This window comes from Microcoleus pseudofavosus SVA1_A4 (assembly GCF_036700565.1).
Taxonomy (GTDB): Bacteria; Cyanobacteriota; Cyanobacteriia; order Cyanobacteriales; family Microcoleaceae; genus Microcoleus.
Window position 1 is genome coordinate 1 of sequence record NZ_JAUBPE010000025.1, and the last position, 82575, is coordinate 82575.

Genomic DNA, 82575 nt, shown 5'->3' on the forward strand with positions numbered 1-82575 from the left:
TGATAGTCTTACCCGATGGTAATATCTGATTGCCTCTTCTATGATACATTATTGCGTTGACAATTAATCCACCCTGCCTAACCCCCCTTAAGAAGGGGGGGACAAGAGCATTCAAAGTCCCCCTTCTTAAGGGGGATTTAGGGGGATCTCGATTTAGTGAACCCTACGGGATTTGTGTTTATTGATTAGGTGCGATCGCACACAACTTCAAACACGCCCCCCGGAATAAACCGACACAAAGCCCTCCGCCGATCGTCCGCATCTTGGCGGTTGACAAAACGCGCAATTGTATAGTGCTCAGCATTCGGTAAAATTCGGACGATCGCCCAAGAAGTGCGATCGCCCTCCTTTGACTTTTCAGGTGTTTTCGATCGCGAATTTGAGTTGAGTTCGATCGCGGGGCGATCGGCGATCGTCGGAGAATTGGCTTTTCTGAGAGTGTGGAGGTAGCGGGCGATCGTACTACCTTTGAGATTCGCCCCGACGCGCAGAATCAGAAACACCGCAAAGCTTTCGAGCTCTGGCCCAGTCATGCGCGCGCGATCGGCCTCAAAATCCTCATCCGAGTAGCTGCGGATACCCGACAGCAGTTGCGTGATGCCAAAATCATTCAAAGCTTGTTGATAGCCGCGGTTATATTCGCTGCCGTCGCTCACAGGCTTTACCATAGTAATTGTCTCCTTTTATGTGGATTGTCTCCTTGTATTTGGGGAACCATTAGCCAGCGCGGGCCCTGCAAAAGTTCAGCGCTGGCTTTTGACTCTCTAAGAGTTTAACCATATATGCCGCATAAGTCAAGCATATATGCTTTATATTTGACATAATGGTCTAGATACAGCACAATATAAACGCGATATCGGCGCATAGTGCTGTTTAATAGCAGCATAATGCTGCATATTAGACAAAATCGTCTACAATACTGGACAATGACGATCGGCTTAAATCAGAAACAATTAACCTCTCATGGCTAAACGCATATCAACCTCCATAGCAGAAGGAATCCATGACCTACTTCAAGAGTGGGCAAATGAGGAACGCCGTTCAATCAGCGGCTTGTCAGCATTCATTTTGGAACAAGCTGTCAGAGAACGCCAAAAACAAGTACAAAAACAGCCCCCGCCATCCGATGAGAAACAACCTAAAAGTTGAGCCAAATTAACTATGAAATTTATCGGCATAGACTTAGGTTGGAGTTCAGGAGCAAGCGGATTGTGCTGCTTAAATTGGGAAAACGATCGACTGCAATTAATAGAGTGCGATCGCCAACAATCCCTGAAGGACATCATCACCTGGATCGATACCCAAGTCTCCCCAACCGAAAGTGCGATCGTCGCCGTAGACGCCCCCACAATCATCGCTAATCTAACCGGAATGCGCGCGGCCGACAAACTCACCCACAAACACTTCGGGCGCTACCACGCCGGCTGCTATCCCGCCAACCTTTCCCGCCCCTTCGCCCAAAAAACAGTCGAATTCGGCCTTTGTTTAGAAGCCAGAGGATTTGTCCACGCACCGATAATAGAATCTCAAAAATTAGGCAGATATCAAATAGAAGTCTATCCCCATCCAGCCACAATAAACTTATTTAAATTAGACAAAATCATCAAATACAAAAAAGGAAAACTGGCAGAACGTCAACTAGAATTGATGAAACTCTGCCAGTATATTGTAGATATTTTACCGAGCCTTGAACCCTCTCTAAATCTGTCTTGTGGCACAGGCAAGATGCCTGTGAGCTGTGGCACAGGCATCTTGCCTGTGAGCCTTGGCGGTTCAAACCTCCCCGAAATGCCCACCAGCATCGCCACCCTCAAAGCCTTAGAAGACCAGCTAGATGCCTTGCTGTGCGCTTATATCGGCGCGCACTGGTGGTACTGGGGAATAGAGCGGAATTTGGTATTGGGCGATCGCACAACCGGCTACATCGTCATTCCCCAAGCAAGATAAGAAAAGAGGAAGAATGGGAGAATTAGGAAAATCTTCCTTTATTCTCCTCTCAATAGTCATATCAAATCCGGTAGCATCGGAATTGATATTACCCGAAATCAGGACACGGCAGTGCCGTTTCCCTACAATGAATCGGGGTAGGGAAACGGCACTGCCGTGTCCTCTATATCATGTATGAGTGTTACCGGAATTGATATCAACAGTCAGCAGTCAACTGTCAACTGTCAACAGTCAACCATCAACAGTCAACAGTCAACAGTCAACAGTCAACTGACTAATGCGCCCAGAGAATCACACCAACTTCATAAGGACTGCTGAGATTGTCGTGCTTGGGCAAAACCCGCAACGACAAACCTTGCAAGCCGCTAGAAGTATAAGTAATATCAGCCGTATAAAGGCTAGTATTCTGGGAATCTTCACCCAAATACTCCATCACCACCGGCACGCCGCCGACAATTTCTCCGTTAGCATCAACCGAACCTTGATAAAGTTCGACTTGCACGTCAGCCGGTGTCAATCCCATCAGATCGATCCGAGATTTAACAGCGATCGACTGATTGACCTTAACTTCTTTATCCTGGGAAATATCAACAGCCTCAATCTTAATGTCTTGCCACTTCGCGAGAACGTGCTTCTTCCAGTGAGACAACTCCTTCGCCGGAGCGCAATTATCCGAAGTCATGGTGTGGAAGCGATCGCTCACCGGGAAATATGCCCGCCGCGCGTAATCTTTCACCATCCGAGCAGTATTGAATAAAGGACAATTCAAGGCAATAGAATCCTTCATTTTCGCCGTCCAACCGCGGGGAATGCCATCAGCATCCCGGTTGTAAAACAGCGGTACAACTTCCTTTTCCATCAAGTCGTACAAAGCATTCGCTTCGACATCATCCTGATACTTAGTATCCTCGTAAAACTCCCCATGTCCGATCGGCCAACCGGTACGAACATAATCAGCCTCATCCCACCATCCGTCGAGGATGCTCAGATTCGGCAAACCGTTCATCGAAGCTTTCATCCCCGAAGTACCGGAAGCCTCCCGGGGGCGGCGCGGCGTATTCAGCCACACATCGCAGCCAGACACCATCATCCGAGCCACGTTAATGTCGTAGTTCGGCAAAAACACCATCGAGCTCATCGTGTCGTGCTCGCGGATGAAGTGAACGATATCCCGAATCAATTCCTTACCCGGAATATCCATCGGGTGAGCCTTCCCAGCAATCACAAACTGCACGGGGCGGTTTTTGTCCCGCATGATCCGCATAATTCGATCGACATCGCGCAAAAATAGCGTCGCCCGCTTGTAAGTAGCAAAACGGCGTGCAAACCCGATCGTCAGCACCTTCGGATTGAGAGCCTCGCGCGCGTTTTCGATTTCCGTTTGGGCCGCACCGCGCTCGCGCAAAGTCTTTTGCAGCCACTCCCGCGCGAACACTACCAACTCCGACCGGCAGCGTTCGTGATTGCGCCACAGTTCCTCATCAGGAATCGACGAAAGCCTGTCCCACAGACGATCGTCCTTGCCGGTCATTTCCCACTCCGGGCCGAGGTATCGATCGTACAACTCCTGAGTAGACTTAGCCACACAACTGCGAGCGTGCACCCCGTTGGTAATCGAAGTAATCGGCACTTCTTCCTGCGGCAAACCCGGCCACAACCCCTGAAACATCGGGCGCGACACCACACCGTGCAAAGCCGCCACCCCGTTGACAAAACTTGACATTTTAATAGCCAAAATTGCCATATTCAGAGGCCCGGACAAATCGCGAGTATTCTCGCGGCCCAATCCCAGAAACTCATCTTGCGACAAGCCAAACATCTTGGGATATTGATCGAGATAGTGCATCACCATATCCGGCTCGAACAAGTCAAACCCAGCAGGTACCGGCGTGTGAGTCGTAAACATACTGCTCGAAACCACCACCTGTTCCGCTTCCACGAAACTCAGGTGATATTCCTCCATCAGCATCCGAATGCGTTCCAAAGCCATGAAAGCCGCGTGGCCTTCATTCATGTGATAAGCCGTAACTTTCAGCCCCAATGCCTTGAGCATTTTCACGCCGCCGATGCCCAGCATGATTTCTTGGTGCATCCGCAGAGTTTTATCACCGCCATACAGTTGGTCGGTAATATCTTGGTCGTAGCGGCTGTTAGGTTCAATATTTGTATCCATCAGGTACAAAGGAACCGTTCCCACTTGCACCCGCCAAATCCGGGCGTACACCTTGCGGCCGGGATAGTCCACCTCAATCCGCAATTCCGAACCGTCGGGATTGCGTTCTGGGTGCAGCGGCATATTGTAGAAATCGTTGAGCGGATAGCGTTCTTGCTGCCAGCCGTCGGCGTTGAGATACTGCGAAAAATAACCTTCTTGGTAAAGCAGGCCGACACCGACTAAGGGCAAGCCCAAATCGCTAGCTGATTTGAGGTGGTCGCCTGCGAGTACGCCCAAACCGCCGGAATAGATTGGTAGGGCTTTAACTAAGCCGAATTCCATCGAAAAGTAAGCGTAGCATTCTTGCTGCTCTGTACCGCGCTGTTTGCGGTACCAGGCGCGATTTTTGAGATAATCGTCTAACTGCTGGGCTGCTCGGTTCATTTGGGCAATGAAGCCTTCGTCTTCTGCCATTTCTTGCAGTCGCTCTTGAGATATGGTTCCGAGCATCAGCACCGGGTTTTGGTTGCTGGAGTCCCACAGGTCTCGATCGAGGCGGCGGAAGAGGTCTTTGGTATCGACGTTCCAGTCCCAGTGCAAATTGTAGGCAAGCTTGCGCAGGGGTTCGAGGATTGGGGGTAGGGACGGGGAAACGTTAAATGTGCGAATCGGCTGCATAGACAAAGCCTTTATGTTGGAGTAGCGATATTTTCCTCTGTCTTTAGGTGCAAGTCCGTTATTCTGCACACTATTTTAAGTTTTAAGCTGCGGGGGGCGATCGACTGTTACCTTAACTTCGGTGGCTGCTGCTGAGTTCGATCGCCTTTAAAACGACTTGCCGCACTTGTGGATCGGGTTTCTCGGTTCAGTCCAGGCCGAGCGATCGGTAACGCCCGATCGCTCTTCCTTCTCAATAAGTTCTTCTCAGGCTGTTGTCAGAGCTTATTAAGATTAGTTCTTGATTAGGTCGAGCATCAATGTCAACTTAAGCCTCCAGTCCGCTCTTAGACTTAAGTCCGAAGCTTATAGCTCAAGTCCTCACAGGCCCCGAAGGCCGGACTGGAGGTGTAACGTGTTTGTTGGCATCAACGGCAGGCCCCCCAATCGACCATCAGCCCTCCGGCGCATTTTACTAATAAATGATAATTTTTGTTAATAAATAAGTGAAAATTTTACTTGACATTGACACCACACTTATTATATTTTGAGCGAGTTACTGCAAATTATTACTGATAAGTGCTGGGTTGTTGACCGCCACCCTTACGAATTGCGTAGCAGCCCCAAATATTACCGGTGTGTGGTTTGAAGATGAAACTGTATTTATCATGGGCGTGCGTTGCACTGCTGAGTATTGGTATCGCGCCTTCAGTGGCGGCTGAGGCTGCTAAAGAGGACTTAACAGAATCTGAGCGATCGATCGCACCTTCGACGATCGAGATTCATCGTGAATCAGAGAAATTGCCTCAACAAGAGCCCGCGATCGCCACTGGGTTACAGCCAGAACTTTCTCTTTATGCGAGTTATTCGCGCTCTTTTAATCCAGATTCGGCAACAACAGCCGGTGGCGGTCTGATCGAACCCGAAACCGGCTCGGGTTACGAAGTCGGTGTCAAAGCTGAGTTGCTCGACAGAAGGCTGGCGGCTACAGTGGCATACTTTGACATTAAAAAACAGAACGTTGCGGTCACAGATCCGAATAATTCTTTATTCTCAATTGCCTCTGGGGAACAGCAAAGTCGAGGTCTTGAATTCGATATTTCAGGACAAATTGTGCCGGGGTGGAATATTATTGCAGCTTGCGCCTATACTGACGCTGAAATTACAGCAGATACAGACCGCGATTTGGTGGGCAACAGATTGTTTAATGTTCCCAAACATAGCGGTAGTCTGTGGACAACTTATGAAATTCAAAGCGGCGATTTGCAGGGTTTAGGTTTTGGGGTTGGGTTAAACTTTTTTGGCGAAAGACAAGGGGATTTAGCTAACAGCTTTCAAGCGGATAGTTATTTCCTCCCCAATGCTGCTGTTTTTTATCAGCGCGATAATTGGCGAGCTGCCATAAATATTAAAAACCTGTTCAATGTCAACTACATGGAATCTATCACGGGTAGCAGAGCTTCTGGCAATCAGCCTGGTGAACCATTGACAGTAATTGCTTCATTTACCGTGCAGTTGTGATAGTTATTTTGCGACTTTGCAACGACTCAATGGCGTTCTAATTTTTTCTACCAGCAGACTCCACCATGAAACGATTTCAACTTAATCCAATTCTCATTCTAACTGGGGTAATGGCGATCGCTTGTCAAGCCCTATCAGATGCACCGCAAGTCAGTCAACCTGACGCGAAACCAGCCTCAGAAAACATTGCAAATCTTTCTGAAAAGACGGCTCCGGCAGCGCCCCCAAAAATTACGCCTCCATCACCTCTAGCTACTCAAGTTATTTCGATGAATGCTTATAAAGTCCCTTACTTAGGATTTAATGGCGTGTTTAATCTCAACACAGAACACCAAAACTCTGTCAAAGATCCGCGCAACCCCAAACGCATTGATGTCGAAAAAATGGAGAAATTCAGCTTCTACAAAGATGCAGCCGGGAAAAAACCGATCGCGCGCAACTGCCAGTATGTCTACATGGGTGCAACTGGCGATGCCAAGTATTACGCCGAATATAAAATAACTTGGGATTTATTTGAGTTGGTGAAACAAGAAAAGCAAGATCCAGGCTGCAATCAATTCCAGTATCTCAGTTTCATCCCGCCGCACGGTGAATCAAATGGTGAACCAATACATATGCACTTTCGGTATGCCAGTAAGCCATCTAGCTTTGCAACGCTTGTGAATATGACCAAAGATCCAGAAGATGCGGCTAAATTCAGTCCTTGGTTTGCGACTTATTGCGGTGGCGGCAAAACAAAATGCGGTAAAGGAGAGTGACATTAGCAGTAAGTGGGTTATCTCTGTTGAGCAGTCTATTTCTGGCCAAAAAAATTTCAAAACTCATGTTAACTTTAATAAGACTAGGACAAAATAAATGCGACTAAGTGTAAAACCAGAAAATATCCTAGAAGCGATCGCGCTCGAAAGCAGAAAAGAACTCTCGCCATTTTTATTAGCAATGCTCGGCATGGGAGTCAGTCAAGCTGTAGTAACTGCCGTGCAATTGGGATTTTTTGATGCCTTGAAAAAGCATCCCCAAACTGCTAATGAACTAGCAAAAACCATGAATTGCGATGCTCGCGGAATGCAAGTTTTGCTAGAAAGTCTAGACGGCTTTGGATTTGTAAACCGCCAAGGCGATCGGTACAAACTTACTCAAGAATCAGCGCGACATTTAACTCAAGCTGGCGGTTACATTCAGGATTTCCTGCGATTAGCTGGAGATATTAGCCGACAAATGGTGTTACTGGAAGAAGACATCCGCACCGGAGAAGTTCCTAATTTTCACTTCGATCCTCAATCTCCCACTTACTCCTTAAACTACTACACGATGCTCAAAAGCAGTGGTAAAAAAGGAGCGCCAAATGTACTAAAGTTTGCTAAGCTAAATCCGACACCCAAACGATTGCTGGATGTGGCTGGTGGGCCTGCTGAATACAGCATTGCTTTCTGCCAGCAGTATCCAGATTTAAAAGTTGATATTCTGGATTTGCCTAATGCGATAAAAGCAGGTAAACTAAGAATTGAAGAGGCCGGCTTTAGTTCGCGCATTCGTTACATTGAAGGCAATTTACTAGAGACAGATTGGGACACCAATTATGATGTTGTTTTTCTCTCTAATATTCTGCATTGCCTCAAAGCTGAGGAGTGCGAAGTGACCCTATCAAAAGCATTTCAAGCACTGCGATCGGGTGGCAGCGCGAGCGTTAATGATATGTTTCATCCAGGCGATCGCGGCAAACTGAGTTCACCAATTAGTTTATTTTCTCTTCTACTACGTCACCTGTGGCGGGCGTATTTGGCCTCCGCCAACAATCTGAGAATGGTTGACCAAGATTGGGTTTGCCAACCTTCGTAGCTCCCAGCAACGGTTAGGTATCTTAGTGGCAGGAGAAAAACCGTAATCCTGCAATAAGTTCCATGATTTCTGTTCAAGTTTATTTAGTCGTGTGTGAGGTTTAATTGTGAAACGTTTTAATTTAGTCCATTCTTTGTGTTTAATTGGTACGATGTCATTCCTAGCAATAGGGCAGGCTAAAGCTGCGGAAACAGCCGAATTAGTAACAGCTTCATCGGAAACACCGAGATCGGAAAATTCGGAAACTGAAGCGATCGAGTTAGAAGTTAAATCTCCTGTAGTCGGGGAAGAGAACCAACCAAATTTCAACTTGACTTCATTCCTAGCAATAGGGCAGGCTAGAGCTGCGGAAACAGCCGAATTAGTAACAGCTTCATCGGAAATACCGATGTCAGAAAATTCGGAAACCGAAGCGATCGAGTTAGAAGTTAAATCTCCTGTAGCCGGGGAAGAGAACCAACCAAATTCTAACTTGACATTTGATACTTCAAAGCCGAGCGAGAGCGAAAGTTTTACTCTTAATAAATCGACTGTAAAAATACAGTCAATGGCAGGCAAGATGCCTGCCCCAGAAGAGTCTGTGGAGATGTCTAATATCTCACTAGCATCCGCACAGCCATTAGTGCCAACAACAGAAATCGCGAAAGTCAACGAAATAGAACAACCCAGCACCAGTGCAGAGGGGTTATTGCCGCGGCAACCAAGTTTTAGCTTCTCTTCAGGAGTGCAGATATCTCAATCAGTCGTACAAGTAACAGGAGTGCGACTAAACTCAACTCCGGCAGGTTTAGAAGTCATTTTAGAAACGGCTTCCGGGCAAGTGCTGCAAGCGAATACTAGGGCAGAGGGAAAAACCCTGATCGCTGAGATTGCCAATGCTCAATTAGCCCTGCCAGGGGGTGGAGAATTTAATGCCCAGAATCCATTTGAGGGGATTAATTCAGTCACGGTGACTGCTGTTGATGCCGTTAGCATCCGCATCAGCATTACAGGGCAAGAAAATTTGCCAACAGCAGGTGTAGTCAAAAGCGATAGCGGTTTAGTTCTGAGTGTCAGCACAAAAGAAATTGAAATTACCGTCACCGCCAGACAGCAAACTCCCTATCGCGAACCGAATGCTTCCGCCGCCACCCGCACCGACACGCCAATTCGAGATATTCCTCAGTCGATCCAAGTAGTTCCTCAAGAAGTGATAGAAGATCAACAAGTCACTCGCTTAGATGAGGCACTCCGCAACGTTAGCGGTGTCACAGTGGGCGGAAATCTTACAGGGCGGGGCACCACATTCGGCCTTCGGGGTTTTGGCGATGCTCCTGTCTTGCGAGATGGGTTCAGGCGATATGGTAATTATCAGTCTTTTCCAGAAGTCGCCAACCTCGATCGCGTTGAAGTTCTGAAAGGGCCAGCTTCAATTTTGTACGGCGAGATTCAACCAGGCGGTTTAATTAACTTAGTATCCAAACAACCGCTGTCAGAACCTTTCTACGAAGCTGAACTGCAACTTGGAAACCAGAGTTTTATCCGGCCCCGCTTTGACATTTCCGGCCCTTTAACCTCAGATCGCAGCCTGCTTTACCGCCTGAACGGACTGTACCAAACAAGTGATAGTTATCGGGGCTTTGACCAAGACAATCAGCGGCTCTTTATTGCGCCGACGCTTACCTGGAAAATAGGCGATCGCGCCGACTTGACAGTTTCTCTTGAATATACCGATGATAAGCGGGCTGCTGATAATGGACTGCCTGTGATTGGTCGTCGAGTTGTTGACGTTCCGCGCGATCGCGTTGCCGGCGAACCCGAGGATAGAGTAGACACTCAATACTTGAATGTTGGCTACAATTTCGAGTACCGTTTCAGTAACAATTGGAAGCTACGAAATGCGTTTCGCTATTCATCCTACGAATACGATTTCAATGTAATCGCTCTTCCAAGTGGCTTTGATGATGCAACTAGCACCCTTACTCGCTTCTTTGCTTCTCAAGACGGCCAAGATAAAAACTACGCCCTCCAAACAAACATCGTAGGTGAGTTTGCTACAGGTTCAGTTCAACACACCCTTATATTTGGTGCAGACATTAGCTACAATAATGAAAGAATTTTCACAGTAGCTGATTTTGAAACACCGACTTCCCTCAATATTTTCAATCCGGTTTATGGACAACTTCCCAGACCTGATGAGGATACACTACCTAGTTTGGGAGGAAATAGGGTAGAGACAAGCCGATATGGTTTCTACGTGCAAGATCAAATTTCAATCTTCGAGAGTTTAAAGCTGCTAGCAGGTCTTCGCTACGACACCGCAGAGCAAAAAAACCGAGTGCTTTCGGGTGATTCCAGCTCAGAGGAAAGCGAAACAACTCAAAATTACGATGATTTTACCCCCCGTGTAGGTATTGTTTATCAACCCATTCCAGAAGTTTCTCTTTATGCGAGTTATTCGCGCTCTTTTAATCCAGGTTCGGCAACAACAGCCGGGGGCGGTCTGATCGAACCCGAAACCGGCTCGGGTTACGAAGTCGGTGTCAAAGCTGAGTTGCTCGACAGAAGGCTGGCGGCTACAGTGGCATACTTTGACATTAAAAAACAGAACGTTGCTGTCACCGATCCGAATAATCTTTTATTCTCAATTGCCTCTGGGGAACAGCGGAGTCGAGGTCTTGAATTCGATATTTCAGGACAAATTGTGCCGGGGTGGAATATTATTGCAGCTTACGCCTATACTGACGCTGAAATTACAGCAGATACAGACCGCGATTTGGTGGGCAACAGATTGTTTAATGTTCCCAAACATAGCGGTAGTCTGTGGACAACTTATGAAATTCAAAGCGGCGATTTGCAGGGTTTAGGTTTTGGGGTTGGGTTCAGCTATGTGGGCGAGAGACAAGGGGATTTATCTAACAGCTTTCAAGCGGATAGTTATTTCCTGCCCAATGCTGCTGTTTTTTATCAGCGCGATAATTGGCGAGCTGCCATAAATATTAAAAACCTGTTCAATGTCAACTACATTGAAGCTGTCAATGGTGCCCGCGACTCAGGCAATCAGCCTGGTGAACCATTGACAGTAATTGGTTCATTTTCCATACAGTTTTAGTTAGGTAAAAAATTAAATTCCGTAAATTACTCCCGGAGTTTCTGCGAGATAAAATGGCATATTCACCATGAAATGATTGGGACTATTATGGCTAAAGATTCCAGAGCCAGCGTTCAGAATGACCCAAAGATTGAAGCGGTGTTAGATCGGCTGCATCACCCAGCCGATCGCCAGTTCGGTCAACTGCTGCTGCACTACCTGCCAAAACTACCGAGATTATTCACAGGTAAAGGCATCCGATGGGAAACAACAGGACTCGATTTTTACAACGACAAATACATTTCGATTGAACGGGATCGAGGAAACTTTCTGTATTTGTTAGGACGATCGATCGATGCCAAAACGATCGTGGAATATGGCACTTCATTTGGCATTTCCACGCTGTATCTGGCAACTGCCGTCAGAGATAAGGGGGTGGCGTTGCTTACGGCACCGAGATTGTGCCTGAGAAAGTAGTGCAAGCCCGAAAGAACATCGCTGATGCTGGGTTGGAAACTTTTGTTGAAATCCGTGAGGGAGATGCTTTGCAAGCTCTCAAGAACTTAAATCAAACCATCGATATGGTGCCGATCGATGGTTGGGCACATCTAGCGCTCGATGTGATCGAGCTAGTCGATCCGTTCGTGAGACCGGGGGGAATAGTCGTGTTTGATAACGTTGGGACGTTCAAAGATGACATGAAACCCTACGTCGAGTTTTTGCAAGACCCAGCTAACGGCTATCGATCGGCAACGTTGCCTCTAAGAAATGGCACCGAGTTTTCAGTCAAGGTGAGATAAGTTGCATCTAATGCAATCAGAGCAATCTAATCTATTTAAAAGCGGCTGGTTCAATTTATAGCTTTTATCTAAACAAGGAATTGCCAAATATGAAAGTTCGCAAACTGATACTAACAATACATGGTGCGATTGGGATCGCAATCGGGCTATTACTAAGTATCATTAGTTTGACAGGTGGCGCCATTGTCTTTCACCAAGAACTCGATCGCAGAATTAACCCATCTTTAATGCGAGTTGTTCCCCAAGCAAAGCTAGTATCCCTTGATAAAATAGTTGCGCCAGTTCAAGCTGCTTATCCTGACTTCCCTCTAGAGTCGATTCGCTTTCCTCAAACGCCGGATGGCAGCTATCAGGTAACAATAAAAGCCAAAGACGGGGGAAACCTAGATACATTTGTCAATCCCTACACGGCTAAGGTTTTAGGGGCGAGAAAATGGGAGCGATCGCTAATGGGATTTCTCTACAACTTGCACTACAAATTAGCTCTAGGTCAAATTGGAGAAGTGATTGTCGGCGTGACGGGTTTGCTATTTTTACTCATCGTAATTACAGGGACAATGTTGTGGACTGGTTGGCGAAAATTGAAAAGCGGCTTTACAGTTCGCACAACAGCGCCACTACCGTTATTAAGTTACGACATCCATCAAGTCGGAGGCATTTTATCAAGTACATTTTTACTGATTCTGGCTGCGACAGGTGCCATGCTTTCAGGCTTCGTCCTGCTATTTGCATTCAATCAACCTCCGCAAGTTGCAAAAGTATTACCTCCTGCCAAACAACCCGTAGCTTTAAGCGAAATTTTACGCAAAGCTGATGCAGCTATGCCGGATGGAAAAACGACTTATGTAGTTTTTGACGAAGATCAACCTGAAAAAATTACGGTTAGCAAGCAACTTCCTCACGAGTCAATTCGATTTGCTTTGAGTAACGTAGAACTGAACCGATACAGTGGGAAAGTGTTGAAAGTCAATCGGGTTGTAGAACCGCCGCCTATGTTAAAGTTTATGATTGCGATCGGTAGTCTTCATTTCGGTCTTTTCGGCGGAATTTATACTCGCATTCTCTATGTATTCATCGGTTTTATACCCACCGTTTTATTAATCACTGGTTTGGTGAATTGGAAACGCAGACGGTGGCTGATGGCAAGACGGGAATCAGCATCCCAATTGCTTGCGGATGAAACTCAGTCAAATCGGCTTTCTTAGAATAATTTATCGAGCTTGGCGTTAATTTGTTTGCTTGGATTTTCACCTATTTAACGCTTGTGAGAGAAAGGGGTCAACAATCCAATACTCCGGGATGCCACAGGCGGAGGACTGAGCTCGTTTGCGTTGGCGAAGCTTGCAGAAGAGGATCGTAGTCCCGTTCCCGACTCTGCCGTGACTGACGACCTTAACTACCAACCCAGGGGCAGGTATTGGGTTCTGATTCTGGCGGCCGCGCGATTAACTCTCCATCAATCAATTCGTAGCGGTTGTCGGTATTGTCTTCATAGCTGAGGTATTCCTCGAAAGTTAGTTTTCGCTGGTTGATTTGGATCGTGACACTCTCCTTTACTCGCGCACTTAATATACTTTCATACATAAAATTAAACATTCAATAATCTTAAAGCCCGATCGCCCTCACCGATCCGTCTCAAGCAATTTTCACTTTTTTCAACAGAGAATTTACCAAAAGTTTGCTAGCCTCGCCAGCCGAGAGGGCAGGGCTGAAATAGTGGCCCTGAATTTCTTGACAGTGGAGTTCGCGCAAACACTCCAACTGCTCTTTAGTTTCCACTCCTTCGGCTACCACGCTCAAGTTTAAATCTCGCCCCAGCGTCGCTACAGCCTTGGCGATCGCCCGTTCGCACGGATCGGTCGTCATTTCGCTGACAAACGACCTGTCTATTTTTAAGATATTCAAGGGAAACTTTTTGAGATAATTTAGAGAACAATAACCCGTGCCAAAATCGTCCAGCGCAATCTGCACTCCCATATTCTGCAACTCCCTCAGAACTTTTGTGGTATAATCCACATCTTGCATTGCTGTAGTCTCGGTAATTTCTAACTCTAAATACTTCGGTGCTAAATTAGTTTTTTCCAAGCAGTTCGCCACCATTTGTACTAAATTAAATTGCTGGAACTGCCGAGCCGAAAAGTTGACTGCTACCCGCAAATCGGGTTGCAAAGCATCCTGCCAAGCTTTAGTTTGAATGCAGGCAGTTTGCAGCACCCATTCGCTAATAGGTACAATTAGTCCGTTCTCTTCGGCGATCGGAATAAATGTAGCGGGAGCAACTAAACCTAATTCGGGATGTTGCCAGCGCAGCAGAGCTTCCATACCCTGGATTTGCCAAGTAGTGATATTGACTTTTGGCTGGTAGAAAACCTCAAATTCTCCCTGTTCTAGAGCCTCGTGCAGCCTGTTTTCTAGAGTCAGCAAGTGGCTGCCTTGGGGATTAATTGTTGAAGTATATAACTGATAGTTATTTCTTCCCATTTCTTTAGCGCGATACAAGGCGACATCCGAATTTTTGACTAAAGTTTCGGCATCTTCGCCGTCGTTTGGATAAAGGGCAATGCCGATGCTGCTGCTGACATGAAACGGCTGTCCTTCTAGTTTAAATGCTGGCTTTAAATTGTCGAGTATTCTTTGAGCTGTTTTAACTGCATCTTCTAAGCAATTGATGTCGGGAAGCAGTACGGTAAATTCGTCGCCTCCCCAGCGGGCTACCGTATCAGTCGATCGCAAAGTGTCGCTGATGCGTCCGGCAAAACCTTCTAACAGGCGATCGCCCGCAGCGTGACCTAGTGTATCATTAATCTTTTTGAATCTGTCCAAGTCTAAAAACATCACAGCTAGCATTTTTTTGGTTGTTTTAGCTTTTTTTAATGACGCCAGCAGTTGCTCGTTAAAAAGTATCCGGTTCGGTAAACCTGTGAGTTGGTCGTAAACAGCTTGATAGCGGATAATTTCTTCAGCTTGCTTGCGCTGAGTGATGTCCATCATCGTGCCGATCGCCCTTACTGCTTTGCCACTTTCATTGCGGATGATGTACCCGCGATCTAGTACAAAAACATATCCCCCGTCTGCACGGTGAAAGCTGTATTCCTCCGACCAACATTGAGCATCTGAGTTCATTGTTTCCTTGAAGCTTAACATCACTCTTTCTCGTTCTTCGGGATGAATATTTAGCCACCAGGATTCTAATTCTATCGTCTGAGTTTCGTTGAGTTTGTATCCAAAAACTTTTTCAAACTCTTCGCTCAACCAATACTCATTTTTTAACAAATCAAAATCCCAGACAGCATCATTTGTCGCCCGCGTCAGCAGGTGAAAGCGTTCTTCGCTTTTGCGCAGTTTTTCTTCGGATTGCACGCGTTCCGTTACATCCCGAAAGCTGAATACTCGACCAGTAATTTTGCCTCCTGTGCGCTGCGGCAGCGAGTAGCGTTCCAAGATTCTGCCATCTTTAAACTCGATGATATCGACACTTTCTGCTGCCGGGCGATCGGACAATTCTTGAGCGCGATTGAGAAAGATTTCCGGGTATTTTAACTGGTTGATTCCGAACCCCAAAATTTGGTTGTTATCTCTCGAATCGAGCAGAAACTCCGGCAACTGCCACATTTGGGCAAACTTGCGGTTAAAGCTGACAACTTTTCCTCCACAGTCAACAGCCAGAATCCCATCAGCAGTAGATTCAATGGTTGCTTGAAGCAAGGAAAGAGATGTTTCTAGTTCTAACTCTGCTAATTTGCGATCGCTGATGTCAAACGCTGTGACTAATATTGACGCTTTTCTCTCAAATTTGATAATATCTACAGTTGCTTGAATCCAGCGTGTTTCTCCGGTTTTCGTGAGAATTCTCACTTCATATTTTGAGCCGGCACTCGATCGCGGCTGGTTGGATTTACCCCATTTTTTAACTGTTTCTCGAAAATCTGGATGAATTAAATCGTATAAATCCAACCCTAGCAATTCTTCGCGAGTATATCCAGTCAGAGTTTCTGTCTGAGAATTGACATAGCGCAACTCTCTGCGGTGATAGATCAATGCAGCAGCATTAACAGTTTCTATCAATTGCCGAAACTTTTTTTCACTGCGCCGCAAATTTCTTTCAACCCGCTTGCTCTCAGTAATATCTTGTGCTATATACAACTTGCCGCTGACCTCGCCTTTGCGGTCGCGAATAGTTGAAATAGAAAGCAGTACAATTATTTTTTTTCCATGTTTGGAAAGGTAGACTTTTTCGACGTTGCGGACAGAACCTTCGGCTGTTAAATTTGTTAATTCTAACTCGGACGCAGGTGAGTCAGTTTTCTTAAAAAGTCCGGCTATTTGTTGACCTAACAACTCTTTTTTAGAGTATCCTAAAAGTTGACAGGTAGCTTGGTTTAACGACAGGATATGACCGCCCGGGGTGGTGGCAATAATCGAGACGTTCATGTCCTCGCAAATATCTAAGGCATATTCGGCAGTTTGCTGTAAATCTTGGGTCATTTTGGCAATAGTATCCCGGATATCCTGTTCTTTTTTTGGATGCAATACTGTATCTTCTTCTGGTAGCTTGTCCTTCCCTGTTTCAGACTTCGGTTTGATTAACCCGATCGCCTTGGATAAGATACTTACCGTATTCGTCCTGATTAATAAGGAGATTACTACAGAAATAAAACCCAGATAACAGATTGTTTCTAAACTCAAAATACGCTCTTTTTCAGAAATTTCCTGAGAGTGTATAAAATTTTGTGTCGGTGGATTTACCAGTTTTATTTGGGATAATTTATCCACAAACAAGTCGGCGCTTGCAGAAGTAGCGGGGCGAGATGCCGATCGCAAATAGCTAAGTTTCTCAGACCCCACCAAAATTGCTGCTACAGCGCGATTGCCGTCTCCATCCCCTACACTTGCCGGCAATATTTTTGCATTAATGCAACATTTTACACCAAAAATAGCAGCCATTAAATACCCCAACATTAATTGACCAGTAATTTTCATGTACTCCCTTCCTAATTTTAAATATATCCTTTCCCGCAGTCCACCATCTAAAAAAATTGAGCAGAACTTGAGGTGCGATAGGAAAACCGATCCAACCTTCATTTATGTTGATTGGTAAATTAAAATTCCCCAACCTAATAATTTAGGCTTGTAACTAATTATAATTTTAATCTTAATTTAAAATGTGTCATCGGCCATTGTGCCACAAATTATCCGCCATTAGGCCTAGACATCGACCCTGAGCGCGCTAAAATTAGATAATTCCCGCAATCCGGCGGCCGGGACTTGTTAGAAAAATAAACAATTAGCTTAAAATCGATGCAGAAGCCCACTAATTGAACCAATGAGTCAGACGATCCCAGAACTCCAAACAGAAATCCCCGCGCTGCAAGCAGAACTTGCCACCCTGCTTTCGTTGCGGGAAAAACTTTGCGTACAGCGCTCAGAGTGCCGAGTGGCAGTCAGTTTTCCCAAGAATAATACTTCCGAGGCCATTGCTGAGTTCCACCAGCAAAATGCTGCTTTTGGGGAACAGTGGTTGCAGCAAATCCAGGAGATTGACCGAGAGACTAAAATTATTGAAAAGCAACTGCAACAAAAACAGGCTTTACTCAATTACAAACAAGGTGAACTAGAAAAAATGCTGGCCGGAGAATACTGGCAAGAAGTAGAAAACCGCGTTCAAAAGGGGGAAAAGCGCTTGCAAGCACAAGCTCGCAGAATTAATCAAGCAGCAGCGCAGCTAGAGGCAGAAATCCAAGCTTTAAAAGCACTGTACGACGAACTCAATCCCAGTTATTCCGAGTGGTTTCAAAAACCAACTCAAATTGTCGAATTTTCGGCAAAAACTATTCCTTGCGCTGTTACCAGCAGCAGCGGGTTGATATTGAAAAACAAGGAAATTGAGTTGGACAAAAAGTAGTTTTGACTTGTGAATTGTGAAAGTAAATTACTAGGCGAGAATGTCGCTGTTGAATGAGGCAATAAGCAATACAGATTCGACGGCGACATTCAAAGGCTTTTACCTGCTTTTTTAGGTAAATTAAAAAATAAAAAACTGACCTTACCGCAGCTAAGGTTAAGAGTTTTGAGTTTCATTTTTTGAAACAGGTTTATTCTTAACTATGGTGTCAATGTAAAATCTAAAATCTAACAGTCTACAATCTTAAATAGACTTACTGATGAAACAATTGATTTGGATAGTGCTATTTATTCTGGTTGCGGTGGCGGCTGCGGGTTGGGGTTCTGACTCGTGGCAGCGGTTGTCGGCTGTACCCGAAGTTTCGATCGATCGCAAAATCAACATTTCCCAAAACCCGTCTTTCTCACCGCTTCCTGCTGAAAAAAATGCAGTCGCTATGCCGCAAATTGACCCATCTCGGTTGTGGAAACACGTCGAGACTTTAGTAGGAGAACGCGAGGGAGAACGATCTCGCTCTTTCACGAGAGACTACATTTCCAAACAACTGCAAACATTAGGATTTTCCCCAGAATTGCAGCCGTTCGATCGAGGAATCAACGTCTTCGCCGAGAGAAAAGGTACTGACTCAAACGCCGGTGCAATTCTCGTTGCAGCACACTACGATACTGTACCAAACTCGCCCGGGGCTGACGACAATGCGACGGGAGTTGCAGTAGTTTTAGAAGTAGCAAGATTGCTGGGTTCTCGTGCCACGCCTCGGACATTGCAAGTAGCATTTTTCGACAGGGAAGAGATCGGACTTTTAGGCAGTTTAGCATTTACTGGTAGCGCGGCGCGGTTAAAAAATTTGCAGGGAGCGATCGTCCTGGATATGGTAGGTTATGCCTGCCGCACGCCCGGATGCCAGCAATATCCCGAAGGATTGACAGCGCAACCTTTTCTAGAAGCATCGGGGGTAAAATCTCCCGAATTGGGCGAGTTTATCGCTGTGATTGGGGATGCGGAACACCCGCTGCTGTTGAAAAGTTTTGCGGAGTCGGGAAAAGCCGATTTACCTGCGGTGGTGGCGCTGCCGGTTCCCCTCAAAGGGTTGCTGACTCCCGATGTTTTGCGGAGCGACCACGCGCCTTTCTGGTATAAAGGAATTGGTGCTGTGTTGGTGACGGATACTGCAAATTTGCGATCGCCCCACTATCACCAATCTAGCGATACATTAGCAACTATCGATCGACCTTTTTTCGCCGGTTCTGCTCAAATTGTTGTTAATGCTACTGCTAAATTATTGGAAATTCGGTAATCGGTAATCTACTTCTTACCAAGCTCTGCCTGGTAACGCCGATCCGGAGGCTCTGCCTCCGATTTTCCCACTCAAAGCAAGCGAGGCAGAACCTCTGGACATCGGTTCCCAGGCACAGCCTAGGAAGCAGCTACAATAACTAATAACAAATTAATTAATAACAAATAACCAATAACAAATGATTAACAAAGAAACTCTGCAACGGCATTTATTGCAACTAGATAATCGAGGCTACAAAGCCTACAAAGACATTCAAGGTAACTACGACTTTTCTGAATTCACATTAATTATTGATTACGTGCAGGGAGATCCGTTTGCTTCTCCCAGTAAATTTAGAGTCAGAGTTCCCCCCAACATTGCTCAAATTCCTTGTCAACTTTTCAACTCTCGCAGTCGAGAAATAGCCCTCAGAGATTACCTAACTCGCCAGTTTGAAAAAGCAGCCTACAGCATCAGCACCAAACGCGGCACAGGGAAAAGCGGTATGATTGCAGTGACTCGCTTCGGACAAGAAGTTTTAGAACGAACTTCCGCATTTATCATTTCCTCAAATACATCCGATCTTGAAGATTTAGGAGGAGTTGAACTGCGATTTGCCGTCGGACTTCCAGCGAGTGGACGCAGTATTTTAGGGCGACAAGCTGCTGAAATGCTGTGCGAAGATATCCCGGAAATTGTCAGCAAATCTCTGAAGTATGCTAACTTAAATGCTGCTGAATGTCGCCGTCATGTTGAAACTGTAGAAGATGCTGACTGGCTGCGGGAACAGTTAGCTGAAAAAGGATTAGTTGCGTTTGTGGCTGACGGTTCTATTTTGCCCCGCCGCAGCGGTGTTGACAACAGTCCTTTGTTAAATAATGCTGTGGCTTTTCAGTCGCCGCCGTCGTTAAAAGTTGACTTTAATTGTCCGAATCGCGGTTTGATTTCCGGTATGGGTATTCCCGCTGGCATTACTTTGATTGTTGGGGGCGGCTATCACGGCAAATCAACTTTACTCAGGGCGATTGAATTGGGAGTTTACAACCGAATTCCGGGAGATGGCCGGGAATTTGTGGTGACTAATCCGGCGGCGGTTAAAATTAGGGCAGAAGATGGGAGAAGTGTGGCGGGAGTAAATATTTCGCCTTTTATTAATCAGTTGCCGCAAGGTAGAGATACTTCACAATTTTATACTGAAAATGCGAGTGGCAGTACGTCGCAAGCTGCTAATATTATTGAGGCTTTGGAAGTGGGGAGAATGCCTTTTTTATTGGTGGATGAGGATACGGCAGCGACGAATTTCATGATTCGCGATCGCCGAATGCAGGAACTCATCGCTAAGGATAAGGAACCGATTACGCCCTTCATTGATAAAGTTAAACAGTTGTATGCAGATTGTGGCGTATCAACTGTTTTAGTCATGGGGGGAAGCGGCGATTATTTTGATGTGGCGGATACTGTGATTGCAATGGATAATTTTCAAGCATATAATGTGACGGAAAAAGCTAAAAAAATTGCTATAAATTACTCGATTAGCCGCGCTGCTGAAGGGGGCAAAAATTTTGGTAAGATTACTCAAAGAGTGCCAATTCCTGCTAGTTTAGATCCGAGTCTGGGACGGCGAGATGTGCGGGTGAAGGTGCGGGATGTTGATGAATTGGCTTTCGGAAGTGAGGAGATTGATTTGGGTGCTGTCGAGCAAATTGTGGACAGCGGACAGTTGAGGGCGATCGCTGCGGCAATGGTTTATGCTAAGCAGCAATATATGGACGGAAAACGCACTTTGTCGGAAATCATAGATTTGGTGATGGCAGATATTGACGCGCAGGGGATGGATATTTTATCGCCTTTTCCTGAAGGGGATTTTGCCATGTTTCGACGGTTTGAATTAGCGGCGGCAATTAATCGGCTTCGCAGTTTGTCTGTTGTTGCTAAGTAGACTTGCTTAATATATAGCGGTTCTCAAAAAAGTGAGGTATGCCCTATGCCCTATGCCCTATGCCCTATGCCCTATGCCCTATGCCCAGTCGTACCTCATCTTTCTGAGAAAGGCTATAAGTGTATTGTTGTCCGCCTTTTGATATGCTGAAAAAGTGAGTGCAAAAACCGCGATTTAAATATGATAGGCAATATAGGACAACCGACTGCTTTAAGCGATCGACCATATTTAGTATTAAATAGTCAAGGTCAAGTTTTACAGTTAGAGTTGCAACAGCAGCAGCACGTATTGGGGCGCGATCGCACTCGTGCCGATTTAGTCATTCCCGAACCCTGGCGCGCAGTTTCCGGCGTTCACGCTGTTTTGCGCCAAATTGGCAATAATTACTGGATTTACGACGGTGACGGCCAGCGGCCGAGCACTAATGGCTTATTTGTCGATCGCACTCGCATCACTCCCAATGACGGTTATTGTCTGAAAGACGGTACAGAAATTAAAATCGGTCTCGATCCTCAAAATCAAGTTTTGCTGAGTTATTTTAATCCGCTGGCGAATCAGGTTGCTGTCCCTAGCAAGCAGTCAATTCTTCTTAAAAATCGGTCGGTTTTGTTGGGTCGCGATCCAAACGCTTCGCTGCAATTAGATGCGCCGCTTGTTTCTAGACGCCACGCCACAATTGACCAAGACAGTCGCGGCAATTATATTTTGCGAGACCACAGCGTTAACGGGGTTTTTGTGAACGGTCAGCGAGTCACAAATTCCGTACAATTGTCCGAGGGAGATGCAATTCGGATCGGCCCGTTTACTCTAACTTACCGCAGCGGTGAGTTGGAGATGCAAGACTCCGGCAATCAAATTCGTTTGGATGCTGACAGTCTGGTGATTCCGAAGCGTTTGGATAACATCACTTTGGCGATCGAACCGGGGCAGTTTGTGGCTTTAGTCGGCGGTAGCGGTGCGGGAAAATCTACTTTAATGCGGACGCTTTTAGGCATCGAAAAAACCACTAACGGCGCTGTGTTTCTCAACGGCGACAACCTGCGCCAAAACTTCAATATTTACCGCAATCAAATCGGTTACGTGCCTCAAGATGATATTGTGCACGCAGATTTGACAGTAGAAGAAGTCTTGAGTTATGCAGCTAAATTGCGCTTACCTCCCGATACAGATGTCAATCAGGTAGTCGCAAAAACTTTAGAAGATATTGAAATGTCTCACCGCCACAAAGCTTTAGTAAAACAGCTTAGCGGCGGACAACGGAAACGGGTTAGCATCGGAGTTGAACTGTTAGCAGATCCGAAACTTTTCTTTTTAGACGAACCGACTTCAGGACTAGATCCGGGTTTGGATAAAAAGATGATGCAACTGCTGCGAAAGTTGGCAAATCAAGGCCGGACGGTGATTCTGGTGACTCACGCGACGGCAAATATCACGATGTGCGATCGGATTGTTTTTATGGGTCGCGGCGGACGCCTTTGTTACTTCGGGCCGCCTGCGGAAGCGCTCGATTTTTTCGATATCAAAACGGGCGATTTTGCAGACATTTACAACGAATTAGAAACCGGAGAAACCAACGTTCAAAGCTGGGCAGAAAAGTTTAATAAATCTCCCTACTATCAGCACTATATTATCAACCACTTCAGCACAGGCAAGGCTAATGCAAAAATACCTTCTGCACCAAAATCTCAATCTTTTGTAAAACAACTCGTTTTGCTTGTCCAGCGCTATTTTCAGCTTATTTCCCGCGACTTAGTTAACTTGAGTTTAGCACTTTTAACGGCTCCGATCGGCATTAGTTTACTGCGGCTAGCGGTCAGAGATAAAGACCCATTAATTGGTGCGCCGGAGGCAACTTTAGCACCTTTGGCGTTGCGAGTTTTGTTTGTATTTACCTGTGCGGCGATTTGGGTGGGACTGGCAACTTCTCTGCAAGAAATTGTTAAAGAATCTGCTATTTATTTGCGCGAACGTTTGGTGAATTTAGGATTGTTTGCTTATTTGGGTTCAAAATTTTTCATACTTTCCGGGTTGGCGGTATTGCAAACGCTGTTAATGGTAGGAGTTATTCTGATTGCTTTTAAATCCCCCGAACCAAGTTTTATTTCCTGGCCTGTGGGAGTAAGCATTACGACTTTTCTAACTTTGCTGAGTTGTGTCAGTCTCGGATTAGTCGTTTCGGCGATCGTCAAAAATGGCTCTCAAGCTAATAGCGCTTTGCCTCTATTGTTGCTACCTCAGATTATTTTTTCTGGAGTTTTGTTTAAGATGGAAGGTGCGGCGAGCAAGTTTTCTTGGCTGATGCTAAGCCGCTGGTCTGTGGGTGCTTACGGCTCTTTAGTTAATGTGAATGGGATGGTTCCCGCACTTACTAAATTGCCGGATGGGAGTACACTTCCTCAGCCGTTTGAGCCTACTCCTGTTTACGATCCAACGTGGGAGAATTTGAGTTTAAACTGGGGTATTTTGTGCGTGCATATTTGCGTTTATTTGATTTTGACTCTGTGGTTGCAGAAGCGGAAAGATATTTTATGAATTACTGGCTGATGAAGTCGGAACCGGATGTTTACAGTATTGCGGACTTGAAGGGCGATCGCACTTGTACTTGGGACGGCGTTCGCAACTATCAAGCTCGCAATTTTCTGCGAGAAATGAGTCGTGGAGATTTAGTATTTTTTTACCATTCTAATACTAAAATACCGGGAATTGTCGGCTTGATGCGCGTCGTTGAAACTAATATCGCTGACCCGACTCAGTTCGATATGAATAGCGAATATTACGATCGTAAATCGCAGCTTGATGCACCTCGCTGGCAAACTGTGAGAGTTGAGTTTGTTGAGGAGTTTGCTAAATTAATATCTTTGGATTTACTGAAACAAAAGTTTAGTGCTGATGAGATTTGGGTGGTGAGGAAAGGCACTCGGTTATCGGTGATGCCGGTATTTGAAGGTGCAGCCCAGAAGATTTTGAAGATGAGAGAATCTAATGATTAAACCGCAGAGAACGCAGAGAACACAGAGTCAAAGAAGAGAGAGATGAACAATTCCGATGCCAACCGATTTGATATTATATCAATTTCGGTTGCACCGGAATGATAATAACGGAGGAAACGGCAATGCCGTTTCCCTACCCCAAAATAATCGATTATGCTCGCGAGGAGGACACGGCAGTGCCGTTTCCCTACCCCGATTAATTGTAGGGACACGGCACTGCCGTGTCCTGACTGTGGGTAGCCGGAGAGCCCGCCCAAACTATTTAAAATCCCCTAAAGACCGGCCGCACAAACCGCGGCTCCAATTAACCCTACATTGGGATTCAAAACAAGACGAACTGGCATCATTTCTAACAGCGAATCCATCCGGCCTTTGTGCGTAAAAGCTCGCATAAAACCCCCTTCTTGAATCAGCGGCAAAATTTTAGCAGCGATGCCGCCAGCTATGTACAAACCGCCGTAAGGTAAAAGTGTCACAGCCATATTTCCCGCCACCGCGCCGTAAGCTTCTACAAACATTTTCATTGTTTGTTCGGAAAGCCGATCGCACTTTTCCAGTGCCGCCGTCGCAATTGCCGCTCCCGCATCCACAGTCTTCTCGCTTTTACCGATTTCTTCCTCCCATTTTTTGAGAACTTCCCCTACCTCCGGCGATTCAGCAGCAAATTTTATGTCCCGCAAAAACTGGTAAATTGAAACAATTCCTTGTCCCGAAACTACTCGCTCGATCGATATTCTTTGAATGTCGTGTTTGGCTAACAAATATTTCAGCAATTGAAACTCCAACTCCGAGCGAGGAGCAAAGTCACCGTGTCCCCCTTCCGAAGAAAAAACCCTGATGCCATTTGCCTCTGGAATTCCAAAACAATTTCCCAAACCAGTACCCGCACCAATCACAGCAATTGGAGCGTGTTCGCGGGGTTTTCCTACTTGCAAAGTGTGCAAATCTGTAGCCTCCAAACCCCACACGCCGTAGCCAACCGCGACAAAATCATTAATTAAACTAACCTGTGATATTCCTAATTCTTGTTGCAGACGCTTCGCATCCAGCAGCCAAGGCAAATTAGTCAGTTTTGCAGTGTTGTTGACCACGGGGCCTGCGATCGCAAAACAAGCTTTTTCAGGTTGTGGTGCAAAATTTAACTTAATAGCAGCTTCCGTCAAGAACTGCCGCACCATCGGTACTAAATCAGGGAACTCCCCGCTCGGATAGCGAAACTCGTAAAGAGCGTTCATTTCACCGTTAACAGTCCTTTCCACCAACCGCAAAATTGTCTTAGTTCCGCCAATATCGCCCGCTAATAATAATGCCATAAATCTCTTTTTCCACCAAACATAACATTCCCCATTTAAACACCGACAGTATTTATTGCCAACCAAGCACGCAGCACCTCAGCCACAGTCCAAGCTTGAGCCGTGCAGCCCCGCGGCGAGTGGGGGGCGTCGCCCTCAAAAATTTCGCTCAGACTGCCAACTCCGCCGGCCATTATATGATGTGCCATCGGTTCGAGGAATTCGCGAGCTTGTGCTGGATCTTTGTATACGTGCAAGTGCGCCAAGACAAACGGGCCAATCAGCCAGCCCCAAACTGTGCCCTGGTGGTAGGCGCTGTCGCGCTGCAATTGGTCGCCTCCATATTCGCCCCGATACTGCGGGTCTTCCGGCGAGAGGCTGCGAAGGCCGACAGAAGTGAGCAACTGCTGAGCGCAGGCGTCCACCACCCCCCGACGCCGATCGGGCGTTAGTAACGGTGTATAGCGGTAGGTTTCTTTGCCCCGCATCCCCCTTGCTGATAAGGATTTGGGGGACAAGTCTAAGGGCAGCGACACGGCGAATATCTGGTTGGGCCGCAGGGAGGCGTCGTTTCCGCCCGGGCCGTCGAGAACGTCGTAACAGTAGCCAGTGCCGTCGTTCCAGAAGCGGGTGAATCCGGCGGCTGTCCGATCGGCCAGTTGCTGGTATTCATAGTGAGGTTTTCCCAATTTTTGAGCAAAACTTGCCATTGCTTGTATAGCATTGTACCAAAGCGCGCTGAGTTCGATCGGCTTGCCAATCCGGGGAGTCACCACCCAATCGCCAACTTTCGCGTCCATCCAAGTTAGCTGCACGCCCGTTTCGCCGGCGCAGATCAAACCGTCATCGGGATCGAGGCGGATGTTATACCGAGTTCCCTTGATGTGCCAATCGACAATCTCACATAATATCGGCCAGAGTTCGCTCAAAAGTCGATCGTCCCCGGTGGCTTCGCAGTAAGCGCGAATTGCCTCAAAGTACCACAGTGTCGCGTCTGCGGTGTTGTATTCCGGTGCGCCGCCGGCATCGGGAAAGCGGTTTGGCAGCATTCCCCGATCGACATACCGCGCAAATGTCCGCAAAATCGATCGCGCAATTTCCGATCGCCCGGTACAGATTGTGAGACCGGGCAAGCTAATCATCGTATCCCGCCCCCAGTCGCTGAACCAGGGATATCCGGCGACGATCGTTTTGCCCTCCGGTTCCTCTGGCTGCGGGCGGCTGACGATAAATTGGTCGGCGGCTAGCACTAAGCGATCGATCCAATCGGGAGATTCGCTCACTTTTGACCAGTTTTGCAGCACTTCTCCCTCATAAGTGCGGCGCGCTGCTAAAGCTGTACTGCCGTTGAGTTGGGGGTTTTTCTCCGTGCTCGCTATCAAAGTGAGAGACTGTCCCGGTGCGATCGTCATGTGAAAAGTCGCGGCGTGCAAGTGATCCTCGCAGCAGTCCAATCCGCGCCGCTTTTCTGCTGCCAAGTCAAATCCGTAGTACCAATTGTATAAGGGCGCCGAGACTCGAAATTTGGCATCTGGTTCGGCATCCGTCAGCAGGTACAGGGGTGCACAGGAGGGAAATGCCGTCACGCAAACCCCGCTTTCCAAGGTTTCTAGGCTCATCTGCCAGTCGCCGACGCTCGTCGTGTGGTGGTAGTCGCGGTGGTTGACTAGGGCTTTGACAGCGAGGGCGATCGGCTTTGAGCCGCGGTGCAAGCGGTATTGAATATATGTTGTGTTAGCACTTTGCTGCATCCAAATCCGCTTTTCCAGGATAGCGTCAGCGAGAGCAAATCTCCACACTGGCGTCGTGCCTTCGAGTTGAAAGCTTTCGACGTATTTGTAGCCGTGAGGTTCGATCGTACCGTCGGCCCAGCGGTTTGTATAAAGCGGATAGGGGCGATCGTGATACACAGCCGTCTCGTCCAGCTTGGCGAGCATCAAAGTCCGTCCCAGCGGGGGTTTGAGGGCAGCTACCAGCAGGCCGTGATAGCGGCGCGTGAGGAGATTCGCGATCGTCCCGCTAGCATAACCGCCGATCCCGTTTGTTACCAACCACTCGCGAGACTCCGCCGAGTCTAGATTGCAGCAGATTTCCCGTCCAAAAGCAATAACCATAAAATACACACTCGCGGTGACTTGTTACCTACCTTTGGGTAGATTTTACACAGTGTAGAAATAAAGAATTGTTACCCTAGTCGGCTAATTTGGCGATCCAATAGCTGCAAGCTTTGCTAACGGGCCCGCGCAGATTCATGCTCTAATTTAGATGGAACCAACCGCTAATTTTGCCTCTTTGCGACAATTTTAGCCCTTGCTCTGTCTAAAGTTAGTTGTCTGTTACTTTTTTAACTGATATTAATTTTTAAACAGGCTGGTTGGCGATCGGCACTCAACAGACCCATTGCCAAAATAGCATTTTCAGTCACACCGCCAACCTATTTTATCAGGAGAACAATTCAAAGTGAAGATAGGAGCAAACTACCTCGGCAACAACCAATGTGAATTTACCGTTTGGGCCCCCACTCTCAAACAAGTAGCAGTCCAACTTGTTTCCCCAGACAAACGCCTTCTCCCCATGCAAAAATCCGCCGAAGGTTATTGGCAAACCACAGCTACAGACATCCAACCTGGAACCCTTTACACCTACCAACTCGAAGCAAAAACCGATCGACCAGACCCCGCCTCAAAATATCAACCCCAAGGCGTGCACGCCCCGTCCCAAGTAATAGATGAAAGCGCCTTTGCTTGGACAGATACAGATTGGCAAGGCGTACCTTTACCAGAAATGGTCATCTACGAATTGCACGTCGGCACATTCACCCAAGCCGGAACATTTGAAGCAATAATTCCCCAACTCAACCAACTAAAAAAACTGGGAATCAACGCCATTGAAATCATGCCAGTGGCCCAATTTCCTGGCGACCGAAACTGGGGATACGACGGCGTATATCCCTACGCGGTTCAAAACTCCTACGGCGGCCCCGAAGGCTTCAAAAAACTCGTCAACGCCTGCCACGAACAAGGCATCTCAGTAATTCTTGATGTAGTTTTCAACCACCTCGGCCCCGAAGGAAACTATCTCCGTGAATTCGGCCCGTACTTTACATCAAAATACGGCTCGGTTTGGGGAGACCCCCTCAACTTCGACGACGCATACAGCGACGGCGTGCGCCACTACTTTATAGAAAATGGCCTGTACTGGTTTCGAGACTATCACGTCGATGCCCTGAGATTAGATGCAATTCAAGCAATATTTGAAGTAGGTGCCAGACCGTTTTTGCAAGAACTCGCCGATGCAACAAGCGACCTTTCTCAACAGCTAGGACGGCAACTTTATTTAATCGCAGAAAGTGACTTAAACGATGTCCGCGTTTTGCGATCGAAAGAACTAGGAGGTTTCGGGCTAGACGCCCAGTGGTGCGACGATTTCCACCACGCACTGCACGCACTCCTCACCGGAGAAAATGACCGATACTATCAAGACTTCGGCAAGTGCGAACACTTAGAAAAATCCTTCAAAGAAAGCTTTGTTTACTCCGGCCAATACGCCCCCCACAGAAAGCGAAAACACGGCAGTTCTGCCAAGGAGCAACCGGCCCATCAATTCGTCGTATTTTCCCAAACCCACGACCAAATTGGCAACCGCATTTTGGGAGATAGACTATCAAAAATAGTTGATTTTGAAGGACTCAAACTAGCAGCAGGCACAGTCTTGATTTCTCCTTACATTCCCTTCTTGTTTATGGGAGAAGAATACGGAGAAGAAGCACCGTTTTTCTACTTCGTTTCCCACTCAGACGAGAATTTAATTGAAGCTATCCGCAAAGACAAACAACAAGAATTTAAAATCTTTGAAGGGCGAGGGGAGTTTCAAGACCCCCAGAGTCCTGAGAGTTTCGATAAGTGCAAGTTAAACTGGGAAAAACAAACAGAAGGCAAACACAAAATCCTCTGGGAATGGCACCAACATCTGATTCAACTGCGGCGGACAATACCGGCCCTTAAAAAACTAGACAAAAACAGTCTAGAAGTGTCCAGCATAGAAGCGGAAAAAATCTTATTTCTACGTCGCTGGACAGATGACAGCCAGATATTCTGCATTCTAAACTTCAACAGGCAAGAGGTAGCTTTTACGGCTGCACTTCCCCAAGGCAACTGGAAAAAGATTTTAGACTCTGCTGATGCAAAATGGATGGGTGCCGGTTCAACCTTACCAGAAAAGATAACTTCAGAGCAAGAATTGACCGTCAAACCACAGAGTTTTGCACTCTACGAATTATAGTAGAGTCCTGGACGCAACTAACACGCATTTGTAGCGTGCGTCAGATCCAAGGACTCAATAATTTCTCTCTCACTTCGTCTGACGCACCTTACAAGTTGATTTGAGTGCGACACTTTCGTCGAAAATTGTAGCAGTTAAAACTGGAGGCTCTGCCTCCTGATTAAAAGATCGAACCCAAAAAACTAATTAGGAGTAAAATTAACATGATGAGAATTCCCGCAGCAACTTATCGGATTCAATTTCATGCAGGTTTTAACTTTGAAGCCGCCAAACAAATCCTTAGCTATCTGGAAGAATTAGGAATTACCGACGTTTACGCCTCACCGATATTTAAAGCTAGAAAAGGCAGCACTCACGGATACGATGTCGTTGACTCAAATCAGCTCAATCCCGAATTGGGAACATCAGAAAACTTTGAAGCGCTCACATACGAAATCAAGAAACGGAATATGGGATGGCTGCAAGATATTGTGCCGAACCACATGGCTTACGACACTCAAAACTTGCTGCTGTTAGACGTATTGGAACACGGCCCGGATTCCGACTATTTCGATTACTTCGATATTGAATGGAATCACGCTTACGAACATCTCAGGGGTCGAGTGCTGGCTCCGCTGCTGGGCAATTTTTATGGAGAGTGTCTGGAAAATGGCGAAATTCAACTCAAATACAGCGAAATTGGGCTGACCATCAATTATTATAGCTTACAATTGCCAGTAAAAATTGAATCTTATGCTAAATTTATCAGTCATAATTTGGGGCATTTAGCCAGGGAATTAGGCAGACGCCATCCAGATTTTATCAAGTTTTTGGGAATTCTTTATTTGATTAAAAATACACCTACAGAAACTAAAGGTAAAGCCAGATACGATCAGATAGCTTTTGTCAAAGGACTGCTGTGGGAACTCTACAATCAAAATCCCATGGTGCAGGAATTTATCGATGAAAATATCAATTTTTTTAACGGTGAAAAGGGCAATTCCGAAAGCTTTAATTTGCTGGACGATTTGCTTTCCGAGCAGTTTTACCGTCTGGCTTTCTGGAAAGTGGGAGCCGAAGAAATTAACTACCGAAGGTTTTTTACAGTCAACGAACTGATTTCGGTAAAAGTTGAAGAGATTAAAGTTTTTCACAAAAACCACGCTCTGATCTTCGACCTGGTTGAAGAGGGAAAGTTTACCGGATTGAGAATCGATCATATCGACGGACTTTACGACCCCACAGAATATTTGAAACGCCTCCGGGAGAGAGTCGGAGATACTTACATCACTGTTGAAAAGATTCTCGAACACGAAGAAGATTTGCCGTCATATTGGCCGATTGAGGGAACGAGCGGCTACGACTTTTTGAACTACGTAAACGGCGTTTTTTGTCGGTGCGATCGCGAACAGCAATTTAGCGAAATATATCAGAGATTTACTCGCCTGAACGTTCCTTACGAACAGTTGTTTTTAGATAAAAAAGGGCTGATTGTTGAGAAAAATTTGGCGGGAGATGTAGACAATTTGGCTCAACTTTTGAAGAATATTTCCGGTCAATCCAGACAGGGAAACGACTTTACTCGTCCCGGTTTGGAAAAAGCACTGGCTGCTGTTTTGACGATTTTTCCAGTCTACCGAACTTACATCAATCAAGAGGGTTTGAGAGAGTCCGATCGCACTTACGTCAAATATGCGATCGCCCATGCTAAAGAACAAGTACCGCGACTCCTCAAGGAACTTAAATTTATCGAAACGCTGGTGTTGCTCGAAGAAGAAGAAACCCTAACAACCGAACAAAAAGAGCAGCGCCGACACTTTGTAATGAAACTCCAGCAGTTGACAGGGCCTTTGATGGCCAAAGGCGTTGAAGACACGCTTTTATACGTCTACTACCGGCTTTTATCCCTCAACGAAGTGGGAGGAAACCCCAGTCAGTTCGGCGTTTCGCTGGTAGATTTTCACGAGTTCAACAAACAGCAGCAAGTCGCTTGGCCGCACAAAATGAATGCTACAGCTACCCACGATACCAAACGCGGCGAAGATGTGCGAGCCAGAATTAACGTTTTGTCAGAACTTCCCGATGAATGGGAACAGCAAGTCAGGTCTTGGAGAGAGCTAAACTCTTCTAAGAAAGTCAACTTTGTGAATCGAATGGTTCCCGATACTAATGACGAATACTTCTTGTACCAAACTCTGATCGGCAGTTTTCCCTTTGAGGGAATTGAAAACACTGATTATGTCGATCGCCTGAAAGATTATGTCATTAAAGCTGTCCGCGAAGCCAAAGTCTATACGGCTTGGCTGAGACCGGATAACGACTACGAAGCTGGTTTTATGACCTTTGTCGATAGCGTTCTCGAACCTTCGGAACAAAATCAATTCCTCAAGAAATTTACACCTTTCTGGAAAAAAGTAGCTGATTACGGAATTTTCAATTCTTTATCTCAAACGCTGCTGAAAATTACTGCTCCGGGCGTTCCCGACATTTATCAAGGGACGGAATTCTGGGATTTGAGTCACGTCGATCCCGACAACCGCCGTCCCGTTGATTTTGCCCGCAGAATCGAGGTTTTGCGGGAAATAAAACAGCAAGCTCAGACGGATATTTTGCAACTAATTGAGGATTTGATTGCGACGCGGGAAGATGCTAGAATTAAGTTGTTTTTGACGGCAAGAGTCCTAGAAGCCAGAAAAAAATACTTAGAAGTTTTTGAATCAGGCGACTATCGGCCCCTGCTAGCAGCGGGCACGTTTAAAGATAATGTTGTTGCCTTTGCCAGAAGCTTTGGAGATACTACAGTTATTGTCATTGCTCCCCGGTTTTTGACGGGAATTGTCAAACCGGAAGAAATGCCGATCGGCAAACAAGTCTGGAAAGATACTAATTTGAAATTGTCCGAGGAAATGCCGTCGGTTTGGAAAGATGCGATTACCAATCAGGCGGTAGAAAGTAACGGTACGCTGGCAATTGGTGAAGCTCTCAGTTACTTTCCCGCAGCTCTGCTGATCGGTGAAAAATAGCAATAAAATAGTCTGCTCTGGCGGACTTTGTACAGGTAGCGGCAGGTTTCAACCTGTCGCTTTTTTAGTTAGAATCATAGCAGGAAAGAAATCTTAGCAGCGGGAGGAATAGCAAAATGCGATCGCTCGTCAAAACCGAAACCAGTACCGAAACCAGACTCTCTTGGTGGGCTTACCTATTTGTCCTAGACGAATTCATTGCCGAAGCCGATGCCACTATCAACGGCCCAGCAGCCTATAATAATACGCCTCCAGCACTGTCCGATCGCGATCGAGCCTTTTTACTGTCAGTCATGGAAAACCCGCCAGCACCGTCTGAAGGATTGCTCGCATTATTTGCAGATTATTAAACAAAACAGTCAAGCGAGTGAATTGGACTATTAGCCGTCTAGAAGATATAAACCGAAGTACGAGCAGTCTTAGAAAAGACCCATTTAATTCGGGAAATACAGAATTAGATGCTTATCTCAAACGATATGCAAAGCAGAACGATCGGCTCGGTACTGCTAGAACTTTTGTAGCTTTAACAGGTGAAGATAACTGCACAATAGCAGGCTATTATGCTTGCAGCGCTAATTTACTCGATCGTACCCAGCTACCAGCTAACCTGCGAGAAAATCTCCCCAACTATCCCCCTCCTGCTATGCTGCTTGGGAAGCTTGCAGTCGATCGCTCAATGCAAGGTAGAGGCTTGGGGAAGCGGTTGCTACGTCATGCCTTCGAGAATGCACTGAATTTATCCCAAAATATGGGAATTTATGCCGTCAGAGTAGATGCTATTGACGAACAAGCTAAAGAATTTTACAAAAGGTGCGGTTTCTTGGAGTACCAAGATACTCCTTTTTCACTGTTTATTCTGATGAGTACAATTAAACAAGCAGCAAATAGGTAGCTCTCTAACTCATGACTCTAAATGATAAATTTTACTTTTATTTTGCAGCCAAAAGACCGATCGCCCCTACCAACCAAACAAAATTTATACAACAAAGACGGCAAATACAACACAACGTATACGGTTTGCCACAATACCCGAATCGCTCGCACCCCGTACATTAGGAAGAGTAAACAAAAGCAGTCAACAACTGTAGCGGTGCAAGCCTCACGGATGCAACCGTCCCTCAACAGGTTCGGTAAATACCCCTTCATCGCAAGGTCTACCGCCCGCAGTATAGAGATCAGCACCCTATCGAAGACTGTATTAAAGCAGGACTCACTACCCGTCAACCGCGAGGTAAAATCGCAGTCCTGAATAACCAGACTATCGCACAGATAGAAAACCAAAATTTTGTAGAGATTGGAGCCGGAACACCCCTATGGGAAAAGTAGTTGGAATTGACTTAGGTACGACAAACTCCTGCGTCGCAGTTATGGAAGGCGGCAAACCCACCGTCATAGCCAACGCCGAAGGGGGTCGCACCACACCTTCCGTAGTAGCATATGCTAAAAATGGCGATCAACTTGTCGGACAAATCGCCAAGCGTCAAGCCGTGATGAACGCCGAAAACACCTTTTACTCAGTAAAACGGTTTATCGGGCGTCGGGTTGATGAAGTAACCCACGAAACCACTGAAGTTTCCTACAAAGTCCTCAAAGTCGGCAACAGCCTCAAACTAGACTGTCCCGCCCGCGGCAAGCAATTTGCCCCAGAAGAAATTTCTGCACAAGTTCTCCGCAAACTCGTAGAAGACGCCAGCAAATACCTCGGCGAAACAGTCACCCAAGCGGTAATTACAGTTCCCGCTTACTTCAACGACTCCCAGCGCCAAGCTACTAAAGACGCTGGAAAAATTGCCGGTATTGAAGTTCTGCGGATTATTAACGAACCTACAGCAGCCGCTTTAGCTTACGGATTAGATAAAAAGAGCAACGAAACCATCCTCGTATTTGACTTAGGTGGCGGTACTTTCGACGTATCTATTCTAGAAGTTGGCGACGGCGTGTTTGAAGTGCTCGCAACAAGTGGAGACACTCACCTCGGCGGTGACGATTTCGATAAAAAAATTGTTGATTTCATCGCTAACGAATTCCAAAGAGCCGAAGGAATTGACCTCCGCAAAGACAAACAAGCACTGCAACGCCTGACGGAAGCAGCCGAAAAAGCCAAGATTGAACTTTCGAGCGTTACCCAAGCAGAAATCAACTTGCCGTTTATTACCGCGACTCAAGACGGGCCAAAACACTTGGACACGACTTTGACGCGGGGCAAGTTTGAAGAACTGTGTTCGGATTTGATCGATCGCTCTCGCATCCCCGTAGAAAATGCGATCCGCGACGCCAAATTAGACAAATCTGCAATTAATGAAGTCGTCTTAGTTGGTGGTTCTACACGCATTCCTGCGGTGCAAGAACTGGTCAAAAAAATCCTCGGCAAAGACCCCAACCAAACGGTAAACCCGGACGAAGTGGTTGCAGTCGGTGCAGCAATTCAAGCCGGCGTACTCGCAGGCGAAGTCAAAGACATCCTGTTGCTCGACGTTACTCCGCTGTCTCTCGGCGTCGAAACCTTGGGCGGCGTGATGACAAAAATTATTCCCCGCAACACCACTATTCCTACTAAGAAGTCGGAAACTTTCTCGACTGCTGTAGACGGCCAAACAAACGTGGAAATTCACGTTTTGCAAGGCGAACGGGAAATGGCGAATGATAACAAGGATTTGGGAACCTTCCGCTTAGATGGAGTTCCACCTGCCCCCCGCGGCGTACCTCAAATTGAAGTTACTTTCGATATCGATGCTAACGGTATTTTGAATGTAGCTGCAAAAGATAAAGGTACTGGCAAGGAGCAATCTATTAGCATTACCGGTGCTTCTACTTTGCCCAGCAATGAAGTCGATCGCATGGTGAAGGAAGCCGAATCGAATGCTTCTGCTGACAAAGAACGTCGCGAAAAGATCGATCGCAAAAACCAAGCTGACTCTCAAGCCTATCAAATCGAGAAGCAGTTGGCAGAATTGGGTGATAAAGTTCCCGCTGATGACAAAACTAAGATTGAAGGGTTGCTTAAAGACTTGCGAGGCGCGATCGAGAGTGAAGATGACGATCGCATCAAAACCTTGACAACAGAGTTGCAGCAAGCATTCTATGCTGTTAGCAGCAACCTGTACCAGCAAGCAGGCGGCCCCACTGACGGCCCTGGCGGCCCTGGCGGCCCTGGTGGCTATGGAGACGGCGGCCCCACTGGCGGCGGCGACGACGTAATTGACGCCGACTTCACTGAAGGCAACAAATAAAAGGCTAAATTAAAAGCCCGCAGCTAGAAGCAAGAAACCCGGTTTTGAACAGAAACCGGGTTTCTGTTCATTCAAAAACAAACAAAAGGCGATCGACCAAAATCAATAAAAATCTTGCGTGAGGCATAGTGACAAAACTTGAATATGCTTCAATAAATATCCTAAACTAGCAGTAATATAAACTCCGGTAGCATCGGAATTAATATTACCCACAGTCAGGACACCGCGAGAGCAAGAGTGTCCCTACAATAATCGGGGTAGGGACACGGCACTGCCGTGTCCTCGGTATCATTCCGATGCTACCGGAAACGATATAATATCGCAATCGAGAGTAATTAAATGTCACGTTCTCCTATACAAAATTCCTCCCCCAATACTCCCAGCCCATCTCATGTAGCATCCTTGCGGCGAATCCGCCGCATCAGCCATTTACTAGACAATGCAATTCCCATTCCCGGCACGCGATACCGCATTGGACTCGATCCAGTATTGGGACTGATACCGGGCGGCGGCGATTTAGTCGGTTCAATTTTTGCCGGTTATGTAGTTTTTAAATCCGCTCAAATGGGAGTGCCGCAAGAGACTTTAGTAAAAATGGCCGCTAACATCGTATTTGATACAGTTGCCGGCACGGTACCGGTGGCCGGAGACTTATTGGATGTTGCTTGGAAAGCTAATGTCAAAAATATAGAATTGCTGGATGCTCATTTAGGTTCCCCTGAACCGGGGAAAAAAGCCGATTGGTTATTTGTCGCGGCTTTGCTGTTGGGTTTGATGTTAATTGTCGGAAGTGTAATTTTCTTGAGCGTGATGCTTTTTGGATGGTTATTTCAAGTAATTACAGGACGTTGATTTTGGGTTTTAGACCCAATTTTTCCGATCGAGCGATCGCCCTCTCCCGATCCTAAAATATATCTTAAGGGTATTGACAAACACTGTTAAATGTGTATTTAAATCTCAAGAATGTTTCAAATTAGCTATTTACCCCATCGCCCTTGAGTCCGATAATATAGTGATATAATGCAGACTATAATATCAACTTGATATAAATGCTTGAACTATCAGCGCTTGGGCTGCTACAGTTGCAACCCCTGCACGGCTATAGGCTAAAACAACAACTGGAGCTGTTTATGAGCAGTTGCATCAGCGTCAACTACGGAGCGATTTACCCGCTGCTGAAGCGCTTGGAAGAGCGAGGGGAGATTTCGGTAATTGCCGAAGAAGCCGGAGATGCGGGCTGTCCGCGCAAAATCTACGGAATTACCGCCAAAGGGCGCGAACTCTGGAGGGAAAAAATGCTCGAACACCCTCAAGAAAGCTGGGTTAACAGCGGTTCCCGGTTCCAAATCAAGTTTTTCTTTTTTGGCGACTTAGAACCGGCAGAACGGATGAAATTGTTGGAACACCGCTTGCGAGCGTGTTACACCCGGCAAGACTACATCGAAAGCCTCAAGAGCGAATATCCACTAACAGACGACTATCAATTCGCCTCTCGCGATCGCTGCAAGTCAGTGCTGGCGTCAGACATAGAGTGGTTAACCGAGCAACTAGCCAAGGAAAAAAGCGCGATCGCAGGAGTGCGCGACTCCCCAACCTCCCCTGAATCCGGCGACTCCCAGGGGAAAATCCTTCTAACTCACCCACTCAGGTAAGCCATAAGAAGGATGTCTAATCTTTCATGGAAAGCGTAACTTTTGAGAGATAAAAAACAACTTTCCTAAAAATAATCACCCCCGGCTTGACTAACTGCGATCGGACTAAAGCCAAGCACATACCCCAACCCCATTAAAAAGGGACTTTCCAGATTCCATCCCTTTTAAAAGGGCTTGTCCTTATTCCCTTTTGTTTGAGGGGGACGCCGGGGGATCGAAGATGCCGCCAAAGTCTAAGTCAGATGTTGTTAAAAAAAATCTAAGTGGTGCTGCCCATGAGTTATTCTAAATCCCCAGAATCCGTCGTTGAAGCCCAAGAGCAAAAATCTGCTACACCGGAACTTCACCCAACCGATGCAGGTGCAGACAGCGATCGACCGGATGATTTTCCGCCTATTGTCGATCGCCCCCAGCCTGGTAAACCGCGATCGCGCTGGCCGCTAATTGCCGCGCTCGCGATCGCTTGTGGCGCAGCAGGTATCGGCTGGTACTCGTGGCAATCTAGTCATAATCGCGCACAGCAACCGGCCGCAGCAGCCCAACCCAAAGCCATACCAGTCAAGCTCGCAGCCGTAGAAAGCAGCTCAGTCCAAGATGCCTCGGAATTTGTCAGCAGCTTAGAAGCCAAGCGCTCAGTTGCAATCAAGCCTGAGATCGATGGGCTAGTCACGGAGATTTTTGTCAAATCCGGGGACTTCATAAACAAAGGGCAAGCCATCGCCCGCATGAAAAGCGACAGCGCCCAAGCTGACTTGAGGCAATCCCAAGCCAACCTGATCCGCGCTCAATCCCACTTAGCCGAATTGCAAGCAGGAACCAGGCCCGAAGAAATCGCCCAAGCTCAAGCCCAAGTCGCCCAAGCCCAAGCCAACCTAGCCCAACTGCGATCGGGCTCTCGGCCAGAAGAAATTGGTCAAGCCCAAGCCCGCGTGAGCCAAGCTGAAGCCGACCTCGCCGACGCCCAAACAGGTAGCCTCTTAGAAGACATCGCCCAAGCAAGAGCGCAAATAGAGGCAAGCACAGCGGAAGCAAAATTAGCCACCCAGCAGCTTGCCAGATATCAGGCATTAGCAAAAGAAGGCGCAGAATCCGCCAATACCCTCGAACAATACACCCAAAAAGAAGGCAGCGCCAAAGCCAACCTCCGAGAAGCTCAAAGGCGGTTCCAGCAGCGGCAAAAAAACAGACAAGCCGAGATCGAGCGCCGGACAGCAGCCTTGCAACAGCAGCGGCAAGCTTTGCGGCAATTGCAAAACGGTTCGCGCCCCGAGGAAATAGCCAAAGCCGAAGCAGAAGTCGCACAAGCCAAGAGCAGATTAGCCCAGTTAGCCAACGGCACCCGCCAAGAGCAGCTCGATCAAGCTGAAGCGCAAGTTGCCGAGGCCGCCGCTCAAGTGCGCGGCTTTGAAGTACAACTCCAAGAAACTGCTGTCATCGCGCCCTTCGCGGGAGTCATCGGCGACATCCCAGTGAAAGTTGGTGATTACTTGCAAAAAGGCGACCCCATTGCCACCCTGACAGAGAACCAATTGCTAGACTTGCGGTTATCAATTCCTTTGGAACGGCAGCCTCAATTACGCTTAGGGCTGCCAGTACAAATGCTCGACGCTCAAGGCAAAGCGATCGCGATCGGTCAAATCAGTTTTATCTCCCCGAACGTCAGCGCCAATTCCCAAACAATTTTAGCTAAAGCCACCTTTCCCAACCCGAGCGGCGAACTGCTTAATCTCCAGTTTGTAAAAGCTAAAGTCATCTGGAAACAGAACCCCGGAATTTTAGTTCCAGTCACAGCAGTAACTCGTTTAGGTGGGCAAACTTTTGTCTTCACAGCTCAAAAGCCGGAACAGCCAAAACCTGGAATGCCTCCTTTAGTAGCCCGACAAAAGCCAGTGAAATTGGGAACCATTGAGGGGAATAATTATCAAGTTATCGAAGGTTTGCAAGCCGGGGAAAAAATTGTTACCGCAGGCCTCCTTAACCTGACAGACGGCGCTCCGATTATGGCTCAAGAGGAAGGGAAAGGAGCCGGGGAAAAATTACCAGTAGAAAGCAAAAAATAAGGTATGTTGTTTCGTTTCAGCGCTCTTAGTTTACCTCAGAAGAGCGCGGAAGCGCAACTACGTAACTTATGTATGTGAAACTACTTGATTGCTCAGCTCTTAAAAAAGGAGAAATTTTAATTTTTGACGTAATTCAAATTAGGAATTAGGAATTAGGAATTAGAAATTACGAATTATCAACTAACAACTACCCATTACCCAAATAATGTTTGCAGATTTCTTTATTAAACGACCAGTCTTTGCTAGCGTATGCGCCTTAGTTATCATTTTGGTAGGCGCAATTAGCATTCCGAGCCTGCCTATCGAACGCTTCCCCGACATTAGCCCTACCCAAATTAGCGTAACTGCTAACTATAGCGGGGCGAGTGCTGAAATTGTCGAAAATGCTGTTACGAACATCCTAGAAAGGCAAATCAACGGCGTTGAAGGACTCAAATATCTAACTTCCAGTAGTAGTAACGATGGCACCAGCACCATTACAGCTACCTTTGACCCGTCACGCAACAAAGATATCGCCGCCGTCGATGTTCAAAATCGAGTTGCAGTTGCTCAACCACAACTACCAGATGCGGTACAACGCACAGGAGTTAGAGTTACAAAACAATCTACAAGTCTCCTATTAGCGATCGGTTTATTTACAGAAAACAAAGAATACGACACCATATTTTTAAGCAACTACGCTGACCTATATTTAGCAGATGCCTTAAAACGGGTAAAAGGTGTGGGCGAGGTACGAATTTTTGGGGAAAGACGCTATGCAATGCGTTTATGGATAGATCCAAATAAATTAGCAGCTCGCAGTCTCACCATGCAAGATGTAACTAGGGCTCTCAACGAACAAAACTTGCAAGTTGGTGCTGGGAGAGTGGGCCAAGAACCTGCTCCACAGGGGCAAATGTATCAAATTGACTTGCGTGCTGAAAGTCGCCTGAAAGAACCAGCAGAATTTGAAGAAATCGTCCTCAAAACAGAGACCAACGGAACGTTAGTTAAATTAAAAGAGGTGGGGAGAGCAGAACTAGGGGCAGAAAATTACAACTCGTTTCTGCGATTTCGAGGCAATGATGCAGTAGGTTTAGGGATTTACCAACTGCCAGGAAGTAATGCTTTGAATGTTGCCCATGCCGTCAAAGCAGAAATGGAAAAACTAGCTAAAGGTTTCCCTCCGGGGTTGATACATAGAGTTGCGCTGGATACGACTTTGTTTGTAGAAGAGTCGATGGCCGAAGTAGTAAAAACGCTATTTGAAGCAGTCTTGCTAGTGGTGATAGTGATTTTTGTTTTCTTGCAAGACTGGCGCACAACTATTATTCCTACCATCACAATTCCAATTTCTTTGATTGGGACTTTTGCCTTTATCAAAGTTTTCGGATTTACTATTAACAGTTTATCTCTGTTTGGTCTGACATTAGCGACGGGATTAGTGGTGGATGACGCTATCATTGTGGTAGAAAATATTGACCGCCTGATCCGCCAAGGTATGAATCCCCGCGAAGCGGCTTTTGAGTCTATGCGGGAGCTTTTTAGCGCGGTAATTGCGACTTCTTTAGTGTTGATGGCAGTGTTCGTGCCCGTGGCATTTTTTCCCGGAACTACAGGAGCGCTTTACAAACAATTTGCGCTGACAATTGCTTTTTCTGTACTGCTTTCTACCTTTATTGCTATTACTCTCACGCCCTCGCTTTCAGCTATATTACTGCGTCGAGGTCAGAAGTTTGGGGGCCCGGTAGGTTGGGTGTTTGACCGTTTTAATGGAGTTCTCGATTGGGTACAGCGGCAATATCGCAAATCCTTAATATTTCTCACAGGGATTAAGACTATTGTCACCCTCGTGTTCATCGCTTCTCTGGGAGTAACAGCTTGGCTTTATTTATCAGTCCCCACAGCATTTATCCCGGAAGAAGACCAGGGATATTTTCTGACAATTATTCAAGGGCCCCAAGGTGTTTCGCTGCAATACACTCAGAAAGTAATGGACCAAGTAGAAGCAGAAATCCTCAAACTTCCTGAAGTTGTCGGGACTTTTTCAGTGGGTGGATTTGGTTTTAGCGGCAGCACTTCTAATCAAGGCATTATATTTACTACACTTAAAGCCTGGGATGAACGTCACGGAGAAGATCAAACTGTACAAGCGATTATTGGCAAGTTACGCGGCCAGTTTTTAGCTATTCCAGAAGCTAGAATTTTCCCTGTAAATCCCCCTGCAATTCAAGGTTTAGGTCAATTTGGAGGTTTCCAATTTCAATTGCAAGACCGCAAAGGTAACAGCGGTTTAGATGCTTTGGTTCAAGCTATGGGTGGCATTTTGAAGCAGGCGAATCAAACGCCGGGATTGCAAGCGGTATTTAGTACGTTTGCTGCGAATACGCCTCAGTTAATTGTGGAAGTTGACCGCAATCGAGCTAAGGCTTTAGATATTTCTCTTGATGATGTTTTCAGTACGTTACAAACGGCTCTGGGTTCGCAGTATGTGAATGATTTTAATCTCCAGCAGCGCAATTATCGGGTGTATGTCCAGGCAGATAAACAGTTTCGTGCTAATCCTGAAGATATTGGGAAATTGTATGTGCGTTCTGGGAAAAATGAAATGATTGCTTTGAGCAATTTGGTGAAGTTAACTCCGGTGGTAGGAGCGCAAACTGTTAATCACTACAATTTATTTAGATCGATTGAAATTAACGGTACTCCTGCTCCGGGAGCGAGTTCTGGACAGGCGCTCAAATCGATGGAAAAGGTTTCTGCTCAAGTTTTACCAGCAGGTTTTGGCTATGAATGGTCTGGGACTTCTTTAGAAGAAATTGAGTCGGGCGGTCAAGCACCGATTATTTTCGGTTTGGGGCTGATTTTTGTGTTCTTGGTTTTGGCGGCTCAGTACGAAAATTATGTCGATCCTTTCATTATTTTGCTATCGGTACCTCTGGCGATTTTAGGTGCACTTTTAGCTCAGTCGTTGCGGGGTTTGGCGAATGATGTTTATTGCCAGATTGGTTTGGTGATGTTGATTGGGTTGGCTAGTAAAAATGCGATTTTAATCGTGGAGTTTGCGAACCAGTTGCGGGAGCGGGGATATCCAATTGCTAAGGCGGCAGTTGAGGCTTCTCAAGAGCGTTTACGACCGATTTTGATGACTTCTCTGGCTTTCATTTTGGGTATTGCTCCTCTGGTTAACCCAGAAGGTGCGGGTGCAGCGAGCCGCCGATCGCTGGGGAATGCGATCGCGGGGGGAATGGTTGTTTCTACTGTCTTGAGTTTGTTTATAGTGCCGGTTCTGTATGTGGTGGTTGTCTCGGCTCGCGATCGCTTTACGAAGCGCGATCGCCCGCAAAATCCGCCCGATGATGGCACAATTTTGAACGGCAAAACAACTCCCCGCGAGGAGATTGAACGCGATAAAGTATCGCCGTTGTAGTTGGTAAGTGGAAAATACCATCGTTCGTTTTGTGAGTCTCATTGGTGCGATCGCCCAAAACCCGCCAATCCCGCATCAAAACCCCCAAAGTCCCCAGATTAGTCCGCGGATCAATTCTTCAATCCAAAATCCAAAATCTAAAATCCAAAATAGATTGACGGCTGCCCCCATCTGCGGCTACGCTTTGAAGTGAGAGGTTGCTTGCTTGTAGAGGAGGCAGCCCGCGTCGCCCAAAAATCTAGTTGCACTGCCCAAAGCTGCGCTAACAGCAATGGACAGCTAACCGCCAAACTGGTACGAGCAGTCTGGAGGCTCCGAGAATCTTAACATTCTCTGTAGCCGCCCTGCTATGCGTTGAAAAGCGGGGCGGCTGGGTTTTTGGGTTTTTCTAGAAAACCCAAAACCAGGAGAACATAATATGTCACAGGAATTCGTGCCTGACGACAACTTGGACGATCGGCCAAATGACGACTCAGCAGCAGTATGCGAACAGGAAGTGGTGCTGTTAACGGTTGTCGGTTCGCCCAAAGGTGTCCGGGAAACCATACTCACTTTGTACCGGCTGGGATTTGCAGAAGTGGGCGATTGGAGCCCCGTACAGCGCGCAGCTAATCCGAAGCAGGTGATGAGCGTGCTGATCCGTCGTTCGCGGTCTAACGGTACACCGCCGAGAAAATCTGGACGGTAAGCTGCAAGGTTAAGTCCTTTTTAGGGCTTACGCATGGGGCCAGAAACCGGGTTTTTGCGAGAATACTTCGTTGTGATTCGCAGATTTGGTAAAAAACCCGGTTTCTTTAGTCCCAGTGCGCGGGTGGTCAGAAACCGGGTTTTTTACGAGAATACTTCGTTGAAACGCGCAGATTTGCGAAAAAACCCGGTTTCTTTGGTCGAAGTGTGTAAGTTCTGTCTGAATTTATGAATAATTTTAGGGTAAAAGTAAGAGACTTGCGATCGCGGGCAACAATTTACTGCAAGCTTCTACCAACGTCGCCGCACTAGGTAAACTAGCAATAGTCCCTTTCAGAATCTTCATTGCCGTTTTCCCGGCCTTTTGCATTGTGCTTTCTTGGGGATTTTTCCCTACTTCGGCCAAGGCTTTTACCTGTTCCAACGCTTCAGCTTTATCATCATCAGATAAATCAGTTTCAGCCTCGATCGCAGTTTGTAACTCAGTCAACAATTCTTTGATGCCTGGTTTGTCAGGTTTAGAAGAATCCGATAATTGATTAATTGTATTAGCAACAGTGCCGCTGATATCGCCCAAACTTAACGCTCCGGCACCGCTGGCGTTAACAGTTCCGCCGGAAATTTCAATTTTACGACTTTGATCGATTTGCTCACTCATAACTTTACTCTCTGATGTAGATTTAAGTTCATTAGTAATTGTAACATTAACAGGCCGCCTAGCCAGCAATTTTACAAACTCATTTAGCTCCAAACTTTTCTGACGGTAAAATTCTATTTCTCTATTTTTAGCTTGTAATTCAGATTTGTGCTTGGCTTCTAAATTTTTGATGATTTGCTCATAAACCTGGATAATTCGAGTAAGACTTTCGTCACTTTGCATAGTGAGCCTAGTAGTTTATGTTTGCTTATCCCTCCTGAATAATATTAATCTCTATGGGTTGTTTAGCTAAAGTTTCAGTTAGTTCTCTCATTTCAGCTATTTGCTGGCGATATAAGACGATTTCCTCATCTTTATATTTTAATTCGGCCTTGTATTTTTGGGCGATCGCCCTTAGTGACTCCACATCCTCTGATTCGGAACTCGACTCATCTTCTTCACTAGGATTAGCAGCGGTTTCAAGTTCTGTTAAACTTTCAGAAACGGCTTGGGAAATAGCTATCTCTTGACGGTACATGGCAATTTCGCAATCTTTGGCCCGTAATTCAGCTTGATATTTATCTTCAATAGCCTTTAATAGCAGTTCGTAGTTTTGCTTTAAATCGTGATAAATTATAGCTTGCTTATCTTCTGTCAGAGTATTGACAAATATCGCAATTACTCCCTGTTCAGGATTTTCTATACTCTGGATTGACAATTGTGTGTTTTCATTCGCAATCGCAGCTTGCAATTGCAGCAGTAATTCTTTAAATTCCGGTTTTTCTGAACCTACTGATACACTCATAGCTTTGATTTCCGCTGTTACCAGAGTTTGACTAAAATTATAGCATTACTCACTTTGTCAGGAAGGACGATCCTCTTCGAGGGCTGGGCTAACGGCTGAATCAGGCAACTGCTCGATCGAGTTGGCTGTTGTACCGCCATTATCTCCTAAACTTAACGAACCCGCACCGGTAGCGTTAACCGTTTCTCCTGTAATTTCAGCTTTGCGACTTTGGTCGATGTTGTCGCTTGCGACTTTATTCTCTGCCGTAGATTGAGCATGAATGTTAATTGTAGGGCCAGATGGCTGAGCCACAGTTGAAGGATTTACGAAATCTTTACTAAATACTCTTTTCATTAATTCTTCATAATTATCTTTGTGAATTGCAATAATTTCATCTTTATATTTTAATTTCTCGGCTTGACTTTGAGCTTGCAGCCCTGCTTGATAACCTTCATCCCAAGTTTGCTCAAATTTTCCTTTATCAGTTCCTTTGGGAACATTGAAAGTCAGTAAAACATCATCTCCTTTTTTCTCAAATACTTGAATTGAATCCCGTGTAATATCTGGAAATTCCCGCATTAACTTCTGAAAAGCGACGGTAAAAGCTTCTGGGTTAATCCCATTTTTGAGCAGGATTTGCACGGTTTCCATAATCTTTTTATACAGTTTCTCGAAATCCCCCGGTTCAAAACATTTACTGATGTGGTGAGGGCGGCGATCGCGATCGTCAGTTCCCGGTTGGGGATATTCTAGAAGATAAACAAACCGACAGTCAACGCGATCGAGCTTTGTATTAGGGTCAATGTTCCAACCTTCCAAACAAGCACCTGTAAAACAAGCTGCTGTAAAATCTGTTGCCAAGGCTTGAGTTTCAGTCAGGTTTGCGAATTCCAAATTAGCTTGATGCAAAGTTGCTTCGCTGAGATTAGCCTGCTTGAGATTAGCCTCGTTGAGATTAACGCCTGTCAGGTTTGCTCCTTGGAGATCCGCACCGAAATATGATTTTTTGTAGCCCTCGCCAGTGACCAGTAATTCTCGGATGCGGGTATCAGCTAATATCGATTTACCGACTCGCGCGCGATCGAGCTTTTCTGTTTTGTGGAAGCAAGTGCGAGTGAGATTGGCTGTTCTAAAATCTGTACTTTTGAGGGTTGCTTCAGTGAAATTAGCATCAGTTAAATCGGCATTGCGAAAGCTAGTGCCACCTGTAGCGGCAAAGGCAATGGCAACAGTCCGAATCAAGGCGTGTTTCTCATCCCCAGCCAGGGCACGCCAAGCAACGTAAATACCTAGTCCTGCCATTGCCACTGTCGCTGTCGCTGCCCCTGGCACTCCCACTCTCACTGCCGCTGCCACTGCCGATGCCACTACCACTGCCACCGCCGCTGCCCCTGCCCCTACCCCTGTCACCGCCCCTGCCGCTGCCACTGCCACTGCCCCTGCCGCTGCCGCTTCCACTGTCCCTGCCACTGCCACTGCACCTTGCGCTGCCAATGCCCCTGCACCTGCCGCTGTCACTACCACTGCCACTGCCCCTGCCCCTGCCACTGCCACTGCCACTGCCCCTGCCCCTGCCTCTGTCGCGGCCCCTAGACCTCGGCGGATAGTAGCTATAAAGAAGATGGCCAAAACTATCAAGACAATTACACCGGGACGAATGGTGTACTGTTTGATCATATCTGGAGTGAAAAAATCTGCTATCCACAAAGTAGCACGAGCTGACATCAATCCCGATATTACCGATAGAAATAGCGATATCGTTACTAGAAAAATTGTCCGGCGACGTTGGAGTCCAGCCTTGGCACGGGTGAAGTCAGCTTCTATGAGGATGGCATTGGTGAAGTTTGCGCCTCGGATGTCTGCACCGATGAATTTTGCACCTGTGAGGTCTTGACCTATGAAATTGCGGCCTCGGAGATTTTTACCGGAGAAGTCTGTGGGCATGACTTTACACAGGGAGATAGTGGCTATTTTTTTGTTGCGATGCTAGTGGTGGGGATGCCCCGATCAAATTTTAATATATCTGGCTGATTAAACAGGATTTATGCACTCCGACAAAGAAACCTGGTTTTTTACATAATCTGCGGGTTCCAACGAAGTATTTTCGCAAAAAAACCCGGTTTCTGGGCCCCCATGCGTAAGTCCTATTAAAGATTCCCCGCCCTATGTTCGGCTTCTAATCGCTGATATTCAGCTAATTCTCCGGCTAAATATGCCTCAATTTCATTGCGGTTAGCGTGATAGTAAGATAAGGCTGCATAGACTTGTGCCAAATTTAAATAGGGCATCTCTTCGAGTAATTCTTCTGCATTCAGTCCTTGTTTATTCCCAACGGCAATTTGAGCAATAGAAATTCTGGTTCCCGCAATTCGGGGCCGCCCTCCACAGGTTTCAGGCGTACTGACAACCAGCGTGCCAATGTCGATCGCACTTATTGACATACTTACCTCTTAATAAAAACTCAAACCAGCCAAAATATCCTGTTGCGTCAGATTTAGTTACTGCTGTCAATTTTAGCATCAGAAGAGAGCGATCGCCCCGCAGCTTCTCCTCTCGGACGATCGCACTTATTGCATCAACCAACAGCAAACTCCGTAAATTTCCGTTTATAGGGATTGTGAAACCCTAAAACAATATCGCTCTTAGGAATTCCTGCTGCTAGTAAATCATCAACTACACACAAATCTGTCCAATCTTCTTCAACCCAAATTTTGCCATCTTTAATACGAAGATACATCGTAATGTGGCATATCCGTTTTTTTTCCTCCCACCCAGAGCGAAACCACAGATATTGATCTCGTTTTTCGTCAAATGCAAGGCGGCTGTCTGTCTCTAATTCATCTAGCGCCATCCCTCCCTTGACGCCGAGTTCATAATATTCAGTCAATATTTTTTCGATCGTACTCCGATAGTATTTTAGTCGATCCATTGCAGGATTTCCTCCTTTTCCATTTCAACTACTATTAACAAAAGCTTATTTTCATTAGTAATTAATTGTATAGACTTGCGTTGAAAAAAGTTTTTGTATACAATATCGTCAATTGCTAAATATAGCTTGTATTCTGGCTCTGTGAGTTGAATGAGATTTCTGTAGACCATATATTGACCGAGTGCGCCGTGAAAATCATACATTAGCGATCGCCCAACAAAGCTCTTAATTTCAACAACTATCTTTTGTCCCTGACGTTGTGCTGCAATCGGCTTTTCTGCTGCTAAATCCGCATATAACTCGGCATCCTCATATTTAATAAAGTATGGATCGGCCGTAATTGTCCAACCGTCTTTGAGTAAGGCATTTTTAACTTCGTTGTGGTAGATATCTTTAGCAGGCATAAGTTAACTTGAGTTTTCAGCTACTTAAATTCTAGTCAGGCTGACGAGCATACTCCCAAACTTGGCGATCGAGTACAGTAAGTAATCCCATTCTATAATATCCTAATTCACTTTAACTCAATCCCCGCACAGCCAGCACTCGCATCAAGTCCCATCAGGGGCGTGCCCGGAGTCATTTTGGGTATCTTTTCGCCGATCGCCCCCGATCGTGCAATAATAAGATGACTTGCACAAACACTCTATTAGTAGGGTAAGCATTGCCCGCCTTACTACTACAGGTAGCGTCTCAAATGTTAAGTTGTGCAAATTCTCAATTAAACCGGCTGTTGCTCTACACAATTTTTTCCTAATGGCTGAAGTCCCCCTAAATCCCGCAGAACTTGCAGAAGCCCTCAACGGCTTTACCGATATCAATTTCCAATTGCCAGACCCCGAAGACGAACAAATACCAGAGTTTGATTTTGAAAATCAGGTTGACAATGCCTGGAAAGTGTGCGATCGCTTCGACTTGCAAACCGACATTTGGCGGGGACGCATTCTCCGAACAGTTAGAGACAGAGAAAAAAAAGGTGGCGAAGGACGCGGCACTGGCTTTTTGAACTGGCTCAAAGAAAGAGAAATTGGCAAAAGTCAAGCCTATTCTTTGATAGAATTAGCTAATAGTGCCGATACTCTGATCCAGCAAGGAGATTTAGACCCAAATTCTATTAGAAACTTCAGCAAAAGAGCCTTCGTCGAAACGGCCAAAGCATCTCCAGAAGTCCAGCAAATGGTAACAGATGCAGCAGCAAATGGCGATCGCATCACCCGCCGCGAAGTCAAACAACTCTCCGACGAATGGATGGCAATGAACTCAGATTTATTGCCCGAAGAAGTCAAAGAAAAAGCATCTACCGGTTCTCTACCTTCCCGCTATCTCGCTCCTTTAGTCAAAGAAATGGAGAAACTATCCCCATCTCACCAAAGCGAAATTCAAAAAGAAGTAGCAGAAAATCCCGACGTAGATACCGTAAAACAGCTAACTTCCGACGCCAAGAATTTATCAAAATATCTCGACGCCGCCGCCCAAGTGCAAGCTCTCAATCAGTCTCACTTAGACATGGAAATGGCCTTAGAAGAATCTTTGCGAGTAGGCTGTTTGGGAACCACCGCCGACGTTGTAAAACAAGCCGCACAGCTAGAACAAACAGTAGTCAAACTCTACACAATTTGGAAGCGTTTAGGCAGTTTGGCAGATAGATTGTACGTGGATACAGGAGCAAGCACACCCAATTTGCGGTTGCTTTTGGGATGCTTGGACAGTCTTTCGGGAGAAAAGATTGAAGTGGATTTCGGAGACGGAGAACGCTCTATTCGCTTGCAAATTTTTAGCGAATAGCCAACATTGACCGCAGATAAACGCCAACATCCAGGCTCACTATCTGCGTCGAACCCTGTTCATCTGCGGTTAAAATTTCTGATTTTTTTCCAAAGATAGCGGGGATGCAAATAACGCCGATATTTGGTAACTACTTCTTTCCCCAACAGCACTACGCTAATCCAAAAACAAACTTCTGCCCCAACAGCCAAAACGACAGATAAAGTAGTTTTTTGGGTAATATCCAGCGGCAGGAAGGGCACAACAAACAAGATTGCTAACCACGGTACAAAAGATACGATAAATAAAAACAAACCGAGCTTCTGCATAGATTCACATAATACAGCTTTAATATCCCCTTTATATCTTAGTCCACTTAAAGTAAACTTCGTTTGTATATAGCAATCCTTGCAGGAGTCGTAAATGTTTTACCCCACCCCAACTTTCCCCGAACCCGCGGGGAGGGAGTAAGAAATTCACAAATGATTTAGGATTGCTATAGTAGCGATTTCAATCGCCCAGTGACTACAAACTCACATCTGGAACCAATTTCAGCAACAGGCAAGATGCCTGTTACACAAGAATATTTAGTATTTGTGGAATAGGCATCTTGCATATTCTTGAGAATGGTTCAACAAATGACTACAAACTTAATTGCGAAGCATTTCCCACTCAATTCTTAATCCCCGTCGCCGCAATCCCCCGTATAAACTGCCGCTGACCGGCCAAAAACAGCAACACCACCGGCACTGTTCCAATTACCACCGCCGCCATCAACAACTGCCAACTGCTAGTAAACTGTTCCTGAAATTCCGCCAAAACCAACTGCACAGTCCGCAACTCGGGCCGCGTCGTAAACACCAGCGGCTTAAACAAATCATTCCACTCCCCGATAAACGTAAACAAAAACAGCGTCACCAAAGCAGGGCGGGCCAAAGGTAACATCACCTGCCACAAAACCTGCCAGCGGTTAGCCCCGTCCAGCATTGCCGCCTCCTCCAACTCCACCGGAACAGTCATAAAATACTGGCGCAGCAGAAAAATCCCAAAACCGTTAGCCGCCGTAGGTAAAATCAGCGCCCCGTAAGTATTCAGCAGATGGCCCCACTTCAAAACCAAGAAAATGGGAATCACTAAAAGCTGAAACGGAATTACCAGCGTCGCCAAAACCCCCAAAACTAAGGCCTGTCGCCCCCGAAACTTCAGCCTGGCCAAAGCATAACCGGCCAAAGCAGAAGTCACAACCTGAAAACCCGTCACTGCGATCGCCACTAGAGTAGAATTAAGGAATGCCAACAAAAAATTGCCCCGCCGCCAAGCCTCCTGATAATTCGCCAAAGTCAGGCCTGTGGCCTTGACACCGACACCAGATGGTGATAGCGAAACCAAAAATACAGCAGCCAGCGGCAGCAGCACCAGCCCAGCCCCCGCCAGCAACAAAATAAAACTCAGCAGTTCCAGCGATTGAGACCTGTCAAAGGATTTACCCATAAATTTGTGAATTAACCTAAAATAATAAGCCTGTGAGGTTCTCCAACCCGATCGCCTCCCAGAGGATTCCCATACAACAACATAATATGTCCTAGAGGGAAAGTAAGGAGTACCTAGGGAGGAAGTTGTGATTAGGATATAATGTTATAGATAGAGTTGGTACTGTAAAACCCTGAAAGGTGGAGACAGAGACCGTATTTCTATCATCTATTTCCGGGCAAAAGATCGACTAACGACTAATTCAAGTAATTAGTAAATAGATAGCATTCTAGCGATAGTCTTTCTGGAGTGTTCGACGGCAAAAGTCCGCCAAACACGCTGAGGACGCCAGTTTTTCCCGGAGCGTCAAAGAAAAGTTCTTTGTCGAAAGAATCCTCAGCTATAATCTGTGATTTAGATGGGGTGCGTTCAAAATAGGTAAAGTGTACTGTCACTGACCCCCCATTTTAAAGGGGTTTCCAAACATCCCGCAAGCTTATATAAGGAGACTACATATCTATGCCCCAGCTTGAGGCCAGCCCAACAATTGACTTTCAAACCGAAACTTACAAAGATGCTTACAGCCGCATCAACGCCATTGTTATTGAAGGCGAACAAGAAGCTCACGATAATTACCTGACACTGGCCGAACTGTTGGCGGACAAAAAAGCAGAGTTAATTGGCTTGTCCAAGATGGAGAACCGCCACATGAAAGGCTTCCAAGCTTGTGGCCGGAATCTTAAAGTCACGCCGGACATGGCATTTGCCAAGCAGTTCTTTTCGGAATTGCACAAAAACTTCCAGACGGCCGCGGCCCAAGGTCAGATTGTAACTTGCTTGTTGATTCAATCGCTAATTATCGAGTGTTTTGCGATCGCAGCGTACAACATCTACATCCCCGTCGCCGATGACTTTGCCCGCAAAATCACCGAAGGCGTCGTCAAAGAAGAATACAGCCACCTCAATTTTGGGGAAGTCTGGCTGCAAGCTCACTTTGAGGAATCCAAAGCCGAACTCGAAGCCGCCAACCGCCAAAACCTGCCCATCATCTGGAGATTGCTCAACGCTGTCGCAGACGATGCCCGCGTCTTGGGAATGGAAAAAGACGCTTTAATCGAAGACTTTATGATTGCCTACGGCGAAGCCCTAGGCAACATAGGCTTTAACAACCGCGATATCATGCGGATGTCAGCACAAGGCCTCGCAGCCTAGTTAATTAGGAAATAAGGAATGGGAAAACAATTAAAATTTAAAAATTAAAAATGGGATAGCTCATTTTAAAATATAAATTTTTAATCTTCCCATCTTCCCTCTTCCATCTTTCATCTTCAATCTTCAAACTTCCTTCATTTGACAACTTAATGTTTGGTCTAATCGGTCACTTAACCAGCTTAGAACACGCCCAATCAGTAGCTAACGAGCTGGGCTATCCAGAATATGCCGATCAAGGTCTCGATTTTTGGTGCAGCGCACCGCCCCAAATAGTTGATCATATCACGGTAACAAGCATCACTGGACAAAAAATAGAAGGCCGCTATGTGGAGTCCTGTTTTCTGCCGGAAATGCTAGCCACTCGCCGGATTAAAGCAGCCACTCGCAAAATCCTTAATGCGATGGCACACGCTCAAAAAAACGGGATTAACATCACTGCTTTAGGCGGCTTTTCTTCGATCATTTTTGAGACTTTCAACTTGCAGCAAATTAAGCAAATTCGCAATCTCAAGTTGGAGTTCGAGCGCTTCACAACTGGCAACACCCACACGGCTTACATCCTCTGCCGCCAAGTAGAACAAGCAGCCCCCAAATTGGGGATTGAACTTTCAAAAGCCACTGTAGCGGTTTGCGGTGCTACTGGCGATATTGGCAGTGCTGTGTGTCGCTGGCTCAATGTTAAAACAAATGTAGCAGAATTGTTGCTGATTGCCCGCGACAAAGAACGATTGCAAGATTTGCAATCGGAATTGGGGCGAGGCAAAATCATGGATTTGGAAGAAGCCCTGCCCCAAGCGGATATTGTAGTCTGGGTAGCCAGTATGCCAAAGGGAGTAGAAATTAACCCCAAGACATTGAAGCAACCCTGTTTATTGATTGACGGTGGCTATCCGAAAAATTTGGCAACTCAGGTTCAGCATCCCGAAATTTACGTACTCAATGGCGGCATTGTGGAGCATTCCCTCGATATTGAGTGGAAAATTATGAAGATTGTCAATATGGATGTGCCGGGCAGGCAATTGTTTGCCTGTTTTGCCGAATCAATGCTGTTGGAATTTGAAAAATTGTATACCAATTTTTCTTGGGGACGGAATCAAATTACTGTGGAAAAGATGGAGCAAATCGGTCATATTTCTGTCAAACACGGTTTCCGACCTTTATTAATGTCAGTTTGATGTTAACAGTTAACAGTTGACAGTTGACAGTTGATTGTTGGCTGTTGGCTGTTGGCTGTTGACTGTTGGGGGAATTCAGACGGAAGGGATGCGGATTAACCTATTATATTTAAAATTGAAAGGAAGCTCCAGCTCCTGGTTTTCCAGCGCCGTATGAAGCAAAGCATAATTCATAATTCAAAGTTTCCAATTTTCCCGTCTTTTTTACCATCCCCTGACAGGGTAGGATCGTCCAAGTGCCGATCGACAAAACCTTAAAACCCTATAGAAATTATCAGCGTGGCAAACCCAGACCGCAAACCACTACTCCTAGATTTTGAAAAGCCGCTGGCGGAACTAGAAACCCGAATTCACCAGATCCGCGAACTCGCCCAAGAAAACAGCGTTGATGTCACCGACGAAATTCGCAAACTCGAAGCTCGCTCTGCCCAACTGCGACAAGAAATTTTCAGCAGCTTGTCCCCCATGCAGCGTCTGCAACTAGCCCGTCACCCGCGCCGCCCCAGTACGCTCGATTACATTCAGGCAATTAGCGACGAGTGGATCGAGCTTCACGGCGATCGGCGCGGCGGAGACGACCCGGCCCTCGTCGGCGGAATTGCCCGCATAGACGGGCGTCCCACAGTCATCATCGGCCATCAAAAAGGGCGCGACACTAAAGACAATATCGCCCGCAACTTCGGCATGGCTGCTCCCGGCGGCTACCGCAAAGCCCTGCGGTTGATGGAACACGCCGATCGCTTCTCCATGCCAATTTTCACCTTTATCGACACTCCGGGAGCTTGGGCGGGCTTAGAAGCCGAACAGCTAGGACAGGGAGAGGCGATCGCCTGTAACCTCCGAGAAATGTTTCGCCTCGACGTTCCCATTATTTGCACCGTCATCGGCGAAGGCGGTTCCGGCGGCGCATTGGGTATCGGTGTCGGCGAGCGGCTGTTGATGCTGGAACATTCCGTCTACACCGTCGCCACTCCCGAAGCTTGTGCGGCCATTCTCTGGAAAGACTCTGGGAAAGCTAACTTGGCCGCAGAAGCCCTTAAAATCACTTCCTGGGATTTGAAAAACCTCGGCGTTCTCGATCAAATAGTACCAGAGCCGATCGGCGGCGCTCACTCGAATCCCCTCAAAGCTGCGTCCATACTCAAACAAGCTTTGTTGGAAAACTTAGCAGAACTGACACAGCTTACTGGTCAGCAGCGGCGCCAGATGCGGTATCAAAAGTTTCGCGACATCGGTGTATTCACTGAAATTCCTGCTTGAGCCGATCGATTCAGAGTTATCAGTTATGAGTTAAAAATCTCTTAACTGTAAACTCATAACTCACAGCTCATTATTCTGCGGATCAGTCAGCAGTGTTATAATTTCTCAGGTGACACCGGCTTAACAGTTCTTAATGTTGATCTCATAATTAACTGCTATCTCCCGCAGCAGCCAGCTTTCTAATTTGCCTCAGAAGGCTGCAACGCTTTAGGGAGTTGCCGAGCGAAAGTATTAGGACACTGAATGAACCATCCCACAACAAAGCAGGCTCTGATAACCGGAGCCAGCAGCGGTATTGGCAAAGCGACGGCTCTAGCGTTCGCCGCCGAGGGCATAAATCTGGCCTTAGTTAGCCGAGAGTCAGAAAACTTAGAAGCCGTTGCCGCAGCAGCCCGAGAAGTCGGAGTGAAAGCAGAAGCTTATCCCTTAGACTTGGCAAGAATTGAGCAAGTGCAAAGCAGCATCAGCGCGATCGCAGCTCAATGCGGCCCCATAGATATCCTGGTCAACAGCGCTGGTATGGGCTACACCGGCTCCTTGACCGAAACGCCCCTAGCCGACTGGCAGAGCGTTCTAGACCTCAATCTTACTAGCGTTTGGCAGTGCATTCTAGGAGTTTTGCCGTCCATGCGCGATCGCGGATCGGGAATCATCATCAACGTTTCCTCGATCGCCGGCATCCAAACCTTCCCCAACTGGGGACCCTACTGCGTCAGCAAATTCGGTCTCATGGCTTTGTCTAAAACCTTAGCTGCCGAAGAACGGGCTCGCGGAATTCGCGTAACAGCAATCTGTCCGGGTTCTGTCAACACTCCCATGTGGGACACAAACACCGTGCAATCCGACTTCGATCGCAGCGCCATGTTAACCCCAGAAATCGTCGCCCAATCAATTCTGCACGCAGTTCAGTTGCCAGCAAGTGCAGTAATTGAAGAAATCACCCTCATGTCCAACGCAGGAGTTTTGTGAACTTGAGATTGTTAAATCTGAGTTTGTCTCGGAATTTAACAATCTTTGAAACTCCATCCCCAATCCAAAATCCAAAATCCAAAATTCAAAATCGATCGACCCTCACACCAACTTCTTATGACAATTGCATCTTCCACCGGTTCCAATGGCTCGAACTCACTCTCGACTGACAGCATGAAACTTTCAGAAACCGCAGATAACAACTCCCCGCGCATCCCCACTCGACCCGATCGCAATTCCTCGAACGGTCAAGAATCCAACGTACCCGTACCCTCAGAAGTAGGCCAGGAAGAAATGATGGCCGCCGTTCGGACAATGCTGCTGGGAATAGGAGAAGACCCCGAACGCGAAGGATTGCTCAAAACCCCGAAGCGGGTAGCAGAAGCAATGCGGTTTCTCACCAGCGGCTACAGTCAATCCCTCGAAGAACTCCTCAACGGCGCTATCTTTGACGAAGGTCACAACGAAATGGTACTGGTGCGAGACATCAGCGTATTCAGTATGTGCGAACACCATATGCTGCCGTTTATGGGCCGAGTTCACATCGCTTACATTCCCAACCAAAAAGTAGTGGGACTGAGCAAATTAGCCAGAATTGCCGAGATGTACAGCCGCCGGTTGCAGGTGCAAGAACGTTTGACGCGCCAAATTGCCGAAGCAGTTGAGACAATATTGGAACCGCAGGGAGTGGCTGTAGTAATGGAAGCCAGCCATATGTGCATGACGATGCGGGGCGTGCAAAAACCCGGTTCTTGGACGGTTACGAGTGCCATGTTGGGCGTGTTTCAAGAGGAACAGAAAACTCGCGAAGAATTCTTGAATTTGATCCGCCACCAACCCGCATTCTTTTAATCAGTTGACAGTTGACAGTTGACAGTTGGCAGTTGGCAGTTGGCAGTTAACAGTAATTAGTAGGTTGGGTTGAGGGACAAAACCCAACATAATCTATCAAGCAAGGCTAATGACAGCTAACAGTCAGCAGTCAACTGTCAACAGCCACAGTACAGGCTGTGGAAGCAATTCCATAATCTAAAATCTAAAATCTAAAATCGAAAATCAGATGACGATCGACTGATAAACCCATAAAATAGACGGGTGACTCATGGCTTGTGACTAATGAATCCTATTAAATTCGGTACAGATGGCTGGCGCGGCATCATTGCTGACGATTTTACATTCGATCGCGTAGCGTTAGTAGCTCCTCTAGCTGCACAAGTTCTCGCACAAACCGGCGGCAGCGATGGCAGCAGCGGTACCGTAATTGTCGGTCACGACCGCCGATTTCTGGCTGAAGAATTTGCCAAAACAGCGGCTGTTGCCGTCCAAAACGCAGGATTTGACGTGCTGCTGAGCGAATCCTACGCTCCTACTCCGGCTTTCAGTTTAGCTGCCAAACAATTAAATGCTTTGGGTGCGATCGTCCTGACAGCCAGCCACAATCCCGGTGCATATTTAGGGTTAAAAGTCAAGGGCGGATTTGGCGGTTCAGTTTCGCCCGAAGTTACTCAACAAATAGAAGAAAAACTCGAAAATCCGGCGGCACTTTCAGCAACTCCCGGCAAATTGGAGAATTTCAATCCTTGGCCGGCTTACTGCAAAACCTTGCGGGAAATGGTAGATATTGAGGCGATTAAAGAAGCGATCGCCAGCGGCAAAATTACAGTATTTGTAGATGTAATGCACGGTGCCGCCGCCGGAGGATTAGCTCAAATTTTAGAAGTTCCGGTACATGAAGTCAACAGCGATCGAGATCCGCTGTTTGGCGGCGGTGCACCCGAACCTTTGCCGCGCTACCTGTCGCAGTTATTCCGCGTGATGCGAACTCACCAGCGAAAAAACTCTGGTTTGTCGATCGGATTTGTATTTGACGGAGATAGCGATCGAATTGCAGCCGTTGACTCTAGCGGCAACTTTCTCAGTTCACAAATCCTAGTTCCCATATTAATCGAACATTTAGCTTCACGGCGCGGCTTGACCGGGGAAGTCATCAAAACAGTCAGCGGTTCAGACATAATTCCCAAAATTGCCAAGCTGTACAACTTGCCATTATTTGAAACGCCGATCGGTTACAAGTATATAGCCGATCGAATGTTAACCACCCAAGTCTTAGTCGGCGGCGAAGAATCGGGAGGAATTGGCTACGGTACGCACATCCCCGAACGAGATGCTTTGCTGTCAGCGCTGTACTTATTAGAAGCAGTTGTCAAATCCGGGGAAGACTTAAGCGAAATTTACAGCCGACTGCAACAAGAAACAAGCTTTACTTCAGCTTATGACAGAATCGACTTGCACTTAGCAAACATGGAAGAAAGGTCGCGTTTGCTGTCGCTGCTGCAAAATCAACCTTTAACAGAAATCGCCGGCAAAGCAGTTGTAGATTGCAACAAAGTTGACGGATATAAATTCCGTTTAGCCGACGGAAGTTGGCTGTTAATTCGGTTTAGCGGAACCGAACCGGTATTGCGGCTGTATTCAGAAGCGGCGACATTGAAAGAAGTGATGCAAAACTTAAACTGGGCGAAGGATTGGGCACAAAATTGAGAAGACTTTTTTACCGCAAATAAACGCAGAGGAACGCGGATGAGTTGATATCAAATCTCTCTTTCTCTGCGTCCTCTGCGCCCTCTGCGGTAAAAAATAATCTTGTTCGTAAATGAAATCGTATTGCTGTATCAGGTTAATTTGAGGATAAAAGCAAATGGCATACAGCGATTTCAGCCTTGCGAAAGTCAAAAAAGTTTTGGTTTAACTTTGGATGAAAGCCGCGATTTATTTGCCGCTACATCCCCTGTTGTACCGTCAGAAATCTTAACAACTATTTTAAACGATTACGTGCCTTTAGCAATTGCTATTTCCACTGAAAAGGCTCGAGCGGAATTTTTAATAGCTCCGATTTTGGCAGAAGTTAGGCGGCTGTTAAACAAGCGAGTTTCGCTGTTTTCAGGTAAGGACTTTACGGTCGATCCAGCAAGGGGATTGCAAGGATTTTGCGATTATATTATTAGCGGTTCTCAGGAACAATTGTTTATCAGCGCTCCAGTTGTAACTATCTTTGAAGCGAAAAAAGAAGATATTATTGGCGGGTTGGGGCAATGCGCGGCGGCAATGGTAGCGGCTCAATGTTTCAATCAAAACCAAGACAGTGAGGTCGATCGCATTTACGGTTCAGTGACGACTGGCACTAACTGGAAGTTCTTGATTTTAGAGGAAACTACTCTCTTTATCGATCCGACAGAATACTATATTAAAGAGGTTGATAAAATTTTGGGAATTTTATAGCAACCATTTTCTTAATCTTTTGTTAATATCAATGGGTAAGTTTTAAGAGAAATAATGACTAATCGCAAATTGCTAGTTCTAGCTACGGGCAATCCGGGTAAACTCAAGGAAATGCAAGTTTATCTTCAGGATTTGGAATGGGAATTGGAACTAAAACCGGAAGAGTTGGAAATCGAGGAAACAGGCGAAACTTTTATTGCTAATGCTTGCTTGAAGGCGTCTGAAGTGGCAAAAGCAACCGGCCAATGGTCGATCGCCGATGATTCGGGTTTGATGGTAGATGCACTCGACGGTAGACCTGGGATTTACTCGGGGCGCTACGGGAAAACCGATGCTGACAGGATATCTCGACTTCTCAAAGAATTGGGAAACGAACAAAACCGACAAGCACAATTTGTTGGCGCGATCGCGATCGCCCGTCCTGACGGTACAATTGCCCTGCAAGTAGAAGGAATTTGCCGCGGCGAAATCCTTCAAACTCCACGCGGTATCGGAGGTTTCGGATATGACCCGATTTTCTACGTGCCCGCACAGCAACAGACTTTTGCAGAAATGACACCCGATATCAAGCGATCGCACTCCCACCGCGGCCGAGCATTCCAGGCTTTAATACCACAAATGGCGAACATTGTCAACCCCAACTGAGGCAAAAAACAAAAACAGGGGCATTGGAATTGGCAGTCAGACATCTGAACTGAACGCGGAAGAGGCTTTCTCAATTAATTACCAATTACCGACGATCGATGACCGATGAGAGATGACCAATGCCCAATGCCCCAGTATCTTAGATTGCTTCCTGGTTTTTTTCCCCAGTCCGAATCCGAATAATTTGTTCTACAGGAGAGATGAAAATCTTACCGTCGCCAATCTCGCCCGTGCGGGAAGCAGCAATAATTTTATCAACCACCATGTCAACCTGATCGTTTTCCACAACAATCTCGACCTTGAGCTTTTGCAAGAACTCAACGGTGTACTCAGAACCGCGATAGCGTTCAGTCATGCCCTTCTGACGGCCAAAACCTCTAACTTCAGAAACAGTCATGCCCACAATGCCAGCATTGACGAGCGCGATTTTCACTTCGTCTAGTTTAAAGGGGCGAATAATAGCTTCAACCTTTTTCAAGTTTCTCACTCCTAACACTACTACTTTCGTTATATTACTTAATCGGCGTGACATCTTTTAATATCACTACCAACACCAAGTATTTTGTCAAATATATTACCCTATGTTGTACTCGCCATGAAATGCACGCCAACCTTTAACAATATTCTCGGATTTTCCCGGGGCGCGGGCTCTGGGCTCCGGGCGATCGGGGTAGAGTTAAGAAGACCGCAGACCCCAGCCGAGAACCCGCCGATCTGCTAAAACAGAAAAAGGAAGCAGGAGACAGGAGTTTTCCGAGTTTCCACGCTCGTCATGTGAGATTTGCACGTATTGCTGAAAACTATCATTGCCAGAAGCGGTCAGTTAAACTATTCCTATGCACCCAGCCAGCCCTCCCCCTGACCGCAGCGGGCTTGATGCCCTACTGAGAAATCGCCCCTTCCTCGCCTTGTGGACGGGCCAGTTATTAGCCCAAGTGGCGGATAAAATCTTTTACGTATTGCTGATTATTCTGCTGAAAACAGGCGACTACCGACCCTGGCCTGTTTCTTGGCAGCATTCGGAAAATTCTATGCTGTCAGCGGTGATGATCGCCTACACGCTGCCGGCGATCGTATTTGGTTCGGCGGCGGGTATCGTCGTAGACCGCTTTTCCAAAAAGCAAATGCTGATCGGCTGCAACGTGATTCGAGCCGTGTTGATTCTAGCTTTGCCGTTTTTGCCCAAAGCTTTTGTCGTTTTGTTGACGATGACGTTTTTGATCTCTACCGTAACGCAATTTTTTGCTCCCGCAGAGCAGGCGGCAATCCCCCTGGCCGTGGGGCGAGAGGGACTCATGTCGGCAAATGCTCTGTTCGCCTCGTCCACAATGGGCGGGATTATTGTCGGGATGACGATCGGCGAACCGCTGTTTAGTTGGGTCAAACACAGCTTCGGAGCAGCTTCTCAAGAGTTTTTGCTGGGCGGGTTGTACCTGATATCAGCCGGTTTGATCTATACCATGCGGATCAAAGAAGCTCATGCCGGCAGCAGTGGCAAAAATGTCCATCCTTGGCAAGACCTCAAAGAAGGTTTGCGGTATTTGAAGCACAATCGCCTTGTCAGCAACGCGATGGTGCAGTTGACCATTTTGTATTCCGTGTTTGCGGCGCTTCAGGTGCTGGCGATCGCACTTTCGGGCAAAATTGGTCTCAAAGAAACTCAATTTGGCTTTTTGCTGGCTGCTGCGGGAGTCGGAATGGTCTTCGGCGCGGCTTTTTTGGGCCACTGGGGCGATCGAATGCACCACAAACCTTTGCCGTTAATTGGTTTTTTGATGATGGGTTTTGTGTTGGCAATGTTTGCCTTTGCCAGAGTGTTGTGGGTAGGATTCGCATTGAGCGCTCTGTTCGGTTTTGGCGCTTCCTTAATTAACGGCCCGATGCAAGCCCTGATTCAAGAAAAAACTCCAGAATCTATGCGGGGAAAAGTCTTTGGCTTGGAGAACAATGCGATTAATATTGCTCTTAGCTTGCCTTTAGCACTGACTGGCCCGCTGACGGATGCTGTCAGCAAAGCGGTGGGATCGGATGACCTAGGCTTGCGGATCGTGCTGCTGAGTTTGGGCTTTTTGGTCTCGGTGATGGGGATGGCAGCTTGGCGACATACCCGCAAAGTCTTCCAGGATGTTCTGTGAACTTTGGCAAGAAGGAAGTTCGGCAACGAGCAATGTACGGGATGTAACGGATGTAACGGAGGTCAGGAAGAAGGGAAAAGTCCGAGGGAAGAGGGCTTTCTTTTAGCGATCGATCTCTAACATAGCAACCGCCCTGATGGTTAGGACGTTCTTAATTGCTGAAACGATTGTTTTTCTTGTCGAATGCCGAATGACGAATGCTATACAAGCGTCATATAGCGGTCAATCGGCATAGAGACCGCGATTTCCTCTGTTTCTTTTCTGCCTCTGCTGTTCTACAATTTCGCGATCGGGCGATCCATGTCCGATCGCGAAATCTTTTGTAAAATCTCACCACTTAAATTTTCATAGTTTCATTAATTGAGATTAAAGTAGTATAAAAGCTTTCATTAAAAATCATAATTAGTTTAAGGACGGAAATTCTGTGCAACTAAAAACTAAAGTGGCCATCAGGCGTGCAACTGGTGGATTTGCTTTGATTGACAGCTTGATCCGCCACGGCGTCAAGCATATTTTTGGTTATCCCGGCGGCGCAATTCTGCCGCTTTACGACGAACTCTACCGCGCTGAAGAAACAGGCGCTATCAAACATATTCTGGTGCGCCACGAGCAAGGTGCTGCTCACGCGGCCGACGGGTACGCCCGCGCTACCGGACAAGTTGGGGTTTGTTTCGCTACTTCGGGCCCGGGCGCAACTAATTTGGTGACGGGGATTGCGACGGCCCACATGGATTCGATCCCGATGGTAATTATTACCGGTCAGGTGCCCCGTCCGGCGATCGGCACTGATGCGTTTCAGGAAACTGATATTTACGGCATTACCCTGCCAATTGTCAAGCATTCTTATGTAGTGCGCGAGCCGAGAGATATGGCACGAATTGTGGCTGAAGCTTTCCACATCGCGAGTACAGGGCGGCCGGGGCCGGTGTTGGTTGATGTGCCCAAGGATGTGGGTTTAGAAGAATTTGACTATCTGCCCGTGGAACCCGGATCTGTGAGAATTCCGGGCTACCGGCCGACGGTGAAGGGAAATCCTCGGCAAATTAATCAAGCAATCTATTTGCTGAAGGAAGCAAAGCGTCCTTTGCTTTATGTGGGCGGCGGGGCGATCGCCGCGGCGGCCCACGAGGAAATTAAGGAACTAGCCGAACTTTTCCAATTGCCGGTCACGACAACGCTGATGGGCAAAGGTTCGTTTGACGAAAACCATCCTTTGTCGGTGAAAATGCTGGGGATGCACGGCACTGCTTACGCTAATTTTGCCGTTACCGAGTGCGATTTGCTGATTGCTGTGGGGGCGAGGTTTGACGATCGCGTGACGGGCAAATTAGACGAGTTTGCCGCGCGGGCGAAGGTGATTCACATCGATATCGACCCGGCGGAAGTGGGAAAAAATCGCGGCCCTGACGTGCCGATTGTCGGAGATGTCCGGCAAGTTTTGATCGATTTGCTGCGCCGCTGTCGGGAAACTGGAGTTTCGCCGAATCCCGGACAAACTGGGGAATGGCTGCACAGGATCGATCGCTGGAAACAGGACTATCCGTTAGTTGTGCCTCACTACCCCGACATTTTGTCTCCGCAGCAGGTGATTTCGGAGTTGGGCACTCAAGCACCGGATGCTTACTACACGACGGATGTCGGTCAACATCAAATGTGGTCGGCTCAATTCTTGAACAACGGCCCGCGCCGCTGGATTTCCAGCGCTGGTTTGGGAACGATGGGTTTTGGGCTGCCGGCGGCGATGGGCGCGAAAATGGCGCTACCCGATGAGCAAGTGATTTGTATTGCTGGCGATGCTAGCATCCAAATGAATATTCAAGAATTGGGAACATTAGCACAATACGGCATTAATGTCAAGATTGTGATTGTAAATAACGGTTGGCAGGGAATGGTGCGGCAGTGGCAGCAGGCGTTCTACGGCGAGCGTTATTCGTCGTCAAATATGACTGTGGGGATGCCGGATTTTGTGATGCTGGCAGAAGCTTACGGGGTGAAGGGGATGCTGGTTTCGCGGCCGGAGGAACTCAAAGATGCGATCGCCCAAATGCTCGCTCACAACGGCCCGGTGCTGATGAACGTGAAGGTGACGAGGGACGAAAACTGCTATCCGATGGTAGTTCCGGGTAAGAGCAACGCTCAAATGGTTGGTTTGCCCGAACGCAGCAAGTTGCAATCTGCGGAGTTGATTTATTGTCCGAGTTGCGGCGCAAAGAATGTTTCGAGCAATAAGTTTTGTCCTGAGTGCGGCACAAAAGTTTAAGTAGGGACACGGCAATGCCTTGTCTGGCAGGGGTTTAAACCCCTGCCGACCTTTCGGGTCAAGCGGTTTTTCGGGTTAAGTTGACACGATGAAAGGCAAGGCCGTGTCCTTACCCGGCTCTGCTGTTTCACATTTAAAACCATCTCCGCTGGCATCGCATCGAGAGCTTTAATCTGTAATCTCTAAGCATATTTTATGAGCCAGTGTCTAAACCCTGATTGCCTATTCCAAAACCCGTCTGGCTCTACAAAATTCTGTCAAAAATGTGGGAATAAACTGCTATTGGGCGATCGCTACGGAGCCCCAAAAATTATTGGGCAAGGAGGATTTGGGCGCACTTTTTTAGCCGTTGACGAGTATAAACCATCTAAACCTCCCTGTGTTATTAAACAATTCTACCCCCAAGTTCAAGGCGCTTCTAGTATCCAGAAAGCTGCTGAGTTATTTGAGCTTGAAGCAGTACGCCTAGAACAGTTGGGTAAACATTCTCAAATTCCCGACTTATTAGCATATTTTAGTCAAGATGGACGGCAGTATTTAGTCCAAGAATTCATCGACGGTGAAAATTTAGCCCAAACACTAGAATCTAAGGGATATTTTAGCGAAACGCAGATTCGCAAATTGCTTAATAATTTACTGCCAGTATTCGAGTTCATTCACTCTCGCCAAGTTATTCACCGAGATATCAAGCCAGACAATATTATTCTTCGGCAAGATGGGCAACTGATTTTAGTTGACTTTGGAGCCGCGAAATATGCGACACAAACGGCTCTAGCCGTAACGGGAACGAGGATCGGGACGGCTGGATATATGGCACCAGAACAAGCCAACGGTAAACCAATTCATGCTAGTGATATTTATAGTCTGGGTGTGACTTGTCTGTGTCTGTTAACTCAGGTTGAACCGATTGATTTATTCGATGATAACGAGTTTGAGTGGGAGTGGCGAGAACACTTAAAAACATCTGTCAGCTCGGAACTGGGTCAGATTTTAGACAAAATGATACAACCTGCTATTAAGAAACGTTATCAATCTGCTACTGAAGTGTTGCAGGCTCTTGGTACTCGATCACCTCAATTATCAGCTCAAACACCTTCACCGGCAACGCCACCAGACTCGCTTAAATCAGCGCAGGGTGTTGACTATACTCGTCTGCGGGATTTATTGGCCACAGGGGAGTGGAAAGAGGCGGATCGGGAAACATTCAAGGTGATGTTAAAAGCTGCGAGACGGGAGAAGGAAGGTTGGTTCGATACGAACTCGATCGAGAATTTTCCTTGCGATGATTTGCGGACGATCGACCAGTTGTGGGTAAAATACAGTCAGGGTCGCTTTGGCTTTAGCGTCCAGAAAAAAATTTGGTTGGAAGTGGGTGGCAAAGTTGATTGGGATACTGAAAAGAAGCTAGGCGATCGTGTGGGTTGGCGAAAAGGAGGCAGTTGGTTGGACACAAAGGACCTAACCTATAATAAACAAGCACCTGTGGGCCACCTCCCTAGGGAACTGTGTGGGTGGTGGGGTGGGTTCCGGGGTTTGGGTGTGAAGTGGCGTTATGGTTCTTCTCTCGCATCGAGAACTGTAAGCTGTAAGATATAGCGATTTCAGCCCTTTGTTAAGCCTTTTTTTAAGGATATTTTTCTACGAAGTTATCGACTTTTCGTCATTTCAATACCTGCTAGTTACATTAATAATAAATGCCAACAAAAGTCAGAGATATCATTAAACAACTAGAGGCAGACGGTTGGTATCTAGCTAGAACACGAGGGAGTCACCGCCAGTACAAACATCCTACCAAATCCGGTTTAGTTACAGTTCCCGGTAAACTATCTGACGATTTGGCTCCTGGTACATTCAATAATATTCTCAAACAAGCTCTCTTGAGAGAAGTCAAAGAGCAAGAAGAACCTAACGAAGTCAAAACCAATCATAAAGATGAGGAACTAAACTAATGCGTTATGCCATTGTGATTGAAAAAACACCCAATAATTATTCAGCATATCCACCAGATTTACCCGGATGTGCAGCCACAGGCGCTACCCTTGCGGAAGTACAGCAGCAAATTAAAGAAGCGATCGAATTTCACTTAGAAGGATTGCGAGAAGAAGGTTTACCGATTCCCCAACCAACTACGCTTTGTGACTATGTAGAAGCACGGTAGTAGGGCAAAATATTTCATAAATTAAGCCGGGAAATTCAATGATTATAAACTTATGCTCTAATTAAATTCTAATTTTCAAGCCCAGATTCACGTCTGCCAACTTTAACTGATATTGGCACTCTGATTGTTTCTACAGCAAAAAGCTGTGGAAATCGCCCCCGCATCGCAGGGACTAGAATAACCGTTCAACAAATCGCTGTTTGCTACAAAATGGGGATGAATCCAGAATAAATTATTGGATAAATTCCTCACTTAAAGTTAGGACAAGTTCATGCAGCACTCGTATCTACTACTCTAATAAAGACCAGATAAATGCTGATATTGCCGCACAAGAAGCTGAGTTAGAAACAACCATAAGACGCAAATAAACTTTGTGGTTTCATCAAAATAGGAAAATTCGCGGGAGTGGCAAATGAATCTTTATTTGGGAATAGATGTAGGCACGACGGGCGCGCGATCGACAGCCGTCAAACTGTTAAGTCATACCCGCGTAGATGATTCTAGATACGGGATTTACAGTCACAAATTAGGCGATTTGTGGTTAGTTGGAGGTGCTTCTAATACCGGAGGTGCGGTGCTGCGGCATTTTTTTACTGATAAAGTACCCAGTTGTGATAAAAAAGAAGGGTGTCGCTAATACCACAAGGCCCAAATCAATAATATGTTACCCTCAACCGTGCCCCCTGCCGTATTGAATCATCCCCCAATTGTGCAACGCCCGTATCCCAGCTTTACCCCTTCTGGAGATGCCGTCAGGATTTCTGGTCTTTATTGTCATCACTTAGCATATTGAGCAATTTTTTGGCGACTATAGCGCCGACGACGACCCCACCAACCACTTGAGCAATCTTGACAGCTTGTTTTACCCCATCACCAGAATTGATATGTTCGTGGAATATCTCATCTTTTAGCCAATCTGTAGTGACTTTGAAGTTATGAACCGGAGTTGGCAATAGTTCTAGATAACTGCCTTGGCGAATCAGATGACCAACTTCGCCTGTCACTTGAAAAACATCGTAAATGTTAGCAGCACTATTTTCTAACCCTAATTTAAGGAGGGTTCCGCGTAGGTTAACTCGAGCTGGTTTTAGCTCATGTCCTAAAGCGATCGCTTTCAGATTATGGGCGATCGCAGCTCCTTGCTGATAGGCTACTTGGGCTGTGGGAGGAAGAGGTTTAGTATCGTTGTGTTGTTCAGAAGAGTGGGATATGAGCTCGGGATGCAGCTCTAAATGCTCGTACTCGCGACCCTCAACCGTTGATGATTGCACATCCACCGCACAATCACCACCCGCAAAAACTTCTGGAAAATCGGGTAATTGCAAAGTGGGAGTAACGTGAACGCGACCGTGCTTGTCGCGGTGTGCGTCGGGAATCGGCAAGTTTTTAATCAGTGGATGTGTAGCCGTTCCACTTGTCCAAATCGCGGTGGATGCTGGTAGGATCTCGGACTTACCATCGCGCTTGTATTCAACTGATTCTCGACGAATAGCCGTCGCTTCTGCTCCCGCGATTAACTCTACTGGTACGGCGCGTTTTTCCAATTCCTGCTCAGCGGTTTCGCGGAGATGACTGTTAATATCACCCTTGAGAATTTCGTTGCCGTGATTGATTAGTACCACCCGGACTTCTTGAGGATTACCTCCCAATGCTTCATACCAGTGAGGAAGCAAATCGGCTAAAGTGGCCGCCATTTCCACACCACTTGGCCCGCCACCGATCGCCGCTACAGTTAGCAGCCGACGACGTTGTTCGGGGTCTTCGATTTGAACGGCTCGCTGCAAGCAGTCGCGCAGGTGGCGATCGAGCGCGATCGCATTTTCTTCGGTGCGAAAATCAAAAGCATATTCTTTAGCACCCTCAACGCCAAAATAGCCAGTGACGCTACCTAAAGCTAACACTAAGTTGCTGTAGTTGTAGCAGTCCCCCGAAGTTAATTTGACTTCCCGTTGATGGAGGTCGATCGATTGCACCGTATCTTGCACAAAAATGATGCCGCTATCCTTGAGCAGTTCCTCAAAACGCGGTACTACCTGATTAGCATCCATCTCGCCACTGAAATACTCGTAAAGTAAAGGCTTAAAACAAAAGCGTTCAGAGCTATCAATTAGGATGATGCTTCTTGGATAGTGTTCATGGGCTAGATGCAAAGCTGTAAAAAGACCCGTAAAACCACCACCAACGATTACAGTCTGATAAATTGGGTTGTTCATGAGATCGTGTTTCTCCAGTAATTGAGAGTACAGTTAACAGTTAACAGTTGACAGTTGACAGTTGACGGTGAATCGAAAATCAAAGCTGCAACGCAATTTCTGCTATTTAATTAAAAAGAAACCAATTAATCCAAAGCTGAGAAAGATAGCGAGAAGGATAGCGTGTTCAACTTTGGGGCTAATAATCTTGACAGCAATTACTAAGGTAATCGCTAGGAGGACAACGCCAACGTCCACAGCGATCGCCCCGCCTCGATCGATCAATGGATCTTTTTGAACTGATTCAGCCAAACTGAAAAAGTAAATTGTGAGGATTGCTGGTAATTCTTGAGTTGATAAATTCATAAAAAACCTCCTTGAAATTTATAAAGCAAGGTACGAGTACATTGGGTTATAGCTGCAACAAAGATTTCATCCATCGGCTTTTATTCCTAGTAGCGGGTCTACAAATTCAAATCCCTAATAAAGCAATGCTTAAGTATGATTTCGCTACAAATAACCATTCATCTTGAGACTGCAAATTTCTAGGGTGGCCAGAGATAGATCAGTGAGAATAGGACAACCCAAATCGCATCAACGAAGTGCCAGAACAAAGTAGTTGCACTGACACCAAAGTGACCATTGTTGTAGTTGTCCCGAATAAAGGAACGAGAAAGCATGAGTAACTGCAAGAGAATCCCCGTAAGAACGTGCAGCCCGTGAAAACCTGTCAGCAGGTAAAATGTGCCACCCATCAACCCTGTAGTTAGCCGGAAGTTAAGGTTACTCCACTCAATCCCCTGACCAACTAAGAAGTAAATTCCCATCCCAGAAGTCAATGCCAAAAGCCAGCGAAATCTAATAATTTTATGGCGTTTGAGGGCATTTTCTGCGGCTTGAATAACGAAGCTACTTGAAAGCAGAACCACACTATTAATAATAATAAATTGAGACAATTCAGGCCCTTTGATACCAGGCGGCAACCAGTTGGAATGGGTCAATCGTAGAGCAATATAGGTGAAGAAAAAGCTAAGAAAAACTAGGCTTTCCGACAGCAAAAATACGGTAACGCCGAACATCCCTTTACCATGATGATCGTGAGCGATGCCGCCACCAATTGGCAAGAACCTTTGTAACCAATTAGGTAGGAACTGGACTAAGCGATCGAAACGGATCGGGCTTTCATCTATATGATGTGTAGGATTTGGCATAACTCAGATGATTTTGGATTTTGGATTTTGAATTTTAGATTGAATAAAACTCCTCAATTACTCCTCCTTGTCTGAATCTATTCTTGAGTAGCGGCAGCCTCTGGTATCGCTTTAGAATTATAATGATAAGGCGGCTCATTGACAACTGGAATTTCCTCAAAGTTCTCCCTCGGTGGCGGTGAAGAAGTCTTCCACTCCAGGCCTGTAGCGTGCCAAGGATTATCGGATACTTTTTTACCCAATAGCAAAGAACCGACCATATTGGCAATAAAGGGCAGCGTAGACATCCCCAACAAAAACCCCCCCAAGCTAGCAATAATATTCCACCCTTGGAACTGCGGATCGTAAGAGGAAACTCGGCGTACCATACCCTGTAAACCGAGTGGGTGCATGGGGAAGAAAGTGAGATTAGCACCGATAAAAGTTAAAAAGAAATGCACTTTGCCCCACCCTTCGCCGTACATCCGCCCGGTTATTTTTGGAAACCAAAAGTAAATCGCCGCAAAGATTGCCATCGTGATTGTATTGTGGACGACGTAGTGGAAGTGACCTACCACAAAGTAGGTGTTGTTGACATGAATATCAAACGGCACTGAACTAAGCATGATGCCAGTAATTCCACCGAAAACAAACATCACCACTCCTCCCAAGGCAAATAACATGGGGGTTAAAAGATGCAGCCTACCATTCCAAACTGTGGCAGTCCAAGCAAATACTTTGACACCAGTAGGAACAGCTACCAACATTGAAGAAACCATAAATAGTATCCGCATCCAGTTAGGTGTAGCACTGGCAAACATATGGTGTACCCAGACAAATATGCTGACTAAACCAATCCCAAAGGAGGCGATCGCAACCGATCGATAGCCAAATAAAGGATTGCGAGAAAAGGCGGGGAGAATTTCCGAAAAAATGCCGAAAGCAGGCAGCGCCATCACGTAAACTGCCGGATGGGAGTAGAACCAAAATAAGTGCTGATAGATAATTGGGTCGCCATTCTCCAGGGGTTTAAAGAAATTTGTCCCAAAAGTGAGGTCAAAAAATAACAGTATGATCGCGCCCGTCAGAGAAGGTAAACAAATTAGTTGTAGCAACTGGGCGCTGAGAACTGTCCAAACGAAAATTGGCATCCGAAAAAACGTCATCCCTGGTGCCCGCATCCAAACAATTGTAGTAATAAAATTGACTCCTCCCATAATCGATGAAATACCCAGCAACATTACACTCAGTATCCAAATTGATTCGCCATTGATGGGATAACCAGTTGGGTTTTGGAGGCTGATTGGTGGGTAAGACCACCAGCCAGCTTGTGCGGGCCCACCTTGTACTAAAAAGCTCGATAGTAGCAGGATACCTGCGGGGGGAATTATCCAAAAGGCGATCGCATTCAGAACTGGAAACGCCATATCTTTTGCGCCGATCATCAACGGTACTAAGTAGTTAGCAAGACCAGCATTGAATGGGATAATCCACAGGAAAATCATCACCGTGCCGTGCAAGGTGAATAAGCCATTATATAAAGAGCGATCGACCAAATCTGATTCGGGAGTAAGCAGTTCGCCACGAATAATCATCGCCAACAGCCCGCCAATCAAAAAGAAAATAAAAGTCGTCACCATGTACTGAACACCGATAACTTTATGGTCGGTGCTAAAGCTGAAATATTCCCGCCAGTTGGTATCAGGTTCGCTGTGGCGATTTTCCGATTCTTCAGTAATTGGGATTGAGTTATTTGTCATATATTTTTTATTTACGGGTAGCAGCTTGAGACAGCCATTGACTATAAGCTTCACTTGAATCAACATATACATCCGCCACCATCAAAGCAAAGTCGGTGCCGCTGAATTGGGAATCGCGCAGGTGATATTTGCCGATTAGGGTGGGTGTTAATACAAGGTTAATGTTGCGGTTGGGGATGATATCTTGCTTTAACCGGAATTCCGGGACATAAAAGCCGTGAATCACATCTTGGGAATGCAAATTTAAGCGGGTACGTTCATTGACTCTTAGGTGTAATTCGTTACTAATGAGATTATTTGGATATCGGAAAGACCAAACCCACTGTTTAGCAACAACCTCAATATTTTCAGCCACAGGTTGACTGGGGATTTTGACCGTTGCAGCGGCAGCAGGTTGTTCCAATAGGTGCAGATGCACGATCGGTTGTAGCCCCTCAATATCTAGTTGTTGATAAATGCTGAAACTTTGAGCCGCAAGCCACAACACCAGGACAGTTGGGGCGACAGTCCAGAGGATTTCCAGCCTCACATCGCTTCTGGCAGGATGACCGTGACTCCAGTCTCCCTTGGGTGCGCGACCGGTGAGAATTGAGTATCCGATCGTGCCTGCGATCGCGAGAAAGATGAACGTTCCCACCGAGGTTAAAAAGCTAAATATGCGATCGACTCTTTCCGCTTCTGCGGTTGCCTGAATCGGCATCCAAGAGTAGGCGCGATCGCCAATCCAGCGGGCTATTATCAGAATTACCGCGATAAAAATAATTAATAGTAGTGTGTTGAAAATTCTCCTCATTGCATCCCCTGTAAAATCAATTCTCCTAGTATCTTTGTTGGCATCATTTGAGTAAAAAATTAGGATTTTTACCTTCTCGGATCAAGCCCGCCGCCGTATTATGTATCCCGAACTCGTCTCCCATCTGCGCTCCTAATGTTCCGTGAACAAACAACAATCCCAACATGGCAATACCCACCAACAAGTAGCTCCACTGCACTTGTATCGTGGCATCCTTGCGCCAGCGGTAGCGTTGCAATCCCCTCCACACGGTCATGGCAACGATCGCTGCTAATAGTAAAATCCCACCGATACCGTGCAACAGCATCGTTGTACCAGCCCCCAACCCCCAGGCACTCTTCATATTCGTAGGTGGGTTTGCCAGCATTATCTCAAAAAAGCCCGCTGCGACAGTAAAAAATGTGATAATAGCACTTGCTAAAAGATTGTACCAACCAACATCAAAAAAGCTGGAACGAATAGCAGTCAGAGCCAAAAATTTGAGGATTGGTTTTTCAAACCGAAACAGCGTTCCTGCGATATCGAAAATTATGGCAATAATGAATAAACCCAAAGTGAAATGCACTAGCTGCGGATGAATTGGAACCTCGTAGGGTAATCCGTTCGCACCTAGTTTGAACCACAACCGATCGATAAGTTGCGAGTTCATTGTAAGACTCCATTCTTTGTTGCTTCAACTACGGGTTCTACGTGCAGCCCGTATACCCAAACTAACTGACTCCCTAAATATTGTTGAAAGAAGACTAAAGAAATTAAAAATGTTGCCACACCTAGATAAGCAACAGGTATCTTTAGTGGCGTGCGGGCGCGAATCGCAAATCGCCATGCGGTAATCGCGACAATAATTGCCGAAAGTGACCAGCCAGTAATTGTGTGCAAATTCAGTGTCGGCTTGACGGCTTCGTAAGGTTGGGCCAAACCAGCTTCAAACTGACCAAAGATGACGGCGAGGAAAATACTGACTGAAGCAACAAACATATTCCAGAAACTTACCTCTAACAAACGATGATTGCGGGTAAAATAGCCTACCACGTCGCAGAAGAAGGAAAAGAATATCATCGCGATCGCGAAATGGACGACGATCGGATGGAGCGGATCTGGGTAAGGTAGATTCGCATTATTGAGAGGCAGAAGCAGAGGCATCGCTTTTTTTACTGGATTTGCTCCCGGAGGCGAGCTGACAGGGATTTCTCTAAATACAGAGTGAAACTAATTCTAAACAAACATATCTATCTAAAGATTGATCTAAGCCTAAAAAACAACCATTTCTTCTAAAGCCATTCGGCTTTCAAGTCTCTAAAGTTTTAAGGCGATCGCTTGTCATATTTTTGACACACTAATGACATAAAACTCCCTCTGTATCACAAAAAGCCTTGTTTGAAAATTAAAATAATATGTAAGTTTTTCGATAAAATAATCATGAAATTCTATTGTCTTCTCAGAAATAGACGCTAATTACCCCATTAGATAGACGTAGTTACTTCTATAAATCCCTAAAGTTAGCGCAGAAACCAAGAAATCAATCTTTAAGTAGTTACATTAAGTAGGGTGCGTCAGAGCGATAAAATTAGTGATTATCTCCAAAATTTTGGGATCTGACGCACCCTACAAGTTGATTTGAGTGTGACAGTTGGCTTGAGTCCTGATACTAATAGTTTTAGGATTAGATAAGTAGTTGTTAATTAGGTACAAATTTAGTTTCTAGGAAACAAGACGAGGAAAAAATATGAGCTATTCCCCTAATCTTCTCAAAGGTCAAAAAGCACTCGTAACGGGTTCTAGTTCTGGTATTGGTGAAGGAGTAGCCCGCGCTTTGGCTGCATCGGGTGCTTCTGTTGTAGTCAACTACCATTCTGAACAGGAAGCAGCAGAAAAGATTGTGAGCGAGATTAAATCGCTCGGTGGGGATGCGATCGCGATTGGTGCAAACGTTGCCCAGGAAGAGGAAGTTTTGTCCATGTTTGACCAAATGTACCAGCACTTTGGCACGATCGACATCCTGGTAAATAACGCCGGACTGCAAAAAGACTCAGCCTTTGTAGACATGACTCTTGAGCATTGGAATTTAGTTATTGGCATCAACCTAACCGGACAATTTCTCTGCGCCCGTGAAGCGGCAAAAGAGTTTCTTAAGCGGGGCGTGAAACCAGATATCTCCTGTGCCGCAGGCAAAATCATTTGTATGAGTTCGGTACACGAGGTGATTCCTTGGGCGGGTCACGTCAACTATGCTACCAGTAAGGGAGGCATCCACATGATGATGCAGAGTATTGCCCAGGAACTCGCACCCCACAGGATTCGGGTCAACAGCATTGCACCCGGTGCGATTAAAACCCCAATCAATAAATCAGCCTGGGACACACCTGAAGCTGAGGCAAAATTACTAAAACTCATTCCCGCAAAACGGGTTGGAGATGTAACAGACATCGCTAAAGCTGCTGTTTGGCTTGCCTCGGATGACTCAGATTATGTGAATGGTGAAACTCTATTTGTAGACGGCGGCATGACTCTGTATCCAGGGTTCGCCACGGGGGGCTAAATGAACGCAGAACAGCAACAGCGCAGTTTTTGACTTTTTATTACTATTAGCTAAATTGACGAGAGCGAGGAAGGCGTATGAATTCTGAACCAGTATCAACGGCGTGGGGAAAAATACAGGCAATGACTAACAGCCTGATTACCATACTGCCAAATTTGGTACTCGCCTTAATCGTCTTTGCCATCTTCTGGTTTGCCGCCAGGGTATTCAAGTCGCTAGTCAAACGCCTTACCAGCAGGCATCGACAAGCGCGGAATCTGGGACTGGTACTCGGACGTTTGTCACAAGGCATCGTCATTTTAATCGGTTTATTCGTTGCCTTATCTATTGTCATCCCCTCATTCAAGGCAGGGGATTTAATTCAACTTTTGGGCATTAGCGGTGTAGCGATTGGCTTTGCGTTTCGTGATATTCTGCAAAACTTCCTAGCAGGTATCTTAATTCTCTTAACTGAGCCGTTCCAGCTTAATGACCAAATTGTCTTCAAAAACTTTGAGGGAACGGTTGAAGAGATTCAGACTCGTGCCACAACGATTAGAACATACGATGGTCGTCGGGTTGTGATCCCGAATTCCGAGTTATTTACAAACTCGGTGATGGTTAATACCAGTTGGGAAAACCGCCGAGTACAGTACGACGTTGGTATCGGTTATGGGGATGACATCGACCGGGTGAAGCAGTTGATAATGGAAGCGATCGCTAATTTAGAAGGCATTCTCAAAGAGCCTGCCCCAGATGTATTAGTGATGGAGTTGGCTGGAAGTAGCGTGAACATTCGCGTGCGTTGGTGGATCGATCCACCGCGACGTGCCGAGGCGCTTGATACAAGGGATAAAGTTCTCACTGCCATCAAGAACAAGCTGACTGCCAACGGCATTGACCTACCTTTTCCGACGCAGCAAATCCTATTCCACGATCAAACCGAGGAGACAGATGGCGATCGCTCTCGTCAACGTGAAGGATGGCCCGGTGGAAACAAGGACGTACCGAACTCACGCAGCATTAGTGGTTCCTTGAGAAATCTGGCTCAGATGCGGACGCAAAGAGATGGGAACGAAAACGAATGAACGCAGAACAGCAACGGTTAGAAGAGAATTGCGAACCGGATCAACCTTGGTATCGTTGGGGTTCCTACCTGAGCGATCGCCAATGGGGTACAGTGCGAGAAGACTATTCACCTGATGGTTCAGCTTGGGAGTATTTTCCTCACGACCATGCGCGATCGCGCGTTTACCGTTGGGGTGAAGATGGACTGGGTGGATGGTGCGATCGCCACAGTCAACTCTGCTTTGGTCTAGCATTGTGGAATGGCCGCGATCCAATTTTAAAAGAACGCCTGTTTGGGCTGACTAACGAACAGGGAAATCACGGTGAGGATGTCAAAGAATACTACTTCTACCTAGACAACACGCCTACCCATTCCTATATGCGCTGGTTGTACAAGTATCCGCAACAGGAATTTCCCTACACTCAGCTTGTAGAGGAAAACGCCCATCGCCACAAGGATCAGCCAGAATTTGAATTATTGGATACGGGCGTGTTTGACGATAATCGCTATTTTGATGTGGTTGCCGAGTACGCCAAAGCCTCTTCCGATGATATTTGCATTCGCATCAGTGTCACAAATCGGGGGGCGGAAACTGCCAGCATCGACGTGCTACCGACCCTTTGGTTTCGCAATACCTGGATCTGGACGGGCAATAAACCGCAGTCACAGCTATCGAAAGTTGCTGATGGTGTAATTAAGGCGATCGCTAAGAAATATGGGGATTATTGGTTATTTTGCGATGGGAATCCTCCGCTTTTATTTACCGAAAATGAAACTAACAGCCAACACCTCTACGGAGTGGCTAATGCCTCGCCTTATGTTAAAGACGCTTTTCACGAGTATGTAATTCACAACAACCAGGATGCTGTGAATCCCGATCGAGTTGGTACAAAAGCAGCAGCTTGGTATCACTTGGAAATTGGGGCGGGACAGACGAAAGTAATTCAATTGCGATTCACCAACCAATATACAGAAACGCCATTTAATGCAGCATTTGCCGATACCTTCCGCCAGCGTCAAACAGAGGCAGACGAATTTTACGAAACGCTCACCCCTGGTCTAGACGAGGACTGCCGCAACGTCCAACGACAAGCATTTGCCGGACTGCTGTGGAGCAAACAGTTCTATAAATATGATGTCCGTACTTGGCTGCATGGAGATTCAGCGGAACCTAAAGAGCCCAGTCAACGCCTCACTGGGCGCAATGCTGAGTGGTGGACGCTCTACACTGAAGAAATTATTTCCATGCCCGATAAGTGGGAATATCCTTGGTTTGCTGCATGGGATTTGGCGTTCCACTGCATTGCTTTGGCATTAATCGATGGAAACTTTGCCAAGCAGCAATTACTGTTACTAACCAGCGATCGCACCATGCACCCCAACGGTCAATTACCCGCTTACGAGTGGGCTTTTGGCGATGTCAATCCTCCGGTACAAGCATGGGCGGCGTGGCGCGTCTACAAAATAGAAGAAAAACGAGTTGGAAAGGGCGATCGCAAATTCTTAGAGCGAATGTTTCACCGCTTGATGATCTACTTTACCTGGTGGGTGAACCGCAAAGACATACGAGGGCAAAACTTGTTTCAAGGAGGATTTCTCGGACTAGATAACATTGGGTTATTTGACCGCAGCAAGCCATTACCAACTGGGGGATATTTAGAGCAGGCAGACGGCACGGCATGGATGAGTATGTTCTCACTAAATATGCTGGCGATCGCTCTGGAACTATCCCGTGAGGACGAAAGCTACAGCGATATGACGTTGAAGTTTTTTGAACACTTCCTCTACATTGCTAACGCCATGAATCAAGTAGGGTCTGAAAAAATTGTGCTTTGGGACGACGAAGACGGCTTTTACTACGATGCCTTGCACTTACCCAATGGAGAGGATGTGCGACTGAAAGTACGCTCAATGGTGGGACTGATACCGCTATTTGCAGTTGATACTCTGGAGCCAGATTTGTTAGAAATTGTGCCAGGGTTAAAAGACAAAATTGAGTGGTTTCTCAACAACCGTCCCGAACTGGCAAAAAATATTGCTTGTATGACCGTTGAGGGAGAAGGCGATCGCCGCCTGCTTGCCATCACCAGCCCCGAAGCGCTGCGTCGTATCCTGCGACGATTGTTAGATGAGGATGAATTTCTCTCACCTCACGGTATCCGATCGGTTTCCCGCTATCACCAAGATCATCCCTTTATCTTCGATTGGGATAGCACTCGCTATCAAGTAGACTATGAGCCTGCTGAGTCTACTACCGGCCAATTTGGCGGTAATTCTAACTGGCGCGGCCCCGTCTGGTTTCCAGTTAACTTTCTACTAATTGAATCCTTGCAAAAGTTCCACCACTACTTAGGTGATGACTTCACAGTGGAGTGTCCCACAGGTTCAGGAATAATGCTCAATCTCTGGGAGGTGGCGGCTTATTTGGAGAAACGGTCGATCGCTATTTTCTTACAAAATCAAGATGGGCAGCGTCCGGTTTACGGTGGTATTGCAAAATTTCAGCAAGATCCCCATTGGCGGGATTTGATTCTCTTTTACGAATACTTTCACGGTGACAACGGGGCTGGATTGGGCGCAAGTCACCAAACCGGATGGACAGCACTAATTGCCAAGTTGATTCAGCAGGTGAATGAGAAACCGTGATTGCCTACTCCTAATACCAATTCTTGAAACTATGACTACAAATCTCTACCCCCCGGCTTTGCCGTCCCCCCTTGCAACGGCTACCGTGTACACACAAGTCAAAGTAAACTAGAAAAACGATTCACAGAGGTATAAGTTGCTGTACCTCTTGGTCACGCAAAGTGCTGTATATTGAGTAAAGCCGCAACTAAAATCCACCCAGATATGAAGCCAAAACCAAACAGTACAGAACAATCTGCACAGCATCGCAGGATCAAAAAGCTGCCAGAAGTTACGATCTTTTTCTGGATTATCAAGTTGCTGACTACGGGAATGGGCGAAACAACTTCAGATTACCTAGCCCATCAGATGAACCCAATTTTTGCGGTCGCTCTGGGGGGAAGTGGATTAGTGATTGCTTTAGTAATACAGTTTTCAGTACGGAAATATATTCCCTGGGTCTATTGGTTAGCTATTATTATGGTCGCTATATTCGGAACAATGGCTGCTGATGCTATCCATGTTGTATTAGGTGTTTCGTATCTCCTATCGACTGTAGGATTTTCCATCGTACTTAGTATTATTTTTGCAGTTTGGTATATGAGCGAGAAAACTTTATCGATTAATCATATTTACACACTTCGGCGCGAATTATTTTACTGGGCAACCGTTATGGCTACATTTGCGCTTGGCACAGCCGCAGGTGATATGACAGCATCAACTTGGGGTTTGGGGTACTTCACATCAGGTGTATTGTTTGCCTTGTTATTTGCTCTACCAGCGATCGCATACTGGCGCTCAGGACTTAATGAGGTCGGGGCTTTTTGGCTCGCATATATCCTGACTAGACCATTGGGCGCTTCCTTCGCAGATTGGATCGGTAAATCTCAGGATGTTGGTGGAGTAGGTTTTGGTACGGGGCAGATCAGCATTGTCTTAACTATTCTGATTGTTGGTTTTGTTGCTTATCTCACATACTCTAGCAAAGACAGTTATAGCAATTAATAAATAACTACTCACTTTAGTTGTCCGCGAGCATATTTTGGCGAACCTTAGCAGTGATGGCACGATCTAGAATACATAGATAATGTTTTTTTTCAATGCGTAAGTCCTAGGAAATTTATTTTTATGACTCATCCTTCATCCCACGAACAAACTGAAGCGCGATCGAGCGATCGCGAACATCCAACACCCCCGACAATCGACTATTGGCACGTCTGGACTGACGAAGACGGCATCAGCCACCAGTCTCGTTGCCAAATTCAAGACTTCACTCTCAAGAGCATTTCACCACCTGCCTCTCCTCAGTGGCTCGAGCAGATGCAGCAAGTCGGTGCTACCGTAGTCTTTACGGTGCAACCTGTGGGCTGGATTGGCACTTGGCATGAAAATCCGAAACCCCAGTGGATTATTCCGCTATCGGGACGCTGGTTTGTGGAGACGATGGACGGGCAACGAGTAGAGATGGGTGTTGGTGAAATTTCGTTTGGAGAAGACCAGAATACTAAAGCCAACGCCCAGGGACAGAAGGGACATCTTTCTGGCACTGTCGGCGATGCGCCCGCAGTTTTGATGATTGTGCAACTTCAAGAAACGCCTACAATTGGGCAGGCTTGCCGCTTTCGATAAGCTCTAAATTTTTATGTTGAATCGCATTCAGGTACAACGGATTCGTGCTATTGGGTTAACCGTGAGTGATGCCGATCGCTCTCAGGACTTCTATACGCACGCACTAGGGTTTGAACCCGTTTCAGACATCACGGTTGAAACAGAGGATTACAGCGACTTAGTAGGCGTGGCTGAGGCAACAATTCGCATTGTCACTTTGCAGCTTGGAGATGAACTGATTGAGCTGATACAGTATCTCAATATTGAGGGAAAACCGATTCCCAAGGATTCGCAAAGTAATGATTTGTGGTTTCAACATTTGGCGATCGCAGTTAGTGACATGGATCGGGCTTATGCTCATTTGCGATCGTTTTCAATTGAACCGATTTCAGTTGCACCGCAGACAATACCGCCTGATAATAAAGCATCTGCTGGTGTACGAGCCTTCAAGTTCAAAGACTGCGATCGCCATCCTTTAGAGTTAATTTGGTTTCCTGCCGATAAAGGACAAGACAAATGGCATCAAAAGAGCGATCGCGCCTTTCTAGGAATCGACCACAGTGCGATCGCGATTAGCAACACTGAGCAGAGTCTAAAATTTTACCGCGACTTGCTGGGAATGCAGGTCGAGGGTGGCAGTTTCAACCAAGGTGAAACGCAAGCTCGACTTGATAATTTACCAGAAGAAGTTGAAGTCAAAATTACAGCACTGCGACCTAATCAAGGCGGTTTAGGTATTGAATTATTAGACTATCTTGTGCCTCCAAATAGTCGTCCCATGCCGAGTAACTGGAAAAGTTACGATCTTGCCAATATGCAAATTGAGCTAGTTGTCAACGACATTGAGCAAGCTGTGGAAATGTTGCGGCAGAATGGGGTTGAGATTGTGTCGTCGCGGGTTGTGGAGTTTACAGAGAGTTGCTGTCCTTATCGTCAAGGTTGTTTAATCAAAGACGCTGACAGACATAGTATATTGCTGATTGCAAAATAACCGTTAAACAGACTTCCTAACTAGCAAAAGCCGTCAAATACTTGGCTTGCAGTTGAATCTCTGTCGCCATAAATTCACTGAGTTTATTATGACTTCTAGTGAAAGAGGTTTGGTTTGTCCCTTCACAGTAGAAGTAAGTGGGTGGATCATCTCCTTCAGAAAGTCTAAAAAAGCTAAATTGATAACCCTGGTGCATAAAGAAAACAAACGCATCTTCTGGCAGAGTATTGGGAAATTGATTTTCTTCTAAGAGTTCGATAGCCCACTCTTTTAAATAAGGTAGGTGTTTAAAAAAACAGTCCGACCCCTGCAAGACTCGACCTGCATTCTTCCCCATCCAGAGGAGAAACTCTTTATAGGCTTCCGGCAGCGAGAACCCCAACTTCTTCTCAAGCTCAGTAATTTCACGGTAAGTACAGCCCATTAGTTCATGCGGATTCACCAATTTGAGTTCTTTAAACCTTTCTTTGACTCGATCTAGATACATGGCTATTCACTCTTTTCAAAACGTAGTTGTAAAGTACATAGCGATAAAAAATCGCGGCTACAAAGCTAAAGTCCGCCTACGCCGACTCCGGGAAAATCAAGGATTTTGAAACCCGCTTAAGCGGGTTTCGTTGCTAAAGTCCGCCTACGCCGACTCCGGGAAAATCAAGGATTTTGAAACCCGCTTAGGCGGGTTTCGTTTGTATATGCCTGGATAACTATTGCTGGGGCATTAGAAAGCCAGCTCGATCAGAACCCTCTGAGTCTACCCTCCATGATTCACCCTCAACATAATGTTTGGAAATAGGCGACGAAACTGCTCGATTACAAAACTACAGGAAGCACAAGGCGGACGCTCTGTATATAAATTAACCGTTCCTTCAATATTTGGCATCTGCCCATATCGAGAGGCTAGCTCCTCAAGAAGCTTATATTCACTGTCATAGGCTCGCGAATGCCCATCTGGAACATCAAAGGTTTGAAAAAAGGGCTGCGTAGGTACATCAACCGTTCCTACAGGACTCCTTTTCCCGCTGATCCCTCTTAGTTCGCCAGAGTCATTCCCTATTTGGAAGACTGCAAGAGCGATGTTTTTGCTCCTTGAGACATTATACTGTTGGCGAATTCTATTAATAGAATCCGTGAAATTAAAATCTTCCATAAAAAGTGATTATATTACCTGAAAAATAAATAACTATATTAATATATTAGTAATTCTACTGATTTAGAGCAAAGGCATTCGTTTTCCTTTTAGCGCTACGCTCTTAGGCTTCACACCCCCCTAACGGTTTCGGGATTACCGCCTTGTCTATCCAAGGTGTTTATTAAATACATTATAATCTAAAACTCCATATCTGTGTAAAAAATAGGTGTAAAAAAAACGTAAGGATTCAGGTCAAAAAAACTTCAGTGGCGGCATCTGGTAAAATAAACGAATGAAAAAGCCCGCAGCCACCA

At 46.3% G+C, this 82575-nt stretch carries 71 protein-coding genes and 1 pseudogene; 46 read left to right on the forward strand and 26 right to left on the reverse strand.

The genetic code is table 11. The features are described 5' to 3' along the window. Positions 1–185: 185 nt before the first annotated feature. Complete coding sequence (locus QUA02_RS12845; RefSeq protein ID WP_333028211.1) at positions 186–668, reverse strand: hypothetical protein; 483 nt, start codon at positions 666–668, stop codon at positions 186–188. Positions 669–963: 295 nt separating this feature from the next. Here QUA02_RS12845 and QUA02_RS12850 point away from each other — a divergent pair, with 295 nt between their 5' ends. Both QUA02_RS12850 and QUA02_RS12855 read left to right on the forward strand, forming a co-directional pair. Then, a complete protein-coding gene (locus tag QUA02_RS12850; protein WP_333028213.1) occupies positions 964–1149 on the forward strand; it encodes a ribbon-helix-helix domain-containing protein in 186 nt (61 codons plus the stop codon). Positions 1150–1161: 12 nt separating this feature from the next. Beyond that, positions 1162–1947, forward strand: a complete 786-nt coding sequence (locus QUA02_RS12855) for a DUF429 domain-containing protein (protein ID WP_333028215.1) — start codon at positions 1162–1164, stop codon at positions 1945–1947. 274 nt (positions 1948–2221) lie between these two features. Here QUA02_RS12855 and glgP read toward each other — a convergent pair whose 3' ends face one another. Beyond that, positions 2222–4780: an alpha-glucan family phosphorylase gene (gene glgP / locus QUA02_RS12860; RefSeq protein ID WP_333028329.1), complete on the reverse strand. Its 2559-nt coding sequence runs from the start codon at positions 4778–4780 to the stop codon at positions 2222–2224. 630 nt (positions 4781–5410) lie between these two features. Here glgP and QUA02_RS12865 point away from each other — a divergent pair. The 7 genes from QUA02_RS12865 (at position 5411) to QUA02_RS12895 (ending at position 13194) form a co-directional block, all read left to right on the forward strand. Further along, complete coding sequence (locus QUA02_RS12865) at positions 5411–6280, forward strand: TonB-dependent siderophore receptor (RefSeq protein ID WP_333028218.1); 870 nt, start codon at positions 5411–5413, stop codon at positions 6278–6280. 65 nt (positions 6281–6345) lie between these two features. Next, a complete protein-coding gene (locus QUA02_RS12870) occupies positions 6346–7038 on the forward strand; it encodes a hypothetical protein (protein WP_333028220.1) in 693 nt (230 codons plus the stop codon). 97 nt (positions 7039–7135) lie between these two features. Next, a complete protein-coding gene (locus QUA02_RS12875) occupies positions 7136–8119 on the forward strand; it encodes a class I SAM-dependent methyltransferase (RefSeq protein WP_333028222.1) in 984 nt (327 codons plus the stop codon). A 106-nt stretch (positions 8120–8225) separates the two neighbouring features. Continuing rightward, on the forward strand, positions 8226–11210 hold the full coding sequence (locus QUA02_RS12880) for a TonB-dependent siderophore receptor (protein ID WP_333028224.1): 2985 nt from the start codon (positions 8226–8228) through the stop codon (positions 11208–11210). Positions 11211–11297: 87 nt separating this feature from the next. Then, on the forward strand, positions 11298–11666 hold the full coding sequence (locus QUA02_RS12885) for an O-methyltransferase (RefSeq protein ID WP_333028227.1): 369 nt from the start codon (positions 11298–11300) through the stop codon (positions 11664–11666). Further along, complete coding sequence (locus QUA02_RS12890; protein WP_333028229.1) at positions 11651–11989, forward strand: O-methyltransferase; 339 nt, start codon at positions 11651–11653, stop codon at positions 11987–11989. Before QUA02_RS12885 ends, QUA02_RS12890 begins: the two co-directional genes overlap by 16 nt. 89 nt (positions 11990–12078) lie before the next feature. Next, positions 12079–13194 carry a PepSY-associated TM helix domain-containing protein gene (locus QUA02_RS12895; RefSeq protein WP_333028230.1) on the forward strand — a complete coding sequence of 372 codons (1116 nt, stop codon included), beginning with the start codon at positions 12079–12081 and terminating at the stop codon, positions 13192–13194. Between the two features lie 187 nt (positions 13195–13381). Here the strand turns inward: QUA02_RS12895 and QUA02_RS12900 are convergent, their stop codons facing one another. Beyond that, positions 13382–13573: a hypothetical protein gene (locus QUA02_RS12900; RefSeq protein ID WP_333028231.1), complete on the reverse strand. Its 192-nt coding sequence runs from the start codon at positions 13571–13573 to the stop codon at positions 13382–13384. A gap of 51 nt (positions 13574–13624) precedes the next feature. Continuing rightward, positions 13625–16969, reverse strand: coding sequence for a sensor domain-containing protein (locus QUA02_RS12905; protein ID WP_333028233.1), 3345 nt, complete (start codon positions 16967–16969; stop codon positions 13625–13627). A gap of 343 nt (positions 16970–17312) precedes the next feature. Here QUA02_RS12905 and QUA02_RS12910 point away from each other — a divergent pair, with 343 nt between their 5' ends. The 5 genes from QUA02_RS12910 to QUA02_RS12930 all read left to right on the forward strand — a co-directional run bounded on the left by QUA02_RS12910 (position 17313) and on the right by QUA02_RS12930 (position 24096). Then, positions 17313–17891 carry a hypothetical protein gene (locus QUA02_RS12910; protein WP_333028236.1) on the forward strand — a complete coding sequence of 193 codons (579 nt, stop codon included), beginning with the start codon at positions 17313–17315 and terminating at the stop codon, positions 17889–17891. A gap of 259 nt (positions 17892–18150) precedes the next feature. Then, the gene (locus QUA02_RS12915) at positions 18151–19188 is read left to right on the forward strand and encodes a M20/M25/M40 family metallo-hydrolase (protein ID WP_333028238.1); all 1038 of its coding nucleotides are present in this window, start codon (positions 18151–18153) and stop codon (positions 19186–19188) included. A 178-nt stretch (positions 19189–19366) separates the two neighbouring features. Then, complete coding sequence (locus tag QUA02_RS12920; RefSeq protein ID WP_333028239.1) at positions 19367–21106, forward strand: ABC-ATPase domain-containing protein; 1740 nt, start codon at positions 19367–19369, stop codon at positions 21104–21106. A gap of 180 nt (positions 21107–21286) precedes the next feature. Continuing rightward, positions 21287–23638 carry an FHA domain-containing protein gene (locus QUA02_RS12925; protein WP_333028241.1) on the forward strand — a complete coding sequence of 784 codons (2352 nt, stop codon included), beginning with the start codon at positions 21287–21289 and terminating at the stop codon, positions 23636–23638. Beyond that, entirely contained in the window at positions 23635–24096 is a 462-nt protein-coding gene (locus tag QUA02_RS12930) for an EVE domain-containing protein (protein WP_333028243.1), read from the forward strand. The genes QUA02_RS12925 and QUA02_RS12930 overlap by 4 nt, the downstream gene beginning before the upstream one ends. 272 nt (positions 24097–24368) lie before the next feature. On the opposite strand, the gene QUA02_RS12935 is transcribed toward QUA02_RS12930, so the two are convergent. Then, complete coding sequence (locus QUA02_RS12935) at positions 24369–25409, reverse strand: glucokinase (protein WP_333028244.1); 1041 nt, start codon at positions 25407–25409, stop codon at positions 24369–24371. A 35-nt stretch (positions 25410–25444) separates the two neighbouring features. Next, complete coding sequence (locus QUA02_RS12940; protein ID WP_333028246.1) at positions 25445–27502, reverse strand: amylo-alpha-1,6-glucosidase; 2058 nt, start codon at positions 27500–27502, stop codon at positions 25445–25447. Positions 27503–27848: 346 nt separating this feature from the next. Here QUA02_RS12940 and treZ point away from each other — a divergent pair, with 346 nt between their 5' ends. From treZ to QUA02_RS12990, 10 genes are all read left to right on the forward strand, one after another. Then, the gene (treZ, locus tag QUA02_RS12945) at positions 27849–29669 is read left to right on the forward strand and encodes a malto-oligosyltrehalose trehalohydrolase (RefSeq protein ID WP_333028247.1); all 1821 of its coding nucleotides are present in this window, start codon (positions 27849–27851) and stop codon (positions 29667–29669) included. Between the two features lie 206 nt (positions 29670–29875). After that, positions 29876–32671, forward strand: coding sequence for a malto-oligosyltrehalose synthase (gene treY / locus QUA02_RS12950; protein ID WP_333028332.1), 2796 nt, complete (start codon positions 29876–29878; stop codon positions 32669–32671). Between the two features lie 116 nt (positions 32672–32787). Further along, the gene (locus QUA02_RS12955; protein ID WP_333028250.1) at positions 32788–33021 is read left to right on the forward strand and encodes a type II toxin-antitoxin system TacA family antitoxin; all 234 of its coding nucleotides are present in this window, start codon (positions 32788–32790) and stop codon (positions 33019–33021) included. Positions 33022–33038: 17 nt separating this feature from the next. Beyond that, positions 33039–33563 carry a GNAT family N-acetyltransferase gene (locus QUA02_RS12960; RefSeq protein ID WP_333028253.1) on the forward strand — a complete coding sequence of 175 codons (525 nt, stop codon included), beginning with the start codon at positions 33039–33041 and terminating at the stop codon, positions 33561–33563. Positions 33564–33984: 421 nt separating this feature from the next. Further along, a complete protein-coding gene (gene dnaK / locus QUA02_RS12965) occupies positions 33985–35901 on the forward strand; it encodes a molecular chaperone DnaK (protein ID WP_333028256.1) in 1917 nt (638 codons plus the stop codon). Between the two features lie 339 nt (positions 35902–36240). Beyond that, positions 36241–36753, forward strand: coding sequence for a DUF4112 domain-containing protein (locus QUA02_RS12970; protein ID WP_333028257.1), 513 nt, complete (start codon positions 36241–36243; stop codon positions 36751–36753). Between the two features lie 197 nt (positions 36754–36950). Next, on the forward strand, positions 36951–37553 hold the full coding sequence (locus QUA02_RS12975) for a PadR family transcriptional regulator (RefSeq protein ID WP_333028259.1): 603 nt from the start codon (positions 36951–36953) through the stop codon (positions 37551–37553). A gap of 275 nt (positions 37554–37828) precedes the next feature. After that, a complete protein-coding gene (locus QUA02_RS12980) occupies positions 37829–39613 on the forward strand; it encodes an efflux RND transporter periplasmic adaptor subunit (RefSeq protein ID WP_333028261.1) in 1785 nt (594 codons plus the stop codon). 205 nt (positions 39614–39818) lie between these two features. Next, entirely contained in the window at positions 39819–43022 is a 3204-nt protein-coding gene (locus QUA02_RS12985; protein WP_333028262.1) for an efflux RND transporter permease subunit, read from the forward strand. A 418-nt stretch (positions 43023–43440) separates the two neighbouring features. Next, positions 43441–43710, forward strand: coding sequence for a hypothetical protein (locus tag QUA02_RS12990; RefSeq protein ID WP_333028263.1), 270 nt, complete (start codon positions 43441–43443; stop codon positions 43708–43710). A gap of 237 nt (positions 43711–43947) precedes the next feature. On the opposite strand, the gene QUA02_RS12995 is transcribed toward QUA02_RS12990, so the two are convergent. The 7 genes from QUA02_RS12995 to QUA02_RS13025 all read right to left on the reverse strand — a co-directional run bounded on the left by QUA02_RS12995 (position 43948) and on the right by QUA02_RS13025 (position 48466). Next, complete coding sequence (locus QUA02_RS12995; RefSeq protein ID WP_333028264.1) at positions 43948–44589, reverse strand: hypothetical protein; 642 nt, start codon at positions 44587–44589, stop codon at positions 43948–43950. Positions 44590–44614: 25 nt separating this feature from the next. Beyond that, positions 44615–45151 carry a hypothetical protein gene (locus tag QUA02_RS13000; RefSeq protein ID WP_333028266.1) on the reverse strand — a complete coding sequence of 179 codons (537 nt, stop codon included), beginning with the start codon at positions 45149–45151 and terminating at the stop codon, positions 44615–44617. Between the two features lie 57 nt (positions 45152–45208). After that, a complete protein-coding gene (locus tag QUA02_RS13005) occupies positions 45209–47077 on the reverse strand; it encodes a pentapeptide repeat-containing protein (RefSeq protein ID WP_333028268.1) in 1869 nt (622 codons plus the stop codon). Positions 47078–47280: 203 nt separating this feature from the next. Then, a complete protein-coding gene (locus QUA02_RS13010; RefSeq protein WP_333028269.1) occupies positions 47281–47574 on the reverse strand; it encodes a DUF433 domain-containing protein in 294 nt (97 codons plus the stop codon). Then, complete coding sequence (locus tag QUA02_RS13015; protein ID WP_333028270.1) at positions 47525–47716, reverse strand: hypothetical protein; 192 nt, start codon at positions 47714–47716, stop codon at positions 47525–47527. The genes QUA02_RS13010 and QUA02_RS13015 overlap by 50 nt, the downstream gene beginning before the upstream one ends. Next, on the reverse strand, positions 47709–48062 hold the full coding sequence (locus QUA02_RS13020; protein ID WP_333028272.1) for a XisI protein: 354 nt from the start codon (positions 48060–48062) through the stop codon (positions 47709–47711). The genes QUA02_RS13015 and QUA02_RS13020 overlap by 8 nt, the downstream gene beginning before the upstream one ends. Continuing rightward, positions 48050–48466, reverse strand: a complete 417-nt coding sequence (locus tag QUA02_RS13025; protein WP_333028274.1) for a XisH family protein — start codon at positions 48464–48466, stop codon at positions 48050–48052. The genes QUA02_RS13020 and QUA02_RS13025 overlap by 13 nt, the downstream gene beginning before the upstream one ends. A gap of 349 nt (positions 48467–48815) precedes the next feature. On the opposite strand from QUA02_RS13025, the gene QUA02_RS13030 reads away from it, so the two are divergent. Next, complete coding sequence (locus tag QUA02_RS13030; RefSeq protein ID WP_333028276.1) at positions 48816–49844, forward strand: hypothetical protein; 1029 nt, start codon at positions 48816–48818, stop codon at positions 49842–49844. A gap of 59 nt (positions 49845–49903) precedes the next feature. Here the strand turns inward: QUA02_RS13030 and QUA02_RS13035 are convergent, their stop codons facing one another. The 3 genes from QUA02_RS13035 to QUA02_RS13045 form a co-directional block, all read right to left on the reverse strand. After that, positions 49904–50152 (reverse strand): transporter suffix domain-containing protein, encoded by a 249-nt coding sequence (locus QUA02_RS13035; protein ID WP_333028277.1) that lies wholly within the window; start codon positions 50150–50152, stop codon positions 49904–49906. Between the two features lie 343 nt (positions 50153–50495). Then, positions 50496–51314: a carbohydrate ABC transporter permease gene (locus tag QUA02_RS13040; protein ID WP_333028278.1), complete on the reverse strand. Its 819-nt coding sequence runs from the start codon at positions 51312–51314 to the stop codon at positions 50496–50498. 236 nt (positions 51315–51550) lie between these two features. Further along, positions 51551–51748 carry a hypothetical protein gene (locus QUA02_RS13045; protein ID WP_333028280.1) on the reverse strand — a complete coding sequence of 66 codons (198 nt, stop codon included), beginning with the start codon at positions 51746–51748 and terminating at the stop codon, positions 51551–51553. A 64-nt stretch (positions 51749–51812) separates the two neighbouring features. On the opposite strand from QUA02_RS13045, the gene QUA02_RS13050 reads away from it, so the two are divergent. The 8 genes from QUA02_RS13050 (at position 51813) to rdgB (ending at position 59833) form a co-directional block, all read left to right on the forward strand. Beyond that, complete coding sequence (locus tag QUA02_RS13050) at positions 51813–52505, forward strand: aldehyde oxygenase (deformylating) (RefSeq protein ID WP_333028281.1); 693 nt, start codon at positions 51813–51815, stop codon at positions 52503–52505. A 149-nt stretch (positions 52506–52654) separates the two neighbouring features. After that, positions 52655–53680 (forward strand): long-chain acyl-[acyl-carrier-protein] reductase, encoded by a 1026-nt coding sequence (locus QUA02_RS13055; protein ID WP_333028282.1) that lies wholly within the window; start codon positions 52655–52657, stop codon positions 53678–53680. Positions 53681–53959: 279 nt separating this feature from the next. Then, entirely contained in the window at positions 53960–54940 is a 981-nt protein-coding gene (accA, locus tag QUA02_RS13060) for an acetyl-CoA carboxylase carboxyl transferase subunit alpha (RefSeq protein WP_333028284.1), read from the forward strand. A 243-nt stretch (positions 54941–55183) separates the two neighbouring features. Continuing rightward, positions 55184–55909: an SDR family oxidoreductase gene (locus QUA02_RS13065; protein WP_333028286.1), complete on the forward strand. Its 726-nt coding sequence runs from the start codon at positions 55184–55186 to the stop codon at positions 55907–55909. Between the two features lie 117 nt (positions 55910–56026). Continuing rightward, positions 56027–56761 carry a GTP cyclohydrolase I FolE gene (gene folE / locus QUA02_RS13070; RefSeq protein ID WP_333028287.1) on the forward strand — a complete coding sequence of 245 codons (735 nt, stop codon included), beginning with the start codon at positions 56027–56029 and terminating at the stop codon, positions 56759–56761. A 264-nt stretch (positions 56762–57025) separates the two neighbouring features. Further along, entirely contained in the window at positions 57026–58450 is a 1425-nt protein-coding gene (locus QUA02_RS13075; protein ID WP_333028288.1) for a phosphoglucomutase/phosphomannomutase family protein, read from the forward strand. Positions 58451–58552: 102 nt separating this feature from the next. Continuing rightward, positions 58553–59188, forward strand: a complete 636-nt coding sequence (locus tag QUA02_RS13080; protein WP_333028289.1) for a hypothetical protein — start codon at positions 58553–58555, stop codon at positions 59186–59188. A 54-nt stretch (positions 59189–59242) separates the two neighbouring features. After that, positions 59243–59833, forward strand: a complete 591-nt coding sequence (gene rdgB / locus QUA02_RS13085) for an RdgB/HAM1 family non-canonical purine NTP pyrophosphatase (RefSeq protein ID WP_333028290.1) — start codon at positions 59243–59245, stop codon at positions 59831–59833. Positions 59834–59972: 139 nt separating this feature from the next. Here the strand turns inward: rdgB and QUA02_RS13090 are convergent, their stop codons facing one another. After that, complete coding sequence (locus QUA02_RS13090) at positions 59973–60311, reverse strand: P-II family nitrogen regulator (protein WP_265234570.1); 339 nt, start codon at positions 60309–60311, stop codon at positions 59973–59975. 358 nt (positions 60312–60669) lie between these two features. On the opposite strand from QUA02_RS13090, the gene QUA02_RS13095 reads away from it, so the two are divergent. The 7 genes and pseudogenes from QUA02_RS13095 to QUA02_RS13125 form a co-directional block, all read left to right on the forward strand. Beyond that, a complete protein-coding gene (locus QUA02_RS13095) occupies positions 60670–61968 on the forward strand; it encodes an MFS transporter (RefSeq protein WP_333028292.1) in 1299 nt (432 codons plus the stop codon). A 424-nt stretch (positions 61969–62392) separates the two neighbouring features. Continuing rightward, complete coding sequence (gene ilvB, locus QUA02_RS13100) at positions 62393–64228, forward strand: biosynthetic-type acetolactate synthase large subunit (protein WP_333028293.1); 1836 nt, start codon at positions 62393–62395, stop codon at positions 64226–64228. Between the two features lie 195 nt (positions 64229–64423). Beyond that, a complete protein-coding gene (locus QUA02_RS13105) occupies positions 64424–65824 on the forward strand; it encodes a GUN4 domain-containing protein (RefSeq protein WP_333028295.1) in 1401 nt (466 codons plus the stop codon). 98 nt (positions 65825–65922) lie between these two features. Then, positions 65923–66177 (forward strand): type II toxin-antitoxin system HicA family toxin, encoded by a 255-nt coding sequence (locus QUA02_RS13110; protein WP_333028297.1) that lies wholly within the window; start codon positions 65923–65925, stop codon positions 66175–66177. Further along, positions 66177–66386, forward strand: coding sequence for a type II toxin-antitoxin system HicB family antitoxin (locus QUA02_RS13115; RefSeq protein ID WP_333028300.1), 210 nt, complete (start codon positions 66177–66179; stop codon positions 66384–66386). The genes QUA02_RS13110 and QUA02_RS13115 overlap by 1 nt, the downstream gene beginning before the upstream one ends. A 162-nt stretch (positions 66387–66548) precedes the next feature. Beyond that, positions 66549–66617 carry a DUF433 domain-containing protein gene (locus QUA02_RS13120; RefSeq protein WP_333028334.1) on the forward strand — a complete coding sequence of 23 codons (69 nt, stop codon included), beginning with the start codon at positions 66549–66551 and terminating at the stop codon, positions 66615–66617. Positions 66618–66846: 229 nt separating this feature from the next. Next, positions 66847–66984: pseudogene (locus QUA02_RS13125) on the forward strand (carbohydrate kinase); the annotation flags it as partial. A 154-nt stretch (positions 66985–67138) separates the two neighbouring features. On the opposite strand, the gene QUA02_RS13130 reads toward QUA02_RS13125, so the two are convergent. The 7 genes from QUA02_RS13130 to QUA02_RS13160 all read right to left on the reverse strand — a co-directional run bounded on the left by QUA02_RS13130 (position 67139) and on the right by QUA02_RS13160 (position 73464). Next, on the reverse strand, positions 67139–68599 hold the full coding sequence (locus tag QUA02_RS13130) for an NAD(P)/FAD-dependent oxidoreductase (RefSeq protein WP_333028301.1): 1461 nt from the start codon (positions 68597–68599) through the stop codon (positions 67139–67141). 102 nt (positions 68600–68701) lie between these two features. Continuing rightward, positions 68702–68944, reverse strand: coding sequence for a hypothetical protein (locus QUA02_RS13135; protein WP_333028303.1), 243 nt, complete (start codon positions 68942–68944; stop codon positions 68702–68704). Between the two features lie 179 nt (positions 68945–69123). Then, entirely contained in the window at positions 69124–69789 is a 666-nt protein-coding gene (locus QUA02_RS13140) for a cytochrome c oxidase subunit 3 (RefSeq protein ID WP_333028305.1), read from the reverse strand. A gap of 77 nt (positions 69790–69866) precedes the next feature. After that, positions 69867–71528 carry a cytochrome c oxidase subunit I gene (gene ctaD / locus QUA02_RS13145; RefSeq protein WP_333028306.1) on the reverse strand — a complete coding sequence of 554 codons (1662 nt, stop codon included), beginning with the start codon at positions 71526–71528 and terminating at the stop codon, positions 69867–69869. 7 nt (positions 71529–71535) lie between these two features. After that, positions 71536–72321, reverse strand: a complete 786-nt coding sequence (locus QUA02_RS13150) for a cytochrome c oxidase subunit II (RefSeq protein ID WP_333028308.1) — start codon at positions 72319–72321, stop codon at positions 71536–71538. 43 nt (positions 72322–72364) lie between these two features. Further along, positions 72365–72970 (reverse strand): DUF2231 domain-containing protein, encoded by a 606-nt coding sequence (locus tag QUA02_RS13155; protein WP_333028310.1) that lies wholly within the window; start codon positions 72968–72970, stop codon positions 72365–72367. After that, positions 72967–73464, reverse strand: a complete 498-nt coding sequence (locus QUA02_RS13160; protein ID WP_333028312.1) for a DUF2231 domain-containing protein — start codon at positions 73462–73464, stop codon at positions 72967–72969. The genes QUA02_RS13155 and QUA02_RS13160 overlap by 4 nt, the downstream gene beginning before the upstream one ends. Positions 73465–74047: 583 nt before the next feature. On the opposite strand from QUA02_RS13160, the gene QUA02_RS13165 reads away from it, so the two are divergent. From QUA02_RS13165 to QUA02_RS13190, 6 genes are all read left to right on the forward strand, one after another. Next, the gene (locus tag QUA02_RS13165; RefSeq protein WP_333028315.1) at positions 74048–74860 is read left to right on the forward strand and encodes an SDR family oxidoreductase; all 813 of its coding nucleotides are present in this window, start codon (positions 74048–74050) and stop codon (positions 74858–74860) included. Between the two features lie 77 nt (positions 74861–74937). Next, the gene (locus QUA02_RS13170) at positions 74938–75927 is read left to right on the forward strand and encodes a mechanosensitive ion channel family protein (RefSeq protein WP_333028318.1); all 990 of its coding nucleotides are present in this window, start codon (positions 74938–74940) and stop codon (positions 75925–75927) included. Beyond that, positions 75924–78554, forward strand: coding sequence for an MGH1-like glycoside hydrolase domain-containing protein (locus QUA02_RS13175; protein WP_333028321.1), 2631 nt, complete (start codon positions 75924–75926; stop codon positions 78552–78554). Before QUA02_RS13170 ends, QUA02_RS13175 begins: the two co-directional genes overlap by 4 nt. 204 nt (positions 78555–78758) lie before the next feature. Then, the gene (locus QUA02_RS13180) at positions 78759–79538 is read left to right on the forward strand and encodes a COG4705 family protein (RefSeq protein WP_333028322.1); all 780 of its coding nucleotides are present in this window, start codon (positions 78759–78761) and stop codon (positions 79536–79538) included. 123 nt (positions 79539–79661) lie between these two features. Further along, positions 79662–80162 (forward strand): cupin domain-containing protein, encoded by a 501-nt coding sequence (locus QUA02_RS13185; protein WP_333028324.1) that lies wholly within the window; start codon positions 79662–79664, stop codon positions 80160–80162. Between the two features lie 13 nt (positions 80163–80175). Then, positions 80176–81132: a VOC family protein gene (locus QUA02_RS13190; RefSeq protein WP_333028325.1), complete on the forward strand. Its 957-nt coding sequence runs from the start codon at positions 80176–80178 to the stop codon at positions 81130–81132. 16 nt (positions 81133–81148) lie between these two features. Here the strand turns inward: QUA02_RS13190 and QUA02_RS13195 are convergent, their stop codons facing one another. Together QUA02_RS13195 and QUA02_RS13200 are read right to left on the reverse strand one after the other, a co-directional pair. Next, positions 81149–81619 (reverse strand): SMI1/KNR4 family protein, encoded by a 471-nt coding sequence (locus tag QUA02_RS13195; RefSeq protein WP_333028326.1) that lies wholly within the window; start codon positions 81617–81619, stop codon positions 81149–81151. 264 nt (positions 81620–81883) lie between these two features. Further along, the gene (locus QUA02_RS13200) at positions 81884–82279 is read right to left on the reverse strand and encodes a deaminase domain-containing protein (RefSeq protein WP_333028328.1); all 396 of its coding nucleotides are present in this window, start codon (positions 82277–82279) and stop codon (positions 81884–81886) included. Between the last annotated feature and the right edge of the window lie 296 nt (positions 82280–82575).

Coding starts and splice junctions, on each gene's coding strand:
- QUA02_RS12845 (WP_333028211.1), bottom strand. CDS start 668: ATGGTAAAGCCTGTGAGCGACGGCAGCGAATATAACCGCGGCTATCAA.
- QUA02_RS12850 (WP_333028213.1), top strand. CDS start 964: ATGGCTAAACGCATATCAACCTCCATAGCAGAAGGAATCCATGACCTA.
- QUA02_RS12855 (WP_333028215.1), top strand. CDS start 1,162: ATGAAATTTATCGGCATAGACTTAGGTTGGAGTTCAGGAGCAAGCGGA.
- glgP (WP_333028329.1), bottom strand. CDS start 4,780: ATGCAGCCGATTCGCACATTTAACGTTTCCCCGTCCCTACCCCCAATC.
- QUA02_RS12865 (WP_333028218.1), top strand. CDS start 5,411: ATGAAACTGTATTTATCATGGGCGTGCGTTGCACTGCTGAGTATTGGT.
- QUA02_RS12870 (WP_333028220.1), top strand. CDS start 6,346: ATGAAACGATTTCAACTTAATCCAATTCTCATTCTAACTGGGGTAATG.
- QUA02_RS12875 (WP_333028222.1), top strand. CDS start 7,136: ATGCGACTAAGTGTAAAACCAGAAAATATCCTAGAAGCGATCGCGCTC.
- QUA02_RS12885 (WP_333028227.1), top strand. CDS start 11,298: ATGGCTAAAGATTCCAGAGCCAGCGTTCAGAATGACCCAAAGATTGAA.
- QUA02_RS12895 (WP_333028230.1), top strand. CDS start 12,079: ATGAAAGTTCGCAAACTGATACTAACAATACATGGTGCGATTGGGATC.
- QUA02_RS12900 (WP_333028231.1), bottom strand. CDS start 13,573: ATGTATGAAAGTATATTAAGTGCGCGAGTAAAGGAGAGTGTCACGATC.
- QUA02_RS12905 (WP_333028233.1), bottom strand. CDS start 16,969: ATGAAAATTACTGGTCAATTAATGTTGGGGTATTTAATGGCTGCTATT.
- QUA02_RS12910 (WP_333028236.1), top strand. CDS start 17,313: ATGAGTCAGACGATCCCAGAACTCCAAACAGAAATCCCCGCGCTGCAA.
- QUA02_RS12915 (WP_333028238.1), top strand. CDS start 18,151: ATGAAACAATTGATTTGGATAGTGCTATTTATTCTGGTTGCGGTGGCG.
- QUA02_RS12920 (WP_333028239.1), top strand. CDS start 19,367: ATGATTAACAAAGAAACTCTGCAACGGCATTTATTGCAACTAGATAAT.
- QUA02_RS12925 (WP_333028241.1), top strand. CDS start 21,287: ATGATAGGCAATATAGGACAACCGACTGCTTTAAGCGATCGACCATAT.
- QUA02_RS12930 (WP_333028243.1), top strand. CDS start 23,635: ATGAATTACTGGCTGATGAAGTCGGAACCGGATGTTTACAGTATTGCG.
- QUA02_RS12935 (WP_333028244.1), bottom strand. CDS start 25,409: ATGGCATTATTATTAGCGGGCGATATTGGCGGAACTAAGACAATTTTG.
- QUA02_RS12940 (WP_333028246.1), bottom strand. CDS start 27,502: ATGGTTATTGCTTTTGGACGGGAAATCTGCTGCAATCTAGACTCGGCG.
- treY (WP_333028332.1), top strand. CDS start 29,876: ATGAGAATTCCCGCAGCAACTTATCGGATTCAATTTCATGCAGGTTTT.
- QUA02_RS12955 (WP_333028250.1), top strand. CDS start 32,788: ATGCGATCGCTCGTCAAAACCGAAACCAGTACCGAAACCAGACTCTCT.
- dnaK (WP_333028256.1), top strand. CDS start 33,985: ATGGGAAAAGTAGTTGGAATTGACTTAGGTACGACAAACTCCTGCGTC.
- QUA02_RS12970 (WP_333028257.1), top strand. CDS start 36,241: ATGTCACGTTCTCCTATACAAAATTCCTCCCCCAATACTCCCAGCCCA.
- QUA02_RS12975 (WP_333028259.1), top strand. CDS start 36,951: ATGCTTGAACTATCAGCGCTTGGGCTGCTACAGTTGCAACCCCTGCAC.
- QUA02_RS12980 (WP_333028261.1), top strand. CDS start 37,829: ATGAGTTATTCTAAATCCCCAGAATCCGTCGTTGAAGCCCAAGAGCAA.
- QUA02_RS12985 (WP_333028262.1), top strand. CDS start 39,819: ATGTTTGCAGATTTCTTTATTAAACGACCAGTCTTTGCTAGCGTATGC.
- QUA02_RS12990 (WP_333028263.1), top strand. CDS start 43,441: ATGTCACAGGAATTCGTGCCTGACGACAACTTGGACGATCGGCCAAAT.
- QUA02_RS12995 (WP_333028264.1), bottom strand. CDS start 44,589: ATGCAAAGTGACGAAAGTCTTACTCGAATTATCCAGGTTTATGAGCAA.
- QUA02_RS13000 (WP_333028266.1), bottom strand. CDS start 45,151: ATGAGTGTATCAGTAGGTTCAGAAAAACCGGAATTTAAAGAATTACTG.
- QUA02_RS13005 (WP_333028268.1), bottom strand. CDS start 47,077: ATGCCCACAGACTTCTCCGGTAAAAATCTCCGAGGCCGCAATTTCATA.
- QUA02_RS13010 (WP_333028269.1), bottom strand. CDS start 47,574: ATGTCAATAAGTGCGATCGACATTGGCACGCTGGTTGTCAGTACGCCT.
- QUA02_RS13020 (WP_333028272.1), bottom strand. CDS start 48,062: ATGGATCGACTAAAATACTATCGGAGTACGATCGAAAAAATATTGACT.
- QUA02_RS13025 (WP_333028274.1), bottom strand. CDS start 48,466: ATGCCTGCTAAAGATATCTACCACAACGAAGTTAAAAATGCCTTACTC.
- QUA02_RS13030 (WP_333028276.1), top strand. CDS start 48,816: ATGGCTGAAGTCCCCCTAAATCCCGCAGAACTTGCAGAAGCCCTCAAC.
- QUA02_RS13035 (WP_333028277.1), bottom strand. CDS start 50,152: ATGCAGAAGCTCGGTTTGTTTTTATTTATCGTATCTTTTGTACCGTGG.
- QUA02_RS13040 (WP_333028278.1), bottom strand. CDS start 51,314: ATGGGTAAATCCTTTGACAGGTCTCAATCGCTGGAACTGCTGAGTTTT.
- QUA02_RS13050 (WP_333028281.1), top strand. CDS start 51,813: ATGCCCCAGCTTGAGGCCAGCCCAACAATTGACTTTCAAACCGAAACT.
- QUA02_RS13055 (WP_333028282.1), top strand. CDS start 52,655: ATGTTTGGTCTAATCGGTCACTTAACCAGCTTAGAACACGCCCAATCA.
- QUA02_RS13065 (WP_333028286.1), top strand. CDS start 55,184: ATGAACCATCCCACAACAAAGCAGGCTCTGATAACCGGAGCCAGCAGC.
- folE (WP_333028287.1), top strand. CDS start 56,027: ATGACAATTGCATCTTCCACCGGTTCCAATGGCTCGAACTCACTCTCG.
- QUA02_RS13075 (WP_333028288.1), top strand. CDS start 57,026: ATGAATCCTATTAAATTCGGTACAGATGGCTGGCGCGGCATCATTGCT.
- rdgB (WP_333028290.1), top strand. CDS start 59,243: ATGACTAATCGCAAATTGCTAGTTCTAGCTACGGGCAATCCGGGTAAA.
- QUA02_RS13095 (WP_333028292.1), top strand. CDS start 60,670: ATGCACCCAGCCAGCCCTCCCCCTGACCGCAGCGGGCTTGATGCCCTA.
- QUA02_RS13105 (WP_333028295.1), top strand. CDS start 64,424: ATGAGCCAGTGTCTAAACCCTGATTGCCTATTCCAAAACCCGTCTGGC.
- QUA02_RS13110 (WP_333028297.1), top strand. CDS start 65,923: ATGCCAACAAAAGTCAGAGATATCATTAAACAACTAGAGGCAGACGGT.
- QUA02_RS13115 (WP_333028300.1), top strand. CDS start 66,177: ATGCGTTATGCCATTGTGATTGAAAAAACACCCAATAATTATTCAGCA.
- QUA02_RS13130 (WP_333028301.1), bottom strand. CDS start 68,599: ATGAACAACCCAATTTATCAGACTGTAATCGTTGGTGGTGGTTTTACG.
- QUA02_RS13135 (WP_333028303.1), bottom strand. CDS start 68,944: ATGAATTTATCAACTCAAGAATTACCAGCAATCCTCACAATTTACTTT.
- QUA02_RS13140 (WP_333028305.1), bottom strand. CDS start 69,789: ATGCCAAATCCTACACATCATATAGATGAAAGCCCGATCCGTTTCGAT.
- ctaD (WP_333028306.1), bottom strand. CDS start 71,528: ATGACAAATAACTCAATCCCAATTACTGAAGAATCGGAAAATCGCCAC.
- QUA02_RS13150 (WP_333028308.1), bottom strand. CDS start 72,321: ATGAGGAGAATTTTCAACACACTACTATTAATTATTTTTATCGCGGTA.
- QUA02_RS13155 (WP_333028310.1), bottom strand. CDS start 72,970: ATGAACTCGCAACTTATCGATCGGTTGTGGTTCAAACTAGGTGCGAAC.
- QUA02_RS13160 (WP_333028312.1), bottom strand. CDS start 73,464: ATGCCTCTGCTTCTGCCTCTCAATAATGCGAATCTACCTTACCCAGAT.
- QUA02_RS13165 (WP_333028315.1), top strand. CDS start 74,048: ATGAGCTATTCCCCTAATCTTCTCAAAGGTCAAAAAGCACTCGTAACG.
- QUA02_RS13170 (WP_333028318.1), top strand. CDS start 74,938: ATGAATTCTGAACCAGTATCAACGGCGTGGGGAAAAATACAGGCAATG.
- QUA02_RS13175 (WP_333028321.1), top strand. CDS start 75,924: ATGAACGCAGAACAGCAACGGTTAGAAGAGAATTGCGAACCGGATCAA.
- QUA02_RS13180 (WP_333028322.1), top strand. CDS start 78,759: ATGAAGCCAAAACCAAACAGTACAGAACAATCTGCACAGCATCGCAGG.
- QUA02_RS13185 (WP_333028324.1), top strand. CDS start 79,662: ATGACTCATCCTTCATCCCACGAACAAACTGAAGCGCGATCGAGCGAT.
- QUA02_RS13190 (WP_333028325.1), top strand. CDS start 80,176: ATGTTGAATCGCATTCAGGTACAACGGATTCGTGCTATTGGGTTAACC.
- QUA02_RS13195 (WP_333028326.1), bottom strand. CDS start 81,619: ATGTATCTAGATCGAGTCAAAGAAAGGTTTAAAGAACTCAAATTGGTG.
- QUA02_RS13200 (WP_333028328.1), bottom strand. CDS start 82,279: ATGGAAGATTTTAATTTCACGGATTCTATTAATAGAATTCGCCAACAG.